This window comes from Marinobacterium mangrovicola, assembly GCF_004339595.1.
In the GTDB taxonomy this organism is placed as follows: Bacteria; Pseudomonadota; Gammaproteobacteria; order Pseudomonadales; family Balneatricaceae; genus Marinobacterium_D; species Marinobacterium_D mangrovicola.
In genome coordinates this window covers 1-115,343 of the sequence record NZ_SMFU01000010.1, presented here as the reverse complement: position 1 = coordinate 115,343, position 115,343 = coordinate 1, and the positions used below count along the sequence as shown (strand labels likewise).

Genomic DNA, 115,343 nt, shown 5'->3' with positions numbered 1-115,343 from the left:
AGGGGTTATGGGGTTCGATAACAAGCAAAATACGGAGTTCGATCTGCACCCCGGCGAGATGGCGCTGACCGACTCACGTCTGGCCTTCGACATGATCCCCCGCGGCCTGGTACGCCAGATCTCGGTCCACCTTTCCCGCGACCGACTGCAGCAAAGCCTCGGCAAGATTCCCCACTTCGGCAAGATCTCCCAGAACAGTCTCAGCGGTCAGTTACTACACACTATGCTGCTGCAATTAAGCTTCGAAAATGCACCATTTAGTGCGAGTACGCCTGATGGCTGTGCACTCCAGGAGGCGATCACTGCCCTGCTGAAACCGGCACTGGAAAACCAGGATGTAGAAGCAGCGGATCTGCCGCTGCGACTACTGGCGGAGCGCTTTATCCGCCGCTATCTCAACGACTATCGCCTGTCACCGGAGTTTCTCGCCAGAGAGCTGAACATCTCCAAGCGCAAGCTGTACCGAGCGTTTGAACATAACGGGGAAAGCGTTGCGCGCTACATTCTCAACCTGAGACTGGAGCAGAGCAGAATGGACCTGGTCCGAGCCGATCAGGAGCAGCAGACCATTACGGATATTGCGTTCAAATGGGGGTTTTCGGATGTGTCCCAGTACTCCCGGGCGTTCAAACGCCAGACCGGGCTTTCACCCAGCGAGTACCGCCAATCACACGAGTGCCGGCTCTGATGGCCGGCACTTCTGATCGCTGTAAACCGAGGCGATCAGGCTGAGGCCAAAGCCCCCTCAAACCAGCGCGCCAGCGCCAACAGACTATCATCATCATGGGCGCGACCGACCAGCTGCACACCCAGCGGCAGCCCCGCCTCATCGACCAGACCCGGCAATGAAATCACCGGTAGCCCCATCGCCTGCCAGGGACGGCTCATATGCGGTGCACCGGTCTTCTCATGCCCCAGGGGCGCCACACCAGGCGCCGCCGGCGCCAGAATCGCATCCACATCCCCAAAGCGCTGCCAGAGATTGTCGCCACCGACCGCCGCCGCGTTGAGAGATTCAAGGTAGAGCCCACGCTCCATCGCCAGGCCTGAGCTGATCAGGTCCTGCAACGGTTCACTGAGCAGTTCTGGCTGGCGGGATTCCACCACCAGGTTGCGGGCGACTTCGTAACCCATGATCTGAATGTGGTGCTGCACCATCTGCGGCAGAAACTCCTCATCCTCGAACTGCACCAGCTCGACGCCCTGCCCTTCCAGCAGTGCCGCGGCCTGATTGATCGCTTCAACCATGGCAGGATCGGTTTCACCGACTTTATCGCCCTGACAGATCAGCACCTTGCGGGGCTTCACCGCATCGGCCTGCGCCAGCGGGTCGTTCTGGCGCAGCAGAATGGCGCGCATCAGCTCGATATCCTCAACCGAACGCGACAGCAGTCCGAGGGAGTCCAGCGATTGCGCCAGCGGCTGGCCGCCGCGCAGGGAGAACTCGCCTCGGCTACCCACATAACCGACGCTGCCGCAGTAAGCCGCCGGACGAATCACCGACGCCGCCGTCTGGGAACCCAGCGCCAGCGGCACCATGGCATCGGCCACCGCGGCGGCGGAGCCGCTGGAAGAACCACCGGGCGTGCGCTCTAGATCCGCAGGGTTCCTGGTTTTACCGGGCTTGAAGTAGGCAAACTCGGTGGTGACGGTTTTTCCGAGCACTATGCCGCCGGCCGCACGGATCAGAGCGACGCAGCTGGCGTCATCCACAGGCATGCGGCCCTTGTGGATGGGCGAGCCCATCTCGGTGGGCATATCCGCCGTATCGATGATGTCCTTGATCCCCACCGGCAGACCTTTCAGCGGGCTCTGCTGGTAAAACGCCTCGTTACTCAGATACTGATCGAGATAAACCTCGCGGCTCAGGCTGTATTGCCAGGCACCGACTTGCGGCTCGCGCGCCTCGATACGGTCAAAGCAGGCATTAATCACATCAACGGCCGTGCACTCGCCGTTATCGATCGCCAGCAACGCCTGACGCAGGCCAAGTGTATTCAACGCTTTAGGGTTATTCATAATCACCTTCTCATTAAAGCTCGGCGGCCCCGGCGCTATCAGTCCGTGCGGAGCCTGTTCAATTCGTTGCCGGGAAACACCTCAGGGGCGCGGGGTATATTGCTCGTCCAGCAGCCACTCGGGCCCCAGCTCATCAATACCACTGCAGCCCATCAGGTTAAGACAGCGCTTGAGTTCCTCATCGAGGATATCCAGCACACGCCCCGCCCCCTGACTGCCGCCGGCAGCGACGCCATAGAGCGTGGAGCGCCCCAGCAGCACGCCGTTGGCGCCCAGCGCCAGCGCCTTGACCACATCGGAGCCGCGGCGGATGCCGCTATCCATCAGCAGTTCGATGCGCCCGTTCACCCGCTCGGCGATACGCGCCAGCGCCTGCAGGCCGGACATGGCGCCATCCAGCTGGCGACCGCCATGGTTGGTTACCACCAGCGCATCAACGCCAAGGCTGATGGCCCGCTCGGCATCCTCGGGGTGCAGCACGCCCTTGAGCACCAGCCTGCCAGACCATTGATCGCGGATCCGCGCCAGCTTGTCCCAGTCGAGCAGCGGGTCCATCTGGTCACCGATAAACTTCATCGCGCCGAGCGCGCTGCGTTCCGACTCGGGGAGATAGGGTTCCAGGTTGCCCATCATCGGCACACCGGAGGGGATCATCACCCGACGCAGCCAGCCGGGATGGCGCAGCACGTCGAGCTTGTTGCGAAAACTGAGCTGACGGGGCCGGGCAAAGTTGCGCCGGTCCCATTCACGGTTACCCAGCACCGTGGCATCGCTGGTCACCAGCAGCGCCGCGGCATCAACCGCCTGGGCGCGTTTGATCATATCCACCTGCACGCGACTGTCGCGCATGGGGTAAAGCTGAAACCAGAACGCCAGATCCGGCGCAGCGGCACGCACCTGCTCCATGGTGGCGTTGGATACGGTACTCAGGGCCAGAGGAATACCCTTGCGGGCAGCCGCTTTAGCCAGCTCGATATCCGCCTGTGGATAAAGCATGCCGTTAAAGCCGGTGGGCGCGATCGCCAGGGGCAGCGAAGATGCACAGCCCAGCAGCTGCCGGGAAACCGCCGGCGGATGACAGGGCTGCAGGGTCTTGGCCTCCAGCCCATAGCGATCAAAGACGCTGCGGTTGGCGGCCAGCGTGACCTCGTTGTCGGCGCCTCCCGCCAGGTACTCCCAGGCGAAATGCGGCAGCTTATGCCTGGCCAGTGCAGCCATCTCCGCTACGCTTTGAACCCGCTCCATGTTGCTGCCGCGATAGAATCGACGCATGCCTTACTCCTGTGACTGAAACGCAAAAAGGGAGAGCCGGGCTCTCCCAAGGAAACTGCCGACGCTCAAATAGAAGGGGGGATATTCTTCCACGGCAGTTTCATGCGCTTCAATGCGCCGTTGGTTCCGCTCCGGGCGACAAGCAACGGCGGCATCAAAGCGCAGGGCCGGCCAGAGATCGACCGGCCCAAGGTTTAACGGTTAAACGCTTTACCGCTTTTAGAAGTTGAACGTGTAGGTGGTGATGAAACGATATTCATCGTAATCATCGGCCCAGCTACGTTTATGGGCGATGCTACGCAGGTCGAATTTCAGGCCTTTCAGCGCTGCGTTCTGCATCTCGTAGCTCACATAGATATCGCGTTCGGACTGGGACTCATCGGTGCCACCGGCGATATCGATATCGGTACCCTTGATGTAACGGGTGAACAGCTTCATGCCCGGCAAACCGAGGTCCTTGAAGTTGTAGCCGTAACGCACACCCCAGGAGCGCTCATCCGGCATGATGAAGGCGGCGGATGACCAGTGCACGGTGTAAGGCTGCGGAATATAACCGTTCAGCGTAGGCACCGGACGATCACCCTTCACGTTCTGATAGCTGAGCGCGAACATGTGGTTACCGGCCAACAGGGTAGCCATGGTGCTGACCACATCCACATCCATGTCACCCTCATACTCCTTGCCTTCGCTTTCGTAATCGAAGTAGCGCAGGTCGGTCTTCAGCTTCATGCCGTTCTCGAAACCGGCCAGGTGCTCAAGCCCGTAGTAGTGCTGATCGTAGAAGTCGTTCAGTCGGCCGAAGAAGTAAGTACCCTTGATGTTCATCGGGAAGGAGTAGGTCGCACCGAAGAAATCCAGACCGTCGGAGCGGTTCTCATCCTGACCACGGAAGACGTAGAGCTCCTCTTTATCTGAGGAATCACGGGTGACCGCTTCCCAGAAACGACCGGCGGTGAGCTCCAGGTTGTCGATCGCCGTGGAGTGCAGCATCGCACCCTCGTAGATGGTGTCGAGCACGCGGCTGTCATCATCCCAGGCCACCGGCAGATGCGGACGGTGATCACCGATGGTCAGCTCGGTTTCGCCATACTTGGCCTTCAGCGTCGCACCGGCACGGCCGTAGCTGTCGGGGGTGTCATCCTTCTCGGCATCGTACGGCAGAGAGCCATCGTTACCCTCGGAATCAAAGATGTATGCACCGGTTGCAGACATGTCGAGCCCGAACTGGATCGTCGTATCCGTATAGCCGGAGAAAAACTGCAGATCCGCTGCCTGGGACCAGCTGCCCACATCCGGAGTATCCCCGTCGTAGTTGCGGTCCAGGTAGAAGTTACGCAGATCCAGCTTGATCTTGCTGTCTTCCACAAAGCCCGCCTGAGCGGCCAGAGGAGACAGGAGCGCTGCCGCTACCGCCAGGGAGATCCCGGTCTTTCGCGAGTGATGCTTCAACATGTTCTAATCCTTCGATATATGTCGATGCGCTTGGCGCATGCGTTGGGTTACAACTTTTACCCACCGATCAGATGGATTTAAAAAGCCGACATCGGCATTTCTCGACACGTTGGGGCGCTTCGCTCACGAAAACGCGAGCAGCGTTTTTATAGGTATGTTGAATCTGTAACTGGATCAGCTGGCGGCGACGGAACGCTCGCCCAAACAGTGGTAAGCGCGGTTGAAATAGACCAGTGCTTCATCGCTGCCGCTCTGGCGGGCATCGACGATCTGGCAGTAAAACACCGTGTGCGAGCCCACCTCGTGCATATCCGCGATGCGGCAGTCGAAGTTCACCAGCGCCTCATCCAGCGCCGGCGCACCGGTGGTGAGATTGGTCCAGCCGTGGCTGGCGAAGCGCTCTTCGCTGGTCAGTTTCGGGTTGGCAAAATCGCCGGACAGCTTCTGGTGGCTGCCGGAGAGCACGTTGACGCAGAGCACGCCATTTTTCTTGAAGTGCTCATTGGCAAAGGAGTTACGGTTCATGCAGACCAGCAGGGTCGGCGGCTCCGCCGTGACGCTGGTGACTGCGGTGGCGGTAAAGCCGAACTTGCCGGCTTCGCCGTCGGTGGATATCACCGATACGGCGCCACCGAGCAACGCCATACCGTTACGGAATGCTTCGAGATCGATCATTGTTCTCTCCTTAATTCGATGGCCGCTGGCTTAGAGATCGAGTACCAGACGCGGCGTTTTCGCCCGCGAACAGCAGATCAGCATCTGATCGTTGTCCTCTTTCTCCTCCTCGGTGAGGAAGACGTCGCGGTGGTCGGGAATGCCTTCGTTCACATCGCACAGGCAGGTGCCGCAGGTGCCCTGCTCGCAGGACACCTTGATTTTCATGCCGGCCCGGTTCAGCGCCTGGGCGATGCTCTCGTCCGGCTGCACGGTGACGGTGACATCGCTGAGCTCGGCATAAACCTCGAACGCCTCACCGCCGGTTTCCACTTCCACCTGGAAGAACTCCTTGTGGATATGGTCTTCGGCAAAACCCTTGTCGCGGGCGCTCTGCATCACCCACTCCATGAAGCCATTGGGACCGCAGGTGTACATATGGGTGCTGTCATCGGCGCCCTCGAAGGCGCTATCCAGATCGATGCTTCCGCCATCCTGCTCGTCGTCAAAGTGGAACCGCACCTGGCTGGCAAAGGCGCTGGTGGCCAGATCATCAACGAAGGCGCAGGTGGTGCGGGAACGGCCGCAGTAGTGCAGCTCAAACGCCTTGCCCGCTGCGTGCAGCGCATAGGCCATGGCGATCATCGGCGTGATACCGATACCGCCGCCGATCAGGATGGAGCGCTGCGCCGCCTCGGATAGCGGGAACAGGTTGCGCGGCGCGCTGATCTGCAGCTCGGTACCTTCATGCAGTCTGTCGTGTACCGCCACCGAACCGCCGCGGGAGTTGGGGTCGCGCAGAATACCGACACGATAGGCGCTGGTGTCAGCCGGATCGTTGCACAGGGAGTACTGACGGATCAGGTCGTCGCCCAGATGCAGATCGATATGCGCCCCCGCCTCGAAGGCAGGCAGCGCTTTACCGCTCGGGTCCACCAGCTCAAGAGCCACTATCCCTTCGGCCTGCAGTTCACGTTTGCGCACTACTACACTCAGCAGTTCGTCAGTCATCGTATCTCTCCACCCGACACCCTTGGTCGGCACATCCAGCGCGCGGCTCAGCCGCGTCGCGATACAGTTTTCAATGGTTTCCAGACGGGCGTTCTGCGCCCTAGCGCATGAACAGGCCGCCGTTCACATCCCAGGTGGTCCCGGTGGTGAAATAGGCTTCAGGTCGCGCCAGCTGCACTACCACGTCTCCGATAAAGTCGGCATCGCCGAGACGCCCGGCGGGAATTGCCGACAGCAGCGTCGGCAGGCGTTCTTCCGGCACCAGCGCTTTCACCATCGGTGAATCGATAGGACCCGGCGCTATGGCGTTGACGGTGACACCGCCGCTGGCCAGTTCTTTCGCGAACACCTTGGTCAGCGTCAGGATGCCGCCCTTGGAGGCCGCGTAATGCGCACCGGTAGAGGTACCGCCGTTCTGGCCCGCCAGGGACGCCATGTTGATGATGCGGCCGTAACCCTTGGAGGCGAGGTAGCCACCGATCACCTGACAGCCTGCAAAGATGCCGCCCAGGTTGATGTTCACCACCTCGTTGAACTCCTCCAGGGAGATCTCCATCACCGGCGTGGCGCGGGTCACGGCAGCGTTATTCACCAGCACATGCAGCTCGCCCCAGCGTTCCAGCACGGCAGCCAGCGCTGTTTCGTAGTCGGTTTTACTGGCCACGTTGAGTGCCACCGCCATGGCGCTGTCGCCACTGGCGTCGAGCTGCTCCGCCGCCTTCTGTGCCGCATCCAGGTTGATATCGCTGACCACTACTTTGTAGCCCGCCTGATGCAGGCGCTGGGCGATATGGAAGCCAACCCCCTGGGCGGCGCCGGTAACCAGCGCCACCTGTGCTTGTGCTGTAGACATGGGCGACCTCTTAGAAAATGAAGCTGACGGTACGCAGGAAGCCATCGGCGTGAAGCAGCTTCACCACCTTGCGGTCCAGCTTGAAGCCGCCATCGACCGGCTTCAGGGTGTATTCCACGTTGGCCGGGTAGGTCACCAGCTTGCCGTGGCGCAGCTCGTTCAGCGTCATGGCGCAGCGGGCGATCACGACATCATCGCCGGCTTCCAGCACGCGGATACGGGACATCATGCGCACGGTGTAACCAACGGAGTTGGCGGAAACGGACTCGCCGTTTTCCAGGCGCGCTACGCGCATCCGACGCATGTCGGCGTCATCCAGCGCCAGGTTCACGGTGTTCAGGTAATCGGTTTCATCCAGGTCGGTGGGCACGATGTACAGCCCCTTCTCGGTCCATAGAGACAGCCAGTCCTGGTAGCCCTTGTGATCCAGCAGGTCCGCTTCGTAACCGATGAATTCGGTGACCTGGGCGAGCAGTTGGGTATTGGATTTCATGCTTACTTCTCCTCGGCGTTGGCTGCGGTGGACATCACCTGCTTGTACTTGCGGTAGGCGCCGCGCATACCGGTTTCGGAACAGACCGCACCCTGGGGGTTGCCGTCTTCCGAGGTGCGCAGCTTGGTCATACCGCGGTTCACCAGGATCCAGCCGTCTTCGCCAGCCATGGAGCCTTTCTGCACACGTTCCCAGGCTTCACCGTCATCCGGCGTACCGAAGCCCATGGGGCCCTGGAAGTGCTCATGCAGACGCATGCGCTTCTGGTTGAACGCGGACGGCGCACCTTCGCCACCCAGCGCCACGTGCTGGATCTCGGTTTCATTCACGGAGACCGGACGCAGGACACGGAAGAACGCCATGGAGCAGGAGACGTTAGGGAACAGGTTGAGGTTGAAACCGGTACCGTGAGCGGCACGCACCAGCTTCTTCACTTCATCTTCGTCTTTACCTTCGTCGCGCAGCGCCTGGGCCAGCTCGTTGAAGCGTTCGGGGATCGGCTGATCCAGATCCGCTTCCAGATCCACCAGCTGCGGAATCATCACCATGACGCTGTGGCCATTGCCCAGGTCTTCGACGAAGCCTTCGCCATCGAGGAAGTCGAAGATGTCAGCGGTGGCGTCGTCCAGGGAAGTCACGAAGGACTTGTGCACGATCGGGAAGTGGTAGGCGTCGGTGGTGTTCTCGAGCTGGATCTTCCAGTTGCCCGGGAAGTTGAAACGGTGCTCGCCGAGCACTTTCACCGGGTAGCCGCCGCCCTGTTTCATAAACAGGTCGATCCACTTCTTGGCGCCGCCGAGAAACTCTTCCAGCGGTTCGATATCGTTGTTGAAGGTGGCGAACACCATGCCCTGATAGGATTCCCAGCGCAGGCTCTCCAGCGGCATTTCGCTCTTGTCGAAAACGTTGTCGTACTCTTCCGGCTTCGGCAGCGCACGCAGCGAACCGTCCAGACCGTAACCCCAGCCGTGGTAGGGGCAGGTGAAGGCGTTGGTCTTCCCCTTGCGGCCTTCGCAGACGGTGGCGCCACGGTGACGGCAGCGGTTCTGCAGCACGTGGATGTTCATCTTGCGGTCACGGCTCATGATCACCGGATGGCGGCCGATCCAGGCGGTCTTGAAGCTGCCCTTCTCCGGCACTTCGCTTTCGTGGCCAACAAAAATCCAGTTCTTGTTGAACACCAGGTCCTGCTCTTCCTCGAAGATCTCGGTATCGGAATAGAGAGCTTTTTTAACGCGGCCGTTCTCGTCATCAACCATGTCGGCGGCGCGCTGGCCGATGCATACGGCATCGACATCTTTCATATCAATCAGGTCACTCATCGATCTATCTCACGTTAAATTCGGGTTGTCTGTCCGGGACTGGCGACTGGCTACTTTTCCGGCACCGGCAGGTGCGCTTCACTGTTCCAGTGATCCACCGGGCGACTGAACAGGTTTTCGGTCTGAAAGTGCGCCATGCGCCAGCGCAGTCCTTGCGGCCCCTGCTCTCTGCGGAAATCGATCTCCAGCCGCGCGCTGTTCAGGTGCGAACCACCGGCACTGAAGGTGGACACCTGCAGCATGTTCCAGCTGCCGTGGGCCGAATCGCCCTCTACCCGGATCACTTCGGAGCTCAGGTAGTGGACGTTCACCGCGAAGTGGGCGGGCTCAACGCAGTACTTGCCCAGCATCGCCACGATCGCGTCACGTCCCTTATGCCCACCAAAGCTGTTGGCGTAACGGGCGCCCTTGCCTTCCCACACCGCGTCTTCGGTGAACAGGTCACCGAGCTCATCCATCGGTGTGCTGGCATCCAGGTGATCGCACAGATCCATGTAGCGGTTGATGCAGCGACGGATCGCATTTTCGCTTTCCAGTGCATCCAGTCGCTCAAGCACGGCACTCAGGCTGGCGGTATCGATTTCACTCATTCCGGCTGACCTCAGGCGCGCTGCACGATCAGTTCACGGCCGATGCGCGCTTCCACCTTGGCGTAGCGCCACAGTTTGTAGGGGGTTTCACCCACCACAGTGCTGCGGAACAGGTTGCAGCAGGCACAGACGGTGTCGTAGTCGGCCACATCGGCCAGCAGATAGGTGGTCCAGGGATAGCCGGGGGACGGGCCGACCATGCTCTGGTCGTCATCCATGTTGCCGATCACCTCGACACCTTCCATGTCGTGAATGCCGTTCCACATTTCGCCAAAGGCGGCCCAGACATCGAGCTGCTCTTCGCGGGGAGCGTCCATGAAGTTCTGGTTGATGCCCATGCAGAACAGGACTCGCAGGGGTTTCTTCTCGCTCATGTGTATATCTCCTGTTAATTGATTCGAAACCGGCGCTTAGCAGGCTGTTAGAGGTAACCCGGCAGCGGGTCGTGACCGAAGAACATCGCACCGGCATTTTTCAGCGTGATGCGGCCCATAAAGGCGTGTTGGGTCACCATGCTCGAGTCACGCAGAATGCGGGACAGCGGATGGCTGCTGAAGGCGCCGGTCATGCCGGTGACCTCGTAGGTGAGGCGGATCGCCTCGGCACACTCGTGCGCCAGGTTGGTGGTCGCCAGACGCACCAGGTTGGTCTGTTCGGGGGTCGGCTTGCCGCCTGCCAGCACCGCGTCCCATGCCTCTTCGGTGGCCTGATAGAAGAAGGCGCGGGAGGAGCGCAGCTTGGCTTCCGCCTGGGCGATCTCGATCTGCGCGTATTCACGCTCACCGAGATTGGGCGCACCGGTCACCGACTTGCGGCCGGCGGCTTCGCCCTGAACCACATCCAGCGCTTCACGGGCCAGGCCCGCGGCGGTGATCGCCAGTACCTGAGCCGCGAAGGAGAGGCTCGGGTAACGGAAGAAATCGGAATCCAGGTTGGGCTCGCCGCCGCGGACAAAGGTCCACTCTTCCGGTACGAACTGGTTATCCACAACCAGATCGTGGGAGCCGGTACCGACCATGCCGATCACATCCCAGTTGGGCTTGATGCTGACTTTTTCGGCCGGCAGCACCGCCATGCGCGGCAGCTTCTCGTTGTCGTCTTTAATGCCGACGCCGATCAGCGATGCGCCCATGCTGCCGCTGCCAAACTTCCAGGTACCACTGACCATGAAGCCGCCTTCGACACGCTCCGCCTTCTGCGGCGGGAAAATCCCGCCGGCGAACACCACGTCCGGGCCGTTGGCCCAGACCTTGTCGATGGTTTCTACCGGCAGGGCCGCCAGGTAGGCCGGGTTCATACCAAAGCTGGCCACCCAGCCGGCGGAGCCGTCTGCTGCAGCGATCGCTTCGACCATCTGCAGAAACTCCATCGGGCTACGCTCATCACCGCCCAACGCTTTCGGAACCATGGCGCGATATACACCGATCTTCCGGAAACGTTCGATGATATCCTGGGAAATGTACTGCTGATCCTCAAACTCCTGACGGCGCTTGCGCACCTCTGCAAGCAGGTCATCGAACTCTGATCCACCCCAGAGCGATTTATCGATCTGATATCCAGACATGGTCTCTGGTCTCCTGTTACTCAACTTCTGCTCTGGTACTGATCCGGCTGGCAATTGCAGACGCCACTGCGCACAGCAGTTCATCGGCGCCGCGTGCCGCTACCAGCTGAAGACCCACGGGCAAGCCCGCAGCGCTGACCAGAGGAATGGTGATGGCCGGATGGCCGCTAAGGTTGAAAGGTCTAACAAACCGGGTCATACCCAACAGTGCGCGGGTATCGCCCGCTTCAGAAAGAGGTGCCGGATAATCCGGCATGGTCGGTAGCGCCAGTACTTCACAGCACTCCAATGCGGCATCCACCTCGGCGGTAAACGCACGGCGTACGGCTTCAGCCTGCTCCAGCTCGGCGTCGGTTGTCTGGCTGGCCGCCAACAGACGCTGAGCCACATCCTCACCGACAAGACCGGTACCGACCCAGTCGCCACTGGCGACCCAGGACTCGCGATTGATCACCGTCATACCCGCATCGTAAGCCGCGGCCATATTCGGAAGATCAACGCTTTTAGCCTGCATTTCGCTACCTGAAAGTGCATTTTCAATAGCCGCTTTAACCTCAGGGTTGATCTCTTCGGCGGCGATATCAACGACACCTATGCGGGCAGCGTTCACATCCGGCAGCTCGGCAAAATCGGCGCACAGCGCCTGCATCACATTGATCAGCGTGGCCATATCGCGGGCGAACGGACCCACGCAATCCAGGCTGGTCTGCGCCGGCATCACACCTTCGCGACTGACGCGACCGAAACTGGGCTTGAGTCCAAAGACACCGCAACAGGCGGCCGGTGTGCGGATGGAGCCACCGGTATCAGTACCGAGCGTCGCCTGACAAAGTCCTGCCGCTACCGCAGCAGCAGAGCCACTGGATGAGCCACCCGGGACGCGATCAGGAAAGCTGGGATTCTCGGGCGTTCCGGTCCAGTTGTTGATTCCGGTGGTACCGAAGGCGAGCTCGTGCAGATTGGTCTTGCCGTTGATATGCCAACCGGCATCGAGCAGGCGATGAACAACCTCAGCGTGGGACTGAGCCGGCTCTACCTGCTCCAGCGCCCGGCTTCCGGCACGGGTCTGATAGCCAGCCACATCAATGGTGTCTTTCACCATGATGTCTGGACCTTCACCACCCAATGCCAGGGACTGAACCACGATAGTCATCGACTTACCCATAACTAGAATCTCGATTTAAAAGGCCCTGGAATAGCGACCTTTTGCTGAGGCGCAATACCCTGCGCTCTTTTCTAAAATCCTAATTATTAATTGAATTGTCAATTGATTAATCCAAAAAAATAAAAGCCTCTTTTCGGTGCAGAAAATTGTAAAACGCTCACTATTGGTGCGCATTCGATACACCTTAAAAAAGCCCAATAAAAACACATAAACCATTGTTTTTGATTTGTTTTATAGACATAAGACAAGTTTTTCAAAAGGACTAAAACAAGGATACAAAGACGCAAATCAGGAAGAATAAAACATAAAAAACGATCATTATTTTATGACTTAAACTAGAACTTTTTTGAGCTAAAAAATAGTTCACCAGGAAACAAATTCCCCCTCAATAACCTGAGTGCAAGTAGGTTGATTTTTCAATGAAAAGCCTAAGTTTTCAGCGTCATAAAAACGCAACAGGAACTGCTTCTCCCGGAAACTTTTACAAGCACATTTCCAGCCCCAAAACGATGATCCAGATCTGGTGCACCAGGCATTTCTGGCACGGCGCCTGCTAAGTCATTGACGTCAGGCACGAAAAACAGGCCGGACCAAAACACCCCAGACCAAAACACCTATGTTTTACCCCCTGGAGACCGTCATGCTGTTGAAGAAAACCCTACCCGCGCTAATTCTTGGCTCCGCACTGACTGCTACAGCCACCCAGGCCGAGGTCAAAGTCGGCGTCGTCACCTCATCTACGGGCCCGATCGCCCTGGTTGGCATTCCACAGAAAAACACCGTTCCGCTGCTGCCAACCACGGCTGGCGGCGAGACCATTAGCTATATCTCTCTGGATGACAGCAGCGACCCTTCAGCCACGGTCAAAGCGTTCAAGAAACTGATCGAAGACGAGAAGGTTGACGCCATCATTGGCCCAAGCGGCTCTCCTAACGCCATGGGGGTAATCCAGTTCGCCGCGGAATCCGGCACGCCGATGCTCGCACCTGTGGGCACCGCGGCCGTAGTGCTGCCGATGACTGAAGATAAAAAGTGGGTTTTCAAGACTACTCAGAACGACGAGCTGATCGCCAAAGCGCTGGTGGGCCACATGGTCGACAGCGGTGTGAAGACTCTGGGCATGATCGGTACCGCCGACCCCTATGGTGAAAACTGGTCCCTGGTTATGGCCAAGCTCTGTGCCGAAGCTGGTATCAAGCTGACTGCCGTGGAGCGCTTCCAGCGTCAGGACACTTCTATCACCGGCCAGAGCCTGAAAGTGATGATGTCCAGCCCCGATGCCGTGCTGATCGCAGCACCGGGCAGCTCTTCGGTGATGCCGGAAACCACTCTGAAAGAGCAAGGTTATGCCGGCCAGATCTACCAGACTCACGGCGCCGCACTGGATCCCTTCCTTAAGCTCGGTGGTCAGGCCGTTGAGGGCACCATTCTCGCTGCCAGCCTGATGCTGGTACTGGACGAAGTACCGGACAGCCCCGCCAAGGAGATCGCCAGCAAGTACGTAGCGGATTACACAGCGATGCATGGTGAAACGCCGGCGACCTTCGGCGGCAATGTCTACGATGCCGGCCTGCTGCTGCAAAACGCTATTCCGACCGCTCTGGAGTCCGGCAAACCCGGTACCCCCGAGTTCCGTTCAGCGCTGCGTGATGCTCTGGAAAACACCAGCGAAATGGCGGGTACCCAGGGCGTTTACAACATGACCCCGGAAGACCACAGCGGTTTTGACGAGCGGGGGCGCGAGCTGATCCAGGTCGAAAACAACAGCTGGACTCTGCTGAAGTAAATCGAACACCAGCCGGGTGTTATCGATGCCCGGCTGCTGCTCGAACAACAGCCGTCGAACATGCAAGTAGCCACCCAACACTTAACGACACCCGGACCCACCGCTAACCGGGGACAGGTTCGACTCTGGCTGGGCGACAACGTTGAGGACATCGCACAATGAATCTACAAATAGCCATGCTGCTGGGCCAGGATGGCATTACCAACGGCGCCATCTACGCGTTACTGGCGCTGTCGATAATCCTGGTGTTTACCGTTACCCGTATACTGCTTATCCCGCTGGGAGAGTTTGTCACCTTCGGCGCATTGACCATGTACGCCTTTCAGTCCGGCCAGGACTCTTCAATTGTCTGGCTGCTGATGATCATGATGGCACTGGACGCCGGTCTCGATCTCAAGCAATTGGTGACCAACGGCATGGAAGCGCGCAAGGCGCAGTGGATCGGTCTGAAACTCGCCTACGCCGTAATCATGGTGATCCTGGTGGAGACCCTGCCGCTGCAGGAGATCCATATGGCGGCGCAGGTACTGCTCACGCTGATGATTCTGGTGCCCCTTGGCCCCATCATGTACCGCATTTTCTTCCAGCCGATCGCTTCGGCGCCACCGCTGGTGCTGCTGATCGTATCGATCGCCGTACACGTAGCCATGGTTGGCGTCGGCCTGTTGATGTTCGGGCCTGAGGGCGGTCGTACTGCACCGTTCAGCGCCGCCACTTTCCAGGTCGGCAACGTGATGCTGAAAAGCCAGACCCTTTGGGTCATTCTGGTTTCTCTGTTCCTGATCGTTTCCCTGTTCCTGGCGTTCGAACGTACCCTCTACGGCAAGGCGCTGCGCGCCACCGCCGTTAACCGCATGGGCGCTCGCCTGATGGGGATCTCCCCCGACTTCGCCGGCAAAGCGACCTTTGCGTTGGCCGCCTTCATCGGTGTGGCCTCCGGCATCCTGATCGCACCGATCACCACGCTCTACTATGACTCCGGCTTCATTATCAGCCTCAAGGGTTTTGTCGGCGCCATCATCGGCGGTCTGATCAGCTACCCGCTGGCCGCCATCGGCGCCGTGGCCGTAGGCCTGATCGAAGCCTTCTCCATGTTCTGGGCCAGTAATTACAAGGAGATCATCGTCTTCACGCTCATCATCCCGTTCCTGCTCTGGCGTTCCATCAACAGCAGTCATGTGGAGGACGAAGAATGAAGTCTCGTCACTTAGTGATCCTTTTTGTAGTACTGGTCGGACTGGCACCTGCAGTGCTGCCAACCTTCCAGGTTACCCTGCTTAACTACATCGGGCTTTACGCGCTGGTCGTCCTGGGCCTGGTACTGCTGACCGGCGTTGGCGGCATGACCAGCTTCGGCCAGGCTGCCTTTGTAGGCCTGGGCGCTTACACCACCGCCTACCTGACCGCCACCGACCAGTTACCTGCCTGGCTGGCCTGGACCTCTGGCTCTGCCTGGCTGTCTCTGCTGGTTGGCCTGGTGCTCACCGCCGTGGTGGCACTGACCCTGGGTGCCCTGACACTGCGTCTGTCAGGTCATTATCTGCCACTGGGTACCATCGCCTGGGGCATCTCCCTATATTACCTGTTCGGCACATCCCATACGCTGGGCGGCCACTCCGGTATCAGCGGACTGCCGCCGATCGAGCTCTTCGGTATGCCGCTGGATAAGGGCGAAGAGATGTTCTATCTCATCTGGGTCATCCTGCTACTGGCGATGTGGATCACCCAGAACCTGCTTAACTCCCGCGAAGGCCGCGCGATCCGGGCACTGAAAGGTGGACAGCTGATGGCCGAGTCCATGGGTGTGAACACCTTCCGCTCGAAGATCGTGATCTTCCTGATCTCGGCGCTGTTTGCCGCCCTGTCAGGCTGGCTTTATGCCCATAACCAGCGCTTTATCAACCCGACGCCCTTTGGCCTGAGCATGGGTATCGACTACCTGTTCATGGCGCTGATCGGCGGCGTCGCCAATGTCTGGGGCGCGCTGCTTGGCGCTGGCATACTCACCATGGCCAAAGAGTGGCTGCAGGATCTGCTGCCGCTGATCTTTGGTGACAAGGGTAACTACGAGCACATCGTGTTCGGTCTGCTGATCGTGCTGATCATGCACAAAACCCCGGGCGGCCTCTGGCCCATGCTGGTCAAACTGGTCCCAGCCCGCCTGCGCCAGAAGAAAAAGCTGTTGCCGGAAGCCGGTAAAACCGAGGCTCCAAAACTGCCGCAGCGCAATCTGCCGGAGCGCGGCGAGCTGATCCTGGAAGCCAAGGACGTTACCCGACAGTTCGGCGGTCTGGTGGCCAACAAGGAGATGAACCTGCAGGTACACGCCGGCGAGATCCTGGCGCTGATCGGTCCTAACGGCGCCGGCAAGAGTACCATGTTCAATCAGCTATCTGCCGTGGACACTCCTACCTCCGGCGAAGTGCTGTTCCGTGGCGCCAGCCTGAAGGGCAAAAGCTCGAGGGATGTGGCTAACCTGGGCATGAGCCGTACCTTCCAGCATGTGAAACTGCTGCCGACCATGACCGTTCTCGAAAATGTGGCGATCGGTGCCCACCTGCGCGGCAGCAAGGGCGTGATCAGCTCGGCACTGCACCTGGAGCGCCTGGAGGAAACCAGCCTGCTGCAGGAAGCGGAGCGCCAGCTCAAACGCGTTGGCCTTGGTGACTATCTCTACGAGGAAGCCGGCAGCCTGGCTTTGGGCCAGCAGCGTATCCTTGAGATCGCCCGCGCACTCTGTGCCGATCCCTGCCTGCTATTACTGGATGAGCCAGCCGCCGGTCTGCGTCACAAGGAGAAACAGGCGCTGGCCGAGCTGCTCAGCAAACTGCGTAGCGAAGGCATGGCGATCCTGCTGGTCGAGCACGATATGGACTTCGTTATGGGGCTGGTGGATCGCATCGTGGTGATGGAGTTTGGCGAGAAGATCGCCGAAGGCCTGCCGGAAGAGATCCAGACTAACCCGGCCGTACTTGAAGCCTACCTGGGAGGCGCCGACTGATGAGCAACATCGCAACTCATGCCAACAACAGCTCTGGCGAGCTGCTGCTGGATGTTAAACAGCTGCATGTCTCCTACGGCATGGTCGAGGCCGTCACCGGTATCGACCTGCAGGTCCGCGAAGGCCAGATCGTCACCGTTATCGGTCCCAACGGAGCCGGCAAAACCACCCTGCTGTCGGCCATTATCGGCATGCTCAAATCCAAGGGGGATGTTCACTTCGACGGCAACTTCTACAAGATGCCGGACGTAGAACAGATGGTCGGCAAGGGCCTGGGGCTGGTACCGGAAAAACGCGAGCTGTTCACCAGTATGAGCGTGGAAGACAACCTTCAGCTCGGCGCCTTCCAGCGCTACCGCCGTGGCGACCGTGGTTACGAAACCACCCTGTCCGAGGTTTACAGCCTGTTCCCGCGCCTGTGGGAGCGCCGCAAACAGCTGTCCGGCACCCTGTCTGGCGGCGAGCGTCAGATGCTCGCCATCGGTCGCGCCCTGATGGCCAAACCGCGGCTGCTGATGCTGGATGAACCAAGCCTCGGCCTGGCGCCGCTGATCACCCGCGAGATCTTCCGTATCTTTGCCGATCTGCGTCGCCAGGGCGTATCGATCCTGCTGGTAGAGCAGAACGCCCGTGCCGCACTGAAAGTGGCCGACTACGCCTATGTACTCGAAGGCGGGCAGGTTGCCATGCAGGGCGACGCCGCCGACCTTGCCAACGATCCCCGTGTGATCGAGGCCTACCTGGGCCTGGCCAGCAAGCACCAGGAGATGCTCTCCAGCTAAACCAACCGCTCAACGACCGGCCCCCGTTTATCAGCTCGGGGGCCTTTATTGGAACGACCCGATGGAAACGATTGGAATGCGCATCTGTATCGCCGGTGCCGGCGCTATCGGCTGCACCCTTGCCGCCCGGCTGGCCGCTGCGGGACAGAACATCAATGTGCTGGCCCGGGGTGTCACCCTGAACAGCCTGCAACGGGATGGCGTCTGTCTGACCGACCTGGAGGGCGAGCACCGGGCCAGCGTGAACGCCAGCGATTCCGCCGAGGCGCTCGGCCCCCAGGATCTTATTTTCGTCTGCACCAAGGTGCCGGCGCTGGCCGCAATCCTGCGCCAGATTCAGCCGATGCTGCATGAAGAAACCCTGGTGATACCGGTGGTGAACGGTGTGCCCTGGTGGTATTTCCAGGGTGACGACGGGCGCTTTGCCGGTCAGCAGGTTAAGGCGGTGGACCCGGATGGCGAGCTGTCACGGCTGATTCCGGCAAAGCATCTGCTCGGCGCCGTGGTGTTTATCACCGCGGTGCGCAAGGCGCCGGGCGTGGTGGAATCCACCAACCCACATTTGATGATCCTTGGCGAGATCGACAACCAGCTCAGCGAACGGCTGGAACGGATTCGTAGTCTGGTCGAAAGCGCCGGTATCGAAGCCCGCGCCAGCGATAATATCCGCGATCAGATCTGGACCAAGATCACCGCCAACCTGACCTCTAATCCGCTCTCCGTGGTCACCGAGGCAACACTGGAGCAGATCTACAGCGATACCCACCTGAGCCCGCTGGTAAGGCAGATCTTCGATGAGGTGATCCAGGTCGCTGCCGCCCATGGCGCGCGTATCCGCTTTGATCCACAAACCTTTATGGAGCTCGGCGCCGGTATGGGCGCCGTGAAAACCTCCATGCTGCAGGACCACGAGCAGGGCAGCCCGCTGGAACTCGCGGCTATAGGCCATGCCGTTCTCGAGCTGGCCGAGCTGGTGGGGCTGAAGATGCCGACCACCCGCCATGTACTGGCACTGACCGACTTCCTGGCGAATAAACGCCGGTCGGAAAAGGCCGCCTGATCAATCACAAGCCAATAAGTGATATAGCCTTTACAAGGAGATAACCGTGAGCGAGTCAATTACCCGTCCAGAGCATATCAGCGCAGCAGAGTGGGAACTGCGCATCAAGCTGGCCCACTGCTACCACCTGGTGGATTACTTCGGCTGGACCGAGACCATATTCAACCATATTTCCGCTCGCCTGATGGATCAGGAAGGCTGTTACCTGGTTAATCCTTTCGGCCTCAACTACACCGAAATCACTCCCGCCAACCTGATCAAGGTGGACGTTGACGGCAACAAGCTGGACGACTCACCCTACGACGGTAACCCGGCGGGATTCGCCCTGCACGGCGCCATTCACACGGCTCGCGACGACATCCATTGTGTGATCCACACGCACACAAATGCGGTCTCTGCTGTTGCCGCCAAGCCCAACGGCTTCGCCCTGAACAATTTCTACGGTGCCCAGCTGCATGGCCGCGTTGGCTTCCATGCCTTTGAAGGTATCACCCTGTTCCAGGACGAAAAGGAACGCATGCTGAAGAGCCTGGGCGACAAGCACATACTGGTGCTGCGTAACCACGGCATTGCTGTTGGCGAGATGGATATCGAGCGCACTTTCTTCCTGCTCTGGACCGCCCAGCGTGCCGCTGAAATCCAGCTGGCTGCCGGAGCCATGGGGGGTGAAGATGTGATTATGGCTGATGCCATTGGCGAAAAATGCGCTGACCTGACGCAGATGCTTATTAAAGAAAGCGGTTTCGCAGACAAGTTCTTTAATGCGATGGTACGCAAGATGGAAGCGGAACGCGGCGCCTGCTGGTAAGTCACCGGTTCTGGGCGCAACGGGGGTCTGCACTCCCCTCGCTGCGCCCTTTCTATCTGCAGAGGCTTTAGCTTTATTTGCCCACATTAGTGGGTTTCCCTATAGTTTACGGCTCAGAGAGAGTTATCCTGTCAACATGAGATCTTCAGGTTCCCGCTTGCGTCGCTATAACCCCACCAGTGACGATTTCAAAAAAGAGGAATTCCCTCTTTATTGGCTCGCCCGCGTGCATGGCCGCTACACCCTGGCCATGGAAAAAACACTGAAAAAGATCGGCATGGATATCCCCCGCTACCGCATCCTGTTCATTCTGAAAGAACAGGGGATCTCGAGCATCTCCGAGATCGCAGAGCATGCCGTGGCCAAGCTGCCGACCATCACCAAGACCATCTACCGAATGAAGGATGATGGCCTGGTGGATACGGCGCCAAGCCCCGACGACGGTCGCGTCACCCAGGTCACGCTAACGCCGAAAGGGCAGGAAGCGATAGTCGATATCGAAGCGGCCACCACCAAGCTCTTCAACCAGAGTTTCAAGGGCATGACCGAAGCCCAGCTCAAGCGCCTTAACCGGATGCTGGAGGCTATTTTCAATAACCTGCCCGAACACTGAGGCGCTTGCCTCGGTGTTGAACCTCCCTTCGCCCAGAGCTTCAACCCGAACATCCACTGACCTTCGTCTGCTACCGCTTTGAGTGCGCAGTGCTAGACTCATTGCTTCGATAACACCCCAACAAAACCTAAATAAAAACAGCAGAAAGGACGTTCTGATGAAGCTCGAAACCCTTGCCGTCCACGCCGGATACAGCCCCGATCCCACCACCAAGGCCGTGGCTGTACCTATCTACCAGACCACCTCCTACGCCTTTGATGATGCCCAGCACGGTGCCGACCTGTTCGACCTGAAAGTGGCGGGTAATATCTATACCCGTATCATGAACCCCACCAACGATGTGCTGGAACAGCGCATGGCGGCGCTGGAGGGCGGTATCGCGGGGCTGGCGGTGGCTTCCGGCATGGCGGCGATCACCTACGCGATCCAGACATTGTGTGAGACCGGTGACAACATCATCTCCACCAGCGAGCTTTATGGCGGCACCTACAACCTGTTTGCCCACACCCTGCCGCGCCAGGGGATCGAAGTGCGTTTTGTGAACAAGCACGACCTGGCCCAGATCGAGTCGCTGATCGACGAGCGCACCAAGGCGGTGTTCTGCGAAACCGTAGGCAATCCCTCCGGCGGCATTATCGATATGGAAAAGGTGGCCGAACTGGCGCATCGCCACGGCGTACCGGTAATTGCCGATAACACCGTGCCCAGCCCGGTGCTCTGGCGCCCCATCGAGCATGGCGCCGATATTGTCGTGATCTCCGCCACCAAGTATGCCGGTGGCCACGGTAACTCGGTGGGTGGCGTGATTGTCGATTCCGGTAAATTCCCCTGGGATCAGCACAAGCAGCGCTTTGCCCTGCTGAACCAGCCGGACCCCTCCTACCACGGCGTGGTGTACACCGAGGCGTTCGGTCCTGCAGCATTTATCGGCCGAGCCCGCGTGGTGCCGCTACGTAACATGGGTGCGGCGATCTCGCCGATGAACGTGTTCCTGATTCTACAGGGGATCGAAACTCTGCCACTGCGGATGGAGAGAATCTGCGACAGCACCCAGGCGATCGCCGAGTACCTGGAAAACCATCCCGCCGTCACCTGGGTGAAGTATGCGGGGCTGGAGAGCCACCCGGACTATCACCTGGCGCAGAAATACATGAACGGTAAGGCCTCCGGTATCCTCAGCTTCGGTCTGAAGAGCGGCCGCGAAGGCACCCGCCGCTTCTACGATGCGCTGGAAGTGTTCACCCGCCTGGTGAATATCGGCGACTGCAAATCCCTGGCCGCGATCCCGGCGGAAACCACCCACCGACAGCTCAACGATGAGGAACTGGCCTCCGCCGGCGTCTCACCGGAGATGGTGCGCCTGTCGATCGGTATCGAGCATATCGACGACCTGATCGCCGATCTGGACCAGGCCCTGGCCAAGGCCTGACCCTACTCAGGCCCCTGCTCAGGCACTGCCGGCGCTGTCCTGTTCCGCGAACAGTCGGCAGCGCTCCACGAACTGACGCAGCGGTGCGGTCAAGCGCCGCTGCCGATGTTCGACGATGTAGAACCAGCGCTCGATGCGATAATCGGGCGCCAGCTCTACCAGCTCACCACTGGCCAGCGCCCTGGCCACCACCTGACGCGACAGACAGCTAACCCCCAACCCCGCCAGCAGAGCGCTGCGGATCGCTTCCGAGCTGCCCAGCTCCAGCGCGATATTGACCCGATCCAGGCCAGATAACAGCTGCTGCTCCACCACGCTGCGGGTACCCGAGCCGGACTCACGCATGATCCAGGGCAGGGTCGCCAGCAGGTCATCGTCCATCGCCAGCCGCGCCCAGGGCGAATCGCTGGCAGTAACGATCAACATCTCGTCGCGACACCAGGGCGAGACGCTCAGCTCGGTGTGCTGCACGCCGCCCTCCACCAGTCCCAGTTCCAGCTCGCAACGCGCTACCTGTTCGGCGATCTCATGGGTGTTGGCGATACTGACGTGAGCCTTTACCCGCGCTCCGGGTAGCTGCGCCAGCAGCCGCGGCAGCAGGTAGTTGCCGATGGTGGTACTGGCGCCGATCTGCAGCCGACTGCCACCGACATCGAACAGTTTCTCCATCTGTTCCGCCTGGGTCAGCAGCTGCCGCGCCTCCGGATAGAAGCGACGACCATTACCATTGAGCACCAGACGACGGCCAACACGGTCGAACAATTCAGCGCCCAGGCGCTGCTCCAGCTCCTGCAGCGCCGCGCTAGTAGCCGACTGGGAAAGCGCGATCGCCTCCCCCGCCGCCGAAGTGGAGCCCTGGCTCGCCACCGCTAGAAACACCTGAACCTGACGCAGTGAAATCAACTTTTCATCCTCTGACTGCTAAAGCGTTACCTGTTTTTTAGGTTATTTATACATATTTAAACCGTTTTACCACTTATAGACCATTCCCTAGACTTCCTCTCACGCTATGAACCAACGGGAGAGCCCCATGAACCTTCAGCTGACGCAGCCCTACCGGATCCGCCGCAGCCTTAGCGGCACTGGCGGCCTTCTGCCCGGCCTGCTGCTCAGCGCAGGCATTGCGGCACTGGCGATGCTGATCTCCCGCCTGCCCCTACCACTGGTCGCCACCCTGGGGCCGCTGACCCTGGCAATGCTGCTGGGTCTGATGCTTGGCCAACGCCTGCCTGTTTCGGTCAGTAATCACAGCGCCGCAGGTACCGCACTGGCCCGCACCCGTCTGCTGCGCCTGGGGATCATTCTGTACGGCCTGAGGATCAGCTTTGCCGACCTGCTTAACGTGGGCGCTGCGGCACTGGTGATCGATCTCTGCGTGGTGGTCGGTATCTTTCTGCTGGCCGGCTGGGTCGGCACCCGCTTTCTAAAGCTGGAAGCCAAAACCGCACTGCTGGTAGGAGCCGGCAGCGCGGTTTGCGGTGCTGCTGCGATACTGGCGATAGCGCCGGCCCTACGCGCCCGCGCTCAGGATATCCCGGTGGCGATCGCTACCGTGGTGTTGTTCGGCACCGCCTCCATGCTGCTCTATCCCTGGTTCTGGACGCTGCCGGCGGTGCAGCAGCTGTTTGGCGGCTCGGAGCTGGATTTCGGGCGTTACCTCGGCGCCACCGTTCACGAGGTGGCCCAGGTTGCCGCCGCGGCGGGAGCGCTGAACGATGAGGCCGGGCAGGCGGCGGTGATCACCAAGCTGATCCGCGTGATGCTGCTGGTGCCGCTGATTCTGGTGGTTTCAAGCTATTTCGGGCGCAAGGAGAGTGATGCCGAGGGCGGCAAAGCAAAGGTAAGCCTGCCCTGGTTTGCGCTGATCTTTCTGCTGATGCCACTGGTCAACGCCAGTGGCCTGCTGAGCGCTGATACCCTGGCGCAGATAGAGCAGATCGACACCTTTATGCTGGCCATGGCAATGGCGGCACTGGGTGTGGAAACCCGGTTTGCGGCACTAAAAAGCAGCGGCGCGCGGCCACTGCTTCTCGGGGGGATACTCTTTATCGTGCTGATCTGCGCCGGGGCTGCGATCAGCGTAGCCAGCGGCTATTACTTCTGAGCCAGGCCGCGGACGCGGGAAACGGCGGCTTCCATCTGCACAGGAATGCCATGATCACCTTCGCGACCGCTGACGCAGAAATCCAGGTCGGTGAGCTGGCCGTTGGTCAGGCTGTAAACCCAGCCATGCACGGTGAGCTCCTGGCCACGATCCCAGGCATCCTGAACGATGGTGGTGTTACAGACGTTGTTCGCCTGCTCGACCACGTTCAGCTCACAAAGCCGGTCGTTCTGCTCAATCGTGTCTTCCCAGGGGCCGACCAGCTCGCGATGGGTGTAATAGACATCACGGATATGGCTGAGCCAGTTGTCGATCAGACCGTGACGCTTGCTGTCCATCGCCGCGCGCACACCACCGCAACCGTAATGCCCCACCACCATGATGTGCTTCACCTTAAGCACCTCCACCGCGAACTGCAGCACCGACAGGCAGTTCATGTCGGAGTGCACCACCAGGTTGGAGACGTTTCGGTGTACGAACAGCTCGCCGGGTAACAGATCAACGATCTCGTTGGCCGGCACACGGCTGTCGGAACAACCGATCCACAGGTACTCCGGCGCCTGCTGGCCCGCCAGGGTCGGGAAAAAATCCGGATCCTGTTCGCTGATCCGTTCCGACCAGCTGCGGTTTTTTTCAAACAGCTCGTTGAGTCTGTTCATAAGTCTGGGATTGTCCCTGTAGCGATAGATAAAGAGTAAAAACCCCGACAACCAGGGTCGTCGGGGTCGGGTGTCATACTGGAAGCATATAACAAGATGTTACTTATGGTAGGGAACACTCAGTTCGTGTACTGCCTCGACAAAGACACCTGCCTGCTCCGGATCGACAAACTGGTGAATGCCGTGACCCAGGTTGAAGACGTGGCCGTTACCCGGACCAAAGCTTTCCAGGATGCGGGAAACCTCGGCACGAATACGGTCCGCCGGCGCATAGAGTACGCTCGGATCCATATTGCCCTGCAGCGCCACACGATCACCGACGCGACGGCGGGCGTCGCCGATCTCGGTGGTCCAGTCCAGGCCCAGGGCATCGGCGCCAGCTTCCACCATGGTTTCGAGCCACTGGCCGCCGTTCTTGGTGAACAGGATCACCGGTACACGGCGACCGTCGTTTTCACGAATCAGGCCTGAAACAATGCGCTTCATGTACGCCAGTGAGAACTCGGCATACATCGGGCCGCTGAGGGCACCGCCCCAGGTATCGAAGATCTGCACCGCCTGGGCGCCGGCACGGATCTGCTCATTCAGGTAAACGGTGACCGCATCGGCCAGTTTACCCAGCAGCGCGTGCATCACTTCAGGACGGGCGTACATCATCTCTTTGATGTGGCGGAAGTCCTTGCTGGAACCGCCTTCGACCATGTAGGTCGCCAGCGTCCAGGGGCTGCCGGAGAAACCGATCAGCGGCACACGGCCCATCAGCGCCGAGCGGATCTCACGCACCGCCGCCATGACGTAATCCAGATCCACCGCCGCATCCGGCACCGGCAGGGCAGCCACGTCATCCGCGGTACGCACCACCTTTTTGAAGCGCGGGCCTTCGCCGGCTTCAAAGTAGAGACCCAGGCCCATGGCATCGGGGATGGTGAGGATATCGGAGAACAGGATCGCTGCGTCCAGATCGTAACGTTCCAGCGGCTGCAGCGTCACTTCACACGCCAGCTTCGGGTTCTTGCACAGGCTCATGAAATCGCCCGCCTGGGAGCGAGTTTCGCGGTACTCCGGCAGATAGCGACCCGCCTGGCGCATCATCCATACCGGTGTACAGTCCACCGGCTCGCGCATCAGCGCGCGCAGAAAGCGGTCGTTCTTCAGCTCAGCCATTTTCAAATCCTGTAATCGCGGTGAATGTAGTGGCCATGAATAGTAGTAGCCGTAAAATCAGTGGGCCATATTGTACCGGCAAACCCGCCTGGATGGGCAGTCTACACTCTTGATCGTGGTGCTGGTTTTTACAGACATTTTTTGTTTTTTATCTGTATATAATCAGGTAACAAGCCTTCAGGCACACATCACCGAATGCCTCCCAAGGCTGCCTTCCAACGGTAAGGAGACCCGATGCCCACACACGCTTCGCCTCAGCCCAAGTCCCAAACCGCCACCGCCCCGCTCGCGGGTTCACCACACATTGTCATCGTGGGAGCCGGCGCCATGGGCAGTTACTTCGGCGGCATGCTGATAGACGCAGGCCAGCGGGTCTCACTGATCGATGTGAACCCGGCACAGATCGAGACCATTAATCAACGCGGCTTGATTCTGGAAACCGATGACGGCCGCCGTGAACTCTCCGCCAAGGCAGCGCTGGCACAGGATGTCACCGAGGCCGCCGACCTGGTCATACTGCTCACCAAGACCCTGCATACCGAAGCCGCCATGGCCTCGATCAGCCACCTGCTGACACCCTCCAGCGTTATTCTGTCGCTGCAGAACGGTCTCGGTAACGCCGAGAGAATTCAGAAGTTTCACGACCGCAGTCGTATTGCGGTCGGCACGACGCTGGTTCCCGCCGACCTGCAAGGGCCTGGGCACGTCGTATCTCACGGCCCCTCCAGCTCGCGTATGATGGATGTGAACACCCAGTGCCCCACCTGGATGGAGAACCTGGCCGTACTATTTAATGATGCAGGCCTGCGGACTGAGCTGGACCGGGATATCCACAGCGTTATTTGGTCCAAAGTCGCGTTTAACGCTGCCTTAAACGCAGTCTGCGCTGTCACCGGTTCCACCCCGGGGCCTATCAGCCAGGTTGAAGAGGCACTAACTCTGGTACGAAACATGGTTCGTGAAACCGTGCTCGCCGGCAGCGCTCATGGCGTGGCGCTTGATGAGAAGCATATCTGGCATAACGTGGAGATGGCGCTGCACGAGCAGCCCAACCACAAACCCTCGATGCTGCAGGATATCGAGCATGGCCGTACCACGGAGATCGATGCCATCAATGGCGCGATTGTCGATGCGGCGCTGCAGGCGGGGCTCGAGGCTCCGGTCAATCAGACGCTGTTACAGCTAGTAAAACTGAAACAGTTCCTGACCTTGGAATGCGCCTAGCCGATTGAGATTAGATCAGGGCCGATGACAGAGCAGACCAACGCGGCCCTGTGTACAAACGGGTACGGCATTCAGCCAATCCTCGCATGCAACAGCCACTGCTATCCTGACACCTGTCTTCAGGCTGGATCTATCCCCACGCCTGATGCCATACTATCGCCCTGTTTATTTTTTAACCAAGCCTTAGCGATGCGCAAACAGACATCTGTCATCTCCCTGCCCTCCCGAGCCGACCAGCATGAGCACGGCTACCACCAACTGGTGTTCGGGCTTGAAGGGGACACGGAGTTTGATCTGGCAGGCTACTGCCGCCCGGTGCATTTCGGCTGGGGCTGCCTGATGCCCTCCGCCACCGGACACGCCTTTCATGGCCTGGGCGACAACCGTATCGTAGTCGTCAACCTGCCCACGGCCAGCGATGACAAACCACTGCAGGAGCGTATTGAATCGCTGTTTTCACGGGCGGATTACTTCACCTGTGAACCGCAGATGCAGATGCTGGTGCAGGCGTTAAGCCGTGAAATGCAGCAAAACCCGGGCGACACACTGCTGCAGGAGGCCTGCGCCAGCACGCTGATCTGCGCGCTGCAGCGCCAGCAGCAACAGCAACGCCGCAGCCCACGCCGCTTCGGGCAGCTCAACCTGGAACTGATCAATACCTATATCGATCTGCATATCGACCGCCGCATCAGTGTGTCCGAGTTGGCCGGCCACGCCTGCCTCAGCGACAGCCAGTTCTATAACCTGTTCCGCGACCAGACCGGCGTGACGCCCCAGCACTATGTAATGGAACGGCGCCTGCAGGCGGTGGCCGCCGCGTTAACCACCAGTGACCGGCCTATTTCAGAGCTGGCATCCACCTTCGGCTTTGCCAACCAGAGCGCCCTGACCCGCGCCTTTGTACGCCGCTTCGAGCTGCCACCGGCGCGCTATCGCGCTGCTCACCGCCACTGATCCCTTCTCTGTCTCTGTTCAAATCTCAATAAGGCATCGCGCTGACCCGGTTTCTGCGTCCGGGTTCAGCTGGATCGTAGGAATCGGCAAAAACGCCGGAGCCTGAGACAAGACCCGCTACACCGGCTGTCCTTACTCTTCTAACAAGCTGGGCAAGGTCTACGGAACAGCCATCCCGCTGAGATCCACCTAGGCTGCCCGGGCACAGATGAGGAATGAACTAGGCTGTATATATACCCGGTAATGGATCTACCCGTTTTATGCCGCGTATGAGGAGAGGCTCCTCCTCGATCTGATGCCATTGGCCGCCTCCTAAGGTGGCGCTGCCACTCTGCAAACCCAACAACAGAGACATGAGCTTATGAACGATAATAATCTGGCGATCTACGGCACCTTCGTCGTTTACCTCGTACTGATGCTGGCGATCGGTTATTACGCCTATATCCGTACCGTCAATTCATCCGACTACTTCCTCGGTGGACGCTCCCTCGGCCCCTGGCCCGCAGCGCTGTCTGCCGGTGCCTCCGATATGAGCGGCTGGCTGCTGCTCGGCCTGCCAGGCTATGCCTACGCTGCCGGTCTTGAAGCGGTCTGGCTCGGCGGCGGCCTGCTGGTCGGCACCTGGGCCAACTGGCTGATTACCGCCAGGCGGCTGCGCACCTACAGTATCGTTGCCAACGACTCGCTGACGCTGCCGGAGTTCTTTGCCAACCGGTTCAAGGACAACTCGCGCCTGCTGCAGGTGATCTCGGCATTTTTCATCCTGCTGTTCTTCCTCTTCTACACCAGCTCCGGCCTGGTGGCCGGCGGCAAACTGTTTGAGGAAGTGTTCGGTCTGAACTACCAGTATGCCGTGGTGATCGGCACCGTCTGCGTGGTCTCCTATACCCTGTTTGGTGGTTTCCTGGCGGTCTCCTGGACCGACCTGGTACAGGGTCTGCTGATGGCTGCAGCGCTGCTGATCGTACCGATCATCGTGATTCAGGCCGACGGTGGCTGGGGCGCCATGTTCAACTCCGTGCGTGAGGTAAACCCGGAGTTGTTGACCATCTTCCGCGGTACTGATGGTGAAGCGTTGACGCTGATCTCTATCGTTTCCCTGGTTGCCTGGGGTCTGGGTTACTTCGGTCAGCCGCATATCCTGGCGCGTTTCAAGGCGTCACGCAGCAATGACGACATCCCCACTGCACGCCGTATCGCTGTGATCTGGAGCGGCCTGTCCATGGCCGGCGCCATCTTTGTCGGTCTGGCGGGTCTGGTTTACGTCAACGGGCATATGCCGGGCGATGTGGCCGATGGCGAGAAGATCTTCATGGTGCTGGTGAACGCGGTGTTCCATCCGGTGATCGCCGGTATCCTGCTGGCGGCTATCCTGGCGGCGATCATGAGTACTGCGGATTCCCAGCTGCTGGTGTCCTCCTCCGCCCTGGCGGAAGACTTCTACAAGAAGCTGTTCCGTCCGGATGCCAGTGCGAAAGAGATCGTTATGGTCGGCCGTATCGCCGTTCTGGCGCTCTCCTTCGTCGCCTTGGTGCTGGCGTTTAACCCGGACTCCACCGTACTGGGTCTGGTCTCCTACGCCTGGGCAGGCTTCGGTGCCGCCTTCGGCCCGGCGCTGCTGTTCAGCCTTTACTGGTCGCGTATGAACCGTAACGGTGCTCTCGCCGGTATCGTTGTGGGTGCGGTAACCGTGGTGGTCTGGAAGCAGCTCAGCGGCGGTATCTTCGACCTGTACGAGATCGTACCGGGTATCCTCTTCGCCACCATCGCCATCGTCGTGGTGACCCTGCTCGGCAGCGAGCCGGACGAAGAGCTGAAAGCCCAGCACCAGGAGATGCTGAACAAACTTTAAGCTCCCTGAGTAAAACCCCTTTCGGGTGCTATATAACTATATAGCCGGCATCGATCTCGATGCCGGCTAGTTTCGCTTTTACTCTATTAAAGCTCTCGGCTTCCGCCTCAGACTCCTTCCTCAGATGCCATCCAGCGCTCACTCTTCGCGCCAATACCCATACATCTAACCAGCTCTTTCTGTCGGCTGATAAAAACAGAATATTATTGTTATGTTATAACAATTCAAATAAGATCCGCCGTTGCAGTTACCCAACGACGGAGAATAAGGATGCGAATTCGCGTATTAAAACCCGCGCTACTGACCCTGGCAGTAGCTTCAGTTTCAGCTCAGGCGGCAGATCAATACCCCAACGTAAGCCTCACCGTTGATGCCTACCACAAATCGGATAATACCGCCCTTGGCGGACGCCATGAGGGCTGGGGACTGAGCCATACCGAATTAAGCGTCAGCCAGCGTTTTGGCAACCTCTTTGACGGAACCATCACCGCCGTTGGCGAAGCCAATGAAGAAGAGACAGAGTTCAACTTCGAGGAGGTCTATCTGCAGACACTGGCGCTGCCAGCGGGCATGACCCTCAGAGCCGGACGCTTTCTCTCTGATATTGGTTATCTGAACGGCCAGCATCCCCACGCCGACAGTTTCACCGAACGTCCTCTGATCTACCGCTCTTTCCTGGGCGGCCACTATTACGATGACGGTATCGGCCTCAATGTTGTAATGCCTACTGAACTTTACTGGCGGGTTGGCGCAGAGGCGTTCACGGGTGATGAACTGGGCGAATTCGACCACGACCGCACCATCGGAGCCTGGACAGTCTCCTCCAAAGTGGGTGGCGACATTGGTGCGTCACAGAGCTGGCAGGCAGGCGTGAGCTACCTTCGAAACCGCATGCTCGACCAGGGCGGTGCTCACGAAGAGCACGCGCACGATGAACACGAGCACGAGCACGAGCACGAGCACGAAGATGATGCTCATCATGGTCACAGCCATGGCGCCGAGTATGCCGGCAAACACCTCTACCTGGCTGACATCGTCTGGAAATGGTCCCCGCAGGGCAATAATCGCGGCCAGCAACTGACCCTGTCCGGTGAATATATTCGCGCGACTGATCCCAACGAAAGTGCGGCCAGCAGCGACTACCACGAAGGCTGGTACGGCTCTGCCGTATATCGTTTTTCTCCACAGTGGAGTGCCGGCATCCGTCACGGACGGGTAGACCTTCAGATGGGGCACGACGACCACTTCCATGAAGCCAGTATGACCGAATCCACACTGATGCTGGCCTGGAATCCCACCCATACCCAGACGGTGCGTCTGCAATATGCCCATCAGGATGTGCGCAAGGACTGGCAGGATACGCTGTCCGACAGTGCAGACAACGCTCTGACCCTGCAGTACATCATCAGCTTCGGAGCCCACGATGCGCACGCCTTTTAAAGCGGCCTCGCTGCTTGGTCTGGCGCTGGCTGCCAATCCGGCCTCGGCTTTTTCCATATTCGCGTGCGAACCCGAGTGGGCCGGGCTGGCCCAGCAGCTTGCGCCTCAGGCTTCTGTATTCAGTGCAACCCATGCATACCAGGACCCTCATTACATAGAGGCCCGCCCTAGCTTGATCTCGAAGTTGCGCGGTGCCGACCTGGCGATCTGCAGCGGCGCTGAACTGGAGGCGGGCTGGCTGCCCGCCCTGCAGCAGCGCGCCGCCAATCCCAAGGTGCAAACTGGTAGGCCCGGTCTACTGTTCGCCGCTGAACAGGTTGAAACGATCGACCAGACAGAGACTGGCTTTTTCGATACCGCTCACGTCCATCCGGAGGGCAATCCTCATCTGCACCTGGACCCGGAAAGACTGGCCCTCGTTGCACAGTCCCTGTCCCAGCGGCTGATAGATCTGGACCCCGAGAATGCGCAAACCTACCAGCGGGCACAGAGCGCCTGGGAAGAAAGCTGGCAGCAGAATATCGAACGCTGGCGCACGCAAGCCGCACCGTTGAAAGGCGAGCGAGTTCTGGCCCAGCACACCACCTTCGACTATTTGTGGCGTTCGCTGGGCATCGAGGTGATCGCCGACCTGGAGCCTAAACCCGGCGTACCACCCACCACAGCCCATCTGGCATCGTTGATCGACAAGGTCGAGGAGGAAGCGCCTCTCGCTATCGTTCACGCCTGGTATCAGGCGCCGCAAAGTGCCGAATGGCTGGGCGAAAAAACGGCTACCCCGGTGCTGTCGCTGCCATCCACGCTGACCCCGGAACAGCAGATCGAACGGCCGGAACAGCTGTTCGACCACCTTATCTCGGCTCTGCTGGAGTTACAGGGTGAGCGCTGATGTCGCGCTACTGCTACCGCCTTTCCTGGCGGGATGCCTGGTCCTGCTGACCCATCTTCCACTCGGTCGGCAGGTACTCAGACGGGGCATTCTGTTTATCGATCTGGCGGTGGCTCAGCTGGCGGCCTTGGGAGGACTGCTAGCGCACTGGCTGGGCAACCACTCGACCCAGTCAATGCAGCTGGGAGGCACCCTGCTGGCGGTCAGTGGGGCGGTGCTGATCGGGCATCTGGCCCGGCTGTTTCCTGCCCAGCGGGAAGCGTTGATCGGGCTGGTCTACTCTGGGGCCGCCGCTACACTGCTGCTTCTGGTCGCAGCCGATCCTCATGGCTATCAATACCTGACGCGCAGCCTTAGCGGCGACGTACTCTGGGTAGGCTATCGCGAATTGATCCCTCTGGCACTGCTGAGCGCCATACTTCTGGCGGCTAAGGCCTGGCGCCCCAACCTGTTAGATGGTGCTTTGTTTTACCCCCTGTTTGCGTTACTGGTCAGCCTTTCTGTGCCCCTGCTGGGTATCTATCTGGTATTCACAACATTGATCGCCCCTGCCCTGATCGCACGCACAATCCACCCCTTCGTCGGCTGGCTGATCGGCATCTCAGGCTACACCCTGGGTCTTTTAGCAGCCTGGCAAAACGACTGGCCTACAGGGGCGACTCTTGTGCTTACCCTGCTACTACTGAGCGCCTGCGCTCTTGCACTGTCCTTCATGCTGGGGCGTTGGCAAGGCAGCGTTCAATGCGTATCGGGCAAAGAGCAATAGCCACCTCTGCCCGAACAGCACTCCGACAGGTAGAGGTTCAGCGCCGGCAAATACGGATCATCTTTTCATGGGGAACCACTTCAGGGACCGCCCCCTCCCACTTCTCTATAGACACCAGAGACAGCTGCCCGGCGCAGCCCTGGCTGAGGTCCGAAGCCCCTGCATCCGACGTCAGGATGTTTGGATTACCGTTGACGCAGGTGATCCCCGAACCTTCCAGCTCTTGTGGCGCATACCAGGCGCCGGTGGATAACTGCACCACCGAAGGTAACAGCTGATCACTGATACCCACAGCCGCCAGCACTGCCCCGCGCCCGTTCCATAGGCGGATCACATCGCCCGCGTTAACCCCAAGTGCCTTGGCATCGTCAGGATGCAGGCGGGCGACCTCCCGGCCTTTCAGCTTTTGCGCCATGCTGGTCGCACCAAAATCCAGCTGGCTATGCAGTTTGCCTTTAGGCTGGTTCGCCACCAGCTGAAAGCGGTGCGTTTTGGCTTGCTCACCTCCCAGCCACTCGTCCGGTTCCACCCAGGCCGGGTGACCGGGCAGCTCACTGCGCGCTACCCGGTCGGAGCCGATCTCGATTTTGCCGCTCGGGGTATTCAGTGGAAAGGCGTCCGGATCCTGATGGAAGCGGGCGATGCCGCCTGGGGCAGATGAGGTCGGCAGTTCGAGGATACCGCCCTGCATGAAGTCATCGAAGTCCGGCGCAGGCATATTGCGCTCGCTTAGCGCCTGCTGGGTACGTGTGTACATATGATGCAGCCACTGGCGACTGCTGCGTCCCTCGGTGAACAACTCCTTACACCCAAGGCGTGCGGCCAACTCTGTGAAGATATCGTAGTCATCCCGAGCGCCGTTGCGCGCCTCGGTTAAGCGCTGCATCGGGACCAGAAACGGATCATTGCTCCCCGCCCCTATATCCTCCCGCTCTGCGGTGATCGTCGCCGGAAAGATAATATCGGCGTAGCGAGTCGATGCGGTGGAGACACTTTCATTGATGATAATCGTATCTGGACGGCTGAAGGCGCGACGCAGCTTTTCCAGGTCCTGATGGTGGTGAAAGGGGTTACCGCCGGCCCAGTAAACCAGACGGATATCGGCGTAACTGCGGGTTTCACCCTTGTAGGTATAGCGCTTGCCCGGGTGCAACAGCAGCTCGGCGATGCGCGCCACGGGGATGAAATCATCCACCCGGTTAGTACCCTGGTGCAGGGTTGGCAGAGGCACAGCCAAGGGCGGCTTACCGACACTGCTGATAGACCCCAGCGCATAGGAAAAGCCAGCGCCAGGCAGCGGATACTGGCCCAGCATGGCGGTGAGCGTCAGCGCCATCCATACCGGTTCTTCACCATATTGCGAGCGCTGCAGCGAATAGGCCACCGCAATATGGGTACGTTTACTGGCGGCCTGCTCGGCCAGCTCGATGATCCGTTCGGCCGGTACACCGCAGATCGTCGCTGCCCATTCCGGAGTTTTCTCCACCCCATCCGTTTTCCCCAGAAGATAGGCTTCAAACCGGTCATACCCTGTGGTGAACCGCTCCAGGTAGGCATGGTCGACCTGACCACTGGCGTGAAGCTGCCAGGCCATTCCCAGCATCAGGGCTACATCGGTGGCCGGTCGCGGTGCGACGCGTGTGACGTTGGGTAGGTCGGTAAAGTCATCACCGAGCGGGCTGATCGAGACGAACTCACAACCCCGTTCAGCCGCGGCTTGCAGCGATGAGCGAGCCGTATGACGGGAGATGCCGCCGGGGCTGGTCTCCAGATTACGCATGGCCAGACCGCCAAAGGCGATCAGCAGTTCGGTCTCCTCCGCAATCTCCTGCCAGGTTGGATGATCTCGCGCCAGCTTCATCGCCGGCCCCCAAACCAGGCTCAACAGGGTCTCACCCGCCGCCGATGAATAGGTATCCACGGAGCGAACATAACCGCCAAAGGTGGAGTTCAGAAAGCGATGCACCTGACTCTGGGCATGATGAAAACGACCGGCAGACGACCAGCCGTAGGAGCCGCCAAACACACGGCTCCCGGCAACCGGTCCCTCCGCGGGCTGTTCGGGCCCCGCTCCCAGACGCTTGAGTTCACTGGCCGCCAGATCAAGCGCCCGATCCCACTCCATCTCGATGTAGTCATCCTCGCCACGCCGTGTATCCGGCCCCGGTCCATCCTCCAGCCAGCAGCGTCGAATCAGCGGCTTGCTCAGTCGGGCCGGGTGGTCCAGAGCTGCGGGGATGTTGGCAAGAATTTTGGAGGGGTCGGGATCTTTTTCGAACGGCGTGATCTCGAGTCTGCCGTTTTCGTTACGGGCGGAAAAAGTACCCCAGTGGCTGCTGTGGTAACGGATATCCTTATCTTTCATCGACATCTTGCCTATCGCGGGTGAATGGGTGCGCACAGAGAGTGGAAAGCGCCAGGAGGATCGTTTCAGCAGCCACGCGGAGCTTGAATGAGAGTCCATTGTCCGGGGCTTGTGCGGTCAACAGAGACTCGCAGCGAAGCTGCAGTGACACAGCTATTAAATGCCCGGCGAGAATGTAGCCAAGCCCTATCTCTGTTCATACTGCCATTTTTAAAATGCCAGTATGGCGCTGCGCCGGCAAGCGGCTCCCTATCAGTGACGTTTGGCTCAAGGGCCTCTGTCGCCGCTTTAATTTTCCCCAGCCTTGCGACAAGATGGAATGCCGATACTCCCGCGACCCGAGGACACTAGCCGATGCAGCACTACCCTTCCATTACCGCCCTGCGCGCCTTCGAAGCGGTCGCCCGGCTCGGTAGCGTGACCAGTGCAGCACGGGAGATGAATCTGACCCGCAGTGCCATCAGCCGACAGATTGCGGGGCTCGAGGAGAGCCTGGGCTTTCCCCTGACCTACCGCAGCGGCCGCAATATCGGCCTGACAATTCAGGGGCAGCGCTACGCCGGCGAGGTCAGACGATCACTGCAGATCCTGCAGGCCGCCGCGCGCTGGGAGAGCGGTCCGGATATTACCGGCCGTCTGATTATCAGCTGTATTCCTGGCCTTGCCACCTACTGGCTCTGTCACCATATTGGCGAGTTCCAGCGTCTGTTTCCGAAGCTGGAGCTGGATCTGCGCTCACCGCGCACCCCGGATGACACCAGCAACGAGGACGTGGATCTGTTCATCTCCTACGGTGACGGCCACTGGCCCGATATGAACGTGCGTCGTTTTATGACATTGCAGCTATTCCCGATCTGCAGCCCCCAGTTTTTGAACCGTACCGAAGGCCTGAAAAGCCCGACAGATCTGCCCAACTTCACCCTGCTGCACCTGGCCAACCAGACCAACTGGCGTGTCTGGCTCGCCGCCGTCGGCGCCCAGAATGCCCAGCTCCAGGGCGGTATTACCTTTTCCGATGCCCACTTCGTCCAATCCGCCGCCATTGCCGGCCAGGGAATCGCACTGGGGGACAACATGCTCAGCGGGGATGCCCTGGCCCGAGGCCTGGTGGTGATGCCTTTCGATATCAGCATCGACGCGCCCAAGGCCTACTACTTCGTCACATCGCCGGAGAAAACCGACCGCCCCGATGTGCAGGCGTTTGTGCGCTGGCTGGAAGACAAGTTCGCCGCCGAGCAACGCAACTGGAGACGCAAGGGCGCGGGAATCATCGGCTGAGTATGGCAGCGGATACAACCATTAGTTGATGCTTTCGCGGTAGTCTAAACTGGCTCTTTAGCCAAGATACCGAAAGATGCACTATCTTTTCCCTGCGCACCAAAAATGAGCATAGTTGCAGAGCCTCCCTGCGCTTAAGCCTCCAGCCAGCCTGTTTCCAACCTTCATAAATCGGCCACAGCCCAGCTGTTACGCCGTCCGAGCAGTACCCCCAACCTCTCACAGCAGCCAGTGGCCTCCAACTTGCATAACTATTTGAAAGACAGCCGAACGATAAAAATCGATTCAATCTCCCCCTTCCCAAGTTGTTGATTCCTCAACCGGAGCTACACTTCTTCTTGGCCAAAATGTTTCCATAAAATCAACAATAACGCCGAAATATATCGATTGTAGTGTCGATTCACTTAACAAAGAATGGGTTATTGCCGCTGCCACAGCGACGGGGCAAGAGCAGCATCCAACATCAATTTTCTACCCGATAAAGGAGCATCCATGCACAGCGCAGCCAGTACGGATTTTATTAACGATGTGTATCCGCAGCTGAGCGAAGAGGAACGAATTCGTGTAGACCTCGCTGCCGCTTACAACCTGATCGAACACTTCGGTATGAGCGACAGCATCTACACCCATATCTCTGCGCGTTTGCCCGGTGTGCATGACCGCTTCCTGATCAACCCTTACGGCACCCGCTTCAGTGAAGTGACCGCCAGCAACCTGGTCACCATCGACCTGGATGGCAACATCCTCGATGACCCGTTCGGCATGGGCGCCAACCCGGCCGGCTTCACCATCCATTCCGCCGTTCACGCCGCCCGTCCGGACGCTCAATGCGCTCTGCATACCCATACCGTGGCCGGCGTAGCGGTCTCTTCAACCAAGGAAGGCATTCTGCCGATCAACCAATGGTCGATGCAGTTCTATCAAGCCGTATCCCGCCACCCCTACGAGGGTATCGCACTGAACCTGGCCGAACGGGAGCGCCTGGTGAAGGATCTGGGTCCGGACAACAAGGTCCTGATCCTGGATAACCACGGCATGATGACCCTGGGCGATAACGTCGGTGAAGCCTTCACCCTGATGTTCAACCTGGAGCGCACCTGTCAGACACAACTGGCGATTCTCTCCAGCGGCCTGACGATCCAGAACGTCGAGCCGGAAATCTGCAAACGCACCTCCGACCAATACAAAGAGTTTGCCGAACTGAGCCAGCGCAACGGCTTCCATGCCGAGTGGCTTGCCTATCTGCGCCTTCTTGAAACAGTTGCCCCCCACTACCGGGCCTGAGCCCCTGCCACCAAGAGCAATCGAGGATCTGATTCATGAAAAAACTGCTATTGCAGGCGGCACTGGCCGCTGCCCTCCCGCTGAGCTGCATCAACGTGCAGGCCGCCGAACCCACCGACGGCGGTACGCTGAACGTGGTGGTTCAGCCCGAGCCGCCCAGCCTGATGATCGGCATCTACTCCAATGCGCCCACCCAACAGGTGGCCGGCAACATCTATGAAGGCCTGCTGCGCTACGACAAGAACCTCGAGCCGCAACCGCTGCTGGCCAAATCCTGGGAGAGCAGCGAGGATGGCACCACCTGGACCTTCCACCTGAAAGAGAACGTAACCTGGCACGACGGCAAGCCGTTCACTTCCGCCGACGTGGTGTTCTCTGTGGACAAGTTCCTGCGTGAAACCAACTCCCGCCTGCGTCAGTCGCTGGAGTACGTGGACTCTATCACCGCGCCGGATGACTACACCGTCGTGTTCCAGCTGAAAGAGCCGTTCGGCCCCTTCATAGGGCTATTTGAGACCGGCACTATGCCGATGGTGCCCAAGCACATCTATGAAGGTACCGATTACAAAACCAATCCGGCCAACCACACCCCGATCGGCACCGGCCCGTTCAAGTTTGATGAGTGGCAGAAAGGTTCTTACATCCACGCTGTGCGTAACGAAAACTACCACCAGGAAGGCCTGCCACACCTGGACGAGATCTACTGGCACGTGATTCCGGATGCGGCCTCCCGCTCAGTGGCTTACGAAACCGGCAAGATCGACGTGCTGCCGGGCGGTTCGGTGGAAAACTTCGATATTCCGCGTCTTACTGGCCTGGAGAACTCCTGCGTAACCTCCGAAGGCTGGGAATACTTCTCGCCCCACGCCTGGCTGTGGATAAACAACCGTAACTACCCGATGTCGGACAAGCGCTTCCGCCAGGCGATCATGTATGCCATGGACCGTGAGTTCGCCAAGAACGCGCTGTGGAACGGCTACGGCAAGATCGCCAAGGGCCCGATCAGTTCCAAGACCAAGTTCTTCGATGAGGATCTGCCGGACTACGAATACAACCCGGAAAAGGCCAAGGAACTGCTGGAAGAGATGGGCTACGACGGCACCCCGGTGCGCCTGATGCCTATGCCTTACGGCGAGACCTGGCAGCGCTGGGCCGAAGCGATCCGTCAGAACCTGAGCGAAGTGGGTATCGAGACCGATATGGTCGCCACCGATGTGGCGGGCTGGAACCAGAAGCTCTCCGACTGGGATTACGACCTGTCGTTCAGCTACCTCTACCAGTACGGCGATCCGGCGCTGGGCGTTTCCCGCTCCTACATCTCCGACAACATCGCCAAGGGCTCGCCCTGGAACAACGTTGAAGGCTACGCCAACGAGAAGGTGGACCAGTTGTTCGACGAAGCCGCCACCGCCTTCCCGGACAGCAAACGCGCGGAACTCTACAAGCAGGTGCAGCAGCAGCTGGTTGAAGATGTACCGGTGGGCTGGTTGCTCGAGCTTGAGTTCCCGACCATCTACAACTGCAAGGTTCACAACCTGATCGACTCCGCCATCGGCGTCAACGATGCCTTCGGCACCGCCTGGATCGAGCAGTAATCGATCTTCCGCGCTAAACGGGCGGGGCCGCCGTCACTGACGGCCCCGCCCCCGATCTACGGAAATATCTATGAGCATCCAGACTCTGTTCTATATCGGTGGACGCCTGATCAAGGGCCTGCTGGTGTTGTTCGTCATCGCGATCTTCAACTTCTTTCTGATCCGGGCCGCACCGGGCGACCCCGCCAAGGTGATGGCTGGTGAAGCCGGCGCCGCAGACGAAGTGTTCCTGCAACAGCTGCGTGAACAGTTCGGTCTGGATCAGCCGCTTTACTACCAGCTCTGGGTTTACATCAGCAACCTGGTGCAGTTCGACATGGGCCAGACCTACCGCCAACAGATGCCGGTGTTTGACCTGATCATGGATCGCCTGCCCGCCACACTGCTGCTGACCGGCACCGCCTTCGTGCTGTCGCTGGGCCTCGGTGTACTGGTGGGGGTGATCGCCGCCTCCAACCACCGTAAATGGATCGACTCCGCCATCTCCGTCGCCGCGCTGGTGTTCTACGCCACGCCGCTGTTCTGGCTGGCACTGATGGCGGTGCTGCTGTTTTCGGTGTTTCTCGGCTGGCTGCCCGCCTTCGGCATGGAAACCGTGGGCGCCAACTACACCGGCTGGGACCGGGTGGTGGATATCGCCGAGCACCTGGTGCTGCCCGCAATGACGCTGGGGCTGTTCTTTACCGCGGTCTATGCCCGCATGACGCGCACCTCGATGATCGAGACCAGCCGCGCCGACTTTGTCAAAACCGCCAAGGCCAAGGGGATGTCGCCAGGCCGCGTAACCTTCCGTCACACCCTGCGCAACGCGCTGCTGCCGGTAGTTACTCTGGCAGGTCTACAGGCGGGCCAGATGATCGGCGGCGCGGTCCTCACCGAAACCGTATTCGCCTGGCCCGGCATCGGCCGCCTGATGTTCGAGGCACTGTTCCAGCGCGACTACAACCTGCTGCTGGGCGTGTTCTTCATCTCTTCGGCGATGGTGGTGCTGTTCAACCTGGTCACCGACATCATCTACTGCCTCGTGGACCCACGGATTGAGTTAACCAAATGAGTATTCTGAGAAAACTATCGACCAACAAGGTAGCCCTGTTCGGACTGATCGTGCTCGTTTTCCTCGTGCTGGTCGCCATCTTCGGGCCCTACCTCTACGAAACCTCTCCCTGGAAAATGGTGAACCGCCCGTTCATGCCGCCCATGGAGAACACTGATCTGATGCTGGGCACCGATACCATGGGCCGCGATGTTCTGGCGGGCCTGGTTTACGGGGCACGGATATCCCTGCTGGTGGGGCTGATCTCCACACTGATCGCGCTGCTGATCGGCGTGCCGCTAGGCGCCACCGCCGGTTACTTCGGCGGCTGGATCGACGAGGCGCTGATGCGCTTCACCGAGATCTTCCAGACCGTACCGAGCTTCGCCCTGGCGATCGTGATCGTGGCGATCTTCGAACCCTCGGTCTACTCCATCACCATCGCCATCGCCCTGGTGAGCTGGCCACCGGTAGCTCGCCTGGTGCGTGGCGAATTCCTTGCCCTGCGTAACCAGGAGTATGTGCTGGCGGCACGGCTGAACGGCCAGACCAACCGCAACATTATCCTGCGCGAAATCCTGCCCAACACCCTGTCACCAATCATCGTCATGGCCTCGCTGATGGTAGCCACGGCGATTCTGCTGGAATCGGCGCTGTCGTTCCTCGGCCTGGGTGATCCGGAGATCATGTCCTGGGGCTATATGATCGGCGCCGCACGCACCGTGATCCGCCAGGCCTGGTGGCTGAGCTTCTTCCCCGGTGTGGCCATCGCCATCACTGTGCTGGCACTGAATCTTGTGGGCGAAGGGCTGAACGAGGCGCTGAACCCGAAACTCTCTGGCAAGCGGGAGAGCTGATATGAATCCTGTGTTGAAAGTCGAGGATCTGTCGATCCGCCTGCCGGAAGGCGCCGACCGCCCTTACGCGGTCAACAAGCTGAGCTATTCGCTCTATCCCGGCGAGATCCTCTGTGTCGTGGGCGAATCCGGTTCCGGTAAATCGATGACCGCCAACGCCGTTATGGGCCTGCTGCCCAAGGCGATCCAGGTGGATAAGGGCGCCATCATCTTTGACGGCAAGGACCTGATCTCACTGGAGGAGAAGCGTGCCAGGGATCTGCGCGGTAACCGCATCAGCATGATCTTCCAGGAGCCGATGACCGCGCTGAATCCGCTGATGCGGGTTGAGGATCAAATCGGCGAGGTGTTTCTTATCCACAGCGACCTGAGCAAGCAGCAGCGCAAGGCGCGCACGCTGGAACTGCTCAAGGATGTGGGCCTGCCCGACCCGGAAAAGGCGATGCGGGTCTATCCGCATCAGCTCTCCGGCGGCCAGCGCCAGCGCGTCATGATCGCCATGGCCCTTGCACTTGAGCCATCGATCCTGATCGCCGACGAACCCACCACCGCACTGGATGTCACCACCCAGGCGCAGATTCTGCACCTGATCAAGGAGCTGCAGCGCAAGCACGGAACCGCGGTGATGTTTATCACCCACGACTTTGGCGTGGTCGCCGAGATCGCCGACCGTGTGGTGGTGATGCAGTACGGTGATATGGTCGAGATCGGCAGCCGCGAGCAGGTGCTCAACCAACCCCAGCACCCGTACACGAAAAAGCTGATCGCCGCGGTACCGCCGCTGAGTGCACCGGATCGCGAAATTGAGGATAGAGCGGGCCAGAGCCCGGCCCTGTCGGTGAAGTCCCTGTGTAAGACCTATGTCTCTCCCGGCGGCTGGTTCAAGCCGGCGCGCACCGTGCACGCCGCCCAGGATGTGAGCTTCGATCTCTATCGCGGTGAAACCCTCGGTCTGGTGGGCGAATCCGGCTCCGGCAAGTCCACCGTCAGCCGCTGCATCGTACGCCTGCTCGACTCCGACAGCGGTGAGATCCTGCTCGGCGGCAGCGCCATCCAGGACCTGGATCACAAGGCGCTGGCTCCGTTTCGCAAGCAGATCCAGATGGTGTTCCAGGACCCCTACGCCTCCTTGAACCCCCGTAAGACCGTCGGCCGTATCATCGCCGATGGTCCCATCGCCCAGGGCGTACCCGTGGCGGAAGCGATGGATAGAGCACGGGAACTGCTGAAACTGGTGGAACTGCCGGAAACAGCGCTGGATCGCTACCCCCATGAGTTCTCCGGCGGCCAGCGCCAGCGCGTCGGTATCGCCCGGGCACTGGCGCACAACCCTCAGGTTCTGGTGGCGGATGAGGCGATCTCGGCGCTGGACGTTTCGGTACAGGCTCAGATCCTGGAGCTGATCGACACACTGAAAAAGAAACTCAACCTGGCGGTGCTGTTCGTGGTGCACGACCTGCGCGTCGCGGCTCAGGTGTGCGATCGGGTGATCGTGATGCAGCACGGCAAGATCGTCGAAGCCGGCAACACCAAGGCGGTCTTCGAAGATCCCCAACATACCTACACCCAGAACCTGATCGCTTCAATTCCCGGTGCAGACTGGCGTAGCGAACATCAACCCACAGCAGTAGGACAACCGGCGTAATGCAACAGGGCATCTTACAAGTAAAAGGCGTAGATCCTGCGCCCTACCTGGAAAGCTTTAACCGTTATTCAGACGAGCTTTCCCTCCTGACCTCGGATATGCCGCATGACCCGGAGCAGATCACCTTTGCCCTGCTCTGGTACCCGGATGACGATATTTTCGACCGTTATCCCAACGTAAAACTGGTGGCCTCCATCGCGGCCGGTGTGGATAACATCCTCGCCTGCCCCAGTCTCAGGGACGATGTGATCGTCTGCCGAAATCGCGATCCTGAGCAGGCCTCGATCATGAGTACCTTCGCTCTCTGGCACATCATCGGCCACCAGCGGAATTTCGAACGCTACCGTGAACAGCAGGCGCAGCACATCTGGAAACGTCACCCGATGCGGGCGCCCGCCGATATCAATGTCGGCATTCTTGGCCTGGGTTTTATGGGCGAGAAGATCGCTGATGACTGCCACGCCCTCGGCTTCAACGTGGCCGGATGGCGCAAAAGCTTCAAAACCCTGACCAACGAAGAGATTCCGGTCTTTGCCGGTACGGAACAGCTGGACAGCTTTCTGCAACGCACCGAGGTGCTGATCTGTGTGCTGCCGCTGACCGATGAAACCCGCGGCATCCTCAATCGCGATACTTTCAGCAAACTCCAGCGAGGTGGTTACCTGGTCCATATCGGTCGGGGCGACCACCTGGTGCCTGAAGATCTGTTCGCAGCGCTGGAAGATGGCCAACTGGCAGGTGCGGCGCTGGATGTGTTCACCCCCGAACCGCTACCAGCCGACAGCCCAATCTGGGATCACCCGAAGATTTTCGTCACCCCCCACGATGCCAGCGACGTACGCCCCTCTGCGGCGGCGGCCAACCTGGCAGAGGAAGTGGAAAGGTTCGTCCGCGGTGAGGCACCCGCCAACCAGGTACTGAAAGAGATCGGCTACTAAAGGAGTTCCCATGCAAGGTCTGAACATCAACGCTGAGCGCCTCTGGCAGTCTCTGATGGCGATCGGCGATATTGGCCATGTCGATGTGCCCGGAAGCAAGGTGGGCGGCTGCCACCGCCTGGCGCTGTCGGAAAAGGACCTTCGCGGCCGCCAGCTGTTTATCGACTGGTGCCGGGCCGAAGGCTGCAGCCTGCGTATCGATGCGATCGGCAATCTGTTCCTGCGCCGTCCGGGGCGCAATAACGACCTGGCGCCGATCGTCACCGGCAGCCACCTGGATACCCAGCCCACCGGCGGTAAATTCGACGGCATCTTCGGCTGCCTGGCCGGGCTGGAAGCGATTCGCGCTCTTAATGAACGGGGTATCGAAACCGAACGCCCCATCGAAGTGGTGGTCTGGACCAACGAAGAGGGTGCACGCTTCAAGCCGGCGATGCTCGGCTCAGGCGTATTCGCCGGCGTGTTTACCCTAGAGGAAGCCCTGGCCAAGACCGATGCGAACGGCGTGACCGTTGCCGACGCTCTACTGCAGGCCGGCTACGACACCGACAACCGCACGCAGACAGAGATACACCGCTATTTCGAACTGCATATCGAGCAGGGCCCGGTGCTGGAGGCGAACAATATCGATCTGGGCATCGTCTCCGGAGTGCTTGGTATGCGCTGGTACCGGGTGCATGTCAGCGGCCAGTCCTGCCATGCAGGTCCCAGCCCCATGGAGATGCGCAACGATGCCCTGGTCGGCAGCGCAAAAATGATCTCCGAGCTGACCGAGATGGCCGCCGCCGGCGGCCCGTCCACCCGCTGTACCATCGGTGAACTCGAGATCCCCTCCGCATCCTGCAACGTATCGCCGGGCGAGGTGATCTTCTCTCTGGACCTGCGCGAAGCGAGCCAGGAGGCGCTGCAAGCCCTGGAAGATAAAGCCAGGGCGCTGATTGAGGCGCTGGCGTCAGCACGCAACCTCAGCGTCAGTATCGAACAGTTCTGGGAGTTACCCGCCTCCCCCTTTGATAGCGGGGCGATCGAACAGATCCGCACGGCCGCTTCCGAGTTCATGCCCGCCGAGCAGTCGATGACCCTGGTCAGCGGCGCCGGTCATGACGCCGTCTACATCAGCCGCGTCGCGCCCACGGCGATGATCTTCGTGCCATCGGAGAACGGTCTGAGCCACAACGAGAAGGAATACACTCCGCCCGAACAGCTGGCCAAGGGCGCCAATCTGCTACTGCATACTCTGCTGCAGGCTGCCAACAGCTGAGCCGTACTTTTCTAAACCGGAGACTGAGATGAAAGCTTTCTACAGTGCCGACCAGAGTCAGCACCATCCCAAATTTTATATGAAGAACGGCAAGGCGATCGCGGCACGGGAACTGCCAGAGCGGGGCGAAATTTTCCTGTCGTCCCTCTCCGGCCTGGAGATTCCGGTCGAAGAGGCCCAGGATTTCGGACCGGGCGTGCTCTCCCGAGTGCATTCTCCTGATTACCTGAACTTTCTCGAAACCGCCTATGAGCAGTGGCAGCAGCTGCCGGACGCCAGCGAAGAGATCATCCCCAAGAGCAACCCGTCGCGCTACGCGGCGACCTATCCGGAAGATATCGTCGGCCGCGTCGGTTGGCACCTGATGGACACCTCCTGCCCGGTGGGCCCCGGCACCTGGCGCGGAACCTACGCCTCGGCCCAGACAGCCCAGAGCGCCGCGGATCACGTCGCTCGGGGCGAGGCACGCCATGCTTACGCACTCTGTCGCCCACCTGGCCACCATGCCTATCCGGATGGCGCCGCCGGTTTCTGTTTTATAAACAACTCAGCCGTCGCTGCAGAGCGTCTGCGCGAAACCTTTGAGCGCGTCGCCATCATCGATATCGACCTGCACCACGGCAACGGTACCCAGGCGATCTTCTGGCGCCGCCGTGATGTGATGACCGTCTCTCTCCACGCCGATCCCGCCGGCTGCTACCCCCACTACTGGGGCTATGGTCACGAACGCGGTGAAGGCGAGGGCTACGGCTACAACCTGAATCTGCCGCTGCCGCACGGAACCAGCGACGATGCCTACCTTAATGCGCTGGAGAGCGCCCTGGAGCAGGTGGCCGCCTTTGCACCGGACGCGATTGTGATCGCTCAGGGGCTGGATGCCTCGGAACAGGATCCGTTCGGGGTGCTGGGCATCACCACCGAGGGGTATGCGCGGATCGGCGCACGTCTGCGGCAGCTGGATAAACCCACGGTGATTGTTCAGGAAGGCGGCTACATCTCGCCGATTCTGGGGGATAACCTGGCGGCGGTGCTGAAAAACTTTATCTAGGACAGTGTATCGAGAGCCACACTTACGCAATGGCGGATCAATGTAACGGTTTAAAACCGGCAACCTATCCGCCGTCCTTTTCATTTTAGGATGGCCACAGATTACCGGCCTGAAGGAAACCTTAGAAATGTGTGAAGCAAGCGCAAACTCCACCGCTGTAGCAAACGTCGATGTGGATAACGATGATGTCCGCGTCACCCGCTGGAGTTTCGAACCCGGCGCCGAAACCGGTCACCACCGTCATGAATACGATTACGTGATCACACCGATCACCAACAGCACCATGCAGATCGAAGATGCCGACGGCACTAGGCACGTTGAGATCAAGGCAGGCGTGAGCTACTACCGCCTGGCCGGTGTCGAGCACAATGTAACCAACGCCAGGGACACGCCGATGATCTTTGTCGAGACCGAGCTGAAACGCTGAACGCAGCGTAGATAGAAAGCCGCTTAGATAAACGGCACGAAGGGAACGCAGCCTGCCAACATAAGCCCTGCGGCAGCGACCAGGTACAGTTTTATCACGGCTGTTCTCCTATCGATTCAGAAACGAAAAAGGCCACCTCTAGGGTGGCCTTTTTACTGTATCGCTCGGAGGTTACACCTCGAGGAAATCCAGAATACCTTCTGCGGCTTCACGGCCTTCGTAGATAGCGGTCACCACCAGGTCAGAACCGCGCACCATATCGCCACCGGCAAAGACCTTGTCGTTGCTGGTCTGGAACGGGAAGCGGCCAGCCGGAGCTTCCTTGGAAGCGATAACGCGGCCATCCTGATGCAGGTCGATCTTCAGCGGCTCAAACCAGGGCGCCGGGCTCGGACGGAAACCGAAGGCAACCAGAACCACGTCGGCATCGATCACCTCTTCGGAACCCTCGACCACTTCAGCACGACGACGGCCGTTCTCATCCGGCTCACCCATGCGGGTGGTCACCAGTTTGAGGCCTGTTACCTTGCCATCTTCGCCAACCACTTCCACCGGCTGACGGTTAAACAGGAACTGCACACCCTCTTCGCGCGCGTTTTCCACTTCGCGCTTGGAGCCCGGCATATTCTCTTCGTCACGACGGTAGGCACAGGTCACGCTTTCAGCGTTCTGACGGATAGAGGTACGGTTACAGTCCATGGCGGTATCACCACCACCGAGTACCACGACCTTCTTGCCGGCAACGCTGATAAACTCTTCCGCCTGCTCGTAGCCACGGCAGTGGTTCACGTTGGAGATCAGGAACGGCAGTGCATCGTAGACGCCATCCAGGTCTTCGCCCGGGAAACCGCCCTTCATATAGGTGTAGGTGCCCATGCCGAGGAAGATCGCATCGTATTCCTTCTCCAGATCTTCGATGCTGATGTCCTTGCCCACCTCGGTGTTAAGGCGGAACTCGACACCCATCTCTGTGAAGATCTCGCGACGTTTTACCATGACGTCTTTTTCGAGCTTGAACTCGGGGATACCGAAGGTCAGCAGACCACCGATCTCCGGGTTACGGTCGAAGACAACCGGCTTGACGCCGTTACGCACCAAAATATCAGCACAACCCAGGCCAGCAGGACCTGCGCCAATCACGGCTACTTTCTTGTCGGTCCAGACCACCTTGGACATGTCCGGCTTCCAGCCCATGGCGAACGCAGTGTCGCTGATGTACTTCTCAACCGGACCGATGGTCACGGCGCCGAAGCCATCGTTCAGGGTGCAGGCGCCTTCGCAGAGACGATCCTGCGGGCAGACACGGCCACAGACTTCCGGCAGAGAGTTGGTCTGGTGGCTCAGCTCTGCCGCTTCCAGCAGGTTGCCTTCAGAAACCAGCTTCAGCCAGTTCGGAATATGGTTGTGCACCGGGCACTTCCAGGAACAGTACGGGTTACCGCAGTCCAGACAACGGTGCGCCTGCTCGGACGCATCGTCGTTGCGAAACGGTTCATAGATCTCGGCGAATTCGCGCTTGCGAACCTCAGCCTGAATTTTGCTCGGCCCTTCACGGGACACATCGAGGAACTGAAAATCGTTACTCAGACGGTTAGGCATAGTCCCACCTCTTTCAGGTCACCCGGGCCTCGGCCCGGGCGATCAATATTACGGAAAACCAGATCGTTAAGCGGCCGGAACTTACTCCGGACGCTTGCGCATGCTGTCGAGCAGCTGATTCAGGCTTGCAGCCTTGGGTTTAACCAGCCAGAACAACCCGATGTAATCGATGAAGTTCTCAAGCAGTTCCTGACCCCAGGCGCTGCCGGTTTCCCGGGTATATTCGATGATCACGGAACGCAGGTGGTTCTTGTACTGCTCCATCTGCTCGGTATGGATACGGTGGATCTCGACCAGTTCGTGGTTGTACTTGTCGACGAAGGTACGATCCTTGTCGAAGACGTAAGCAAAACCACCGGTCATGCCGGCACCGAAGTTGTAACCGGTTTCACCCAGCACGGTGACCATACCGCCAGTCATGTACTCACAGCAGTGATCGCCGGCACCTTCGATAACGGCATGAACACCGGAGTTACGTACGCCGAAACGTTCGCCGGCACGGCCCGCTGCGAACAATTTGCCGCCGGTGGCGCCGTACAGACAGGTGTTACCGATGATCGCGGTCTCGTTGGACGCGAAAGTCACCTCGTCGAACGGACGGATCACCAGCTTGCCACCGGCCATGCCCTTACCGACGTAGTCGTTGGCATCACCTTCAAGGTAGAGATTCTGACCGCCGGCGTTCCAGACACCGAAGGACTGACCTGCATGCCCCTTGAAGTGGAACTCGATCGGCGTATCAACCATACCCAGGTTGCCATGTACCTTGGCGATAGCACCGGAAGTACGTGCACCCACTGAGCGGTCGCAGTTACAGATCTCAAGTTCCCACTTGCCGCCGGACTTGTGCAGAATCGCGTCTGCAGTCAGCTCCTGCATGCGGTTGTTCAGCTCACCCAGATCGTACGGCTCGTTGCGATGCTGCTGCACTGTCTGCGGGTATTCGGCCGGGATACCGGCGTCGCTGATCAGGCCGGACAGATCCAGACCTTTCTGACGCTCGGTCTGACCTTCGATCGCCTCGAGCAGATCGACACGGCCCACCAGCTCTTCCAGCGTGTGCACGCCCAGCTTGGCCATCCACTCGCGGGTCTCTTCAGCCACAAAGCGGAAGTAGTTCTTGACCATTTCCACGGTACCGCGGAAGTGATCACGACGCAGTTCATCGTTCTGGGTAGCGACACCGGTGGCGCAGTTGTTCAGGTGGCAGATACGCAGGTACTTACAGCCCAGCGCCACCATCGGCATGGTACCGAAACCGAAGCTCTCGGCGCCCAGAATCGCAGCCTTGACCACGTCCAGACCGGTCTTCAGACCACCATCTGTCTGCAGGCGGATCTTGCCACGCAGGTGGTTGGCACGCAGCGACTGGTGCGCGTCCACCAGGCCCAGCTCCCAGGGAGAACCGGCGTAGTGGATAGAGGTCAGCGGAGATGCCGCTGTACCGCCGTCGTAACCGGAAATAGTGATCAGGTCCGCGTAGGCCTTGGCCACACCGCAGGCGATGGTGCCGACACCCGGACGGGATACCAGCTTCACTGATACCTGACCTTCAGGGTTCACCTGTTTTAGGTCGAAGATCAGCTGCGCCAGGTCCTCGATAGAGTAGATATCGTGGTGCGGCGGCGGAGAGATCAGGGTCACGCCCGGTACGGAGTAACGCAGACGCGCGATCAGGTCGTTGACCTTGCCGCCCGGCAGCTGACCGCCCTCACCCGGCTTGGCGCCCTGAGCTACCTTGATCTGCATAACATCGGCGTTGACCAGATATTCCGGTGTCACACCGAAACGACCGGATGCGACCTGTTTGATCTTGGAGCGTTTCATGGTGCCATGACGCGCCGGATCTTCACCACCTTCACCGGAGTTGGAGCGGCCGCCCAGCTCGTTCATCGCCATCGCCAGCGCTTCGTGCGCTTCCGGTGACAGAGCACCGAGGGACATGGCGGCGGAGTCAAAGCGCGGGAACAGTCTCTCGGCCGGCTCGACTTCATCGATTGAGATCGACTTGACGTCCTTGCGCAGCGCAAGCATGTCACGCAGCGTGGCGATACCACGGTTGTTTACCAGGTCGGCGTAGCGGTTGTAGGCACGCTTGTCACCGGTAGTGACCGCTTCATGGATGGTTTTAACCACATCCGGGTTGTAGGCGTGGTATTCGCCTTCAAACTTGTACTTCAGCAGGCCGCCCGGACGGATCGGCTTACGCGCGCTCCAGGCTTCCTTGGCGAGCACTTCCTGCTCGGCCTGGAAGTGTTCAAAACGGGCACCCTGGATACGGCTGGTAACGCCCTTGAAGCAGAGATCAACGATCTCGGAGCTCAGGCCCACCGCCTCAAACAACTGGGCACCGCGGTAAGAGGTGATCGCAGAGATACCCATCTTCGACAGGATCTTGAACAGGCCCTTGTCGATGCCCTTGCGATACTTCTCGTGGCTGTCCAGCGGAGACATCTGAATCTCGCCGGTGCTGCACAGATCGTTGAGTACACGGTACGCCAGGTACGGGTAAACCGCGGTGGCACCGAAACCGAACAGTACGGCGAAGTGGTGCGGATCGCGGGCGCTACCGGTTTCAACAATGATGTTGGCATCGGTACGCAGGCCCTTGTCGATCAGGTAGTGGTGTACAGCACCGGTGGCCATGGCCGCATGGATAGGTACAAAGCCCTGACGGATCTTGGCGTCGGACAGGATAATCAGCACCTTGCCGTTACGGACAGCGGCTTCCACTGACTCGCACAGGTTCTCGATCGCTTCCTTCAGGGATAGCTTGCTCGGATCGTAGTTCAGATCCAGCTGGATCGGCTCAAAGCCTTCAACGTTGTTGTCGCGCAGGCGGTTGAACTTGCTGGCGGAGAGCACCGGCATGGTCAGGATCACACGACGAGCGTGCTCCGGCGTCTCTTCAAAGACGTTACGCTCACGGCCAATACAGGTTTCCAGCGACATGACGATCGATTCACGCAGCGGATCGATCGGCGGGTTGGTTACCTGAGCAAACTGCTGACGGAAGTAATCATAGGGAGAACGAATCTGCTTCGACAGCACAGCCATCGGCTTGTCGTCACCCATGGAACCAACCGCTTCCATGCCCGCCTCACCGAGGGGGCGAATGATCTGATCGCGCTCTTCATAGGTGAGGTTGAACATCTTCATATGAGCGCGGACTTCATCGGCACTCATTTCAGGGAAGGAGCGGGACTCCTCGGTCAGGTTCATGGTGTTCTCAAGGCGCAGAGCATTGTCCTTGAGCCACTGTTTATACGGCTTGGCCTTTTTCAGGCGGTTGTCCACATCGGCGGTGTGCATCACTTCGCCGGTTTCGGTATCGATCGCCAGGATCTGACCCGGTCCAACGCGGCCCTGAGCCACGATATCGGACGGCTGGTAAGCAAATACACCGATCTCGGATGCGGTACAGATCATGTTGTCGCGGGTCATTACCCAGCGAGACGGGCGCAGGCCGTTACGGTCAAGCATACAGACCGCATAGCGACCGTCGGTCATCACCATACCGGCGGGACCGTCCCAGGGCTCCATGTGCATGGAGTTGTACTCGTAGAACGCGCGCAGCTCGGAGTCCATGGTGTCGACGTTCTGCCAGGCCGGCGGAACGATCATGCGAACCGCACGATACAGATCCATGCCGCCCACCAGAAGGAACTCCAGCATGTTATCCATGCTCGAAGAGTCTGAGCCAGTGGTATTTACGATCGGCTGCAGCTCATTCAGGTTCGGCAGTTCCGGGGTCACAAACTTGGGCGCACGGGCGCGGGCCCAGTTACGGTTACCCTCGATGGTGTTGATTTCACCATTGTGTGCCAGAAAACGGAACGGCTGTGCCAGCGGCCAGCGCGGCGCCGTATTCGTAGAGAAACGCTGGTGGTAGGTACACACCGCCGTTTCCAGACGCGGATCAGCCAGGTCTTTGAAGAAGACCGGCAGGTCTACCGGCATGGTCAGACCTTTGTAGCTGACCACGCGGTGAGACAGGGTACAGATATAGAAGTCGGGATCGGCCTGCAGCGCAATCTCAGCCTTGCGACGTGCTGAGAACAGAGCCACGGTGAGCTCACGCTCGCTCTGGGTCGGCGCATTGACGAACACCTGCTCGATCTGTGGCAGCGTATCGCGTGCAATCGGACCCAGGCAGGACTGGTCTGTCGGCACCACTCGCCAGCCGACCACATCCAGGCCCTGAGCCTTGAGTTCTGCATCCAGAGTATCGCGAGCTGCCTGAGCTGCTGCCGCTTCACGTGACAGGAATACCATGCCTACGGCAAAGTTTTCCGCCAGCTCGGCATCCAGGTCCTCGCGAACCACTTCGCGCATGAAACCTTTCGGCATCTGCATCAGCAGACCGCAGCCATCACCTGTTTTACCGTCGGCGGCAATACCACCGCGGTGAGTCATGCAGGCGAGTGCCTCGATCGCTTTTTCAAGCACGCTGTGGCTAGCCTGGCCCTGCATGTGGGCCATCAGGCCGAAGCCACAGTTATCCTTGAATTCACCAGGCTGATAAAGACCTTTGCTCATAAGCCAATCCCACTAAAAACCAATTAAATCAATTATTTAAACTATATCTCTTTTCCCGACTTCAGCGTTTGCGGACGAAAAGGGACAGCAATATTACACTTCGCCCCCCGTCGGGACAAATAGTGAACAAACCGCACGAAAGCATAAGCCACCGACAACAGGGGCTTATAAGGGGATTTTTATCGATAAGGAGCGCGTCTACGGGATATTTCTATAGATTAACGAAAATCCGCCGTCCTTTACTCTTCAGGAAATGTTATTTGCTTATATCTGATTTAACCCCGGCGATAGAACGCGCCCAGGGCCTCAGTTTTCGCAAATCCTCGGGCAGTGTCTGCACCGCTGCCATCGCGGATTCGCGGCTGGCAAACTGGCCATAAACCACCACGTGCCAGGGGGCCCCTTTGTACATAGTCCTGAAATAATAGAACCTTTCAGGTTGGGGCTGTGCACGGATAAAACGCTCGACACTATCTGCCGCGCGGGCACCCAGTAATTGCAGAGTATAGCCGTCATCTGGCCAACGCAGAAGTTCATCCGCACGCAACAGTTCGTGGCCATCGTTCGCCACTTCGTTGGTGGCGGACTTGGCAGGCTTATCCTCGCGGGGAGCTTCGGCTTTCACCTGCTCGACCGGCTGTTTTTTGGCCGCCGTCACATCAGCTGTCGCTGACGGCGCAGCGGTCGGTTCGACCTCAGCAACGACAGGCGCGGATGTTTCTTCATCGGCTGTTCCCGATTCACTTACCGGCGTTTGATTCTCAGCCGCGGCCTCATCTTCTGCTGCGGCAACATCGGGAGCCGCTTCAGCAAAGTCAGGTGCCACAACTTCAACTTCACCCGTAGCGGAGTCGCGCTGTTCCTGCGTAGATTCTTCGAGACGGGCTTCCTGTTCAGCCAGACGGTCACTCAGATCGGAGCGTACCTCGATCACTTCGGGCTCTTCATCACGACTTGCAACAGGTATATCCAGCGGTAACTCGACGCGTGCGGTTTCCTGCTGTTCTGGCTCTTCCTCAGCACCCGGCAGAAACAGCCAGAGCGCGCCAGCGAAGATTACAACCAGCACTGCGGCGATGGCCGCCATGTGTATCGGGGGTAAGGGGAAAGCGCGCTTAACCGGCCGCTGCACCTTACCGTCGTGCAGATCACCCTGTACCAGGCGATATAACCGGCCGGGATAAGCATCACTTTCTTCAATCAGATCCCTCAGGCGGCGTTTAGGCAGCATCCCGCCGGTGGGGAGAAGCGATTCTACAAACTCCTGAGCCTCATCCTCGTCAAACGCGCCAAGCACCTGAACATGCAAACGTCCATCGAGGAGCTGATCAAGCTCATTCGCCAGAAAGCGCTGCTCAAATTCAGGCGTACCAGTCAGCACGACGCGGGGAGCAGCATCTTCAAGCAATGCAAAGTTGGTCAGTAACTCAAGAGCGTTATTGGTCAGATAGTCGGCATCGTCTATCAGCAACACCAACGGAATACCCGCTTCGTGCAGACTGCGACTCAACTGGTGCAGCTCTTTCAGACGCTGGCGATTATCCGCGTCCGCTGGACAATCGATGGCAAAGGCTTCGGTAAGCAGCTTGAGCAGGCGTGTTACATCGACACTCGAATCGCACTGGATAATCCCCTCACGCGCAGGGCTATCGCCATTTTGCACTTCCAGCTGCTTGAGTACCGTACTGCGTCCGCTGCCATCTTCGCCGATGATCAGCATCATCAGATCGGAAAAACGCAGTAGATGACGCAGTTTGGAAGCCAGCTGAACGCGGGAGACCGGCTCAAAGTAACGCATATCGGTGTCCATGGAGGGGAGCGGCTCCTTCTGCCCTAAATCTGTCCGAGATTGGATTCCGCTGTCAGTGTTTGGTTCAACAGGACTGGATCGACCTCATCGGTGACAACCGCCTCTCCGATGGAGCGCATCAGCACCAACCGCAGACGACCATCCAGCACTTTTTTATCCACGGCCATCAAGCGGATAAACTCCTCGGGCGTCATCGACTTTGGAGCCACCACAGGCAAACCTGCCGCGATTAGCAGATCGCGAATACGGGCAACATCATCACGGCAAAGCCAGCCCATGCGCGCAGACAGATCTGCAGCCATCAGCATCCCCGTACCCACCGCTTCACCATGCAACCAGGCGCCATAGCCCTGTGAGGTCTCAATGGCATGGCCGAAGGTATGGCCAAGATTAAGCAGCGCCCGGATACCCGACTCACGTTCATCCTGGGCGACCACTTCAGCCTTGATTTCGCAGGAGCGGTGAATAGCCTGGGTCAACGCAGCCTGATCGCGCTGACGCAGTGAGTCCATATTTGCTTCGAGCCAATCAAAAAACGCAGCGTCATAGATAAGACCGTATTTGATCACCTCGGCCAGCCCGGCAGACAGCTCCCGCTCAGGCAGCGTATTCAGCGCATCGGTATCGGCAATCACAGCGACCGGCTGATGGAAAGCGCCGATCATATTCTTGCCCAGCGGATGATTCACACCGGTTTTGCCACCCACCGACGAGTCCACCTGTGACAGCAGGGTCGTAGGCACCTGGATAAAGGTCACGCCGCGCTGATAACAGGCTGCGGCAAAGCCGGTCATATCACCGACTACACCTCCGCCGAGAGCAACCAGCGTCGTGGTCCGGTTGTGGCGTTTTTCCAGCAGTGCATCGAATATCAGATTGAGATGTTCGAGGTCCTTGAAGCTCTCGCCATCCGGCAAAATTACCGTATCAACATTGGCCGCTGAAAACTGCGATTTAAGTTTTTCGAGGTATAGGGGGGCAACGGTTTCGTTGCTGACAATCATCACTTGCCGCCCCTTGAGATGCTTTTCCAGCAGGGGCTGTTCAATTAGGTTTTCTCCGATGTAAATCGGATAACTGCGATCACCTAGATCGACGGTCAACATTTGCATGGAACAACACTCTTGGGATCAGACATTCAGAGGGGGTTGGAAAGCGCACGCTGCTTGTTCAACTGTCTGACGATCTCGGCGACAACACTGCGCGGGTGGCGCCTATCGGTTTTGACCACCAGATCACAGCATTCCATATACAGGGGATCGCGTTCGCCCATCAGCTTCATCAACACACCGCGGGGATCATCATCCTGCAACAGAGGACGATTCTTGTCCCGTGCAGTACGTTCCATCTGCTGGTCTACCGAGGTTTTCAGGTAAACAACAAACCCATGTGCCTGCAGATTGGTCCGATTTTCTGGCCTCAGCACCGCACCACCACCTGTGGCGAGAACGATGTTTTCGCGCTGTGTCAGCTGTTCAATCACCGCCTGTTCCCGGTTTCGGAAACCGACTTCACCTTCCACGTCAAAAATCCACGGGATATCGGCACCGGCTCGCGCTTCGATTTCCCGGTCGGAGTCCACATACTCCTGGTTCAGTTCACCTGAAAGCAAACGCCCTATGGTGCTCTTTCCAGAGCCCATAGGGCCAATAAGAAAAACGTTCAACGACAGTGTTACCTTAGTACTACCTGACTGTCAGAGACTCACGTACCAGCTTGGGTGTAATGAATATCAGCAGTTCTTGTTTATCACTTGACGTGACACGCTGCTTGAACAGATTACCCAACACAGGAATATCGCCCAGGACAGGTGTTTTATACTCGTCATTAGTATCTGAGGTAATAAAGATACCACCGAGTACTACGGTATCGCCATCGGGAACGCTAATTGACGTCTGCAGAGAGTTGGTATCGATGATCAGTTCACCGTTCGGTGCAGCACCTGCTACGGAGTCTTTATTGATATCGATATCAAGACTGATACGGTCGCCCGGGTTGATCTGCGGGGTCACATCCAGACTCAGCTCAACCTCTTCAAACTCGGTATCAACAGTACCATCATCGTTGGTCTGATAAGGAACTTTCTGACCAGAAGAGATCCGCGCCGGATTACCGTTGGTTGTAATAACCTTGGGCTGGGAAACGATGTTGACGCGGCCATCACTTTCCATCGCAGAGAGTTCTGCTGCCAGCAATACGCTGCTGCTTGCGAAGCCAATTGAAAGCGCACTTGTAGTGCTCGCGCCGTAATCCACAGCCAGACCAGCAATATCACCTACGTCAGTAGCAGTACCCAATCCAAGCAGGTCATCCTGGACGCCACCCACGTTGAAGTTGTTACCGTTAATGCTGCCTGAAGTACCAAAGCCCCAGCGAATACCGAGCTCACGGGAATCAGACTCAGACGCTTCCACGATACGCGCTTCGATCAGAATCTGCGCCACTTCAACGTCGAACCGACCCAGGGTACGGCGGATATCCTCAATCTGCGCGGCAGTTTCACGAATCATCAGCACATTTGTCTGATCATCGGCCAGAATAAAGCCACGCTCCGAAATCAGCTTCGCCGCTTCGATATGCCCTTTCAGGTCTGAAGCCCGACGGAAGTCAATCTGGATAAACTCAGTCACCAGCGGTGCCAGCTCTTCAACCTGCTTCTGGCTCTCCAGCTCCTGCTGCTCACGCTGAGAGATTTCCTGAGCTGTACCGATCATCAGCACGTTGCCCACTTCACGCTTATCCAGACCTTTGGTCTTGAGGATAATATCCAGTGCCTGGTCCCAAGGAACGTTTTTCAGACGCAGGGTAATATTGCCGGCGCTGCTATCGACCTGATCGCTGATCACCAGGTTCATCTCTGCCACTTCAGCGATGATCTGCAAGATGGAGCGCACAGACACATCCTGGAAGTTCAGATCGATCTTTTCACCATCATAAGGGAAGGCATCACGACCATTTTCCTGCTCATCCGCGGTGATCGGTTTGAAGTCCACATAGAGCTGATTACCGGTCTGGTAGGCCATGTAGTCGTAAGGCTCGGCAGACGGCTTAATCAACAGGGAAGTATTTTCGCCGTTGACCATGGAATCAATAAACATAACAGGCGTTGCGAAATCCTGAACGTCAACACGCTGCTCCAGGTTAGGAGACAGGCCCGCGCCGACCAGGTTCACGACAACATTATTGCCTTCCTCGATGATATCGAGACCGGCTTCATCATCACTCATGGTGACCACGACGCGACCACCACCTGCTTCGATGCGCTCGAAGTCGATCCCCTGCACTCGCGTGCGGCCATCCTGCATCGCGCTCATGTTGGCAGGCTTGTTACTGCTCTGAATCGGCTGTTTTGCAGCAACCACATCCGCACCGGAAGAACCGGAGAACTGGACGAACAAACTGTTGTTTTCGGTGTAGGTACGGTAGTCGACGGGCTCATTCAGGTTGGCGACTATGCGCAGGCGTCCCTCAGCCTGAGCAAAGTTCAGGCTATCGACCTGTCCCGTTTCAATATCCAGCTGACGGGAGCCCAGCTCATTGCTCACCCCCAGCAGATCCAGCACCAACCGAGGCGGACTATCGATCAGATAAGCCTTGGGCGAAGGCGGAGGCGTATCAAAGTCCAGACGCACTTCCAACTTACCACCGGGCAGCGCGACAAACGATGAGTTCGTCAACTGGGCATCTTGTGCAGAAGCCTGGATGGAAAATGCCAACGCGAGCGCCCCGAGGACCATCGCCTTGAGCCAAGTGCCAGCTCCGGAAAGCAACCGACTTTTGTAGTTACCGTTAATTCTTTTCACAGTCAGCATCCTTCGTTATTCCTGCTCCGGCATCGCCAGGTTTCTTGGCCGGTTCATCCAGCCTCCACGCCCGTTCGATACGATCTCGATCAGCTTCACACTTTCATCACTTACTTCGACCACTTCGCCGTAATCCAGCCCCATGTGGTCACCCAGAGTTACGCGATGGATCTCGCCCTCGTTATCCCTGACCAGAGCGTAGAGTCCAGAGTTATCCAGCGGCGTGATCGTACCGACCATACGCAACTGATCAATCGCAAAGTTCTCGAGGTAATCCTTGGGACGATCCTGATCAGGCTTGATACCCGAATCTGGAGCGGCAATCTCATCCGCTTCAGATGCCGGTATCAACGCCTGGAAGGGATCACGAAGACTAGAGCCCTCGTAGACAAAGCTCTCGTAGGGCTTAAATTCCGGCAGAGGCTCTATCTTACCGCCGGGTTTTGCCATAGTGGTCGACACGAACTGACGCAGATCCGTCGTATCTTCAACCCACAAACAGCCCGAGGTCATTACTGTCGCCAGGGCTAGAGCCACCCATGTCCGGCGTCGCACTCCAGGTGCGCTTGCTGCTTCAGTTCGTATCATCATAGCGATAGGTCTTGGCACTGATAGACATTGACAGCATGTTGCCGCCGCTCGGTCGAATCGAATAATCATGCAGCGTTACGATACGCTTGATCGCGGCAACGCCACTGACGAATTCGCCCATCTGGTGGTAAGTTCCCCGCACCTGAATACTGATCGGCAATTCGACATAAAACTGGGATTTCCGCTCGGCCTGCAGTGCAATACTGTCGATGCTGAGCCCGGCATTACGGCCGATGGCGGTAATATCCTCAAGCAGACCAGGTACTTCCTTGTCGGTCGGAAGCTGGCGTAGCAGTTCAGCGAAGCGTCCTTCCACATCAGCCATCTGCTTACGCAGAGCCGGGAGATTAGCCACCTGAAACGCCTTGGATTCAAACTGCTGCTTGAGATCGTTCTCGTTACGAACCTCCCGCTCCACCGCATCGTGCTTGTCGACGACGATAAAATAGATACCGGCGCCGACGATCGCAGAAAACAGCAGCAGATAAACGATTGCTTTGACTCCCACCGGCCAGGTGCCAGCGGAGTTGATATCTAGATCATTGGGGTCGAACCCGCGGAAGGCGTTTTTCAGACCATCAAGATTCATGCTCACTTGCCAGTCTCCTCAGCCTTGGGTTTAGCCAGCGGAACCGACAGGTTGAACTCACGCATCTGATTGGATGCCTGAACCCTTGACAGGCTGGGCTCTCCAAACCAGATCGAACCTTCCAGATTACGCATCAAAGTGGAAACATCGTCGTTATCGTTGGCGAGGCCATTGATACCGATCCTGTCACCCGTACGGGTGAGTGAGCTGTAGTAAAGATCGTCGGGCAGCACCCGCACCAACTCATCGAAGTTACGCACGATAACCGGGCGGTTACCCTGCAGCTCCTGAATCGCGTTAAGACGCTCAAGGAGGCGCTCACGTTTACGACGCAGTTCGCTTATTTCGGCGATTTTCTGGTCGAGTTTGGAAATTTCACCGCGAAGATAATTGTTACGAGCCTGCTGTCGGTCCATCTGCATGTCATAGTAATAACTGACCGCAAACACCGTCACCGCCGCAAGCACAGCCGCTGCTACGAGGTTACCCAGAAACCGCTTCTGCAGCAGGGCGTTACGTTCCTCGCGCCAGGGTCTGAGGTTAATACGCGCCATAGTCTATTTCCCTACCTGTCAAAACTTCTCAGTGCCAAGCCACAGGCCTTGGCCAGCATTGGCGCATCCTTGACCAGTCGATCCTGATTCAGGCGCTGGCCTACTCGAATGTTCACGAAGGGATTTAACAGCTTGGACGGCACACCGATCTCCTCTGCCATAAGCTCAGCCAACCCATCGATTCCAGCGGTACCTCCGGCGACATAAAGCTCGGAAAGCTGACTCTGAGCTCCGGACGAGTAAAAAAACTGCAGCGCCCTGGAAACTTGCTGAACCACCGACTGTCTGAAGGGCATGACCAGCATTTCGACAATCTCGTCATCTAGGCCGCCGCCGCGGAGTTTCTGTTCAACTTCAGAGACTTCGATACCGTATTGCTGGTGGATTGCGTTGGTCAATTCGTTACCGCCGAACGCTTGTTCGCGGTTGTATACGATTTTGCCATCGCGGAACACGTTGAGTGTCAGCGTCGCAGCCCCTACATCGACAAGCCCGACCAGGCCGCCTGGTTCAGCGGGATCGAGCAGCGGCAGCAAACGTTCGACAGCGAAGGTGTCGACATCGACGATTTCGCATTGCAGCTGGGCAGAGTTGACGGCGTCTTCGCGGTTGGAAACATCCTCGCGACGGCAGGCAACGAGAAGCACTTCGTTGAGTGAGGCATGGTTTTCCACCGGCCCGACTACTTCAAAGTCCAAGGCAACCTCATCGAGTGCATAGGGGATAAACTGATCGGCCTCAATCTTCACCTGTTCTTCGAGTTCCATTTCGGCGAAGACGTTGGAGATTTCGAGGCGCTTTGTAATAACAGCAGATGACGGAACAGCGACGACCGCATGTTTAAGTTTGGAACCACAAATCTTGATCCCACGCTCAATCGCTTCTGAGACCTCGGCTTGGTTTTCCACACTGCCATCGACGACGGCGGTTGGAGGCAGGGAGACTATCGCATAGGAGTCGACCTGGTAATCACGGCCCTGCTGAGAGAGCGATACCAGCTTGACAGAAGAAGATCCTATGTCTACGCCCACCCAGCCAGCATTTTTATTACCGAACAAGCTGACCACGACATTTTCCTTATATCTCTGAGTAACAGTCCAAGTGTCACTATGTGTGTCACTTTAGTCTCAATAATGCAGAATTTAAACTGTTGTTCACTAGAGGCCAAGCTTTAGGTGTCGATATAATGCTCAGGCTCAAATTTTCCTTAACGCATCAGGGGTAGCATGCGAATTTTTTACAAAGTATTCAAATGGCTGAGCGTCCTTGCAGTAACTGGCATAGTAGCCGGTCTCATCGCTGCAGCAAGCATCTACTACTATTTTTCTCCTCAGCTCCCTGATGTTGAAACCCTGCGAGAGGTCCGTTTCCAGACCCCTCTCAGGGTCTACTCCGCGGATGACAAGCTGATCGCAGAGTTCGGAGAAAAGCGCCGTACACCAATAAGTTACGAACAAATCCCCGAGGATTTTGTACATGCACTTCAGGCTGCGGAGGACTCTCGATTCTTCGAGCATTTCGGCATCGATATCAAGGGCCTGACCCGCGCCGCTTATCAACTTGCCAGCTCTGGCCACATCCAGAGCGGTGGCTCCACCATCACCATGCAGGTGGCAAAAAACTTCTTCCTCACCCGCGAGCGAACGTTTACCCGTAAATTCATGGAGATCCTGCTGGCCCTGCGCATCGAACAGGCCCTGAGCAAAGAAGAGATCCTTGAACTCTACGTCAACAAAATCTACCTGGGGCAGCGCGCCTACGGCATTCAGGCTGCCTCAACCGTATATTACGGCCAGTCGATCGAAGACTTGAGCCTTCCTCAACTGGCAATGATCGCCGGCCTCCCCAAGGCACCCTCTGCGAATAACCCGATATCGAACCCGGAAAACGCCATCCATCGCCGCAACTGGATTCTGGGCCGCATGCTTGAGCTCGGCTATATCGACCAGGCTCGCTACGATGATGCGGTAGCTCAGCCGGTCACCGCCGAATACCACGGCAGCGACATAGAGCTTCCTGCTCCCTATATCGCAGAGATGGTTCGCGCCGAACTATACGAGCAGTACGGCGACGACCTCTACACCGATGGCCTCAAGGTATACACCACCATCGACAGCCGACTGCAGCAGAGTGCTGACCGAGCCCTACGCACCGGACTCTTGGCTTACACCGAGCGTCACGGCTATCGAGGACCGGAACAGCAACTCGATCTGGAGACGCTTTCCCAGGAGGAGCTGATTGAGCAACTCGACGACATGCCGGCATTTGGCGGCCTGATCCCCGCCATAGTGACCGAAGTAGGTGACAAAAGCGCTAAACTGACCACTGCAGAAAACGGCGATATCGAGCTGACCTGGGACGGAATCAGCTGGGCTAAACCGTTCAAAACCGTTAACTACACCGGCGCTGCACCCAATAAAGCCGCGGACGTACTCAGCAGAGGCGATCTGGTCCGAGTAATCCAGGATGAAGAGGGTAACTGGGTACTGCGACAGGTTCCCAAGGTGCAGGGGGCTATCGTATCCCTGAATCCGAAGGACGGCGGAATTCGAGCCCTGAGCGGTGGTTTCAGCTTCACCCTGAACAAGTTCAACCGGGTGACTCAGGCGTATCGCCAGCCCGGCTCCAACATCAAACCCTTCCTTTACACCGCCGCGCTTGAGAACGGCTTCACACCGGCATCGATCATCAACGATGCACCGGTGGTGTTCCATGACGTCAGCCTTGAAAGTAACTGGCGCCCCGAAAACGATAACGGCAAATTCGGCGGCCCGACTCGACTACGAGAAGCGCTTTACCGCTCCCGCAACCTGGTATCGATTCGCCTGATGCGCGCACTGGGCATCGAAAAAGCCCGCGAGTTCATGCTCGAATTCGGTTTTGAGTCGGAACGCTTCCCAGCCAACCTTTCACTGGCACTGGGCAGCGCCGATGTCACACCCTTGCAGATCGTCACCGGCTACGCCTCCTTCGCCAACGGCGGATACAAGGTCGCTCCGTACCTGATTTCGAGGATCGAAACTGCCACCGGCGAGCCGGTGTTCGAAGCGGAGCCGAAGCTGGCCTGCCCTGTCTGCGAGACCACTGACGCGGACCCTGAGCTTTCCCACGCCGCGCCACGCATCATTTCCGAGGATGGCGCCTTCCTGATCTATAACGTTATGCAGGATGTCATCAAACGCGGCACCGGTCGCCGCGCACTGGCGCTGAATCGAGGCGATATCGCTGGCAAAACCGGCACCACCAATGACCAGAAAGACTCCTGGTTCAGCGGTTTCAACCAGGAGGTCGTGACGACGGCCTGGGTAGGCTATGACCAGCCGACCACGCTGGGGCGCCGCGAATACGGCAGCACCGCAGCTCTGCCTATCTGGATCGATTTCATGCGGGATGCCCTCGAAGGCACACCTGAAAGCGCACCGGAAGCACCTGGAGGGATCATCAGTACACTGATTGACCCAGCCACGGGCAAACTGGCTTATCCCAATCAATCCAATGCGATTCGCGAATACTTCCGCAGAAACCAGATGCCGAGTGAACGCGCGCGCAGCCCGGAAGAACAGATGGCCCCGCCCACAACCGAACAGATATTCGGCTTCGGCAGCTGATTCTACCCGGAGCAGTCACCCTGACTCGAAGATCAGGGTGACTGCTCTATTTATCTCGCGGCAAGCCTGGCACCTTAACCAGATAAGCAAACTCCCACCGGACACACCGGCCGCAACACCGCAAGATCGACCACCCCTCTCGCAGGACTCATCTCCGCCTGAAGCAGTTCCGCTTGGTACGCCAATCATTAACAGCCTAGCCTTGCGACAGATCAGCAGGCTGAATCTCCCACCAGGAATCACGCTCAGCACAGATTGTGTGTGCGTCGCCGCTGTTATAGATTGCAACAGCAATGCGCCTTAGCGCGCGCAGATGCCAGGGAATCAGGCAAACGCGAAATCACAGGAAGATAGAATGCGCCAAAAGGATCTGGCCGCCAGCCAAAGCGAAAACACCCGGAAAACGCCCGACAACGACGCCGGGATCTCGCAATGATTCTGGGACTCCCTCCCCATTCAGCCGTACTGATGAGCTCAGTTATTGGCGTACTTGTTATCGCCTCGATTAGCTGTCGCCTGCTGATGCTCAAACATTGCGATCGCGACTACACCGAGCTTTGGCAGCGAACACTGTCTTGGTGGTGGATGATCGGGCTATTTTTCCTGGTGTTACTGCTACCGAAACCGTTCACGCTCGTTTTTATAGCCTTTCTGAGTTTTATGGCGCTGAAGGAGTTTCTATCCATAGTCCCGATGCGACTGGTGGACCGGCGAGCCATATTCTGGGCCTATCTGGCCATTCCCGTGCAATATTTCTGGCTGGGGATCGACTGGTACGGCATGTTCATCATTTTCGTTCCCGTCTACGTATTTTTGTTCATTCCGATGGTGATGATCATCATCGGCGATACGCGCGGCTTTATACACTCCGCCGGGGTGATCCACTGGGGCGTGATGCTGACGGTCTTCTGCGTCAGCCACCTGGCGGCAATCTACCTGATGCCGACCGCCAACACCGATGCTGGCGGCATCGGCGCCCTGCTGTTTTTGCTAGTGATGACCCAGTTCAACGATGTCTGTCAGTATGTCGTCGGCAAAACCCTGGGTAGCCGCAAGATTGTTCCCAAGGTTAGCCCCAACAAGACCTGGGCTGGCTTTTTAGGAGGCGTCGGCATCATCACTCTGCTGGCAGCGGCAGCAGGCCCCTATCTGACGGTATTGACGCTCTGGGAAAGCGCTACGGCCGGGCTGATCATCTCTGTCGCAGGCTTCACCGGCGACCTGGTGATTTCCGCGGTCAAGCGTGACCTACAGATAAAAGATACCGGCCGCCTGATTCCTGGCCATGGCGGTATTCTTGATCGCATGGACAGCCTGATATTCACAGCGCCACTGTTTTTCCACTACCTGCATTACCTTTACGGCTGGGCAGGCAATGCTTGATCGCGCACTGAAGCTCGGCTTCGTACTTTTTATCGTGCGCCCCCTGGTGTTTATCTGGTTGGGACTCAATACGGTTAACCGCCACACCCTGCCAACGCGAGGACCTGCCATCATCGCAGCCAACCACAACAGCCATCTCGATGTGATGGTGCTGCTGGCCCTCTTTCCACTGCGAGACCTGCACCGGGTAAGGCCCGTAGCCGCGGCGGACTACTTTCTCCGCAACCGCTATCTCGCCTGGTTTTCCACCCGGGTTCTGAACATCATTCCACTGAGCCGCAAAGTCGAACGGGAAAACAGCACCAAACTGCTCACCCAGTGCCAGGCTGCACTCGATCGCGGGGAGATTCTGATTATATTTCCAGAGGGTAGCCGAGGCAGGCCGGAAGTCATGGGGCGGATCAAGAAAGGAATCTATCGCCTCGTCTGCGAACGCAACAACTGCCCGGTATATCCGGTGGTGATGCGGGGGCTTGGCCGAGCGCTGCCGCGAGGGACGGCCCGATTCGTACCATTTAATGTCGATGTCGTCATCGGTGAAGGCATATCGAGCTTTGAAGGACCACAGGCGTATGTACAGCGGATGCAGGCAGCCTATACAGCCCTGACAAACCTGTGCATCACATCAGAGTGTGTCGATTACGAAGACAGGACATAGCTTCAAAGCCATTCAGAAAAACACATGCCCTCGTTAACATCGGCACAAAAAAAGCGGGCTAAAAAGCCCGCTTTTCATATCAGCCGTATGATCAGCCTTTGTATTTTTCCGGCAGCGGCAGGCGTGCCACACCGGTATCCACCGCTGCATTGGCAACCGCGCTGGCGATGGCGTTCAGCAGACGGGAATCGGTAGCCTTCGGCAGGATGTATTCACGACCGAACTCCAGGGAATCCAGACCGTAGGCATCCAGAACTTCCTGGGTCACCGGCTGTTTGGCCAGTTCAGCCAGAGCGATAACCGCTGCAGCCTTCATCTCTTCGTTGATCGCGGTTGCACGTACGTCCAGCGCGCCACGGAAGATGAACGGGAAGCCCAGCACGTTGTTAACCTGGTTCGGGAAGTCAGAACGACCAGTCGCCATGATCACGTCGGAGCGTGTTTCACGGGCCAGGTCCGGCAGGATTTCCGGATCCGGGTTAGCGCAGGCAAAGACAACCGGGCTGTCCGCCATTTTCAGAAGGTTTTCCGGAGACAGCAGGTTCGGACCAGACAGACCGACAAATACGTCGGCGCCGTCGATAGCGTCTTCCAGGGTACGCTTCTCGGTTTCGGTGGCGAAAGCCGCCTTTTCCGGGGTCAGATCATCACGACCGGAGTGGATCACACCCTTACGGTCGAGCATGAAGATGTTTTCCACCTTCGCACCCATGTTGATCAGCAGCTTCATGCAGGCGCTGGCAGCAGCACCGGCACCCAGACATACGATCTGCGCGTCTTCCAGCTTCTTACCGGCCAGTTCAAGAGCGTTGATCATGCCTGCGGCGGTAACGATCGCAGTACCGTGCTGGTCATCATGGAATACCGGAATTTCGCAGCGCTCGATCAGAGCGCGCTCGATCTCGAAGCACTCAGGCGCCTTGATATCTTCCAGGTTGATGCCACCGAAGGTGTCAGCGATACGGGCGACCGTATCGATAAACGCCTGCGGGCTTTCCGCATCAACTTCGATGTCGATGGAGTCGATACCGGCAAAACGCTTGAACAGCAGCGCCTTACCTTCCATTACCGGCTTGGAAGCCAGCGGACCCAGGTCACCCAGACCCAGAATCGCGCTACCGTTGGAAATGACCGCAACCAGGTTGCCCTTGGCTGTGTAACGGTACGCGGCATCCGGATCTTTTGCGATTGCACGAACGGGCTCTGCGACACCAGGAGAGTAAGCCAGTGAGAGGTCTTTTGAGGTCTCAGCAGGAGTCGTCAGTTCAACACTGATTTTACCCGGACGAGGAAACTCGTGGTAATCCAGTGCTGCTTGTTTGAAATCTTGAGACATTATTGCTTTATCCGACTAAGGTTGCATATGGAGAGCTAAGCATCATATAGAATGCTCAGATGCGTCACAACTGCACCCGAGACCGTCAAATTTTCAGGATACGAAGGTGCCGCCGGTCCGAAAGGCTAATAAACCAACGCTTTCGCTCTGATTGGGAAATATTTCCACGATCCACAACCCAACCGCGAATTTCCACCCTTTTACCCAACAGCTGATCCAGCTCAGTCTCCCAGCCGGGCATCCGCTTATCCACCCTCACCACCAGATGATCTTCGACCTCAATCCAGACAGCATGCCGCCCGTCATCGATTTTCGTGACCTCGCCTTGAAGAAGCGCAAAGCCGCTTTGCGCGACACTGCCAGCCTCCTTCAGCGGCTCATCCCGCCAGAGTCCGATACGCGATCTACGCGCCTTTTGCTCTGCCGCAAACAGACATTCCGCCAGGCGGATATTAGGAGGCAGCGCAACAGCTACTCCCAACCCTTCGGCAATCAACCGCTCGCTGAGCGCTAAACCGTTCACTGAAAGGTGCGCCAGCCGGCGGCCATAGCGATCCCTGGACTCACGCCCCGCTATCAGCTCAACACTTTGCCCCTGCAGCCAGTTCTGCAGAAATTCCCTGGCGGCACGGGCTCCGGGCTCTTCCGGCCGACCATCACGCCCTATCTCCGGCGTATTGATGCCGATCAGCCGTACCGATTCACCACTGGCCAGCTTCAGCGTATCGCCATCGATCACATAGGCCACCTGCACGGACTTACCCGGTCCGGGCAGCGAGCAACGCGCCTGCGCGCTTGACCCAAAACCCAGTGAACAGGCAATAAAAAAGGCACCCCAATGGGATGCCTTTCTCTGCGTCGGACGCATAGTACTCTGCAGAATTACTTCTTCAGAGAACGTGCACCGAAACGCTTGTTGAAGCGGTCTACGCGGCCACCGGACTGAGCTTCTTTCTGCTTACCGGTGTAGAACGGGTGGCACTGGCTGCAAACGTCGACCAGCATTTCTGAGTCACCCAGGGTAGAGCGGGTGTTCATGACGTTACCGCAAGAACAGGTAACTTTGATCTCTTTGTATTCCGGATGGATACCAGCTTTCATGTCAAACCTCGAATCGTTGTTTAATGTGCCGCCACCCGTCACGTCTATATTGAAAACCGATTCTTGAAAACCGATTCTTAAAAACTGATAGCGCCGGGCACCGCACGTTCGACAAAAGCAGCGTCGTAGCGACTGTCAGAATGACGTGCTGCTCAAGTAGTAAAATCTAGCCAATCTGCAAAGCAGATAAGTTAAGGCGGCGAATTATACGCACCACCCCAAACCCCGGCAAGCAACTTTCGCCCTGAGACCATAAAAATAGCTTAATCTTTATACAGCCCGACTTGTTAGAAAACGGCCACCAATCTCGCCCCTTGGTAGCAGTTATCAAATCAACAGACGGGATCAAAATCGCTCATCAACCAAGACCTGGACTCTAACAGCCTGCCGCATTGTGACTTGATCTCAGGTTCCCTAGACTAACCCACTCATTCAGCCCGACCCGCCGGTTCAGATTCGTGATAGTCCGTATTGCCCTGCCTACGCCCTTGCATCGCCTGTTCGACTACCTGCTGCCGCTGACACCGGTAGAACAGGAGCCGCAGCCGGGCTGTCGCGTGCGCGTCCCGTTCGGCAACCGGGAGCTGGTTGGACTGATCATGGAGGTCAGCGAGAGCAGCGATGTGCCACGTAACAAGCTCAAGCCGGTGCATGAGATTTTGGATAGCGAACCGGTGGTAGACCCCACCCTGTTCAAGCTTGGGCAGTGGGCCGCACGTTACTATCAACACCCGATGGGCGATGCGCTCAGTCATCTGCTGCCGGTACTGCTGCGCCAGGGCAAACCCGCGGAGTTCGCCCATGCTGAACTCTGGCGTGCTGTGGATGGTGCAACTGTGGATAAACTCAGCAGCAGCGCCCATCGCCAGCGCGAGCTGCTTGAGCTGTTGCTGGAGCACCCCGCCGGTATCAGCGCAGACGCCCTGAGGGCCGAGGGCGGACAGACCCCGCTGCTGAAAACGCTGGCCGAGAAGGGCCTGGCCGAATCCTTCGAACACCGACCAACGCAGCTGCATGCAGACCTCACCGAGGATCTCCTTAACGAACCTGCGCTGCCGGTGCACGGCGAACAGGCCGACGCACTGGAAGCGATCTACGCCGCCAGCGGTTTCACGCCCTTCCTTCTATATGGCGTCACGGGATCGGGCAAAACCGAGATTTATCTTCAGGCGATCGAGAAGACCCTGGCCGCCGGCAAGCAGGCACTGGTTCTGGTACCGGAGATCGGCCTGACTCCTCAGACACTGGGACGTTTCCGTGCCCGTTTCCGGGTGCCGGTGCATGCGCTGCACTCCAACCTCAGCGATCGCGAACGCCTGGACACCTGGCTGCATGCCCGCGTCGGCAGTGCCCGCATCATTATCGGCACCCGCTCGGCGATCTTCACACCGATGAAGAATCCGGGCCTGATCATTGTCGATGAGGAACACGACGGCTCATTCAAGCAGCAGGATGGCTTCCGCTACCACGCCCGCGACCTGGCCCTGGTCCGCGCCAGCCGTGAGGATGTACCGGTGATTCTCGGCAGCGCCACGCCCGCGCTGGAGACACTCCATAACGCCCACAGCGGTCGCTATCAGCTGCTGAAGCTGACCCAGCGCGCCGGCAACGCCAAGGCACCGCGGTTCGAGCTGCTTGATATCCGCCAGCAGCCGCTCGAAGCGGGACTCTCCGACGAGCTGATCCGCCGCATCCATCAACATCTCGGCAGCGGCACCCAGGTGATGTTGTTCCTGAACCGGCGCGGCTTTTCACCCTCGCTCATCTGCAACAACTGCGGCACGGTGGTGGACTGCACTCGCTGTGATGCGCATATGACGCTGCACCGTAATCCGCCGCATCTGCACTGCCACCACTGCGACCGCCAGACACCGATTCCGCGCGCCTGTAGCCACTGCGGCAGTACCGAGCTCAAACCTCTGGGCATAGGTACCGAGCGCGCCGAAGACGCCCTGCAGAAGCACTTCCCGGATGTGCCGATCCTGCGCGTTGACCGCGACAGCACCTCGCGCAAAAGCGCGCTGGAAACGATGATGGCGGTGGTACACAGCGGCGAGCCCTGCATCCTGGTGGGCACCCAGATGCTGGCCAAGGGCCATCACTTCCCCAAGGTGACACTGGTGGCGATTCTCGACGCCGATGCGGGCCTGTTCAGCGCCGATTTCCGCGGCATGGAGAAAACCGCCCAGCTGATTCTGCAGGTGGCCGGTCGCGCCGGCCGCGCCGATCATCCGGGCGAGGTGGTGTTGCAGACGTTGCATGCCGAACACCCGATGCTGCAGACGCTGATCGGCAGCGATTACCTGCATTTCGCCCAGCAGGAGATGAAATTGCGTTATGCGGCCGCGCTGCCGCCCTTTGCCCACCACGCCATCGTCCGAGGCGAGGCCTCGCGCCAGGGCTGGGCCGAACAGTTCCTGCAGGAGCTCGACCAGAGCGCCCGCACCCAGGTACAGATGCCCGAGGGCGTCCAGGTGATCGGCCCCTTCCCCTCACCGATGGAAAAACGCGGTGGCCTGTTCCGCGCGCAACTGCTTATTTCAGCCAAAACACGCCCCGCCCTGCACGCCTGGTTGGGGGCACTGATACGCCAGGCCGAAGCCGACCCTCAGGGACGCCGGGTGCGCTGGACCCTGGATGTGGACCCGATAGACAACTATTGATTTCTACAGTCTGAAAACCGGCGCCAACACCCGATCTCAGCATCTGTTCGGCTCTTCTGATCAAAGCAGCACCTGATCGATTGGCAATCAACCCATCTCGGGCGATATAATGCCCGGTTTCTCAGAATCATCGCCCGCCATGAGCACTTCAATCGAGGTAGACTCCCCGCCGGGCAACACGCACATTCACCCTCAGGGTAGGTTAATGAAAGAACTCATCGCACAGCTGATCGACTCTGCGCTGCAGACACTGGTCGCCGACGGTACGCTGCCGGCGGACATTCAACCGAAAATCATGGTTGAGAACACCCGCGACAAGGCGCACGGCGACTTCGCCTCCAACATCGCCCTGACACTGGCGAAGCCGGCCCGATGCAACCCGCGTGAACTGGCGCAAAAGCTGTGCGACGCTCTGCCCGCTTCCGACAGCCTGGCGAAAACCGAAATCGCCGGCCCCGGCTTCATCAACTTCTTTATCACCCAGGCCTCCGCCTACGCCGTCATCGGCGACATCCTGGCCCAGGGTGATCAGTTCGGCCGCGCCGAAGCAGGCAAGGGACCGCGTGTTCAGGTGGAATTTGTCTCCGCCAACCCGACCGGCCCGCTGCACGTGGGCCACGGTCGTGGCGCTGCCTACGGCGCTACCGTATCTGACCTGCTGGAAGCGGCCGGCATTAACGTCGAGCGCGAATACTACGTCAACGACGCCGGCCGTCAGATGAACATCCTCGCGGTCAGCGTCTGGCTGCGTTACCTGGAACTGCTCAATGGCGAACTGACCTTCCCGGCCAACGGCTACCAGGGTCACTACATCCGCGATATCGCCCATGACCTGGAAAAGAGCCATGGCGACCGCCTGCAGCGCCCGGTGGCTGATGTCTTCGCTGACATCCCGGCGGACGAGCCCGCCGGTGGCGACAAGGAAAAGCATATCGACGGCCTGATCGATCGCGCCCGCGAACTGCTGGGCGAGGATTACGATCTGGTATTCGATGCCGGCCTCAACGCCATCCTCAGCGATATCCGTGAAGATCTGGGCGAATTCGGCGCCGACTACCAGGAATGGTTCTCCGAACGCTCCCTGACCAGCAACGGCGACGTGGAAAAAGCGCTGCAGATGCTGGAAGAGAAAGGCTTCCTGTACGAAGAAGAGGGCAACATCTGGTTCCGTTCCACCGAGTTCGGTGATGACAAGGACCGCGTGGTCAAGCGCGCCAACGGCCAGACCACCTACTTTGCCTCCGATATCGCCTACCACATGAACAAGTTCGAGCGTGGTTTCGACCAGGTGATCAACATCTGGGGCGCGGACCACCACGGCTACATCACCCGCGTGAAAGCGGCGATCCAGGCACTGGGTTACGATCCTGAGCGCCTGATCGTCAAGCTGGTGCAGTTCGCGATCCTGTATCGCGGCGGTGAGCGCGTGCAGATGTCCACCCGCTCCGGCTCCTTCGTCACCCTGCGCGAACTGCGTGAAGAGGTGGGCGCCGACGCCTGCCGCTTCTTCTATGTGACCCGCAAGGCCGACCAGCACATGGATTTCGACCTGGATCTGGCCAAGTCCGAAACCAAGGACAACCCGGTGTTCTACATCCAGTACGCCCACGCCCGTGTCTGCTCGGTGCTGCGCAAACTGGAAGAACAGGGCAACGCCTGGGCCCAGGACGAAGGCCTGCAGAGCCTGACTCGCCTGGATACCGAGGCGGAGAAGGATCTGGTCACCACGCTGAGCAAGTACCCTGAGCTGCTGCAGAACGCTGCGCTTAACTACGAGCCGCACCTGCTGGCCAACTACCTGCGTGATCTGGCCGGTGACTTCCACACTTACTACAACGCCCACAAGATGCTGATCGACGATGCCGAGCTGCGCAACGCGCGCCTGACCCTGAGCGCCGCCGTGCGCCAGGTGCTGGCCAACGGCCTCAAACTCCTCGGCGTCAGCGCACCGGAGCAGATGTAAGGCTTTATGGCACGACAGGACTACGCGCAGAAACGCCGCGCCAACAACTCGGCCAGCCGCAAACCGGCACCTCGCAAGAAGGCGGCACCGCCGCCTCCTCCGCGCCGCCCCTGGGGCCTGGCACTGCTGTCGCTGATCGGTATCGGCGGGCTTGGTGTGCTGATCTACCTGTTGGTTCAGAACCCGGCCGGCGCACCCCAGGTGAGCAAGCCGACTCTGGAACCCAGCGCCAAGGTGGAAAAGCCGGCACCGGCCAAGCCTAAACCGGCACCGGCGGCACCCGCGCCGGAACCGGAAAGGGATCGTTTCGACTTCTACGAAATGCTGCCCAAGAGCAAGGTGGAACCGCCGGAGGAATCGGCCTACCACTCCACGCCGAAGACCGCCAAGCTGGAAACCAAGATCCTGCTGCAGGCGGGCTCCTTCCGCAGTGCCGATGACGCGGAACAGATGCGCGCCAGAATGATTCTGGCCGGACTGCCGGATGTGAAGACCAGTCGCACCGAAGGCAGTAACGGGGTCTGGTACCGGGTCCGCACCGGTCCGTTCGACACCCGCGCCGACGTTAACGCGGCGGCCAACAAGCTCTACAAGCTGAACATCAACCCGCTGGAGATCCGTGCTCAATAAAGCCGGATCGCCCAGCGGGCGTTTTTCCCGCCCCAATCGTCCCCGCTACCCTTGAAATCCCCATCGCCAGAACCATATCTGTAGGCAATACAAACTGGCAAACAGGGTATCCTCTGTCATGACAACAATCGTTTCTGTTCGCCGCGGCGATCAAGTCGTCGTCGGCGGCGACGGCCAGGTGTCTTTGGGCAACACGGTAATGAAGGGCAGCGCCCGCAAGGTCAATGTCCTGCCCAAGCACAAAGTAATCACAGGTTTTGCCGGCAGCACCGCCGATGCCATCACCCTGCGTGATCTGTTCGAACAGCAGCTGGACAAGCACCAAGGCAACATTCTGACCGCCGTCATTCAGCTCGCCCGCGAGTGGCGTTCCGACCGCGTCCTGCGCCGTCTCGAAGCACTGATGCTGGTGGCCAACCGTGAAAAGACATTTCTGATCTCCGGCAGCGGCGACATCATTGAGCCGGAAGATGGCGTGATCGCCATCGGCTCCGGCGGCAACTATGCGCTTTCTGCCGCCCGTGCACTGGTCGACAACACCGATCTGAGCGCCCGTGACATCGTCGAAAAAAGCCTGAATATCGCGGCCGGTATCTGCGTATTCACCAACGACAACCTGACCATCGAACAGCTCGAATCCGTAGGCTGAGGAGCGCTCCATGTCCAACATGACCCCCCGTGAAATCGTTCATGAGCTGAACCGCCATATCGTCGGTCAGGAAGAAGCTAAAAAGTCAGTGGCCAACGCCCTGCGTAACCGCTGGCGTCGCATGCAGATCGATGAAGAGCTGCGCGCCGAAGTCACCCCGAAAAACATTCTGATGATCGGTCCCACCGGTGTCGGTAAAACCGAGATCGCCCGCCGTTTGGCCAAACTGGCCAACGCCCCGTTCATCAAGGTTGAAGCCACCAAGTTCACCGAAGTGGGCTACGTCGGCCGCGATGTGGAAACCATCATCCGCGACCTGATCGAAATGTCGCTGAAAATGGTGCGCGAACAGGCGATGGAGCAGCACCGCTTCCGCGCCGAAGAGCTGGCCGAAGAACGTATTCTCGACGCCCTGCTGCCGCAGGCACGCAGCAGCGGTTTCGAGCAGGAAAACGCCAGCAAAACCGACTCCGCCACCCGCCAGGTTTTCCGCAAGAAACTGCGTGAAGGCCAGCTGGATGACAAGGAGATCGACATCGAGGTTGCCGAGCAGCCGATGGGTGTCGAGATCATGTCACCGCCGGGCATGGAAGAGATGACCAGCCAGTTGCAGAACCTGTTCTCCAACATGGGTCAGAACAAGAAGAAGTCGCACCGCCTCAAGGTCAAGGAAGCTTTCAAGCTGCTAACCGATGAAGAAGCGGCCGGCCTCGTCAAAGAGGACGAGATCAAGCAGCAGGCCGTTGAGCGTGTCGAGCAGAACGGTATCGTCTTCCTCGACGAGATCGACAAGGTGTGCAAACGCGCCGACAACAGCGGCGGCGACGTCTCCCGCGAAGGCGTGCAGCGCGACCTGCTGCCGCTGATCGAGGGCTGCAGCGTCAGCACCAAGTACGGCGTGATCCGCACCGACCACATTCTGTTTATCGCCTCCGGCGCTTTCCACCTGGCGCGCCCGTCAGACCTGATCCCCGAGCTTCAAGGCCGTCTGCCGATCCGCGTCGAACTCCAGGCCCTGACGCCGGAAGATTTCCGTCGTATCCTGACAGAACCCAAGGCGTCGCTGACCGAGCAGTATCGTGCTCTGCTGGCCACCGAAGGTGTTGATGTGACGTTCACCGAGGAGGGTATCAGCCGCATCGCCGAGCTGGCCTACCAGGTCAACGAGACCACCGAAAATATCGGTGCCCGCCGCCTGCACACCATGATGGAACGCCTGCTGGAGGAGCTCTCCTTCTCTGCAGCGGATCGCAGCGGCGAAACCATCAGCATCGACCGCGCCTTTGTCGATGAGCAGCTCGGCGAAGTCAGCCGCGACGAGGATCTGAGTCACTACATCCTCTGATCGAATCCGCGCCGGCCTCAAATGCCGGCGCTTTTATTAATACCTGAAGAAACCTGTCAAAATGCTGATCACACGGTCGTAAAATACACCGGCTGAGTGCAGCAAAATTCCCCTTTGGCGCTGCCGAGCATCGCAGGCTGAAAGAGAAACAAGGGAAAGGCTGTCTGAGCGACGAAGGAGCGAGTTTCCTTTCCCGCTCTTTCAGACGAGAAGCACAGGGCAGTCGGCGCAGCCGACCAAGGCATAGGGGCGGTTTGGGATTGATAAGGTACTTGTCCGTACAAGTACCTTATCTCGCCAGCAGGCGAAACCGGTCATAGAAAACAACACGCAGTGGAAGTAGTCATACGGCGTCCTTTCACGCCACCTCTTCCTGTTTCTGTCCTTTTTAAGGATGGAAGCTTATGCAAAGCCGCCCGCTATGCGGCTGAAACCTTACTTGGGAGGGGCCAAAATGGCCGACGAAGTACCTCTACCGACGGATATCCGTCTGCATATGAAATCGCGCACCCTGGAGCTCGTCTACCCGGACGGCAGCTTCGAGCTGACCGCCGAGTTCCTGCGCGTACACTCGCCTTCCGCCGAAGTACGCGGTCACGGCATCGGCCAGGGCGTTCTGCAGGTCGGCAAAAAGCATGTGGGCTTCAAGGGCGTGGAGCCTTCGGGCAACTACGCGCTGAAAATCATCTTCGATGACGGCCACGACTCCGGGCTCTACACCTGGGAATACCTGCATGATCTGGCCCACGACCAGAAGACCTACTGGGACAAGTACCTGGCCGATCTGGCAGCCGCCGGCGCCAGCCGCGATGGCGGCCTGATCGCGCGCGGCTGACGCAACGCAGCTAAGCCGCACTGGGACAGGACAAACGCCCCCGGCGGGCGCTACAATGCAGCCATCTTTCACCAGGTTATTGAGCGGACGATGAGCGAGAAAAAGAAGGACACCATTGATTTCGGTTATCAGGAAGTACCGGTCGACGAAAAGGTAAAACGGGTTGCCGGCGTATTCCACTCGGTGGCGGGCAAGTACGACCTGATGAACGACCTGATGTCCGGTGGTATCCATCGCCTCTGGAAGCGTCTGACCATCGAGCAGAGCGGCGCCCGCGCCGGTATGAAAGTGCTCGATATCGCCGGCGGTACCGGTGATCTGACGCTGAAGTTTTCCCGCATCGTTGGCCCCACCGGCGGCGTGGTCCTGGCCGATATCAACGACTCCATGCTCAAAGTGGGTCGCGACAAGCTGATCAATTCCGGCGCCGCTGGCAACATCGAATACGTTCAGGCTAACGCCGAGTGCCTGCCGTTCGAAGATAACAGCTTCGATATCATCACCATCGCCTTCGGCCTGCGTAACGTCACCGACAAGGATGCAGCGCTAGCTTCGATGAACCGCGTGCTGAAGCCCGGCGGCAAACTGATGGTGCTGGAGTTCTCCAAGACCAACAACCCGCTGCTGACCAAGGCGTACGACTTCTACTCCTTCAACGTACTGCCGCAGATGGGCCGGGTTATCGCCAACGACTCTGAAAGTTACCGCTACCTGGCCGAATCGATCCGTATGCACCCGGATCAGGAAACACTGAAGCAGATGATGGCCAACGCCGGCTTCGTCAACTGCCGCTACCAGAACATGACCGGCGGCGTCGTCGCCCTGCACACCGGTATCAAACCCTAAGCGCCGCGAGCAACGGAGGTGCCCATGCCGTTCCAGTTGTTGAACGCCAGTGTGCTGTCACTGGCAGAATCCAGCCTGAACCGTCTGCTGGCCAACGATCCGGCCACTCTGGACCGGCTCGGCGCGCTGACTGGCAAGGTGATCGCCATCGAATCCACCTCGCCGGTGTTTCATCTCTACGTTCTGCCCCATGGCGCGGGTCTCGACCTGCTGCATCACTATGAAGGCAACGCGGATGTGACGATCTGCGGCAGCGCACTGCTGCTGGCACGTCTGCCGATCGCCGGTAATGAGGTGCTGTTCGGCAAGGGCGTAAGCCTCAGGGGCGACTCCACCCTCGCCCACAAGCTGCAATCCACCCTGGCGGACACGCGTATCGATTGGGAGGCCTGGCTCGGCAACCTGATGGGCGATGCGGCCGGTCACGAGGCCGCCAAGGCGCTCCGCTCCCTATTCGGCTACAGCCGCGACAGCGCCAGCTCACTGCTGCTGAGCACCAGGGAATATCTCCAGGAAGAAGCGAAACTGCTGCCAACGCGGGTCGAGATTGAGATCTTTATGGATGAGGTGGATGAACTGCGCGAACGTGCCGAACGGCTGGAAGCGCGCATTCGACAGGCCGGTTAACTTTCGAAAGGATTACCGGAGCAAAAGCCTTGTTCGCTCCGGCAACGCAGATAGCTTCTCGACAGTCTTTTAGAAAGGTTTAACGACCACAAAGATCAATATCGGGATGAATATCAGCAGCGGCACTTCGTTAAACAGGCGGAAATAACGCCCGCTCTTGTTCAGTTCACCACGCTGCATCTTCTTCAGGTAGATCCAGCAGGCGTGGTGATAGCCCATCAGCAGCACCACAAACAGCAGCTTGGCGTGCAGCCAGCCCCCGCTGATTCCCCAGCCAAACCAGAGCCAGAGTCCGAAGCCCAGGGTAAACAGCGCCATCACGCTCATAAAGCCAAACAGCTTGCGCGCCATGATCTGCAGCCGGGTCACATCCTGCCCTGCGGCACGCCCTTCCACGTAATGCACGTAAATGCGTGGCAGGTAGAAAATCCCCGCCATCCAGCTGGTCATTGCCAAGATATGAAACACCTTAACCCAGAGCATCGTCTCTCCTTATGGCTGAGTAAACTTGATTGCCGGCAGTATGCCAGCATGCAGCCGAAGTGTCCGGCTCAATAACCCATCAGGCGATACATGGCGCCCTTTCGTACCCATGTATCCGCTTTATCGACCACACCGCTGGCAGTCAGTTCTGCGAGAACCGTTTTTGCGTGGCTGCGCACGGCGTCCGGCCCCATGCCGGGCTCAAGCCTTGGATCATAAAGCAGACGTAACAACACCAAATCCAGACCGCTGAGCAGCTGGTCGGTGGACTTGTCATTAAAGATGGAGGGGAAGACCTTTTCGGAGTCATTAGGCAGGCCGAGGATCTGGGTCAGCTCTTCGACAATACAGCTCACCAGCCGCCCGCGCTCACGGGCTCGATCCACGGGAATGGCAATCAGCGCCCGCTGGATGCGACTCTGCTCATCGACCCAGATCCGGGCTAAACAGAGCGCGCCTCCCGGTACCGGTTCTCCGGCACGCTGCCGCCAGAAGACGGCCAGATCACTCTGTCGCAGCAGAACAAGATCCACATTGCCAGCGCCGCTAACCCGGCGTATTGAATGACCGGTTATATCGGCCAGCTGTGACAACTGGGCGTCGACCAGCTCGTTATGCAGCGCCGGATCACCCACACGATGATCCACGTGCACCCTGACCGGTTCGGTCCACTTTCGCAGTCGCATGGGGTCACGACCGTACTCCGAGCGCAATGCCACTTCGATCAGGCTATCGACAATGTAGCCCGGCCGCTGCCAACCCGGCTGAGCGTCCGCCAAAAGCGGGCAGAACAGCAGGAGAAGCAGCCAGCCGCTGCCTCGGGTCATTTCGCTTCGGTTTCGATCCGCAGCAGGTCGACGATCTCGACGCAGAGTTTGTCACCGACCTTAAGTTCGCCGACGCCGGCAGGAGTACCGGTTAGAATGACGTCACCCGGTTCCAGGGTGAACCACTTGCTGGCGTGGCTGATCAGTTTGAGGATCGGCGTGATCATCTGGGCGGAATTACCATCCTGGCGAACATCACCATCCACCGTCAGGCGAATCTGCACATCATTCAGGTCGCCTACGGTGGCAGGCGTGAGGAAAGGGGAAACCGGGCAGGAACCGTCAAACGCCTTGGCCCGCTCCCAGGGATGGCCCTTACTTTTGAGTTCACTCTGCAGCTCCCGCAGGGTCAGGTCCAGCGCCAGGCCGATACCGGCGATACCGTGCTGCGCCGCCTGCTCATCCACATCGGTCATGCGCTCGCCGATCAGGATCGCCAGCTCGGTCTCAAAGTGCACTTCGCCGCGCTCGCGGGGCACGGTGATCGGCGTATCCATCGGTACGATGGCGCTGGCCGGCTTAATAAACAGCAGCGGCTCCGTGGGAACCTCATTGTTCAGTTCCTTTGCGTGCTCAGCGTAGTTGCGGCCGATACAGACCACCTTGCCCACCGGCAGACTCAGCGCGGAGCCATCTGCCAGGCTGTGTTGATAACTCATGAGCTTCTCCCTTTGGATACAGATCGATCCCGGCATGATACGCCAGTTTTACGCTGCAGCCAGCACCGCCCGGTTACGCAACCCCAGCCAGCAGGAGCAGGCCAGCGTTACGGACAGCACCAGCAGCGAGCCGACAATCACCCCCGGCCAGCCGGAATGCTCCCAAAACGGATGCAGGTAGAAACCGCCGCTGCTGGCACCCAGATAATAGAACACCAGATAGAGCGATGAGGCACTGGCCTTGGCGTGAGTCGCATTATGACTGACCCAACTGCTGGCACTGGAGTGAGCGAAAAAGAAACCGAAACTGTTGGCGAAGAAGCCTGCAATGATCAGCACCAGGCTGTGTGACAGGGTCAACAGCGAGCCGGCCATCAAAATCATAATTCCCAGCGCCATACACCAGGGCTGCGCCAACCGCATCGCCACCTTGCCGGAGATTGCCGAACCGAAGGTGCCGGTCAGATAGGTCAAAAACAGCATACCAAGGAAAGCCGATGACAGATTATAGGGCTCGTCGGAGAGCACGAAGGTGATGTAGCTGTACTGGTTCACGAAGATAAAGAAGTTGAGCCCGCCGATGATATAGGCCATCACCAGCATCGGGTTGCGCAGATGGCTGCCCAGGTCTTTCAGCATCCGCCCGGGATGCAGCCGCTGCGGTTTGAAATGCTCGGACTTGGGCAGCGCAATGGCAAACACGGCCAGACAGACCAGGCTGACGACACTCATCACCATAAAGGCGCTGTTCCAGCCCAGCCACTCGCCGACAAAGCCACCGATCAAGCGGCCACCGATGCCACCCAGGCTGTTGCCGGAGATATAAAGCCCCACCGCCACTGCCACCGCGGGTTTGGTGAACTCGTCGCCCATGTAGGCGATAGCAATCGCAGGCAGACCGCCGAGGAAAAAGCCCTGCAGCGCACGCAGCACCACCAGTGAGGTGTAGTCATTCACGAAGGAGAGCGAGCAGGTGGTCAGGGTCGCACCAGCCATGGTCAGCAGCATGATGCCGCGGCGGCCAAGCGCATCGGAGAGCGGCCCGTACAGCAGCAGCGACAGGCCCAGCATCAGCGTGGTGACGGTGAAGGTCCAGCCCGCCAGCAGCGGCGATACATTGAAATCCTGCGCCAGCATCGGCAGCAGCGGCTGGGTCACATAGACATTGGCAAAGATCATGAAGGAGCCGAGACAGAGGGCCAGAGTCGCGCGCCAGAATGTCGGATGTCCCAGTTCGATCATGCTTATTCCCCACAGGTTCGGATGACTGCAGCTAGGATAGGGATCGCGATCTCATAATAAAAATATATAATTATTATCGATACGATAAGGAGTCGTTATGCTTGATATTAAAGCGCTGCGTTACTTCCTCGCTGTGGTCGATGCCAACGGCTTTACCGCCGCCGCCCGCAAGCTGCATGTGGCCCAACCTGCGGTGAGCATGGCGGTGCGTAAACTGGAGCAGAGCCTGGAGCTGAATCTGTTCCACCGCCGTGAGCGCAGTATAGAACTCACCGATGAGGGCCGGGTGCTGTTGCAGCATGCCCGCCGCATTGTTCAGGCCACCGCCGATGCGGAGCTGGAGATGCGCGAGATCCACGGTCTGAAGCGTGGCGAAGTGCGTATCGGTGTACCGAGCATGCTCGGCTCCTACTATTTCCCGCCGATTCTGATGGCCTTTCGCCACCGCTATCCTAATCTGCAGCTCACGGTGATCGAATCGGGCACCCGCAAGATCCAGCAGATGCTGTCCGAAGGCGAGATCGATATGGGTGTAATCGTCAGCGACAGACCGCCGGAAGAGCTGGAAAGCCATGTTTTTCTGCGTGAGCAGATGATGGCGATACTGCCCGTAGAGCACTCCCTGGCCCAACAGGAACATGTGACCTACGAGCAGTTTTTCCATGAGGATCTGGTGGTGTTCAAGGAGGGGTATTTCCACCGCGAGGTGCTCGACCGTCTGGCCAAGGAGTACAACTACGATCCGAAGATCGGTTTCGAGACGAACCTGCTACCTTTAATCAAGCAGATCGTGCGCCAGGGTTTTTCTATCTCCACACTGCTGGAGATGGCGATCTCCGACGCCTCGGATCTGGTGGCCCGCCCCTTCGAGCAGCAGGTCTGGCTGGATCTTTCCATCGCCTGGCGCAAGGAGGGTTACCTTTCCCGGGCCAACCGTGCCTTTGTCGACTTTCTGCTGGATCAGGCCCACACATGACAGATCGACAATATGTCACTATTATGCCTCTTTTTTTACGGAGATAGCGTTGATGCTGAGTACAAACGAGTATTTCGACGGCAAGGTAATGTCGATCGCATTTGAAGGCCCGGACGGCCCGGTCACCTCCGGTGTGATGGCGCCGGGCGAATACACTTTCAGCACCAGCCAGAATGAACTGATGAAAGTGACCTGCGGTGAACTGGTCGTGCGCCTGCCGGGCAGCAGTGACTGGCAGCCGTTCCCCGCCGGAACCGAGTTCAGCATCGCTGCCGGGCTCTCCTTCGACCTCAAGGTCAGCAAAACCACCGCTTACCTCTGCTTCTACAGCTGAGTCGGCGGCCTCTTCCGGCCGACGCCTCGCGTCGGCCTCTCTCCAAATCCTTTCAAGATCAGCTGAGAATTTTTCCGCAACACTGGCTTGCCTAGCACACCTATATTCAAGGGCTTGTGCTACAATGCGGCGCTTTCTTACCACCAGCCGACATTTTTGGCGAAAGTTAGGAACCCGTTGCAGATGAAGAGCAAATCCACCTCCCTCGATAAGAGCAAGATCAAGATCCTGCTGCTGGAGGGCGTGCACCAGTCAGCGGTCGACACGCTGAATGCCCAGGGCTACACCAATATCGAATACCACACCGGCTCCCTGCCTGAAGAGGAGCTGATCGAGCGCATCAAAGATGTGCATTTCATCGGTATTCGCTCGCGTACCCAGCTGACCGAGAAGGTGTTCGCAGCCGCCGAGAAGCTGGTTGCTGTTGGCTGTTTCTGCATCGGCACCAACCAGGTTGACCTGAAGGCAGCTACTCAGGCCGGTATCGCCGTATTCAACGCGCCTTACTCCAACACCCGCTCCGTGGCGGAACTGGTGCTTGCCGAATCGATCATCCTGCTGCGCGGCGTAGCCGAGAAGAGCGCCAAAGCCCATCGCGGCATCTGGCAGAAAAGCGCGAAGAACTCCTATGAGATCCGCGGCAAGAAGCTGGGTATCGTTGGCTACGGCAGCATCGGCTCCCAGCTGAGCGTACTGGCCGAAGGCCTGGGAATGCATGTCTACTTCTACGACGTCATCACCAAGCTGCCGCTGGGTAACGCCACCCAGGTCAGCTCCATGGCTGAACTGCTCGGCATGTGCGACATCATCACCCTGCACGTTCCGGAAACCGCCTCTACCCAGAACATGATGGGCCAGGTGCAGTTCGAGCAGATGAAAGATGGCGCCATCTTCCTCAACGCAGCCCGTGGCACCGTGGTGGATATCGAAGCACTCTGCGCTGCGCTGGATAGCGGCAAACTGCTGGGCGCCGCCGTGGACGTATTCCCGGTTGAACCGCGCAGCAACGATGACGAGTTCATCAGCCCGCTGCGTGAATTCGACAATGTTATCCTGACCCCGCACGTGGGTGGCTCCACCATGGAAGCCCAGGAAAACATCGGCTACGAAGTTGCCGAGAAGCTGGCCAAGTACAGCGACAACGGTTCTTCCATCACTTCCGTCAACTTCCCGGAAGTGGCACTGCCGGAGCACCCGCAGTCTCACCGTATTCTGCACGTTCACCAGAACATCCCAGGCGTGCTGTCGAAGATCAACAACGTTTTCTCAGACAACGATATCAACATCTCCGGTCAGTACCTGCAGACCAACGAGACTGTCGGTTACGTGGTCATCGATGTTGATGCCGACTACTCCCACGTCGCGCTGGAAAAACTGAGCGAAATCGACGGCACCATCCGCTGCCGCCGCCTGTTCTAATCGGTTATCCCGTGACTCTGAACGCCCGGCCTTAGAAAGTGCCGGGCGTTTTTATTTCCGCCTCCAGAAATGCCTGCAGCTGGTCAAATACCTCGCTCCGCCAAGGGTCTGCCTCGTTGATCAGATGATGTCGGGCCTCCTCGATAACTCTCTGTTCACCCTGCGGAAACAGCGCTTTCAGTACGCCCAGGTTATGCCGCCACTCCACCGTCGTATCCTCACTGCCCTGGAGCACCAGTGGACGCCAGGCACTGGGGCTGTGCCCCTCCACCCAGTTTATCCAGGTCAGCATGGCGCCAACCCAACCCACAGAGATCCATGCGTGCTGCAGAGGATCACCGGACTGGATAAACCGCAGGAACTCCGGGTCATGGGAGTTGGTCTGATAGAACCGCTTCACCCGCTTGAGCCAGGGACTCAGCCAGCGGTATTTAAAGCGGATGCTGCGCCACTGTGTCGGCCTGACCAGAGGCGCCAACAGCACGGGTCGATTCAGCTCGGCCGATGTCAGCCCGGTCTCGCGCAGCAGCAGCGTCAGGATAATGGCGCCACCGGTACTGTGTCCCACCAGGCTCAATGGATGAGAGAGCTCGGCGCGCAGTTGCCGCACCAATGCGGCAAGCTGATCCGTATAGCGAAAGAAATCGTCCACATCATGAGGTTCGCCCGCGGAGAGTCCATGTCCGGGAAGGTCGTAGATCACCAGATTCCAGCCCTGTTGAAACAACCGCTCCAGCAGAGGACGGGTCAGACCTGCGTGGTCCATGTAGCCATGCACCAGCAACACGGTTCCTTTGGCGCAAACCGGCTGAAAGAAACGCTGTACCACCAGTTCTGTGCCTGCCAGCTCCAGGCGACCTATCGCGTAATCGGCACGTTCCGCCAGGTCACTGAGGTTGTAACAGGCCAGGTAGGCCGCCAACTGGGGCTCTGCCGCTGGTGGCTCAAGCTGATCAGCCAGACAGGCTCTGACCCCGGCAGCGTCAAACCCGGGCGACGGGATATTCAGGCTATAGTCGCTCATGGCTGCTTCCCTATCCCTCTCGGCTCGACCACAATAGATAAAGGTACTCTTCCGTTACGCTGTCTCAAGGGAGCTGTTCACTCATATGGTTAACACGTTACGCCCAACTCAGGGGCTTTCACTGCTGTTCGGCTTGTTACTGTTCATTTTCGCCGGCATCAACAGCACCCAGGCGGCACTCCCCGCCAGCAGCGCCATCGCCTCACAGCTGGAAAAGCTGAAGCCGGATGATACCAGCCCCTCGACCCAGGCTCTGCGCGAAGCCTATGAAAAAACCAAGAGCGCCCTAGAATCGCTGCACGACCTGGAGCAGCGCACCCAGACGCTGAACGAACAGATCGCCCGCCAGCCTGAAGAGCTGCAGAAGCTGCGCGACCAGCTCGCCCAGCCGCCGCAGGAGCTGGATCTCAGCGCCGCTATTAATGATGTAGACCATCTTGAGCAGCAGGTTATCCAGACCAAGGCAGAATTGGTGCAGCAGGAGCAGCTGCGCGATGAGCTGGACAAGGCTGTACAGAAGAACGACGAGCAGCTGATCAACCTGCGGGCCGAACTGGCACACCTGAAGCAGAGTCCTCCGCCATCGGAGAACCTGGGCTCAGACCTGCCGGACAACCTGCGCGAAGCGCGCCGTACCCTGGAAGAGGTACTCACCCAGGAACAGGCCAAGCGCGCCCAGACACTGGAGCTGGAACTGCTGGTACTGCCCGGCGAGAACGAGCTGAGCCAGCTGAGGCTGGCCCTGGCACGACGCAAGGTCAGCCAGCTGTCGGATGCGCTCGACAAAATGCAGAGCGCCCTCGGCCGCCAGAGACGTGACGAACTCGAAAGCACCCTCGCCAGCGTTCAGCCTGCACCGGACGATCTGCCGGAGCCACTCGCCAAGGTCAGCCAACAGAACCAGAGCGACAGTGACGTTCTGCGCCGGCTGGTCCGCGACCTCGAAACCAGCAACAATCGTCAGCGCGATCTGGAGAGCCGGCTATCACAGATCGGCGAACGCTACCGCCTGGTGCAACAGCAGCTGGAACTAGATATTCCACAGCTCAGTGCCGATCTGCATCGTTTTGCCCGCCAGCTGATCCGCCCCATCGACCTGGAAACGACCCGTGCCGATATCAGCCGCCTGCGCCTCGCCAAGCTGAACGGCGACCGTGATCTGCTCAACACCAAACAGCTTAAGGCGGACCCACCGGACGAGGTCAAAGCACTGGACCAGGACGCCCTGGACCAATATGACCGGATTATGGAAAACCGTGTGCGTCTGCTGGAGCAGATCCAGCAGTCACGCCAGCAGCTGATCAATGTGCGTTCGCAGATGCTCAGTACCCAGCAGCAGATCAATGAGCAGTTACAGCAGGCACGCACTCTGGTAGATCAGCACCTGCTCTGGCAACCCACCATCGCCCCGATCAGCGGCCAGTGGCTGAGCGACCTGTTTCAGGGACTGGGTCAACTGCGCGATCGCCTGGCTGAGTTCAACAGTGAGATTTCCCTGCTGCGAGGCCAGCTCCCGTTCTGGCTGGTTATCGCCATTCCGCTGCTGTTAGCTGTGCTGTCGGTGATGCTGCGGCGCTATTTCAAGGCCAACCGGGAGCGCTGGCATGACAACATCGGCCGCGTTACCCAGGACCGCTTTAGCCGCACGCTGAAACTGCTGGTAGGCGCCCCGATCATCGCCGCTCCGATCCCTGTACTGGCGTTACTGCTGCACAGTGACCTCAACCCGGCACACCCGCTGCACGACCCGATCAGCCCGCTGCTCCTGGTTATCGCAGCTTTTGTGTTTATTGCTCAATGTATCCGTGGCTGGCTGACCACACCGTACGGGCTACTCAGCGCACACCTGGATATCCCGGTTCAGCTCTGCCGTATTCTCAACCGGGAGGTGCAGATTCTCTGCTTCGTCAGCCTGCCGTTACTGGCCGGACTGATCATTGCTGATGGTATCGAGGAGCAGGCTCTACTCTCCTCCGGCGGGCGGCTGCTGTTTCTGCTGCTGACGTTGACGCTGACCCGATTCTGGTGGGTAATGTGGAAAACCAGCAACGCTTTCAACCAGCTCTCCTCTGAGCCGAGATGGTGGCAGGATTCGCGCCTCTGGATCGGCGGTATGATCGGCTTCAACCTGGTGATGTTCGGGCTCGGCCTCGCCGGTTTCCTGTTCGGCGCCCTGTTCCTGATGCTGATTTTCGCAGTCGTCATTTTGCAGGTCGCCCTGGTGTTCATGTTTTACCGCCTGGGCGTTCGCTGGCTGCTGGTGGAAGAGCGCCGCCTGGCGTTCAAACAGGCGCTGGAAAAGCGCGCCGAACAGCTGGCCGCACGCGAAAACCAGGAGGAGGAAGCCCCAGTCGAGGAGAACTACTACGACCTCAAAACCATCTCGCTGCAGACCCGTACACTACTCAAAATCAGTAGCATCGCCCTGTTGGTGCTCGGCCTCTGGTTAACCATGGGCGATGCCCTGCCGACGCTGCATATTCTCGACCGGGTCCCCCTGTGGAACACCTACCAGAGCACACCCGATGGCCAGGTGCTTGAAGCGATCACCCTCGCCGATATTGCCGGCGGCCTGCTGATTCTGGGTCTGACGCTGTTGGCGGCCTACAACCTGCCTGGCCTGGTCGAACTGCTGGTGCTGCGTCATATCAACCTGACGCCGGGCAGTAACTTTGCCATCACCACGCTGCTGAAGTACTCCCTGATCCTGGTCGGCACCATGTCCGGTGTGAGTCAGTTCGGGCTGGAGTGGAGCAAACTGCAATGGCTGGTGGCCGCACTGGGTGTAGGTCTCGGTTTTGGTTTGCAGGAGATCGTGGCGAACTTCGTCTCAGGCATCATTTTGCTGTTCGAAAAACCGATCCGTATCGGCGATACGGTCACCATTGGCGATGTCACCGGCAATGTATCCCGCATCCAGATCCGCGCCACCACGCTGGTGGACTGGGATAACAAGGAAGTGATCATTCCGAACAAGACCTTTATTACCGAGCGGTTGATCAACTGGTCTCTGACCGACGCCACCACCCGTATCGTACTGACCGTGGGCGCCGCCTATGGCAGCGATACACAGAAGGTAAAAGAACTGCTGATCCAGGCCGCCGAGGAGCACCCCGAAGTACTGGAAGATCCAGAACCCAGCGCCTACTTCCGCGCCTTTGGAGAAAGCTCACTGGACTTCGACCTGCGCGTCTATGTGAGCCGCATGGAGGACCGAATTCCGGTCACCGACGGGCTGAATCATCGCATCGATCAGCTGTTCAAGGATGCCGGTATCGAGATCGCCTTCCCGCAGCTGGATGTGCATCTGTTCCGGACACCACCCAATGTGACCAAGTCCTGATACTGGAGTGAACAAAAAACCGCCGCAGTGTGCGGCGGTTTTTTGGGGTCGTAACCGACCTTAAAACCGGTACTTGAGGCTTGCCTGCAGGAAGCGCGGTGCGCCCGGGTAGACGGCCGTATCCCGGTCTGCCGCCAGGTAATACTGCTTGTCGAACACGTTCTTCAGCGCCAGGCCCATATCCATATTCGGACTCAGCTGGTAGCTGGCGGTCAGATCCAGGCGGCCAAAGCCCGGCAGTTCCAGTTCATTATCGCTGCTGCCGTAGCGGCGACTCTGGGCGAAGAACACGGCGCCAAGATCCAGCGCCTCGCTGGCCTTGTACTGCGCCTGCAGACTCAGCTGGTTATGCGGCGAGTTGAGGAATTCATTCCCCTCTTCGTTATCCGCAGTGTCCTGGTCGCCCGTGAGAATAACCGTATCCAGCAGCGTATAGCTTGCCTGCAGCGCCAGACGTGAAGTTGGGTTCCAGCCCAGTCCCAGCTCCGCACCGCGGCTGCGCACTTCACCCAGGGCTGCGCTGTAACCATCATCACCGCTGACGATCACGTTTTCCTTGTTGATCTGGAACAGCACCAGCTCGGCGTTCCAGTCAGCCGCCGGGGTGTAGTGAATTCCGACTTCGTACTGCTTGCCGGTCTCCGGATCGAAGGTGTTGCCATCGGCATCGGTATTGCTGACGGCACTGGTTTCGTAAGACTCAGAGTAAGAGCCGTGCAGACGCCAGTCGTTATTGAGCCGGTAGCTAAGCCCCAGAGTCGGGGTCAGAAAGTCTTCATTCGTTTCATAGAGCTCCGCTTCGTAAGACCGGCCGCTGACATTGGTGTACGCCTTGGCTTCCATCTCACGATGCTGCCAGTCATAGCGCAGCCCCGCCTGCAGATCCAGCTTATCGGTCAGGGCGATCACATCCTGGCCGTAGAGACTGTAGGTGTCGTAGGTAAACACCCGGTGCAGGCCATCGCCATTACTGATGCTGTCCAGATCGATGTAATCATGAACCGGGTTATACAGATCCAGATCCAGGGCGCTGTCGATGTTGCCCCAGTTAAGGCGATTAAAATCGTTGCGGGTGTAGGCGTAGCTGCCACCCAGCGTCAGGCGGTGGGCAATAGAACCGGTCATCACCTCACCAGTGAAGTAGGAGTCCAGCGAGTGGTTCTCCTGCTTGTTCAGCAGATGGCGGTAGGAACGTTTCACAGTGCCATCTCTCACCGAGCGGACCCAGAAGTTGGCGCGTTCATCTTCGTGCCAGACGCTGCGCCACTTGGTGACGTTGCTCCAGCCGTTACCCAGGTCACGATTGTAGGTCAGCGATGCCGAAACACCTTCATCGGTGGCATCGTTCTGTGGACCGAGATAGTTGGTGGTGATATCGGCCACCTGCTTGATATCGGAATCAGCCGCTACCAGACCGGACGGGTAATTGTAGTCGTAGCGGGTGACTTCAAACTGCGCCGTCAGTGACTGCCTGTCATCGATCAGCCAGGTCAGCATCGGCGCCAGGAAGTAACCGTCCTTGTCCTCATCGTCGCGAAACCCCTTATCGTCACGATATTCGCCGATCACCCGGTAAAGAACGTCTTTGCGGTCGCCCATCTCACCGGTGGAATCGAAGGAGAGCGCACTCTTACCCCAGCCGGCATCCGTATCGTCGCTGAGCCAGGCGCCGCCCTGCAGATCAATCTCGTTGTAACGCTCGGCCTGTGGTTTCTTGGTCACCAGGTTGATGGTGCCGCCCGGCTCCTGGCTGCCGTAGAACATGGAGCCCACGCCCTTCAGCACCTCCACGTCGTCCAGCAGAATAGCGGGCATGCTCTGATCTTTCAGCGCCCAGGCGTTCATGCCATCCATCTTGACGTTATCACGGGTCAGGCTGAATCCGCGTGAGACATAGTCGTAGTTGGTGCCACCACCGATACGATGGATACCCGAGATGGTGTCGATCGCCTCCGAAATATCGTTAACCTGCAGGGATTCGATCTTTTCTTTACCCACATTACCCAGGGTCAGCGACTGGCTGTCTGCCGGTGCTGCGCTCTTCATGGTGCCGCCCGGATCGGCATTAAGCGCATCAGCCTCGATCACCAGGGTGTCCAGATTTGTCACTGTCTCCGCCTGTGCGGGCAAGCTGATAGCCCCGATCACCAAAGCCAGGTTTTTTAGACGCGCGTTTTTTCCACGAGCGCTTTTTACACGGGCGGCATACTGCATCGCACCAAATCTCCAATTCAAACACGTACACAAACACGGCAATTCAAGCGATCCAGCTTTTATTGATCGACTAAAGTAGAAGTATTATCATTTGCATTATCGAAATAAGTCAAACCTCATGATTATCAAGTATTTTTTGTAAGGGCTTTTTCGTCCCATCCCGCCGCGCTGACCAAATCAGTCTCTCGGAGCTACTCAATGAAAGCAGTTTTCAAACACTGGATTATCAGATTCTGGCTGATTTTCGCGCTGCCCTTTTGCGCGGTGCAGGCGCAGGCGGGCGCAACCATAGAGATGCCCGGTTTCGGAGAGTTACAGCTGGAAGGAGTGCCCCAACGGATCGTGGCGCTGGAGTACCCCTTTGTCGACGCCCTGGCTACGCTTGGCGTCAAACCGGTGGGGGTAGCCGATGACAATGCGCCGGAGCGGCTGCTGCCGGAAATTCGTGAATCGATCGGCGGCTGGCAATCAGTGGGCACCCGCGCCCAGCCCAGCCTGGAAACCATCGCTGCGCTGAAACCAGACCTGATCATCGCCGATATAGATCGTCATGGTGCTGTCTACGCACAGCTGCAGAAAATCGCACCGACGCTGATCCTGCCCTCACGCCGCGCCAGCTACGCCGAAACCCTGAACTCGGAGCTGGTAATCTCCAGGGCGCTGGGCAAAGAGCAGCAGATGCAGACCCGCCTGGAAGCACATCAACAAACGATGGAGAAGTTCGCGACACAGCTGCCGCAGCAGACTGAGATTCAGTTCGCCGTCGCCACGCCCAAAAATCTGTACGCCCATGCCCCCGACTCCTTCATTGGCGGCCTGATCCGCACCCTGGGCCTCAGCGTGCCCAGCATTAACCGCAGTGACAGCGACGAAGTGCGCCAGATCGGCCTGGAACAGCTGCTCGCGTTTAATCCACCGCACTTGGTTATAGGCCGCTACAACGATGCCAATCTGCTCCAGCAGTGGCAGAAGCAACCGCTCTGGCAGTTGCTGAGTGCGGTACAGAACAATCACGTCTATCCGGTGGATGCCAATATCTGGGTGCGCGGCCCCGGCATACTCGCTGCCGAGCAGATGGCGGCCGATCTGGTCAGCCTGCTGGGACAGGGCTAGAGATGTCGCTGCCCTGGCCGGCCAAATACCTGGTCGCTGCACTGCTGCTTCTGGTCTGCGGCTGGGTATCGCTGTTTACCTGGTCGGCGCTGCCGATCACCGCGCATGAAGCCTTGAATGCGCTGATCGCGCCACAACCTGGCTCGGTGGTGCAGACCGTGGTGCTGGACCTGCGTCTGCCGCGGGTACTGATCGCCGCCATCGTCGGTGCCTGTTTTGCCGTAGCCGGCGCCGTAATGCAGGGGCTGACGCAAAACCCGCTGGCATCACCCGGGCTGTTTGGCGTTAACGCCGGCGCCGCCCTGGGTGTCGCCCTGGCATCGATCTTCATCAGCTGGCAAACCGATCTGCTGCTGCCTGGCGCAGCGGTTATCGGCGGTGGCTGCGCCTGGATGCTGGTGATGCTGCTCGGCGCCGCTTGGCAGCCCGGTGCCGAGCGTGGCCGGCTGATTCTGGCCGGGCTTGCGATCTCGGCACTATGCGCTGCGATCACCCGCGCCAGCATGATTCTGGCGGAAGAGCAGGCCCGCAGCGTGATCACCTGGCTAACCGGCAGCCTGGCCAACGTCGGCTGGGACGACTATTCACGACTCTGGCCCCTGGCGCTGATCGGCCTGCTGGCGGCGACGTTGCTGACGCCCGCACTAAACCTGCTGAGTATGGGCGAAGACCAGGCACGCAACCTGGGCCTGCGCCTGGGCCGCATCCGCCTGCTGGCGAGCCTGACCGCACTGGTGCTGGTGGCGGCCGCCATCGCCACCGCCGGAGCCATCGCTTTCGTCGGTCTGCTGGTGCCTCATATGGCCCGCGCCTGGGTCGGCCCCGACCAGCGCAAAGTGATACCTCTGTCGATGCTGCTGGGTGCGCTGCTGGTGGTGGCCGCCGATACATTGAGCCGCGGCGTCGTCTATCCCACCGAGACCCCGGCCGGCGCTATTCTGGCGCTGATCGGCGCACCCTTTTTCCTCTATATGATCAGGGCGCGTTCATGAATCCAGCGCTTCGCACCGGCCTGATACTCTGCTTTGCCGTTGCCGCCGCTGCGGCTATGAACCTGCAGCTGGGCGCGGTTAATCTGCCCTTCACCGCAGTACTCCTGGGTTTGCAGAGCGGCCATGAGAACTACTTCATTGTTCATGAACTGCGTCTGCCGCGACTGCTGCTGGCCCTGATCGTCGGCGCCAGCCTGGCCCTGGCCGGTGTACTGGTGCAGGGCGTGATCCGCAATCCGCTGGCATCGCCGGACCTGCTCGGCGTTTCCCAGGGCGCGAGCCTGGCGGCGGTGATCCTGATCGCACTCTACCCCGAGGTTTCCAGCCTCTGGCTGCCGGTGGTATCACTGCTGGGAGCCTTAGCCGCTGCGATGATTCTCTGGCTGCTCTGCGGCAGGCACGCCTCACCGATAAAGATCGCCATTACCGGCGTCGCCCTGGCGGCGTTTTATGCCAGCGCCATCGACTTTGTCATGCTGACCCGGCCGCAAAACCTCAACGACGCCCTGCTCTGGCTGACCGGCAGCCTCTGGGGCCGCAGCTGGGAGCAGCTCTGGCTGGTTCTGCCGGCGGTGGCGCTGATGCCGCTGGCGGTGGGACTCTGTCAGCGGCTTAACCTGAACAATCTCGGCGATGACTACGCCACTACTCTGGGCTCGGCTGTGCCGCAGACCCGGTTTATGGCGCTGGCTCTGGCCGTTGGCCTCACTGCCGCTTCGGTGGCCGTTTGCGGACCGATCGGCTTTATCGGCCTGATGGCGCCTCATCTGGCGCGCCGGCTCGTTGGCGGCCGACACCAGCGGTTGATTCCCGTGGTCATGCTCACCGGGGCGCTGCTGCTTCTGCTGGCAGACCTGGCCACCCGCATCATCAAACCGCCCATCGAACTGCCCGCCGGCATCATGACCGCTATTCTTGGCGGGCCTTACTTTATCTACCTGCTCAAGAAGGTGCGCTGACCATGCCGGATACCGCAAACGCACTGCTGTGCACCGAAAACCTCTGCGTCGGTTACGGCGAGCGGCCGATTCTGCAGGATGTGTCCCTGCGCATCCCCCACGGCAAGATCACCGCACTGCTCGGCCCCAATGGCTGCGGCAAGTCGACCCTGTTGAAAACCCTGGTACGTCTGCTGACACCGCAAAGCGGCCGGGTCAGCTGGAAAGGTGAAGCGCTGCATCGCCTGCCATCGCGTCAAGTAGCACGGCAACTGGCGCTGCTGCCGCAGACCCAGCCGATTCCGGAAGGTATTCGGGTGAGGGAGCTGGTCGCCTATGGGCGCAGTCCCTACACCGGTTTCTGGGGCAAGCTGAGTGCTGAAGACAGGGATGCGGTTGCCAGCGCCATGAGCGCCACCGGCATAGAGCCGCTGGCGGACCGGCTCGTTTCGGAACTTTCCGGCGGACAGCGCCAGCGCGCCTGGCTCGCCACCACCCTGGCACAGGACACCGACTACCTGCTGCTGGATGAGCCCACCACCTACATGGACCTGAACCATCAGGTCGAGCTGATGCATCTGTTGCGACAGCTAAATCAGCGCGGCAAAACCGTCATCAGTGTTCTGCACGATATCAACCAGGCCAGCCGCTACTGCGATCACCTGGTGGTGATGCACCAGGGGCAGATCGTTGCCGAGGGCAAGCCGGATGCAATCCTGACCCCTGAACTGCTGCGCCAGGTGTTCTCCGTGGATGCGGAGATCCATACCGACCCTCTGGCAGGCACGCCCATGTGTGTTGTGAGATGAGCACTTGGTTAAATAAAAGCGCGAACTAAGCGCGCTGATTAATAAACGCGTGATACTGGCATAGTCTCGGCAACATCCCTGAAACGCCCTGTTCATCCATTGATGCGTGCCATTTGTGGCACTGGCACAGCGTTGAAAACGCTAATGAACCATTTGTTTCAGAATAATATTTATAGGATCATATGAAACAACCCCGCCCGCTATTGAGGCTGATCAGCGGCTTTTTCCTAGTAAAAAAACAACAAAAACACGCGCTAAAATCTGAAAAAACGGCGTAATCGTGTTGCCAAATAACACGAAAACCTCCTTTTTCATACTTTAGGCCAAGAGGGGTTACATCTGCGCCGAATTGCGCTATTTTCGCATTGCACAATGCAACCCTGCATTCGTAACCCAATTTCTGGCCACGCAGCCTCGCAGGAGCCGGGAGACTATAAACACGAAAAAGAGGCAGTCCTCATGAGTCAACGCGTACAGGTTGGCGGCCTTCAGGTCGCTGAAGATCTCTATAACTTCATCAACAATGAAGCCCTGCCGGGCACAGGCGTGGATGCGGACGCCTACTGGGCGGCATTTGATGCCATCGTGCACGACATGGCACCGCGTAACCGTGAGCTGCTGGCCAAACGTGACGACCTCCAGGCGCAGATCGACGAATGGCACCGCCAGAACCGCGGTGAGTTCGACTTCACCGCCTACACCCGCTTCCTGACCGAGATCGGCTACCTGCTGCCGGAAGGCGAAGACTTCAAGGCCACCACCAGCAACGTAGACCCCGAGATGGCCACCATGGCGGGCCCGCAGCTGGTCGTGCCGGTGATGAACGCCCGCTACGCGCTGAACGCGGCCAATGCCCGCTGGGGTAGCCTCTACAACGCTCTGTACGGCACCGACGCCATCTCCAACGAGGGCGGCGCCGAAGCCGGCAGCGCCTACAACCCGGTGCGCGGCGCCAAGGTTATCGCCTTCGCACGCAAGTTCCTCGACGACTACGCGCCACTGGAACAGGGCTCCCACAAGGACTCCACCGCTTACAGCATCAACAACGGCAAGCTTGTCGTCACCCTGGCTGATGGCAGCGAATCCGGCCTGAAAGACCCGTCACAGCTGATCGGTTTCAACGGCGACGCTGCCCGCCCCGACGCTATCGCGCTGGAGCATAACGGCCTGCACTTCGAGATCCAGGTCGACGCCGACGATATGATCGGCAAGACCGATGCCGCCAACGTCAAAGATATCCTGATGGAATCGGCGCTCAGCACCATCATGGACTGCGAAGACTCCATCGCCGCCGTCGATGCCGAAGACAAGGTACTGGTTTACCGCAACTGGCTGGGCCTGATGAAGGGCGATCTGACCGAAGAGGTCAGCAAGGGTGGAAAAACCTTCACCCGCCGCATGAACCCGGATCGCGTTTACACCAGCCCGAACGGTGGCGAAGTGGCGCTGAAGGGCCGCAGCCTGATGTTCGTGCGTAATGTGGGTCACCTGATGACCAACCCGGCGATCATCGACAAGGACGGCAACGAGATTCCGGAAGGGATCCTGGACGGCCTGGTCACCACGCTGATCTCCGTGCACGACGTCAAGGGCAACGGCCAGTTCCGCAACACCGTTACCGGCTCTATCTACATTGTTAAGCCGAAGATGCACGGTCCAGAAGAGGTTGCCTTCACCAACGAACTGTTCGCCCGTATCGAAGACGCGCTCAACCTTGATCGTTACACCATGAAGGTGGGGATCATGGACGAGGAACGCCGTACCACGGTGAACCTGAAAGAGTGTATCCGCGCCGCCAAGGAGCGCGTGGTGTTTATCAACACCGGCTTCCTCGACCGTACCGGCGACGAGATTCACACCTCCATGGAAGCGGGCCCGATGATCCGCAAGGGCGATATGAAAGGCGCCGCCTGGATCAAGGCCTACGAAGACTGGAACGTGGACACCGGCCTGGCCTGCGGCCTCAGCGGTCGTGCCCAGATCGGTAAGGGTATGTGGGCGATGCCGGACCTGATGGCCGGCATGCTGGAAGCCAAGATCGGCCACCCGCTGGCTGGCGCCAACACCGCTTGGGTGCCGTCACCGACCGCCGCTACCCTGCACGCGCTGCACTACCACAAGGTGGACGTGTTCGCCCGTCAGGAGGAGCTCAAGTCCCGCCCACGTGCGGCACTGGAAGATATCCTTACCATTCCGGTGGCGCAGAACCCGGACTGGAGCGCAGAGCAGATCCAGGAAGAGCTCGACAACAACGCCCAGGGTATTCTCGGCTATGTGGTGCGCTGGGTTGACCAGGGTGTCGGCTGCTCCAAGGTGCCGGATATCAACGATATCGGCCTGATGGAAGACCGCGCCACCCTGCGTATCTCCAGCCAGCATATCGCCAACTGGCTCCACCATGGCGTCTGCTCTGAAGAGCAGGTGATGGAAACCATGCAGCGTATGGCCGCGGTTGTGGACCGCCAGAACGAAGGCGACGCCGCTTACCGTCCGATGGCTGCCGGTTTCGACGGCTCCGTCGCCTTCCAGGCCGCCTGCGACCTGGTACTCAAGGGCCGCGAACAGCCGAACGGCTACACCGAGCCGGTTCTGCACCGTCGCCGCCAGGAAGCCAAGGCCAAGTTCGGCGGCTAAGTTCAGCGGCTAAGTTGAACGCCTGAGCTTAAGCTGATGAAAGCCCCTCTCTCGCCGGAGGGGTTTTTTGTTTGTAGATAGCAGCAAAAAGCCTCCTTTTCGACGCACAGCTTTGCAAAACTTAACCTCATTCCCTGTAAGGCTTAAGGTTCGTTTAAGACACCCTGCCTAATCTGGTTCCCGTCAACTTACTCAACGAGGAACCAACAATGAAAAAATTTCTCGCTCTCGCCGCGATCGCTTTTGGTGCCGTCTCCAGCAACGCTTTTGCCAAGGATCTTTGCGATGTTCCTGAAGAGCAGTGGCAGAGCATGGAAGCCTTCGAACAGGCGATCACCGACAAAGGCTGGAAGATCAAAAAAGCCAAGGTCGATGACGGCTGCTATGAAGTCTACGGCTGGGATGAAAACGGCGAAAAGGTAGAAGCCTACTTCAACCCGAAGACCTTTGAACTGGTCAAAATGGACGACTAAGCAGGGGACGCTCAAATGAAAACCACCGTCAAAGTCTGGGATCCGATGGTCCGCATCTTTCACTGGTCGCTGGTGACCTGCTTTGCGGTGGCCTGGCTCAGTGCAGATGAATGGCAGGACCTGCATGAGGTCGCGGGTTATACCGTGATGGGCCTGATCGCCTTTCGCATCCTCTGGGGTCTGGCGGGCCCGCGCTACGCCCGCTTCCGCCACTTTATCCACGCCCCTTCACGGGTGGTCGCCTATCTGAAGGATATCTGCAAGGGACGCGAAGCCCGCCATATCGGCCATAACCCGGCCGGAGGCATGATGGTGCTGGCGCTATTGCTGGGGCTGTCGCTGCTCACCTTCACCGGCTGGCTCTACACCACCGACCAGTTCTGGGGCGAAGACTGGGTTGAGGAAACCCATGAGTTTCTCGCCAATCTGCTGCTGATGCTGGCCGGTTTGCATCTGGCCGGGGTGATCCTTGCCAGCGTGCGTCACCGGGAAAGCCTGGTCAAAGCGATGCTCACCGGCCGCAAGCGCGCGCCTTCCGACAGGGATATCGCCTGATGCAGTAATGTCACAACCGGCGTGGTCAATCCGCGCCGGTCTGTTTTACACTCGGGAGACCACAGCAGTAATCTGGGATCTCCGGCGTTGAAAATCACCCTTCTCGGCACCTCTTCCGGTGCACCGACCAAGCAGCGTAACCTCAGCGCCACCGCCGTACAGCCGGAAACTGGCAAACCCTGGGTACTGGTGGATTGCGGCGAAGCGACCCAGCATCAGCTGCTGAAAACACCGCTCTCGCCCCATCGGCTGGAAACAATCCTGATCACCCATATTCACGGCGATCACTGCTACGGCCTGCCGGGACTGCTGGCCTCCTGTCAGCTCACCGGTCGTACCGCGCCGCTGACACTGATCGGCCCTCGCGCAGCCTGGGATTTTATCAACGCTGTCATCCAGACCACCGAGCTTTATCTGGCGTATCCGCTGGAGTTCATCGAAGTATCTGAAACCCTGTCCCATGAAGCCGCGGGCTTTCGCATTACCGCCTCACCACTGAGCCACCGTACCCAGTGCTGGGGTTACCGAATAGAGGAGCTGGATGTACCGCTGCAACTGGATGTGGAACGGCTGCATGCAGAAGGCGTGGCTGCAGGGCCAGCCTACGCCAGCCTGCAGCGCGGTGAGGATGTGCAGCTGGATGATGGCAGAACGCTGCTAAGTGCCGACTACACCCAGCTGTCGCGTAAGCCCCGGGTGGTGGTTATCGCCGGCGATAACGATACGCCGGAATGTCTTGGTGCCGCCTGTGATCAGGCGGATCTGCTGGTCCATGAGGCCACCTACACCGAAGAGGTGCTGCAACAGGTGGGCCCGGAACCCCAGCACTCCAGTGCACGACGTGTCGCCGCTTTCGCCGAGCAGGCCGGTATCCCCAACCTCCTGTTGACCCACTTCAGCCCACGTTATGCCTACGCCTCAAAGCGCCCCATCGGTAAACGATCCGGCGGGCACCGCATCGGTGAAATACAGCAGGAAGCCAAGCAGCATTACTCAGGCCACCTGGAGCTCGCCGATGACCTGGACCGCTGGCTGCTCAGCCGCCAGGGGATGCTGCTGCCACTCTGAGCGGTCGACAGCAGCAGGAACAGATAAGAATCAGATAGCGCGGTCGAAATAGAGATCCAGACGTGTTATATCCGCGACCTCGTTCAGGTAACTGCGCACCGGCTCAGGCCACTCTAGCCCCTTAACCAGGGTCAGGCTGCGCAGCATCGGGAAGATCATCACGTCATCCCAGCTCAACCGGCCTGCTCTCTCGGAGGGCAGCGTCAGTGTCGGCAGATTGGCCAGCGCCTGGTTAACCGGCGGCAGATATTCATCGGTCTTGGCAAAAGCCTCTTCAAACGTTTCGCCAATCATCGCTTCTTTTTTGCCGCGGAAATAATCGCGGGCGCCGTCGGTGGCGAACTCCGGCAGACCAATACGGGTAATACGGGCGAAGTTCAGTTTCCAGTTGGCCGGCTGCGCGGCGGAAAACGCTTCGGAGAACTGCTCAGCCAGGGCTGTTTGCGGCAGAATGACCCGCTCAGCATCACCGATCTCATCCAGTTTCTGGCAGATATCCAGGCTTTCACCGATCACCTGGTCACTGTGCTGAAGCACCGGCAGCATTTTCTTGCCGATCAGTTCAAAACAGGTCTGCTCATCATCGTTCAGCAAGACTTCACGCTGAAAAGGCACCTTTTTGTAGCCTGCCACCATGGTCGCTCGCACGCAGAATGGGCAGTGATCGTAGATGTAGATGCGCGTCATATCGTCTATCCCTGTGCATATTTCGTTCAAAACCGATATACATATCAAAACATGTTTGCCCCCCGTTTTTCCAGCGAGCTACCGGCGTAAGAAATAATCCAAAACGGCTTTGTTAGAGTAAAAGAATCGTTAGAGTAAAAGAGTGCTTAGAGTAAACCTGTAATTGAGAGTGCGCGCCTGAAGACGCTCTGCTGGAGGAAACCCATTGAGTCAGTCCGTTAACGCCCTGCTTGAGTTTGTGCAACGCTATCCGCGGCTGCTGGTGCTGACCGGCGCCGGTATCAGTACCGACTCGGGCATTCCCGATTACCGGGATCGCAACGGTGAGTGGAAACGCAAGCAGCCGGTTCAGCACGGCGACTTCATGAACAGCCACACCACGCGCCAGCGCTACTGGGGACGCAGCCTGATCGGCTGGCCGGTGATCCAGCAGGCACAGCCCAACAACGCCCACCGCGCACTGTCAGCGCTGGAGCAGCGTGGCCACGTGGAGCTGCTGGTCACCCAGAACGTGGATGGACTGCACCAACGCGCCGGTTCCAGCGCCGTCATCGACCTGCACGGCCGTGCCGGCGATGTGATCTGCATGAGTTGCGACTTCCACTGCAGTCGCGATGCTGTGCACCAGCGCTCGGCGCTGATGAACCCCGACTTCATGCAGTACACCGCAACCAGCGCGCCGGATGGCGATGCGGATCTTGAAGTGGATTTCAGTGGTTTCGACGTGCCCCAGTGCCCCGAATGCGGCGGTATTCTGAAGCCCGATGTGGTGTTTTTTGGCGATAACGTACCCAAAGCCCGGGTCCATGAATCCTTGGACGCCCTCACCCGCGCCGATGCCCTTCTGGTTATAGGTTCTTCGCTGATGGTCTATTCCGGCTTTCGTTTCTGCCGCCGCGCCAAGGAGCAGTCCAAGCCGATGGCGGCGCTCACTCTGGGACGCACACGGGCCGACGAACTACTCGATCTGAAACTGGATGAGCCCATAGTGCCGACACTGGAACAGCTGCTGGCATCACTGAACGGGCCACCGCCTCAGAAAGAAGCGCCCAGCGAGGTGATACTGGCAAAGTAAGCCCCGGATATCAGAGCGGCGAACAGCACCGCTGTTTCCGTCAGCTCGATCAACGCACCGGCGGTGTCACCGGTAGCGCCGCCAAGCCGCGCCAGCATCGCCCGCCGGGCAAGCCAGAACAGCAACGCCGGCAGCGCCAGCCAGAGCCAGCCCGCCATCAGCGCTACCAAACCAACTCCGACACTGATCAGATAGACCGGCTTGCGCTCTAGTCCGGCGAGCATAGCGCTGGCGATTCCACCACGGGAGGCATAGGGCGTGGTACCCAGCAACAGCAGGGCCGCGGCACGGCCTGCCAGTGGCGCCAGCAGCAGCGCAAAGCCCTGCCCCACCGGCAGCAGCGCCATCAACAAGCTCCATTTCAACAGCAGTTGCAGCAGCAGTGCGATAACGCCGGTGGCGCCGATATGGGGGTCTTTCATGATCTTTAACGTGCGCTCTCGATCGCCCAGGCCACCCATCCAGCCATCGGCACTGTCGGCCAGGCCATCCAGGTGCAGTCCGCCGGTGATCACACACCAGACCAGCAGTACCAGCGCCGCCTGAACCTGCCCCGGCAGCGCCATCGTCAATGCAGCGCAAAGCCAGAGCAGTCCCCCGATCAGCAGGCCGATCAGCGGGTAGTAGAGCATCGCCAGCCCCTGGGTGCGCTGATCCGGCACGCCGTCCAGGCGCACCGGCACCTGGGTCAGAAACTGCAGCGCACAGAGAAACGCCTGCTGATGCCGCTTTAAGCCATTCATATACTCATCGCCTGAACAGATGCAGGGAGCCGTGGGAGACATCGTAGTTAAACATGCGGGCAACCGGCTGACGCTGCATGATGCAGCGGATCGCGCGGATCACTCCGCCGTGGCAGACAAGTAATACTGGGCCGTCATAGGTCGCCTCTATATCTTCCAGCGCGCTGCTGAGTCGCTGGAAAAACAGCGCCAGCGATTCGCCCTGCGGCGGTGGATAACACCAGGGGTCTTTCCAGAAATTCTCCAGCGCCCGCGGTGCCGCATCGTATACCTGTTGGCCGGTCATGCCATCCCAGTCGCCAAAATCGTATTCGGCCAGGCGCGGTTCTATCGTTAGCTGATCCTCAGCAGCCCAGTACTGGGCAAACTCGGCACAACGACGCAGCGGTGAGCTGATCACCGCCTCAAACTGCGCAGGCTGGTAATCGCCCAGCCCCTGCTGCATCTGCTGCCAGCCAAGCTCGGTCAGCGCCGCATCGGTGCGGCCCAGATAACACTGCCCCGCCTCGGTAAGGCCATGGCGCAGCAGATAGATACGCTGGCTCACCGCTCGCTCCCGGAAACTGCCGCCTCGGCGAAGGTGGCCATGCCGTTGTGCAGCGTACAGGCCATGCGCAGCAGCGGCACCGCCACGGCGGCACCACTGCCCTCGCCGAGTCTGAACCCCAGGTCCAGCAGCGGCTTCGAGGGCAGCGCCTCCGCCAGCAGGCGATAACCCGGCTCGGCGGAGCGGTGCGCGAAGAACAGCCAGTCTTCACAACCGGGCTGAATACGACAGGCCAGCAGCGCAGCGACGCTGCAGATATAACCATCGACCAACGCAGGCACACCGAGCTTGGCGCAGTGCAGGTAGGCACCGGTGAGCGCCGCCAGCTCGAAGCCCCCCAGACGGCGCAACAGCTCCAGCGAGTCGTTAGAGTGCGGCTGATGCAGCGCCAGCGCCTGCTCCACCACCTTAACCTTATGCAGTACTCCGGCGTTATTCAGGCCGGTGCCGGGCCCCACCGTTTCGGCCGCAGAACAGCCTAGCAAAACGGCCGATAGCGCCGCTGCCGGTGTGGTATTGCCGATACCCATTTCGCCGCCGATAAAGAGGTCCGCCCGACCTTCACCGGCAAGCGTATCCACCGCCTCACGTCCGACCAGCAGCGCCGCTTCCAGCTGTTCCTCGGTCATGGCCGCTTCCTGGGCCAGATTTCCGCTTTGCGGCGCGATAATGCGTGGCTCAACACCGGCCAGTGCCGGCAGCGGCTCGACCGTGCCCAGGTTATAGACCCGCAGTTCGGCACCCAGCGCTTTTGCCAACACACTGATCGCCGCACCGCCTGTGGAAAAGTTAGCGATCATCTGCGCAGTCACCGCCTGTGGAAAAGCGGATACACCCTCGGCGGCAACACCATGGTCGGCGGCGAACACCGCGATGGCCACACGATCCAGCGTGGGTTTATCGCGCCCCTGCATGGCGGCCAGGCGCACGGCGATATTTTCCAGCTCGCCCAGGGAGCCGGGCGGTTTGGTCAGTTGCTGCTGCCGCTCCTGCGCCTGTTCGCGGGACGCCTGATCTAGAGTCGCCAGCGGCTGTTCAAGCCAGCCGATAAAGTCATCACCGTAGAGAGCCGGATCGATCACAGTTTCTCTCCTTTTACCGTCAACGGTAGCCCCGCCACCGTCAAAACCACCTGGTTGGCCACCGCCGCCACCGCCTGGTTGAGCCAGCCCGCCTCATCGACAAAGCGCCGGCTCAGCTCACCCATAGGCACCACGCCCATACCGGTTTCATTGGTCACCAGAATCACTTCACCCTTTGCGTTAGCCAGCGTGGTGTAGAGCAGCTCGCGCTGCTCTTGGATATCAGCCTCGGACAACAGCAGGTTGGTCACCCAAAGCGTCAGGCAATCTACCAGCAGGCAGCGTCCTGGTTGCTGCAGCCGCCTGATCGTTTCCACCAGTCGCAGCGGCTCCTCAACGGTCTGCCAGTGATCCGGGCGGCGTTCACGGTGCAGCGCGACACGCTCACTCATCTCTCCATCGCCGGTTTGCGCGGTGGCGATATAGATCACCTCCAGCCCAGATTCTTCGGCGAGGCGCTCCGCCAGGGTGCTTTTGCCGCTGCGGGCGCCGCCGGTTATCAGTCGTATCATCAAGCCTCCTCCGCTGCGCCTTCCAGATCGAGCAGGGCAAACAACCGCTCCAGATCCAGATTCTCTTCCACGCTATCAGCGAGCCGGTCGATGGCGGCCTCATGCAGCGCGTAATAATCGATACTTTCTGCCCGCTCCAACCCGGCCCAGCTCAGCAGCTCACGGGTGGCCTCGGCGGACTCAAACAAACCATGAAGATAGCAGCCGGCTACCTGGCGATCTTCTGACACAGCGCCATCGACGCCGTAGTCCAGGGTCACCAGCGGCTCAAAATCGGCATCGACCCGGGAGACGCCACAGTGGATTTCATAGCCCTGCACCGGTACGGCCAGACCGTTGATATTCAACCGGCCACTGCAGTTACGCAGCGCCTTCTGCTGCGCCAGTTCTGTGGTCAACGGCAGCAGATTAAGCCCCGCACTCGAGCCAGGATCGCTCTCCATCCCCAGAGGATCGGCCACCTCGCGACCCAGCATCTGGTAACCGCCGCAGATTCCCATTACCTTGCCGCCGTAGCGCAGGTGGCGCTGGATATAGCGGTCCCAGCCCTGGGCGCGCAGCCACTCTAGATCGGTGCGTACCGCTTTCGAGCCGGGCAGAATCAGCAGGTCAGCGGCGGGCTTTTCATCATCGGTGCCAACGAACGTCAGGCGCACCTGGGGGTGCTGGCGCAGAGGGTCGAAATCGGTGTGGTTGCTGATATGCGGCAGCACCGGCACCACTACGTTCAATGCATCGCCGGCCTTATCTGCATCCGGCTCGCGACTGATCGCGTCTTCCGCCTCGATATGCAGGCCGTGCAGGTAAGGCAGCACGCCGAGGACAGGCTTGCCGGTGCGCTGTTCCAGCCAGTCCAGACCCGGCTGCAGCAGTGCGATATCGCCACGGAAGCGATTGATCACAAAACCTTTTATCCGCGCCTGTTCAGTTGAGCTCAGCAGCTCCAGGGTGCCGACCAGGTGGGCGAAGACTCCGCCCTTGTCGATATCGGCAATCAGGACCACCGGGCAGTCCACCCTCTCGGCGAAGCCCATATTGGCGATATCGCGATCGCGCAGGTTGATCTCGGCGGGAGAGCCTGCGCCCTCGACCAGTACCGAGCGGTATTGCTGTGTCAGCCGCGTATGGGAGTCGGCCACAGCCTGCCAGGCCACCGCCTTGTAATCGTGGTATCGGCCCGCTTCCATGTTATCCACCGCCTTGCCGTGGATGATCACCTGGGCGCCGGTATCGGAGCAGGGCTTGAGCAGCACCGGGTTCATATCAATATGGGGCGCTAGTCCGCAGGCCTGGGCCTGCACGGCCTGGGCCCGGCCGATCTCGCCGCCTTCCGCGGTCACGGCGCTGTTCAGCGCCATATTCTGCGGCTTGAACGGCACCACGCTGATGCCGCGGCGTTTGAGTACCCGGCAGAGCCCCGCCACCAGCGTGCTTTTGCCCGCATCGGAGGTGGTACCCTGCACCATCAAGGTGTCTGTTCTCATACCTGTATCTGACTCTCTGCGGCGGTGGCCTCGGTCAACGACCGGGCCAGATGACGCCATTCATGTTCATTGCCCGGCAGACCGAATCTCAGGCTTGAATATGGCTCGAAGTAACGCACCAGTATCCCCTGCTTCGCCAGACGGTGCGCCAGCTCGGCGGCATTGTCGATCTGTACCGTCACGAACAGACCGGTGCTGGCTATCCGTCTACCCGGAAGACTCCCCGGAAGATCCTCCAAAGCCTCCTCAAGCAGCCTCACCAGGCGCTGACGACTGCTATCCAGCCAGCTGCGTGCTTCCTGCTGCCAGCTCGTATCCCCGAGCGCTCGGGTTGCCAGCCAGCGCGACGGGGTGGCTATAGACCAGTGGCCGATGGCACGACTCAGCATCTGGCGTATCTCTGCATCGGCAAACAGAAAGCCGACACGCAGGCCGGCCAGACCGAAAAATTTACCCAGGGAACGCAGTACGATCAGGCCTTTCGACATCGCGGGCTGGATCATGCTCTGCTGAGGCTCGGTATCGAGAAAGGCTTCATCGATCACCAGCCAGCCGCCCCGCGCCGCCACCTGTTGATGCCATCGAGCCAGAGTCGCGCGATCAAAACGCACCGCGCTGGGATTGCAGGGGTTGATCAGTACCAGGCAGTCAAAACGGTGCAGCTCGATCTCTATCTGCTCCGCAGCCAGCCGCTCAACCTGGTGTCCGTTCAGCTGCCAGTGGAAAAGGTGTTCTTCATAACCCGGCGCGATCACGCCAACCCGGGACTCGCCAAACAGCTGTTGGCGGATGCGGGGCAGCTCGCGAATCGCTTCCTGCGAGCCTGCCACCGGCACCAGCTCGGCAGAGCCGTAATAACCGGCGGCGGCCGCTTCCAGCTCGTCGTCATTTTCCGGCAGACGCATAAAGGTCTGGTTATCGATCAACGGTATGGTCCAGCCGCAGGGGTTGATGCCGGTAGAAAGGTCGATCCAGCGCTCCAGCGGTATCCTATACTCCGCCGCGGCTCGTCTCAGCCGGCCACCGTGCTCTGGCATTTGAACTTGGGCCTGTGGCAACGTTTGTGCCGGTAAACCCGGGTTATCCATGAAAAACTCCTGCGGCGAGAATCCAGCCAAACTGTATCAGGCTTATCACCACGAGCCAGAACAGAACGCTGTATCGGAGCAGTTTAAGGGATCGATCCAGGTCCTCACAGGCCGCCGGCCGCCCCTCTCCCAGGATCGGTTTATTCACCAGGGTGCCGCGATAACGGGTCGGCCCACCGAGTTGCAGACCCAGCGCACCAGCACCGGCGGCCATCACCGGCCCACCATTCGGGCTGTCATGCTGAGGTGCCTGCAGCCGCCAGCAGCGCAGGGCGCGACGGGTCTGTCCACACAGTGCGTAACTCAGGGCGGTGAGTCTGGCGGGCAGGAAGCCGGCCAGGTCATCAAGCCGGGCAGCGGCCCAGCCGAAATAGAGGAAACGTTCGCTGCGGTAACCCCAGCTGGCATCCAGAGTATTGATCAGCCGGAACGCCAGCGCCCCCGGGGCCCCAAAAACACAGAACCAGAACAGCGCGCCGAACACCGCATCATTGCCGTTTTCCAGCACCGACTCCACGGCGGTGCGTTCGATCTCCAGCGTCGCTTCGTCGCGGCTGCAGATCATGGCGGTACGGCGACGGGCCTCGGGTTCATCCCCCTGCTTCAGGGCGCGACGAATCGGTTCTATATGGTCGCCCAGGCTTTTAAAGCCCAGGGTAAACCAGAGCACCAGCGGGGATAGCAGCCATTGCAGCAGCGGCCACTGCATCAACCAGACACAGATAAGGACAGGTGGGGCGACCAGCAGAAGCAGCACCACTAACCCGGTGATCCGCCGGCGAAAATCGCTGCCCTTGTTCAGACGCCGTTCAAGCCAGCCGGTACAGCGGCCAAAGCCGACAAGTGGATGCCAGCGTCGCGGCTCTCCCAGCCAAAGATCGATCAGCACCCCCGCCCACAGCAGCAGCGCCGTCACTCGCGATGACCTGCCCCGGGCCAGGCGTTCTCTGCCAGCAGCTCGGTCAGCGGCACGGCGCTGGCCCACCCCTCTTGCTCCAGCATCGGCATCTCATAGAACTTATCCACCGGACCGATACAGAGAACCGCCACCGCTTTGCTGCCTTCAGGCATCTTCAGCAGCGAGCCCATGGCCACCGGGTCGAACAGGGAAACCCAGCCAACGCCTATGCCTTCGGCACGGGCGGCCAGCGACAGGTTCTGGATCGCGCAGGCCACCGACGCCAGATCCATCTCCGGCAGGGTACGACGGCCAAAAATATGCTGTTCACGCTGATCCATCAGCGCCACCACCAGCAGCTCGGCGCAGCGGTCAACGCCCTCCACTTTGAGGCGCAGAAACTCAGACTCACGCTCATCCAGCGCCTTGGCCGTGGCCTGGCGCTCCTGCTCGATCAGCCCCCGGATCTTGCGGCGCAGCGCCGGGCGGGTGATACGGATAAAACGCCAGGGCTGCATCAAGCCTACGCTGGGCGCCTGATGGGCGGCCTGCAGCAGGCGCTCCAGCACCTCGGGCGCCAGCGGTTCATCGGCAAAGTGGCGCATATCACGTCGTTCACGAATGGCGCGATAAACCGCCGCCCGCTCCTGTTCACTGAATGATTGACTCATGGTCGAAATAGCGCCGCTATGGCAGAGGGGTTGGATGGAAAATAGCTGTGGATGTAACTGGCTGTCATGCGGCCGATACGGTAAACCGGCTCGGCGGCGCGACGACCGTTGGGGCACTCGCCCCGGGCAATCGGTTCCAGCGACGTCTCCAGGCTGGAGTGATGGAAGGTGTGGCCACGCAGCTCACCCTCCGGCAGGCTGACACGTTGCAGCCCCAATGCAGCAAATCGCTTCTGCATCTGCGCCCTGGCCGGCAGCAGACCACAGAGATTTACCGGTTCGCCATCCAGCGGCGCCAGGGACTCGGTCAGCCAAAGCATACCGCCGCACTCCGCCAGCAGAGGCTTGTCGGCCGCCACATGGGCGCGGATCTGCGCAGTCAGCTCCGTATTTGCGGATAGCTGCGACAGGTACAGCTCGGGGTAACCGCCAGGCAGGTAGAGGCTGTCTACCTCAGGTAGCGCCTGGTCAGCCAGCGGCGAGAAAAAGCTGAGCTTGGCGCCCATCTGCTCTAAAAGAGCCAGGTTCGCCGGATAAATAAACGAGAATGCGCCGTCCCGGGCCACACCGATACGGACGCCGTCCAACAGGCGCGGCACCGCTTCGCAGCGCTGCGGCTGGAAGGTCACCGGAGCGGGCAGATCACTGCCTGCACTGCGGGCGATCGCCTCGGCCGCCGCATCGAGACGGGCATCCAGGTCAGCGATTTCATCCCCCTGCACCAGACCGAGATGTCGGCTCGGCAGGGTAAAGGCTTCATCGCGACTCAGAGCGCCATACCAGTGCATTCCGGCAGGCAGGGATTCGGCCAGCATGCGGCCATGGCCTTCACTGCCGACACGGTTGCCAAGCACACCACTAAAACTGAGCTCCGGGCGATAGCTGGCCAGACCGTGCGCCAGCGCGGCAAAGGTCTGCGCCATACCGCCGGCATCGATCACGCCCAGCACCGGGATGCCAAAGAGCACCGCCAGATCAGCGCTGCTGGGGGTGCCGTCGTAAAGCCCCATCACCCCTTCGATCAGGATCAGGTCCGCCTCGCCGGCGGCTTCCCAGAGCAGCTGTTTGCAGTGATCGGCCCCACCCATAAACAGGTCCAGCTGCAGCACTTCCTGGCCGCTGGCCCGGGCCAGAATCATCGGGTCGAGAAAGTCGGGGCCGGTCTTGAACACACGCACCCGACGCCCGGCGTTGCGGTGCATCCGCGCCAGTGCAGCAGTGACGGTGGTCTTGCCCTGCCCCGATGCCGGAGCCGACACCAGCAGAGCCGGACAACGTCTTGACTCTGCTGCGGATAAAGCTGAAGTCAAAGCTCAACTCCCTTTTGTGCCCTGACTCCCGCCTTGAACGCATGCTTGACGACCTGCATCTCGGTGACGGTATCGGCCACATCGATCAGCGCCTGGGGGGCGCCGCGACCGGTGATCACCACATGCTGCATCGCCGGCCGTTTCGCCACGGCCTCAAGCACCTGGTCGAGTTCCACATAGTTGTACTTCAGGGCAATGTTGAGTTCATCGAGTACCACCAGAGAGACCGACTCATCGCTGAGCAGCTCACTGGCCACATCCCAGGCCGCCTGCGCCGCGGCGCGATCGCGCTCCTTGTCCTGGGTTTCCCAGGTAAAGCCCTCACCCATAACGTGGTAGCGCACCTCGGGGAAACGGCGGAAGAACGCCTCCTCCCCGGTGCTGTAGCTGCCCTTGATGAACTGCACCACGCCGACCTGCATACCGTGACCGAGAGCCCGGGCCAGCATACCGAAAGCGGAGCTGCTTTTGCCCTTGCCGTTGCCGGTCAGCACCAGCAGCACACCGCGATCCTGATCCGCCCTGGCGATGGACTGATCGACCACCGCCTTTTTGCGAACCATCCGGTCCTTGTAGCGTTGATCCGCATCATTTCCTTTAGCGTTCTTATGAAGAGCATCTTCACTCATGCGTGACGCGCCCCTGACGCTTCAGATCCGCGGGTCGCCAGCCAGGCAGCGCCACCGACAACGGCCGTGTAACCGGCAAGGCTGGCCAGCTTCGCCGGCAGGTACATCTCGATACGCGTCCACAGGCCCGCCAGGCTGGTTTCCTCAAACATGCCGGAGAGGAAGTAGTAGCCACCGCTGGAGAACAGGTTGGAGACGAAGGCGCTGACCAGAAGAGTCGCCACCAGCGGCGCCAGCGTGCTCCAGCTGTCGCGATGGATACGGCTGTAGAAGCGGCCACCGAACCAGAGTGTCAGGTAGGCCGGTACCAGCATGCCGTAAGCCGGGGTGATGCAGTGGGCGATGCCCGCATCCAGACCGAGCGCCGCCAGATCCAGCAGCACCGCTTCCAAAAACAGCAGGCCAAAAAACCAGACCTGTTTCAGGAAAAAACCGGCCAGCAGAAAGACCGCCCAGGAGGCGCTGGGCAATGCATCGATACTGGCAAAGTGGGTACCGCGCGTCAGCGCCATCAGCAGGATCAGGCCCAGGCCGATAACGACCTGCTGTGACCGGTTTAGCTCAGTCATGGAAGACTCCTCTCATTGCATTAAGAACCGGGCCGCTTAGCTGCCCGGGGTGTAGTTGATTGACAGCCAGAACTCACGGTCCGGCTGGTTATACTCGTAAGCGGTCTCATACTCTTTGTCGAACAGGTTCTCGACGCGCGCCCTGAGACTCCAGTCCCGGGTCAGCTGGTAGGCACCGCGCAGGTCGACCAGGGTATAGCCGCCCAGGTGCTCAGCGCCGTCTTCACGCGCGCTCACCGCCTGGATCGATGTACCTGCAGACCAGGCACCAAACGCACGATCCGCCGCCAGATTCAGGATGCGGCGCGGACGACGATTCAGCATGCTGCCATCTTCACGGTTTTCCGGGTCCATCAGGTCCAGGCTGGAGCTCAGGTCCCAGCCAGCCAGCTGCGTCGCTGCACTCAGTTCGATACCACGAATGCGCGCTTCGTCCACATTGTTGGGGGATCCCGCCGCCGAATCGTAAGCGATCAGATCGTCGATTTCGGTCTGATACACATTAGCGCTCCAGGACACGCCGGCATGCGTACCGGATATACCAACCTCAAGCGTCTTGGACTCCTCCGGATCCAGGTCCGGATTGCCGCGATACCAGCCTTCATCGGGCCAATAGAGATCATTCAGTGTCGGTGCGTTAAACGCAGTGCCGTAGCTGGCGAACAGACGCAGATCCGGATCGATCTGCATACCCCAGGCGATGGTGCCTGTATTGTGACGGCCAAACTGTTCGTCATCGTCGGTGCGCAGGCTGAACGCCAGGTCATGTGCACCCATGTAAAGCTGGTAAAGACCGAATACGCCGGTGTTATCACGGGACTCTTCGGTGAAATCGTTGCTGCTGTCGACCTTGTCTTCCTGGTAATCCACACCCCAGGTCAACTCATGGCTTTCAGTGAGGAAGTGCTTGCTGACCAGGGAGGCCGTATCACGCTCGGTATGGATATGGCTCTGGTAATCGCCATCACCGTACTGGGTGGATTCATCCTTGCTGCGCCCCAGGGTCAGGTCCAGATTCCAGTTTTCGGTCGGCGCCAGACTCAGCGTACCGCCCAGGGTTTCCAGGTCCGCTTCAGATGAGTAATCATCGAAAGCGGGGCCACCGTCGTATTCGTTTTCACCCTCGTTTCGGGTCCAGTGCAGCTGGGCGCTGGCCCAGTCGCTGAGCTGATAGCCACCGCTCAACGCCCAGGAACGGTTGTCATAGCCATCATCATCCTTGTTGTAACCGTAGCTGCCGTAGGTTTTGGCGTTAAAGCCATCGGTGGAGTAGTCACTGATATCGGCGCTGAACCAGCCTTTGTCATTGCCACCGGAAGCGCCAAAGGTCACTTCGTGGCTGTGGTTGCTGCCCACACCGGCGCTGAAACGCGGTGTCAGCCCCTCGGTACCACGACGAGTGAAGATCTGGATAACACCGCCAATCGCCTCGGAGCCATAGAGAGAAGAGCGCGGGCCGCGCACGATCTCGACACGTTCGATCTGGTTGAGTGCCAGATGCTCAAACGCAGTAGCACCAGAGGTGGTGGAACCCACCTTGATACCGTCGATCATCACCAGCACCTGGTCGGAGTTGGTACCACGCAGGAACAGGGAGGAGTTTTTACCGCGGCCGCCGTTGGACACCAGCATCACGCCAGGAACCTTGCTCAGCAGGTCGGTAACGCTCTGCGCCTGCTTGCGCTCGATCTCTTCCCGATCGATCACGGTCACAGAGGCCAGGGCCTCATCCACGGTCTGAGCCGTGCGGTTGGCCGTTACAACAATGGTGGTAGGGTTGGTGTCTGCCTGAACCGCAGAAATAGAGGTGCTGCCCAGCAGCAGTGCCGCTGGCACAAAAAACTTGTTCATTAAATCGGTTTCCCTTTGCGAGCCGCCCGCGCGCAATTAATAAGATAGGGGGCCTGCAGGGATAGACTAGAAGCGCTCCGGAACCGGACCGTCTCTGTGCAATCGCCCACCGCAATGCCCATAAAATCGCTTGCGGCCGGTCTCCGGGCTCAGGAGTCGACAGCCTGATGGCTATCTGAAACGGCACCTTCCCATATCCGTGGATACAGTGGCAATCGCCGCTTCTTGCTCCTCTACCGTTGCGGGGGCAGCGCTGGCATTGCATGCGGGATGATCCACGCTACGCACCAGCTTCCCGATTAAGTTCCAGACCTTATTGACAGCAATAAGCCTGGCACACCGTAAGCAGATGCTAATTTTAGGGAGGGGTTGATACGCGGTCAAACTCAGTTGACTCAGGTCAACATGAATCTATTAGTAGATGATTGGAGACGATCCGATCCCGAACACTTACGTATGAGAGCTATCACCTATTTAAACAGTGGAGACAGAAAGGATGCGCATACTACTCACGGGTCTGATTATGCTGACGCTTGCCGGTTGCGCCGGTACCCCCAAGGGGGTCGAGCCGGTCAGCGGATTTGAGCTGCAACGTTATCTCGGCACCTGGTACGAGATCGCCCGGCTGGACCACTCTTTTGAACGTGGGCTAGACAATGTAACCGCAGAATACAGCCTGCGGGACGATGGCGGCGTCAAAGTGATCAATCGCGGTTATTCCAGCAGCGAAGAGCGTTGGGAGGAAGCGGAGGGCAAGGCTTACTTTGTCGACGCCCCCGATACCGGCCATCTTAAGGTCTCTTTCTTCGGGCCGTTTTACGGCGCCTACGTGATCATGTCGCTGGACAAGGATAACTACCAGTATTCGCTGGTCAGCGGACCTGACAGGGACTACTTGTGGATACTTTCACGCACGCCAACGCTGCCGGATGAGGTGATGAGTAAACTCCTGGCGAAAGCCGAAGAGGAAGGGTTCCCGGTGGACGAGCTGATCTATGTGAAACAGCCTGACTTCAATTAGTCACCGATGCTCTCGGCTCAGGCACCGGAATGCCAGGGGATACCATCCTCGAAGCATTCGATCAGGTAATCGCACAGCAGTTTCAGGCGCGGCAGCTGCTGACGCACCTTGGGATAGACCAGCCAGACGCCGGAGTGACGGTAACGGTTGTTCTCCAGCAGCGGCAGCAGCTCGCCACTCTCCATCAGCGGCGATACGTAATAATCCGGCAGCTGGGCGATACCGAGCCCGGCCCGTGCCGCCGCTAGCACGGCAGGACCCGAGTTGCTGTGCCAGTTACCGCTGACCCGCAGCTCGCGGCGCTGGCCACGATCCTGGAACAGCCAGGTGGAGCTGGTCCCCAGCAGGCAGTTGTGGTGCGCCAGCTCGCTAAGCGTATGCGGAGCACCGTGGCGCTCGAGATAATCGGGTGAAGCCACCAGATACTCACGACGATCGCAGAGGCGCCGTGCCAGCAGGCTGGAATCCTCCAGGGTGCCGAGGCGAATCGCCAAATCGAAGCCCTCGCGAATCAGATCCACCCGTCGGTTACTCAGGTGCAGATCAATCTCCAGGCGCGGGTAGCGGCGCATAAACGCCGGCAGCAGCGGTGCGATAAAGCGCTCGCCAAAGGTAGCCGCGCAGGTCAGTTTCAACCGTCCGCTGGGTTCCTCCTGCTGACGGCTGATCTGCTCCTCTGCACTGATAAAGCCCTCTAGCAGTCGATGGCACTCCTCGAAATACTGCTCACCGGCTTCGCTCAGACGGATCGAGCGGGTGGTACGGTAGATCAGTGGCGTGCCGAGATGGGTTTCCAGCTCCGCCACACGTCGGCTGATATGGGACGCCGACACGCCAAGACGCTCCGCTGCCGCGGAAAAACTGCCCTCACGCACCACCGCCACGAAGGCTTCTATCGCATCCCAACGCCGCACCGCCTGCTCCTGAATCTGCTGTCTGAAAATCTATATGCCAGCATTATTGTTACACAGCAAAAATCATTTTCCATCTGTGCAGGGATGAAACCATGCTTCTCGACTAAACTACGCGCTGATATCAATCCATCCTGAACAGGAGTTAATCATGAAATCACGCGCTGCCGTGGCCTGGAAAGCAGGCGACCCGCTTACTATCGAAGAAGTAGATGTTCAGGGCCCGAAGGCCGGTGAAGTCCTGGTCCGCATCGTTGCGACCGGTGTCTGCCACACTGACGCTTTCACACTGTCCGGCGCTGACCCGGAAGGTATTTTCCCGTCGATCCTGGGCCATGAAGGCGCGGGTGTTGTTGAAGAAGTCGGCCCTGGCGTTACTACCCTGAAGCCGGGCGATCACGTTATTCCGCTGTACACCGCCGAGTGCGGCAAGTGTAAGTTCTGCCTGTCTGGCAAAACCAACCTGTGTCAGGCGGTTCGCGCGACCCAGGGCAAAGGCCTGATGCCGGATGGCACCAGCCGCTTCTCCCTGAACGGCGAAACCATCTACCACTACATGGGTACGTCTACGTTCTCCGAGTACACCGTTGTTCCGGAGATCTCCCTGGCCAAGATCCACGTCGATGCGCCACTGGAAAAAGTCTGCCTGCTGGGCTGCGGTATCACCACCGGTATCGGTGCGGTACTGAACACCGCCAAGGTTGAGCCGGGCTCCACCGTTGCAATCTTTGGTATGGGCGGCATCGGCCTGTCCTGCATCCAGGGTGCGCGCATGGCCGGTGCCGAGCGCATCATCGCCATCGACATCAACGAAGATAAGTTCGAGATGGCCCGCCAGTTCGGTGCCACCGACTGCGTCAACCCGAAAGATTTCTCCGATCCGATCCAGCAGGTGATCGTTGACATGACCGACGGCGGTGTTGATTACTCTTTCGAGTGTATCGGCAACGTAGACGTGATGCGTTCCGCCCTGGAATGCTGCCACAAGGGCTGGGGTGAGTCTGTCATCATCGGTGTTGCAGGTGCCGGTCAGGAGATCTCTACCCGTCCGTTCCAGCTGGTTACCGGTCGCGTCTGGAAAGGCTCCGCCTTCGGTGGCGTCAAGGGCCGCACCGAGCTGCCGGGCTACGTTGAAAACTACATGAACGGCAAGATCGAGATCGATCCGTTCATCACCCACACCATGGGTCTGGAAGACATCAACAAGGCATTCGATCTGATGCACGAAGGCAAGAGCATCCGCTCCGTCATCCTGTTCTGATCCGCTTCCCCCGCCCTTCCGAGGGTGTCGCGAAAGGGGTAAAGCCTTAAAATAAACCTTTTATCTACCCGAGAGCTTACCGTGTCGACAGCATGTATGCCCACACCTGATGACA

The 115,343-nt window shown here is 59.1% G+C and carries 101 protein-coding genes and 1 riboswitch (1 of these 102 running past the window's edge); of the genes, 52 read left to right on the top strand and 49 right to left on the bottom strand.

Annotated features, from left to right (window positions below):
• On the top strand, nucleotides 1-688 hold the 3' portion of the coding sequence (gene feaR / locus CLV83_RS16070) for a transcriptional regulator FeaR (RefSeq protein ID WP_104005041.1). Its footprint begins 224 nt before the window's first position; only the last 688 of its 912 coding nucleotides appear in the window; the start codon falls outside the window, past its left edge; it ends in the stop codon at nucleotides 686-688.
• 35 nt (nucleotides 689-723) lie between these two features.
• Here feaR and CLV83_RS16065 read toward each other — a convergent pair whose 3' ends face one another.
• From CLV83_RS16065 to CLV83_RS16010, 12 genes are all read right to left on the bottom strand, one after another.
• Entirely contained in the window at nucleotides 724-2,019 is a 1,296-nt protein-coding gene (locus tag CLV83_RS16065) for an amidase (protein WP_132294702.1), read from the bottom strand.
• Between the two features lie 81 nt (nucleotides 2,020-2,100).
• A complete protein-coding gene (locus tag CLV83_RS16060) occupies nucleotides 2,101-3,291 on the bottom strand; it encodes an alpha-hydroxy acid oxidase (RefSeq protein ID WP_132294699.1) in 1,191 nt (396 codons plus the stop codon).
• 219 nt (nucleotides 3,292-3,510) lie between these two features.
• The gene (locus CLV83_RS16055) at nucleotides 3,511-4,743 is read right to left on the bottom strand and encodes an OprD family outer membrane porin (RefSeq protein WP_132294696.1); all 1,233 of its coding nucleotides are present in this window, start codon (nucleotides 4,741-4,743) and stop codon (nucleotides 3,511-3,513) included.
• 174 nt (nucleotides 4,744-4,917) lie between these two features.
• Nucleotides 4,918-5,418 carry a flavin reductase gene (locus CLV83_RS16050; protein ID WP_104005045.1) on the bottom strand — a complete coding sequence of 167 codons (501 nt, stop codon included), beginning with the start codon at nucleotides 5,416-5,418 and terminating at the stop codon, nucleotides 4,918-4,920.
• 30 nt (nucleotides 5,419-5,448) lie between these two features.
• Complete coding sequence (locus tag CLV83_RS16045; RefSeq protein ID WP_132294693.1) at nucleotides 5,449-6,408, bottom strand: PDR/VanB family oxidoreductase; 960 nt, start codon at nucleotides 6,406-6,408, stop codon at nucleotides 5,449-5,451.
• 100 nt (nucleotides 6,409-6,508) lie between these two features.
• Nucleotides 6,509-7,261: an SDR family NAD(P)-dependent oxidoreductase gene (locus CLV83_RS16040; RefSeq protein WP_132294690.1), complete on the bottom strand. Its 753-nt coding sequence runs from the start codon at nucleotides 7,259-7,261 to the stop codon at nucleotides 6,509-6,511.
• Between the two features lie 10 nt (nucleotides 7,262-7,271).
• Complete coding sequence (locus CLV83_RS16035; RefSeq protein ID WP_104005048.1) at nucleotides 7,272-7,754, bottom strand: aromatic-ring-hydroxylating dioxygenase subunit beta; 483 nt, start codon at nucleotides 7,752-7,754, stop codon at nucleotides 7,272-7,274.
• A 2-nt stretch (nucleotides 7,755-7,756) separates the two neighbouring features.
• The gene (locus CLV83_RS16030) at nucleotides 7,757-9,076 is read right to left on the bottom strand and encodes an aromatic ring-hydroxylating oxygenase subunit alpha (RefSeq protein ID WP_132294687.1); all 1,320 of its coding nucleotides are present in this window, start codon (nucleotides 9,074-9,076) and stop codon (nucleotides 7,757-7,759) included.
• A gap of 50 nt (nucleotides 9,077-9,126) precedes the next feature.
• Complete coding sequence (locus CLV83_RS16025; protein ID WP_207894922.1) at nucleotides 9,127-9,666, bottom strand: nuclear transport factor 2 family protein; 540 nt, start codon at nucleotides 9,664-9,666, stop codon at nucleotides 9,127-9,129.
• A gap of 11 nt (nucleotides 9,667-9,677) precedes the next feature.
• Entirely contained in the window at nucleotides 9,678-10,040 is a 363-nt protein-coding gene (locus CLV83_RS16020; protein WP_132294684.1) for an IacB protein, read from the bottom strand.
• A 47-nt stretch (nucleotides 10,041-10,087) separates the two neighbouring features.
• The gene (locus CLV83_RS16015) at nucleotides 10,088-11,230 is read right to left on the bottom strand and encodes an acyl-CoA dehydrogenase family protein (protein ID WP_132294681.1); all 1,143 of its coding nucleotides are present in this window, start codon (nucleotides 11,228-11,230) and stop codon (nucleotides 10,088-10,090) included.
• Between the two features lie 16 nt (nucleotides 11,231-11,246).
• Complete coding sequence (locus CLV83_RS16010) at nucleotides 11,247-12,383, bottom strand: amidase (protein WP_132294678.1); 1,137 nt, start codon at nucleotides 12,381-12,383, stop codon at nucleotides 11,247-11,249.
• 652 nt (nucleotides 12,384-13,035) lie between these two features.
• On the opposite strand from CLV83_RS16010, the gene CLV83_RS16005 reads away from it, so the two are divergent.
• The 8 genes from CLV83_RS16005 (at nucleotide 13,036) to CLV83_RS15970 (ending at nucleotide 21,874) form a co-directional block, all read left to right on the top strand.
• Nucleotides 13,036-14,181 (top strand): ABC transporter substrate-binding protein, encoded by a 1,146-nt coding sequence (locus tag CLV83_RS16005; RefSeq protein WP_132294675.1) that lies wholly within the window; start codon nucleotides 13,036-13,038, stop codon nucleotides 14,179-14,181.
• Between the two features lie 158 nt (nucleotides 14,182-14,339).
• On the top strand, nucleotides 14,340-15,377 hold the full coding sequence (locus tag CLV83_RS16000; protein ID WP_132294672.1) for a branched-chain amino acid ABC transporter permease: 1,038 nt from the start codon (nucleotides 14,340-14,342) through the stop codon (nucleotides 15,375-15,377).
• Nucleotides 15,374-17,182: a branched-chain amino acid ABC transporter ATP-binding protein/permease gene (locus tag CLV83_RS15995; protein WP_132294669.1), complete on the top strand. Its 1,809-nt coding sequence runs from the start codon at nucleotides 15,374-15,376 to the stop codon at nucleotides 17,180-17,182. Before CLV83_RS16000 ends, CLV83_RS15995 begins: the two co-directional genes overlap by 4 nt.
• Complete coding sequence (locus CLV83_RS15990; protein ID WP_132294666.1) at nucleotides 17,182-17,964, top strand: ABC transporter ATP-binding protein; 783 nt, start codon at nucleotides 17,182-17,184, stop codon at nucleotides 17,962-17,964. The genes CLV83_RS15995 and CLV83_RS15990 overlap by 1 nt, the downstream gene beginning before the upstream one ends.
• Nucleotides 17,965-18,025: 61 nt before the next feature.
• Nucleotides 18,026-19,024 (top strand): ketopantoate reductase family protein, encoded by a 999-nt coding sequence (locus CLV83_RS15985; RefSeq protein WP_243642413.1) that lies wholly within the window; start codon nucleotides 18,026-18,028, stop codon nucleotides 19,022-19,024.
• Nucleotides 19,025-19,070: 46 nt separating this feature from the next.
• A complete protein-coding gene (locus CLV83_RS15980) occupies nucleotides 19,071-19,832 on the top strand; it encodes a class II aldolase/adducin family protein (protein ID WP_132294663.1) in 762 nt (253 codons plus the stop codon).
• Between the two features lie 136 nt (nucleotides 19,833-19,968).
• On the top strand, nucleotides 19,969-20,445 hold the full coding sequence (locus tag CLV83_RS15975; protein WP_132294660.1) for a MarR family winged helix-turn-helix transcriptional regulator: 477 nt from the start codon (nucleotides 19,969-19,971) through the stop codon (nucleotides 20,443-20,445).
• Nucleotides 20,446-20,602: 157 nt separating this feature from the next.
• The gene (locus tag CLV83_RS15970) at nucleotides 20,603-21,874 is read left to right on the top strand and encodes an O-acetylhomoserine aminocarboxypropyltransferase/cysteine synthase family protein (protein WP_132294657.1); all 1,272 of its coding nucleotides are present in this window, start codon (nucleotides 20,603-20,605) and stop codon (nucleotides 21,872-21,874) included.
• A gap of 18 nt (nucleotides 21,875-21,892) precedes the next feature.
• Here CLV83_RS15970 and CLV83_RS15965 read toward each other — a convergent pair whose 3' ends face one another.
• Nucleotides 21,893-22,777 carry a LysR family transcriptional regulator gene (locus CLV83_RS15965; RefSeq protein WP_132294652.1) on the bottom strand — a complete coding sequence of 295 codons (885 nt, stop codon included), beginning with the start codon at nucleotides 22,775-22,777 and terminating at the stop codon, nucleotides 21,893-21,895.
• Nucleotides 22,778-22,904: 127 nt separating this feature from the next.
• Here CLV83_RS15965 and CLV83_RS15960 point away from each other — a divergent pair, with 127 nt between their 5' ends.
• The gene (locus tag CLV83_RS15960) at nucleotides 22,905-23,978 is read left to right on the top strand and encodes a YeiH family protein (protein ID WP_165900330.1); all 1,074 of its coding nucleotides are present in this window, start codon (nucleotides 22,905-22,907) and stop codon (nucleotides 23,976-23,978) included.
• Here the strand turns inward: CLV83_RS15960 and can are convergent.
• On the bottom strand, nucleotides 23,969-24,637 hold the full coding sequence (can, locus tag CLV83_RS15955; RefSeq protein WP_132294647.1) for a carbonate dehydratase: 669 nt from the start codon (nucleotides 24,635-24,637) through the stop codon (nucleotides 23,969-23,971). The two genes, CLV83_RS15960 and can, sit on opposite strands and share 10 nt — an antisense overlap.
• Nucleotides 24,638-24,736: 99 nt before the next feature.
• Nucleotides 24,737-25,801 carry a uroporphyrinogen decarboxylase gene (gene hemE / locus CLV83_RS15950; RefSeq protein WP_132294644.1) on the bottom strand — a complete coding sequence of 355 codons (1,065 nt, stop codon included), beginning with the start codon at nucleotides 25,799-25,801 and terminating at the stop codon, nucleotides 24,737-24,739.
• Nucleotides 25,802-26,035: 234 nt separating this feature from the next.
• Between hemE and CLV83_RS15945 the strand changes: the two genes are divergently transcribed.
• The 6 genes from CLV83_RS15945 to CLV83_RS15920 all read left to right on the top strand — a co-directional run bounded on the left by CLV83_RS15945 (nucleotide 26,036) and on the right by CLV83_RS15920 (nucleotide 32,926).
• Entirely contained in the window at nucleotides 26,036-27,025 is a 990-nt protein-coding gene (locus tag CLV83_RS15945; protein ID WP_132294641.1) for a ketopantoate reductase family protein, read from the top strand.
• A gap of 189 nt (nucleotides 27,026-27,214) precedes the next feature.
• Nucleotides 27,215-27,979 carry a helix-turn-helix domain-containing protein gene (locus CLV83_RS15940; RefSeq protein ID WP_165900329.1) on the top strand — a complete coding sequence of 255 codons (765 nt, stop codon included), beginning with the start codon at nucleotides 27,215-27,217 and terminating at the stop codon, nucleotides 27,977-27,979.
• Nucleotides 27,980-28,340: 361 nt separating this feature from the next.
• Nucleotides 28,341-29,831: a sodium/proline symporter PutP gene (putP, locus tag CLV83_RS15935; protein ID WP_132294635.1), complete on the top strand. Its 1,491-nt coding sequence runs from the start codon at nucleotides 28,341-28,343 to the stop codon at nucleotides 29,829-29,831.
• 270 nt (nucleotides 29,832-30,101) lie between these two features.
• On the top strand, nucleotides 30,102-31,271 hold the full coding sequence (locus CLV83_RS15930) for a hypothetical protein (protein ID WP_132294632.1): 1,170 nt from the start codon (nucleotides 30,102-30,104) through the stop codon (nucleotides 31,269-31,271).
• Nucleotides 31,255-32,160 carry a metal ABC transporter substrate-binding protein gene (locus CLV83_RS15925; RefSeq protein ID WP_132294629.1) on the top strand — a complete coding sequence of 302 codons (906 nt, stop codon included), beginning with the start codon at nucleotides 31,255-31,257 and terminating at the stop codon, nucleotides 32,158-32,160. The genes CLV83_RS15930 and CLV83_RS15925 overlap by 17 nt, the downstream gene beginning before the upstream one ends.
• A complete protein-coding gene (locus CLV83_RS15920; protein WP_132294626.1) occupies nucleotides 32,150-32,926 on the top strand; it encodes a metal ABC transporter permease in 777 nt (258 codons plus the stop codon). The genes CLV83_RS15925 and CLV83_RS15920 overlap by 11 nt, the downstream gene beginning before the upstream one ends.
• Nucleotides 32,927-32,963: 37 nt before the next feature.
• On the opposite strand, the gene CLV83_RS15915 is transcribed toward CLV83_RS15920, so the two are convergent.
• On the bottom strand, nucleotides 32,964-35,297 hold the full coding sequence (locus tag CLV83_RS15915) for a molybdopterin-dependent oxidoreductase (RefSeq protein WP_243642412.1): 2,334 nt from the start codon (nucleotides 35,295-35,297) through the stop codon (nucleotides 32,964-32,966).
• A 348-nt stretch (nucleotides 35,298-35,645) separates the two neighbouring features.
• On the opposite strand from CLV83_RS15915, the gene CLV83_RS15910 reads away from it, so the two are divergent.
• The 10 genes from CLV83_RS15910 to CLV83_RS15865 all read left to right on the top strand — a co-directional run bounded on the left by CLV83_RS15910 (nucleotide 35,646) and on the right by CLV83_RS15865 (nucleotide 46,657).
• Complete coding sequence (locus CLV83_RS15910) at nucleotides 35,646-36,569, top strand: LysR substrate-binding domain-containing protein (RefSeq protein ID WP_132294623.1); 924 nt, start codon at nucleotides 35,646-35,648, stop codon at nucleotides 36,567-36,569.
• A gap of 492 nt (nucleotides 36,570-37,061) precedes the next feature.
• Nucleotides 37,062-37,853 (top strand): class II aldolase/adducin family protein, encoded by a 792-nt coding sequence (locus CLV83_RS15905; protein WP_132294620.1) that lies wholly within the window; start codon nucleotides 37,062-37,064, stop codon nucleotides 37,851-37,853.
• A gap of 35 nt (nucleotides 37,854-37,888) precedes the next feature.
• Nucleotides 37,889-39,448 (top strand): ABC transporter substrate-binding protein, encoded by a 1,560-nt coding sequence (locus tag CLV83_RS15900; protein WP_132294617.1) that lies wholly within the window; start codon nucleotides 37,889-37,891, stop codon nucleotides 39,446-39,448.
• A 70-nt stretch (nucleotides 39,449-39,518) separates the two neighbouring features.
• A complete protein-coding gene (locus tag CLV83_RS15895; RefSeq protein WP_132294614.1) occupies nucleotides 39,519-40,502 on the top strand; it encodes an ABC transporter permease in 984 nt (327 codons plus the stop codon).
• A complete protein-coding gene (locus tag CLV83_RS15890; protein WP_132294611.1) occupies nucleotides 40,499-41,338 on the top strand; it encodes an ABC transporter permease in 840 nt (279 codons plus the stop codon). The genes CLV83_RS15895 and CLV83_RS15890 overlap by 4 nt, the downstream gene beginning before the upstream one ends.
• A 1-nt stretch (nucleotide 41,339) precedes the next feature.
• On the top strand, nucleotides 41,340-42,983 hold the full coding sequence (locus CLV83_RS15885) for an ABC transporter ATP-binding protein (RefSeq protein WP_132294608.1): 1,644 nt from the start codon (nucleotides 41,340-41,342) through the stop codon (nucleotides 42,981-42,983).
• Nucleotides 42,983-43,921 (top strand): 2-hydroxyacid dehydrogenase, encoded by a 939-nt coding sequence (locus CLV83_RS15880; protein ID WP_132294605.1) that lies wholly within the window; start codon nucleotides 42,983-42,985, stop codon nucleotides 43,919-43,921. The genes CLV83_RS15885 and CLV83_RS15880 overlap by 1 nt, the downstream gene beginning before the upstream one ends.
• Before the next feature lie 10 nt (nucleotides 43,922-43,931).
• A complete protein-coding gene (locus tag CLV83_RS15875; RefSeq protein ID WP_132294602.1) occupies nucleotides 43,932-45,182 on the top strand; it encodes a Zn-dependent hydrolase in 1,251 nt (416 codons plus the stop codon).
• 28 nt (nucleotides 45,183-45,210) lie between these two features.
• A complete protein-coding gene (locus CLV83_RS15870; RefSeq protein WP_132294599.1) occupies nucleotides 45,211-46,230 on the top strand; it encodes a histone deacetylase family protein in 1,020 nt (339 codons plus the stop codon).
• Nucleotides 46,231-46,357: 127 nt separating this feature from the next.
• The gene (locus CLV83_RS15865) at nucleotides 46,358-46,657 is read left to right on the top strand and encodes a cupin domain-containing protein (RefSeq protein WP_132294596.1); all 300 of its coding nucleotides are present in this window, start codon (nucleotides 46,358-46,360) and stop codon (nucleotides 46,655-46,657) included.
• A 171-nt stretch (nucleotides 46,658-46,828) separates the two neighbouring features.
• On the opposite strand, the gene CLV83_RS15860 is transcribed toward CLV83_RS15865, so the two are convergent.
• The 10 genes from CLV83_RS15860 to pilM all read right to left on the bottom strand — a co-directional run bounded on the left by CLV83_RS15860 (nucleotide 46,829) and on the right by pilM (nucleotide 61,209).
• Entirely contained in the window at nucleotides 46,829-48,256 is a 1,428-nt protein-coding gene (locus CLV83_RS15860; RefSeq protein ID WP_132294593.1) for an FAD-dependent oxidoreductase, read from the bottom strand.
• Between the two features lie 81 nt (nucleotides 48,257-48,337).
• Nucleotides 48,338-52,795: a glutamate synthase large subunit gene (gene gltB / locus CLV83_RS15855; RefSeq protein ID WP_132294590.1), complete on the bottom strand. Its 4,458-nt coding sequence runs from the start codon at nucleotides 52,793-52,795 to the stop codon at nucleotides 48,338-48,340.
• Nucleotides 52,796-53,051: 256 nt separating this feature from the next.
• Nucleotides 53,052-54,605: an AAA family ATPase gene (locus CLV83_RS15850; protein WP_132294587.1), complete on the bottom strand. Its 1,554-nt coding sequence runs from the start codon at nucleotides 54,603-54,605 to the stop codon at nucleotides 53,052-53,054.
• 23 nt (nucleotides 54,606-54,628) lie between these two features.
• The gene (aroB, locus tag CLV83_RS15845) at nucleotides 54,629-55,717 is read right to left on the bottom strand and encodes a 3-dehydroquinate synthase (protein ID WP_132294584.1); all 1,089 of its coding nucleotides are present in this window, start codon (nucleotides 55,715-55,717) and stop codon (nucleotides 54,629-54,631) included.
• Between the two features lie 26 nt (nucleotides 55,718-55,743).
• The gene (aroK, locus tag CLV83_RS15840; protein WP_279387532.1) at nucleotides 55,744-56,271 is read right to left on the bottom strand and encodes a shikimate kinase AroK; all 528 of its coding nucleotides are present in this window, start codon (nucleotides 56,269-56,271) and stop codon (nucleotides 55,744-55,746) included.
• Between the two features lie 19 nt (nucleotides 56,272-56,290).
• Nucleotides 56,291-58,408, bottom strand: coding sequence for a type IV pilus secretin PilQ (locus tag CLV83_RS15835; RefSeq protein ID WP_243642411.1), 2,118 nt, complete (start codon nucleotides 58,406-58,408; stop codon nucleotides 56,291-56,293).
• A gap of 15 nt (nucleotides 58,409-58,423) precedes the next feature.
• Nucleotides 58,424-58,921: a pilus assembly protein PilP gene (locus tag CLV83_RS15830; RefSeq protein ID WP_243642410.1), complete on the bottom strand. Its 498-nt coding sequence runs from the start codon at nucleotides 58,919-58,921 to the stop codon at nucleotides 58,424-58,426.
• Between the two features lie 61 nt (nucleotides 58,922-58,982).
• Nucleotides 58,983-59,588, bottom strand: a complete 606-nt coding sequence (locus CLV83_RS15825) for a type IV pilus inner membrane component PilO (RefSeq protein ID WP_132295240.1) — start codon at nucleotides 59,586-59,588, stop codon at nucleotides 58,983-58,985.
• A 2-nt stretch (nucleotides 59,589-59,590) separates the two neighbouring features.
• The gene (locus CLV83_RS15820; protein WP_132294581.1) at nucleotides 59,591-60,142 is read right to left on the bottom strand and encodes a PilN domain-containing protein; all 552 of its coding nucleotides are present in this window, start codon (nucleotides 60,140-60,142) and stop codon (nucleotides 59,591-59,593) included.
• A gap of 11 nt (nucleotides 60,143-60,153) precedes the next feature.
• Nucleotides 60,154-61,209 (bottom strand): type IV pilus assembly protein PilM, encoded by a 1,056-nt coding sequence (pilM, locus tag CLV83_RS15815; RefSeq protein WP_132294578.1) that lies wholly within the window; start codon nucleotides 61,207-61,209, stop codon nucleotides 60,154-60,156.
• Nucleotides 61,210-61,368: 159 nt separating this feature from the next.
• Between pilM and CLV83_RS15810 the strand changes: the two genes are divergently transcribed.
• From CLV83_RS15810 to CLV83_RS15800, 3 genes are all read left to right on the top strand, one after another.
• Nucleotides 61,369-63,750 (top strand): penicillin-binding protein 1A, encoded by a 2,382-nt coding sequence (locus CLV83_RS15810; protein ID WP_132294575.1) that lies wholly within the window; start codon nucleotides 61,369-61,371, stop codon nucleotides 63,748-63,750.
• A 468-nt stretch (nucleotides 63,751-64,218) separates the two neighbouring features.
• Entirely contained in the window at nucleotides 64,219-65,133 is a 915-nt protein-coding gene (locus CLV83_RS15805; RefSeq protein WP_207894921.1) for a phosphatidate cytidylyltransferase, read from the top strand.
• Complete coding sequence (locus CLV83_RS15800) at nucleotides 65,126-65,791, top strand: lysophospholipid acyltransferase family protein (RefSeq protein ID WP_132294572.1); 666 nt, start codon at nucleotides 65,126-65,128, stop codon at nucleotides 65,789-65,791. Before CLV83_RS15805 ends, CLV83_RS15800 begins: the two co-directional genes overlap by 8 nt.
• A gap of 91 nt (nucleotides 65,792-65,882) precedes the next feature.
• Here CLV83_RS15800 and CLV83_RS15795 read toward each other — a convergent pair whose 3' ends face one another.
• The 3 genes from CLV83_RS15795 to rpmE all read right to left on the bottom strand — a co-directional run bounded on the left by CLV83_RS15795 (nucleotide 65,883) and on the right by rpmE (nucleotide 68,228).
• A complete protein-coding gene (locus tag CLV83_RS15795) occupies nucleotides 65,883-67,127 on the bottom strand; it encodes a malic enzyme-like NAD(P)-binding protein (protein WP_132294569.1) in 1,245 nt (414 codons plus the stop codon).
• Between the two features lie 85 nt (nucleotides 67,128-67,212).
• Entirely contained in the window at nucleotides 67,213-67,995 is a 783-nt protein-coding gene (locus CLV83_RS15790) for a thermonuclease family protein (RefSeq protein ID WP_132294566.1), read from the bottom strand.
• 14 nt (nucleotides 67,996-68,009) lie between these two features.
• Nucleotides 68,010-68,228, bottom strand: coding sequence for a 50S ribosomal protein L31 (rpmE, locus tag CLV83_RS15785; RefSeq protein ID WP_132294563.1), 219 nt, complete (start codon nucleotides 68,226-68,228; stop codon nucleotides 68,010-68,012).
• A gap of 458 nt (nucleotides 68,229-68,686) precedes the next feature.
• Between rpmE and CLV83_RS15780 the strand changes: the two genes are divergently transcribed.
• From CLV83_RS15780 to CLV83_RS15745, 8 genes are all read left to right on the top strand, one after another.
• Complete coding sequence (locus CLV83_RS15780; RefSeq protein WP_132294560.1) at nucleotides 68,687-70,891, top strand: primosomal protein N'; 2,205 nt, start codon at nucleotides 68,687-68,689, stop codon at nucleotides 70,889-70,891.
• Nucleotides 70,892-71,096: 205 nt separating this feature from the next.
• The gene (gene argS, locus CLV83_RS15775) at nucleotides 71,097-72,854 is read left to right on the top strand and encodes an arginine--tRNA ligase (RefSeq protein WP_132294557.1); all 1,758 of its coding nucleotides are present in this window, start codon (nucleotides 71,097-71,099) and stop codon (nucleotides 72,852-72,854) included.
• A 6-nt stretch (nucleotides 72,855-72,860) separates the two neighbouring features.
• Entirely contained in the window at nucleotides 72,861-73,484 is a 624-nt protein-coding gene (locus CLV83_RS15770) for an SPOR domain-containing protein (RefSeq protein ID WP_132294554.1), read from the top strand.
• Between the two features lie 118 nt (nucleotides 73,485-73,602).
• Nucleotides 73,603-74,133: an ATP-dependent protease subunit HslV gene (gene hslV / locus CLV83_RS15765; RefSeq protein ID WP_132294551.1), complete on the top strand. Its 531-nt coding sequence runs from the start codon at nucleotides 73,603-73,605 to the stop codon at nucleotides 74,131-74,133.
• A gap of 10 nt (nucleotides 74,134-74,143) precedes the next feature.
• Entirely contained in the window at nucleotides 74,144-75,478 is a 1,335-nt protein-coding gene (gene hslU / locus CLV83_RS15760; RefSeq protein WP_132294548.1) for an ATP-dependent protease ATPase subunit HslU, read from the top strand.
• A 454-nt stretch (nucleotides 75,479-75,932) separates the two neighbouring features.
• Entirely contained in the window at nucleotides 75,933-76,313 is a 381-nt protein-coding gene (locus CLV83_RS15755; protein WP_132294545.1) for a gamma-butyrobetaine hydroxylase family protein, read from the top strand.
• Nucleotides 76,314-76,403: 90 nt separating this feature from the next.
• Nucleotides 76,404-77,159, top strand: coding sequence for a bifunctional demethylmenaquinone methyltransferase/2-methoxy-6-polyprenyl-1,4-benzoquinol methylase UbiE (ubiE, locus tag CLV83_RS15750; protein WP_132294542.1), 756 nt, complete (start codon nucleotides 76,404-76,406; stop codon nucleotides 77,157-77,159).
• A 24-nt stretch (nucleotides 77,160-77,183) separates the two neighbouring features.
• Nucleotides 77,184-77,786 carry a ubiquinone biosynthesis accessory factor UbiJ gene (locus tag CLV83_RS15745; protein WP_132294539.1) on the top strand — a complete coding sequence of 201 codons (603 nt, stop codon included), beginning with the start codon at nucleotides 77,184-77,186 and terminating at the stop codon, nucleotides 77,784-77,786.
• A gap of 69 nt (nucleotides 77,787-77,855) precedes the next feature.
• Here the strand turns inward: CLV83_RS15745 and CLV83_RS15740 are convergent, their stop codons facing one another.
• The 4 genes from CLV83_RS15740 to CLV83_RS15725 form a co-directional block, all read right to left on the bottom strand.
• Nucleotides 77,856-78,269 (bottom strand): CopD family protein, encoded by a 414-nt coding sequence (locus tag CLV83_RS15740; protein ID WP_132294536.1) that lies wholly within the window; start codon nucleotides 78,267-78,269, stop codon nucleotides 77,856-77,858.
• Between the two features lie 68 nt (nucleotides 78,270-78,337).
• On the bottom strand, nucleotides 78,338-79,096 hold the full coding sequence (locus tag CLV83_RS15735) for a DUF2927 domain-containing protein (RefSeq protein ID WP_132294533.1): 759 nt from the start codon (nucleotides 79,094-79,096) through the stop codon (nucleotides 78,338-78,340).
• Complete coding sequence (locus tag CLV83_RS15730; RefSeq protein WP_132294530.1) at nucleotides 79,093-79,755, bottom strand: fumarylacetoacetate hydrolase family protein; 663 nt, start codon at nucleotides 79,753-79,755, stop codon at nucleotides 79,093-79,095. Before CLV83_RS15730 ends, CLV83_RS15735 begins: the two co-directional genes overlap by 4 nt.
• 48 nt (nucleotides 79,756-79,803) lie before the next feature.
• Nucleotides 79,804-80,997, bottom strand: a complete 1,194-nt coding sequence (locus tag CLV83_RS15725) for an MFS transporter (RefSeq protein ID WP_132294527.1) — start codon at nucleotides 80,995-80,997, stop codon at nucleotides 79,804-79,806.
• 97 nt (nucleotides 80,998-81,094) lie between these two features.
• On the opposite strand from CLV83_RS15725, the gene CLV83_RS15720 reads away from it, so the two are divergent.
• The 3 genes from CLV83_RS15720 (at nucleotide 81,095) to serA (ending at nucleotide 83,726) form a co-directional block, all read left to right on the top strand.
• Nucleotides 81,095-81,973: a LysR family transcriptional regulator gene (locus CLV83_RS15720; protein ID WP_132294524.1), complete on the top strand. Its 879-nt coding sequence runs from the start codon at nucleotides 81,095-81,097 to the stop codon at nucleotides 81,971-81,973.
• A gap of 52 nt (nucleotides 81,974-82,025) precedes the next feature.
• Nucleotides 82,026-82,307 carry a pyrimidine/purine nucleoside phosphorylase gene (ppnP, locus tag CLV83_RS15715; RefSeq protein WP_132294521.1) on the top strand — a complete coding sequence of 94 codons (282 nt, stop codon included), beginning with the start codon at nucleotides 82,026-82,028 and terminating at the stop codon, nucleotides 82,305-82,307.
• A gap of 183 nt (nucleotides 82,308-82,490) precedes the next feature.
• Nucleotides 82,491-83,726, top strand: coding sequence for a phosphoglycerate dehydrogenase (serA, locus tag CLV83_RS15710; protein WP_132294518.1), 1,236 nt, complete (start codon nucleotides 82,491-82,493; stop codon nucleotides 83,724-83,726).
• A gap of 31 nt (nucleotides 83,727-83,757) precedes the next feature.
• On the opposite strand, the gene CLV83_RS15705 is transcribed toward serA, so the two are convergent.
• Entirely contained in the window at nucleotides 83,758-84,750 is a 993-nt protein-coding gene (locus CLV83_RS15705) for an alpha/beta hydrolase (protein WP_132294515.1), read from the bottom strand.
• 85 nt (nucleotides 84,751-84,835) lie between these two features.
• Here CLV83_RS15705 and CLV83_RS15700 point away from each other — a divergent pair, with 85 nt between their 5' ends.
• Nucleotides 84,836-88,093 carry a mechanosensitive ion channel domain-containing protein gene (locus CLV83_RS15700; protein WP_132294512.1) on the top strand — a complete coding sequence of 1,086 codons (3,258 nt, stop codon included), beginning with the start codon at nucleotides 84,836-84,838 and terminating at the stop codon, nucleotides 88,091-88,093.
• 60 nt (nucleotides 88,094-88,153) lie between these two features.
• Here CLV83_RS15700 and CLV83_RS15695 read toward each other — a convergent pair whose 3' ends face one another.
• Complete coding sequence (locus tag CLV83_RS15695) at nucleotides 88,154-90,202, bottom strand: TonB-dependent siderophore receptor (RefSeq protein ID WP_165900328.1); 2,049 nt, start codon at nucleotides 90,200-90,202, stop codon at nucleotides 88,154-88,156.
• A gap of 303 nt (nucleotides 90,203-90,505) precedes the next feature.
• Between CLV83_RS15695 and CLV83_RS15690 the strand changes: the two genes are divergently transcribed.
• The 8 genes from CLV83_RS15690 (at nucleotide 90,506) to CLV83_RS15655 (ending at nucleotide 98,889) form a co-directional block, all read left to right on the top strand.
• Nucleotides 90,506-91,420, top strand: coding sequence for a Fe(3+) dicitrate ABC transporter substrate-binding protein (locus tag CLV83_RS15690; RefSeq protein ID WP_243642409.1), 915 nt, complete (start codon nucleotides 90,506-90,508; stop codon nucleotides 91,418-91,420).
• Nucleotides 91,421-91,422: 2 nt separating this feature from the next.
• Entirely contained in the window at nucleotides 91,423-92,412 is a 990-nt protein-coding gene (locus CLV83_RS15685) for an iron chelate uptake ABC transporter family permease subunit (protein ID WP_132294506.1), read from the top strand.
• Nucleotides 92,409-93,371, top strand: coding sequence for a Fe(3+) dicitrate ABC transporter permease subunit FecD (gene fecD / locus CLV83_RS15680; protein ID WP_132294503.1), 963 nt, complete (start codon nucleotides 92,409-92,411; stop codon nucleotides 93,369-93,371). Before CLV83_RS15685 ends, fecD begins: the two co-directional genes overlap by 4 nt.
• 2 nt (nucleotides 93,372-93,373) lie before the next feature.
• Nucleotides 93,374-94,159 carry a Fe(3+) dicitrate ABC transporter ATP-binding protein FecE gene (gene fecE, locus CLV83_RS15675; protein ID WP_132294500.1) on the top strand — a complete coding sequence of 262 codons (786 nt, stop codon included), beginning with the start codon at nucleotides 93,374-93,376 and terminating at the stop codon, nucleotides 94,157-94,159.
• 459 nt (nucleotides 94,160-94,618) lie between these two features.
• The gene (locus tag CLV83_RS15670; protein WP_132294497.1) at nucleotides 94,619-96,793 is read left to right on the top strand and encodes a malate synthase G; all 2,175 of its coding nucleotides are present in this window, start codon (nucleotides 94,619-94,621) and stop codon (nucleotides 96,791-96,793) included.
• 209 nt (nucleotides 96,794-97,002) lie between these two features.
• Nucleotides 97,003-97,266 carry a PepSY domain-containing protein gene (locus tag CLV83_RS15665; RefSeq protein WP_132294494.1) on the top strand — a complete coding sequence of 88 codons (264 nt, stop codon included), beginning with the start codon at nucleotides 97,003-97,005 and terminating at the stop codon, nucleotides 97,264-97,266.
• 15 nt (nucleotides 97,267-97,281) lie between these two features.
• Complete coding sequence (locus tag CLV83_RS15660; RefSeq protein ID WP_132294491.1) at nucleotides 97,282-97,821, top strand: cytochrome b/b6 domain-containing protein; 540 nt, start codon at nucleotides 97,282-97,284, stop codon at nucleotides 97,819-97,821.
• An 87-nt stretch (nucleotides 97,822-97,908) separates the two neighbouring features.
• Complete coding sequence (locus tag CLV83_RS15655) at nucleotides 97,909-98,889, top strand: ribonuclease Z (RefSeq protein WP_132294488.1); 981 nt, start codon at nucleotides 97,909-97,911, stop codon at nucleotides 98,887-98,889.
• A gap of 30 nt (nucleotides 98,890-98,919) precedes the next feature.
• Here the strand turns inward: CLV83_RS15655 and grxB are convergent, their stop codons facing one another.
• On the bottom strand, nucleotides 98,920-99,576 hold the full coding sequence (gene grxB, locus CLV83_RS15650) for a glutaredoxin 2 (protein WP_132294485.1): 657 nt from the start codon (nucleotides 99,574-99,576) through the stop codon (nucleotides 98,920-98,922).
• Between the two features lie 205 nt (nucleotides 99,577-99,781).
• Here grxB and CLV83_RS15645 point away from each other — a divergent pair, with 205 nt between their 5' ends.
• Nucleotides 99,782-100,651, top strand: a complete 870-nt coding sequence (locus CLV83_RS15645) for an NAD-dependent protein deacetylase (protein WP_132294482.1) — start codon at nucleotides 99,782-99,784, stop codon at nucleotides 100,649-100,651.
• Here the strand turns inward: CLV83_RS15645 and CLV83_RS15640 are convergent.
• From CLV83_RS15640 to btuB, 12 genes are read right to left on the bottom strand one after another with little or no spacing between them, the layout of a single operon-like run.
• Nucleotides 100,612-101,394: an adenosylcobinamide-GDP ribazoletransferase gene (locus tag CLV83_RS15640; protein WP_132294479.1), complete on the bottom strand. Its 783-nt coding sequence runs from the start codon at nucleotides 101,392-101,394 to the stop codon at nucleotides 100,612-100,614. The genes CLV83_RS15645 and CLV83_RS15640 overlap by 40 nt on opposite strands.
• 4 nt (nucleotides 101,395-101,398) lie before the next feature.
• Nucleotides 101,399-101,941, bottom strand: coding sequence for a histidine phosphatase family protein (locus CLV83_RS15635; RefSeq protein WP_165900327.1), 543 nt, complete (start codon nucleotides 101,939-101,941; stop codon nucleotides 101,399-101,401).
• A complete protein-coding gene (cobT, locus tag CLV83_RS15630) occupies nucleotides 101,938-103,023 on the bottom strand; it encodes a nicotinate-nucleotide--dimethylbenzimidazole phosphoribosyltransferase (protein WP_341540383.1) in 1,086 nt (361 codons plus the stop codon). Before cobT ends, CLV83_RS15635 begins: the two co-directional genes overlap by 4 nt.
• Nucleotides 103,020-103,535 carry a bifunctional adenosylcobinamide kinase/adenosylcobinamide-phosphate guanylyltransferase gene (cobU, locus tag CLV83_RS15625; RefSeq protein WP_132294473.1) on the bottom strand — a complete coding sequence of 172 codons (516 nt, stop codon included), beginning with the start codon at nucleotides 103,533-103,535 and terminating at the stop codon, nucleotides 103,020-103,022. The genes cobT and cobU overlap by 4 nt, the downstream gene beginning before the upstream one ends.
• Nucleotides 103,535-105,019 carry a cobyric acid synthase gene (locus tag CLV83_RS15620; RefSeq protein WP_132294470.1) on the bottom strand — a complete coding sequence of 495 codons (1,485 nt, stop codon included), beginning with the start codon at nucleotides 105,017-105,019 and terminating at the stop codon, nucleotides 103,535-103,537. Before CLV83_RS15620 ends, cobU begins: the two co-directional genes overlap by 1 nt.
• On the bottom strand, nucleotides 105,016-106,107 hold the full coding sequence (gene cobD / locus CLV83_RS15615) for a threonine-phosphate decarboxylase CobD (protein WP_243642408.1): 1,092 nt from the start codon (nucleotides 106,105-106,107) through the stop codon (nucleotides 105,016-105,018). Before cobD ends, CLV83_RS15620 begins: the two co-directional genes overlap by 4 nt.
• The gene (gene cbiB / locus CLV83_RS15610) at nucleotides 106,100-107,023 is read right to left on the bottom strand and encodes an adenosylcobinamide-phosphate synthase CbiB (RefSeq protein ID WP_132294467.1); all 924 of its coding nucleotides are present in this window, start codon (nucleotides 107,021-107,023) and stop codon (nucleotides 106,100-106,102) included. Before cbiB ends, cobD begins: the two co-directional genes overlap by 8 nt.
• Complete coding sequence (bluB, locus tag CLV83_RS15605) at nucleotides 107,020-107,676, bottom strand: 5,6-dimethylbenzimidazole synthase (protein WP_132294464.1); 657 nt, start codon at nucleotides 107,674-107,676, stop codon at nucleotides 107,020-107,022. Before bluB ends, cbiB begins: the two co-directional genes overlap by 4 nt.
• Entirely contained in the window at nucleotides 107,673-108,986 is a 1,314-nt protein-coding gene (locus CLV83_RS15600; RefSeq protein ID WP_132294461.1) for a cobyrinic acid a,c-diamide synthase CobB, read from the bottom strand. Before CLV83_RS15600 ends, bluB begins: the two co-directional genes overlap by 4 nt.
• Nucleotides 108,983-109,615, bottom strand: coding sequence for a cob(I)yrinic acid a,c-diamide adenosyltransferase (cobO, locus tag CLV83_RS15595; RefSeq protein WP_132294458.1), 633 nt, complete (start codon nucleotides 109,613-109,615; stop codon nucleotides 108,983-108,985). Before cobO ends, CLV83_RS15600 begins: the two co-directional genes overlap by 4 nt.
• Nucleotides 109,612-110,184 carry a hypothetical protein gene (locus CLV83_RS15590; RefSeq protein WP_132294455.1) on the bottom strand — a complete coding sequence of 191 codons (573 nt, stop codon included), beginning with the start codon at nucleotides 110,182-110,184 and terminating at the stop codon, nucleotides 109,612-109,614. Before CLV83_RS15590 ends, cobO begins: the two co-directional genes overlap by 4 nt.
• 36 nt (nucleotides 110,185-110,220) lie before the next feature.
• Entirely contained in the window at nucleotides 110,221-112,035 is a 1,815-nt protein-coding gene (gene btuB, locus CLV83_RS15585) for a TonB-dependent vitamin B12 receptor (protein WP_132294452.1), read from the bottom strand.
• Nucleotides 112,036-112,152: 117 nt separating this feature from the next.
• Nucleotides 112,153-112,394, bottom strand: a riboswitch (cobalamin riboswitch).
• Nucleotides 112,395-112,531: 137 nt separating this feature from the next.
• On the opposite strand from btuB, the gene CLV83_RS15580 reads away from it, so the two are divergent.
• Nucleotides 112,532-113,056 carry a lipocalin family protein gene (locus CLV83_RS15580; protein WP_132294449.1) on the top strand — a complete coding sequence of 175 codons (525 nt, stop codon included), beginning with the start codon at nucleotides 112,532-112,534 and terminating at the stop codon, nucleotides 113,054-113,056.
• A gap of 17 nt (nucleotides 113,057-113,073) precedes the next feature.
• Here CLV83_RS15580 and CLV83_RS15575 read toward each other — a convergent pair whose 3' ends face one another.
• Nucleotides 113,074-113,970 carry a LysR family transcriptional regulator gene (locus CLV83_RS15575; RefSeq protein ID WP_132294446.1) on the bottom strand — a complete coding sequence of 299 codons (897 nt, stop codon included), beginning with the start codon at nucleotides 113,968-113,970 and terminating at the stop codon, nucleotides 113,074-113,076.
• Between the two features lie 148 nt (nucleotides 113,971-114,118).
• On the opposite strand from CLV83_RS15575, the gene CLV83_RS15570 reads away from it, so the two are divergent.
• Nucleotides 114,119-115,228 (top strand): S-(hydroxymethyl)glutathione dehydrogenase/class III alcohol dehydrogenase, encoded by a 1,110-nt coding sequence (locus tag CLV83_RS15570; RefSeq protein ID WP_132294443.1) that lies wholly within the window; start codon nucleotides 114,119-114,121, stop codon nucleotides 115,226-115,228.
• The last annotated feature ends 115 nt before the right edge of the window (nucleotides 115,229-115,343 follow it).

Excerpts from the sequence above, each read along its gene's own strand:
- CLV83_RS16065 (WP_132294702.1), bottom strand. The coding sequence starts at position 2,019 with ATGAATAACCCTAAAGCGTTGAATACACTTGGCCTGCGTCAGGCGTTG.
- CLV83_RS16060 (WP_132294699.1), bottom strand. The coding sequence starts at position 3,291 with ATGCGTCGATTCTATCGCGGCAGCAACATGGAGCGGGTTCAAAGCGTA.
- CLV83_RS16055 (WP_132294696.1), bottom strand. The coding sequence starts at position 4,743 with ATGTTGAAGCATCACTCGCGAAAGACCGGGATCTCCCTGGCGGTAGCG.
- CLV83_RS16050 (WP_104005045.1), bottom strand. The coding sequence starts at position 5,418 with ATGATCGATCTCGAAGCATTCCGTAACGGTATGGCGTTGCTCGGTGGC.
- CLV83_RS16045 (WP_132294693.1), bottom strand. The coding sequence starts at position 6,408 with ATGACTGACGAACTGCTGAGTGTAGTAGTGCGCAAACGTGAACTGCAG.
- CLV83_RS16040 (WP_132294690.1), bottom strand. The coding sequence starts at position 7,261 with ATGTCTACAGCACAAGCACAGGTGGCGCTGGTTACCGGCGCCGCCCAG.
- CLV83_RS16035 (WP_104005048.1), bottom strand. The coding sequence starts at position 7,754 with ATGAAATCCAATACCCAACTGCTCGCCCAGGTCACCGAATTCATCGGT.
- CLV83_RS16030 (WP_132294687.1), bottom strand. The coding sequence starts at position 9,076 with ATGAGTGACCTGATTGATATGAAAGATGTCGATGCCGTATGCATCGGC.
- CLV83_RS16025 (WP_207894922.1), bottom strand. The coding sequence starts at position 9,666 with ATGAGTGAAATCGATACCGCCAGCCTGAGTGCCGTGCTTGAGCGACTG.
- CLV83_RS16020 (WP_132294684.1), bottom strand. The coding sequence starts at position 10,040 with ATGAGCGAGAAGAAACCCCTGCGAGTCCTGTTCTGCATGGGCATCAAC.
- CLV83_RS16015 (WP_132294681.1), bottom strand. The coding sequence starts at position 11,230 with ATGTCTGGATATCAGATCGATAAATCGCTCTGGGGTGGATCAGAGTTC.
- CLV83_RS16010 (WP_132294678.1), bottom strand. The coding sequence starts at position 12,383 with ATGACTATCGTGGTTCAGTCCCTGGCATTGGGTGGTGAAGGTCCAGAC.
- CLV83_RS16005 (WP_132294675.1), top strand. The coding sequence starts at position 13,036 with ATGCTGTTGAAGAAAACCCTACCCGCGCTAATTCTTGGCTCCGCACTG.
- CLV83_RS16000 (WP_132294672.1), top strand. The coding sequence starts at position 14,340 with ATGAATCTACAAATAGCCATGCTGCTGGGCCAGGATGGCATTACCAAC.
- CLV83_RS15995 (WP_132294669.1), top strand. The coding sequence starts at position 15,374 with ATGAAGTCTCGTCACTTAGTGATCCTTTTTGTAGTACTGGTCGGACTG.
- CLV83_RS15990 (WP_132294666.1), top strand. The coding sequence starts at position 17,182 with ATGAGCAACATCGCAACTCATGCCAACAACAGCTCTGGCGAGCTGCTG.
- CLV83_RS15985 (WP_243642413.1), top strand. The coding sequence starts at position 18,026 with ATGGAAACGATTGGAATGCGCATCTGTATCGCCGGTGCCGGCGCTATC.
- CLV83_RS15975 (WP_132294660.1), top strand. The coding sequence starts at position 19,969 with ATGAGATCTTCAGGTTCCCGCTTGCGTCGCTATAACCCCACCAGTGAC.
- CLV83_RS15970 (WP_132294657.1), top strand. The coding sequence starts at position 20,603 with ATGAAGCTCGAAACCCTTGCCGTCCACGCCGGATACAGCCCCGATCCC.
- CLV83_RS15960 (WP_165900330.1), top strand. The coding sequence starts at position 22,905 with ATGAACCTTCAGCTGACGCAGCCCTACCGGATCCGCCGCAGCCTTAGC.
- can (WP_132294647.1), bottom strand. The coding sequence starts at position 24,637 with ATGAACAGACTCAACGAGCTGTTTGAAAAAAACCGCAGCTGGTCGGAA.
- hemE (WP_132294644.1), bottom strand. The coding sequence starts at position 25,801 with ATGGCTGAGCTGAAGAACGACCGCTTTCTGCGCGCGCTGATGCGCGAG.
- CLV83_RS15945 (WP_132294641.1), top strand. The coding sequence starts at position 26,036 with ATGCCCACACACGCTTCGCCTCAGCCCAAGTCCCAAACCGCCACCGCC.
- CLV83_RS15940 (WP_165900329.1), top strand. The coding sequence starts at position 27,215 with ATGCGCAAACAGACATCTGTCATCTCCCTGCCCTCCCGAGCCGACCAG.
- putP (WP_132294635.1), top strand. The coding sequence starts at position 28,341 with ATGAACGATAATAATCTGGCGATCTACGGCACCTTCGTCGTTTACCTC.
- CLV83_RS15930 (WP_132294632.1), top strand. The coding sequence starts at position 30,102 with ATGCGAATTCGCGTATTAAAACCCGCGCTACTGACCCTGGCAGTAGCT.
- CLV83_RS15925 (WP_132294629.1), top strand. The coding sequence starts at position 31,255 with ATGCGCACGCCTTTTAAAGCGGCCTCGCTGCTTGGTCTGGCGCTGGCT.
- CLV83_RS15915 (WP_243642412.1), bottom strand. The coding sequence starts at position 35,297 with ATGTCGATGAAAGATAAGGATATCCGTTACCACAGCAGCCACTGGGGT.
- CLV83_RS15910 (WP_132294623.1), top strand. The coding sequence starts at position 35,646 with ATGCAGCACTACCCTTCCATTACCGCCCTGCGCGCCTTCGAAGCGGTC.
- CLV83_RS15905 (WP_132294620.1), top strand. The coding sequence starts at position 37,062 with ATGCACAGCGCAGCCAGTACGGATTTTATTAACGATGTGTATCCGCAG.
- CLV83_RS15900 (WP_132294617.1), top strand. The coding sequence starts at position 37,889 with ATGAAAAAACTGCTATTGCAGGCGGCACTGGCCGCTGCCCTCCCGCTG.
- CLV83_RS15895 (WP_132294614.1), top strand. The coding sequence starts at position 39,519 with ATGAGCATCCAGACTCTGTTCTATATCGGTGGACGCCTGATCAAGGGC.
- CLV83_RS15890 (WP_132294611.1), top strand. The coding sequence starts at position 40,499 with ATGAGTATTCTGAGAAAACTATCGACCAACAAGGTAGCCCTGTTCGGA.
- CLV83_RS15885 (WP_132294608.1), top strand. The coding sequence starts at position 41,340 with ATGAATCCTGTGTTGAAAGTCGAGGATCTGTCGATCCGCCTGCCGGAA.
- CLV83_RS15880 (WP_132294605.1), top strand. The coding sequence starts at position 42,983 with ATGCAACAGGGCATCTTACAAGTAAAAGGCGTAGATCCTGCGCCCTAC.
- CLV83_RS15875 (WP_132294602.1), top strand. The coding sequence starts at position 43,932 with ATGCAAGGTCTGAACATCAACGCTGAGCGCCTCTGGCAGTCTCTGATG.
- CLV83_RS15870 (WP_132294599.1), top strand. The coding sequence starts at position 45,211 with ATGAAAGCTTTCTACAGTGCCGACCAGAGTCAGCACCATCCCAAATTT.
- CLV83_RS15865 (WP_132294596.1), top strand. The coding sequence starts at position 46,358 with ATGTGTGAAGCAAGCGCAAACTCCACCGCTGTAGCAAACGTCGATGTG.
- CLV83_RS15860 (WP_132294593.1), bottom strand. The coding sequence starts at position 48,256 with ATGCCTAACCGTCTGAGTAACGATTTTCAGTTCCTCGATGTGTCCCGT.
- gltB (WP_132294590.1), bottom strand. The coding sequence starts at position 52,795 with ATGAGCAAAGGTCTTTATCAGCCTGGTGAATTCAAGGATAACTGTGGC.
- CLV83_RS15850 (WP_132294587.1), bottom strand. The coding sequence starts at position 54,605 with ATGGACACCGATATGCGTTACTTTGAGCCGGTCTCCCGCGTTCAGCTG.
- aroB (WP_132294584.1), bottom strand. The coding sequence starts at position 55,717 with ATGCAAATGTTGACCGTCGATCTAGGTGATCGCAGTTATCCGATTTAC.
- CLV83_RS15830 (WP_243642410.1), bottom strand. The coding sequence starts at position 58,921 with ATGACCTCGGGCTGTTTGTGGGTTGAAGATACGACGGATCTGCGTCAG.
- CLV83_RS15825 (WP_132295240.1), bottom strand. The coding sequence starts at position 59,588 with ATGAATCTTGATGGTCTGAAAAACGCCTTCCGCGGGTTCGACCCCAAT.
- CLV83_RS15820 (WP_132294581.1), bottom strand. The coding sequence starts at position 60,142 with ATGGCGCGTATTAACCTCAGACCCTGGCGCGAGGAACGTAACGCCCTG.
- CLV83_RS15810 (WP_132294575.1), top strand. The coding sequence starts at position 61,369 with ATGCGAATTTTTTACAAAGTATTCAAATGGCTGAGCGTCCTTGCAGTA.
- CLV83_RS15805 (WP_207894921.1), top strand. The coding sequence starts at position 64,219 with ATGAGCTCAGTTATTGGCGTACTTGTTATCGCCTCGATTAGCTGTCGC.
- CLV83_RS15800 (WP_132294572.1), top strand. The coding sequence starts at position 65,126 with ATGCTTGATCGCGCACTGAAGCTCGGCTTCGTACTTTTTATCGTGCGC.
- CLV83_RS15795 (WP_132294569.1), bottom strand. The coding sequence starts at position 67,127 with ATGTCTCAAGATTTCAAACAAGCAGCACTGGATTACCACGAGTTTCCT.
- CLV83_RS15790 (WP_132294566.1), bottom strand. The coding sequence starts at position 67,995 with ATGCGTCCGACGCAGAGAAAGGCATCCCATTGGGGTGCCTTTTTTATT.
- rpmE (WP_132294563.1), bottom strand. The coding sequence starts at position 68,228 with ATGAAAGCTGGTATCCATCCGGAATACAAAGAGATCAAAGTTACCTGT.
- argS (WP_132294557.1), top strand. The coding sequence starts at position 71,097 with ATGAAAGAACTCATCGCACAGCTGATCGACTCTGCGCTGCAGACACTG.
- CLV83_RS15770 (WP_132294554.1), top strand. The coding sequence starts at position 72,861 with ATGGCACGACAGGACTACGCGCAGAAACGCCGCGCCAACAACTCGGCC.
- hslV (WP_132294551.1), top strand. The coding sequence starts at position 73,603 with ATGACAACAATCGTTTCTGTTCGCCGCGGCGATCAAGTCGTCGTCGGC.
- hslU (WP_132294548.1), top strand. The coding sequence starts at position 74,144 with ATGTCCAACATGACCCCCCGTGAAATCGTTCATGAGCTGAACCGCCAT.
- CLV83_RS15755 (WP_132294545.1), top strand. The coding sequence starts at position 75,933 with ATGGCCGACGAAGTACCTCTACCGACGGATATCCGTCTGCATATGAAA.
- ubiE (WP_132294542.1), top strand. The coding sequence starts at position 76,404 with ATGAGCGAGAAAAAGAAGGACACCATTGATTTCGGTTATCAGGAAGTA.
- CLV83_RS15745 (WP_132294539.1), top strand. The coding sequence starts at position 77,184 with ATGCCGTTCCAGTTGTTGAACGCCAGTGTGCTGTCACTGGCAGAATCC.
- CLV83_RS15740 (WP_132294536.1), bottom strand. The coding sequence starts at position 78,269 with ATGCTCTGGGTTAAGGTGTTTCATATCTTGGCAATGACCAGCTGGATG.
- CLV83_RS15735 (WP_132294533.1), bottom strand. The coding sequence starts at position 79,096 with ATGACCCGAGGCAGCGGCTGGCTGCTTCTCCTGCTGTTCTGCCCGCTT.
- CLV83_RS15730 (WP_132294530.1), bottom strand. The coding sequence starts at position 79,755 with ATGAGTTATCAACACAGCCTGGCAGATGGCTCCGCGCTGAGTCTGCCG.
- CLV83_RS15725 (WP_132294527.1), bottom strand. The coding sequence starts at position 80,997 with ATGATCGAACTGGGACATCCGACATTCTGGCGCGCGACTCTGGCCCTC.
- CLV83_RS15720 (WP_132294524.1), top strand. The coding sequence starts at position 81,095 with ATGCTTGATATTAAAGCGCTGCGTTACTTCCTCGCTGTGGTCGATGCC.
- ppnP (WP_132294521.1), top strand. The coding sequence starts at position 82,026 with ATGCTGAGTACAAACGAGTATTTCGACGGCAAGGTAATGTCGATCGCA.
- serA (WP_132294518.1), top strand. The coding sequence starts at position 82,491 with ATGAAGAGCAAATCCACCTCCCTCGATAAGAGCAAGATCAAGATCCTG.
- CLV83_RS15705 (WP_132294515.1), bottom strand. The coding sequence starts at position 84,750 with ATGAGCGACTATAGCCTGAATATCCCGTCGCCCGGGTTTGACGCTGCC.
- CLV83_RS15700 (WP_132294512.1), top strand. The coding sequence starts at position 84,836 with ATGGTTAACACGTTACGCCCAACTCAGGGGCTTTCACTGCTGTTCGGC.
- CLV83_RS15690 (WP_243642409.1), top strand. The coding sequence starts at position 90,506 with ATGAAAGCAGTTTTCAAACACTGGATTATCAGATTCTGGCTGATTTTC.
- CLV83_RS15685 (WP_132294506.1), top strand. The coding sequence starts at position 91,423 with ATGTCGCTGCCCTGGCCGGCCAAATACCTGGTCGCTGCACTGCTGCTT.
- fecD (WP_132294503.1), top strand. The coding sequence starts at position 92,409 with ATGAATCCAGCGCTTCGCACCGGCCTGATACTCTGCTTTGCCGTTGCC.
- fecE (WP_132294500.1), top strand. The coding sequence starts at position 93,374 with ATGCCGGATACCGCAAACGCACTGCTGTGCACCGAAAACCTCTGCGTC.
- CLV83_RS15670 (WP_132294497.1), top strand. The coding sequence starts at position 94,619 with ATGAGTCAACGCGTACAGGTTGGCGGCCTTCAGGTCGCTGAAGATCTC.
- CLV83_RS15665 (WP_132294494.1), top strand. The coding sequence starts at position 97,003 with ATGAAAAAATTTCTCGCTCTCGCCGCGATCGCTTTTGGTGCCGTCTCC.
- CLV83_RS15660 (WP_132294491.1), top strand. The coding sequence starts at position 97,282 with ATGAAAACCACCGTCAAAGTCTGGGATCCGATGGTCCGCATCTTTCAC.
- grxB (WP_132294485.1), bottom strand. The coding sequence starts at position 99,576 with ATGACGCGCATCTACATCTACGATCACTGCCCATTCTGCGTGCGAGCG.
- CLV83_RS15640 (WP_132294479.1), bottom strand. The coding sequence starts at position 101,394 with ATGAATGGCTTAAAGCGGCATCAGCAGGCGTTTCTCTGTGCGCTGCAG.
- cobU (WP_132294473.1), bottom strand. The coding sequence starts at position 103,535 with ATGATACGACTGATAACCGGCGGCGCCCGCAGCGGCAAAAGCACCCTG.
- CLV83_RS15620 (WP_132294470.1), bottom strand. The coding sequence starts at position 105,019 with ATGAGAACAGACACCTTGATGGTGCAGGGTACCACCTCCGATGCGGGC.
- cobD (WP_243642408.1), bottom strand. The coding sequence starts at position 106,107 with ATGGATAACCCGGGTTTACCGGCACAAACGTTGCCACAGGCCCAAGTT.
- bluB (WP_132294464.1), bottom strand. The coding sequence starts at position 107,676 with ATGAGTCAATCATTCAGTGAACAGGAGCGGGCGGCGGTTTATCGCGCC.
- cobO (WP_132294458.1), bottom strand. The coding sequence starts at position 109,615 with ATGAGTGAAGATGCTCTTCATAAGAACGCTAAAGGAAATGATGCGGAT.
- CLV83_RS15590 (WP_132294455.1), bottom strand. The coding sequence starts at position 110,184 with ATGACTGAGCTAAACCGGTCACAGCAGGTCGTTATCGGCCTGGGCCTG.
- btuB (WP_132294452.1), bottom strand. The coding sequence starts at position 112,035 with ATGAACAAGTTTTTTGTGCCAGCGGCACTGCTGCTGGGCAGCACCTCT.
- CLV83_RS15580 (WP_132294449.1), top strand. The coding sequence starts at position 112,532 with ATGCGCATACTACTCACGGGTCTGATTATGCTGACGCTTGCCGGTTGC.
- CLV83_RS15570 (WP_132294443.1), top strand. The coding sequence starts at position 114,119 with ATGAAATCACGCGCTGCCGTGGCCTGGAAAGCAGGCGACCCGCTTACT.